The sequence below is a fragment of the Citrobacter sp. FDAARGOS_156 genome (assembly GCF_001559235.2).
Lineage (GTDB): Bacteria > Pseudomonadota > Gammaproteobacteria > Enterobacterales > Enterobacteriaceae > Citrobacter > Citrobacter youngae.
Map to the genome: position 1 here is coordinate 230,686 of NZ_CP014030.2, position 115,343 is coordinate 346,028.

General features: G+C 52.4%; 105 protein-coding genes, 3 tRNA genes, 3 rRNA genes, 1 pseudogene and 1 other annotated feature (2 of these 113 only partly in view). Of the genes and pseudogenes, 53 read left to right on the forward strand and 59 right to left on the reverse strand.

Annotated elements, in window-relative coordinates:
* Positions 1–91, reverse strand: partial view of a GNAT family N-acetyltransferase gene (locus AL515_RS01135; RefSeq protein ID WP_003844473.1) — the beginning only. The gene continues 326 nt to the left of window position 1, outside the view; the window shows 91 of its 417 coding nt (coding positions 1–91); it begins with the start codon at positions 89–91; its stop codon lies off the left edge, out of view.
* A 130-nt stretch (positions 92–221) separates the two neighbouring features.
* Here AL515_RS01135 and AL515_RS01140 point away from each other — a divergent pair, with 130 nt between their 5' ends.
* Together AL515_RS01140 and AL515_RS01145 are read left to right on the forward strand one after the other, a co-directional pair.
* On the forward strand, positions 222–515 hold the full coding sequence (locus tag AL515_RS01140) for a YicS family protein (RefSeq protein ID WP_003840665.1): 294 nt from the start codon (positions 222–224) through the stop codon (positions 513–515).
* 92 nt (positions 516–607) lie between these two features.
* Positions 608–1,990 carry a glycoside hydrolase family 1 protein gene (locus AL515_RS01145; RefSeq protein ID WP_061066879.1) on the forward strand — a complete coding sequence of 461 codons (1,383 nt, stop codon included), beginning with the start codon at positions 608–610 and terminating at the stop codon, positions 1,988–1,990.
* A 46-nt stretch (positions 1,991–2,036) separates the two neighbouring features.
* Here the strand turns inward: AL515_RS01145 and nepI are convergent, their stop codons facing one another.
* The 3 genes from nepI to AL515_RS01160 form a co-directional block, all read right to left on the reverse strand.
* Complete coding sequence (nepI, locus tag AL515_RS01150) at positions 2,037–3,230, reverse strand: purine ribonucleoside efflux pump NepI (protein ID WP_061066880.1); 1,194 nt, start codon at positions 3,228–3,230, stop codon at positions 2,037–2,039.
* Positions 3,231–3,399: 169 nt separating this feature from the next.
* Positions 3,400–3,852 carry a DUF1198 family protein gene (locus tag AL515_RS01155; protein ID WP_061066881.1) on the reverse strand — a complete coding sequence of 151 codons (453 nt, stop codon included), beginning with the start codon at positions 3,850–3,852 and terminating at the stop codon, positions 3,400–3,402.
* 20 nt (positions 3,853–3,872) lie between these two features.
* On the reverse strand, positions 3,873–4,628 hold the full coding sequence (locus AL515_RS01160) for an IclR family transcriptional regulator (RefSeq protein ID WP_005121514.1): 756 nt from the start codon (positions 4,626–4,628) through the stop codon (positions 3,873–3,875).
* A 246-nt stretch (positions 4,629–4,874) separates the two neighbouring features.
* Between AL515_RS01160 and AL515_RS01165 the strand changes: the two genes are divergently transcribed.
* The 5 genes from AL515_RS01165 (at position 4,875) to AL515_RS01185 (ending at position 10,256) form a co-directional block, all read left to right on the forward strand.
* The gene (locus tag AL515_RS01165; protein WP_105242125.1) at positions 4,875–5,774 is read left to right on the forward strand and encodes a dihydrodipicolinate synthase family protein; all 900 of its coding nucleotides are present in this window, start codon (positions 4,875–4,877) and stop codon (positions 5,772–5,774) included.
* A 21-nt stretch (positions 5,775–5,795) separates the two neighbouring features.
* Positions 5,796–7,313: a UxaA family hydrolase gene (locus AL515_RS01170; RefSeq protein ID WP_061066882.1), complete on the forward strand. Its 1,518-nt coding sequence runs from the start codon at positions 5,796–5,798 to the stop codon at positions 7,311–7,313.
* Between the two features lie 68 nt (positions 7,314–7,381).
* The gene (locus AL515_RS01175) at positions 7,382–8,692 is read left to right on the forward strand and encodes an MFS transporter (protein ID WP_005121510.1); all 1,311 of its coding nucleotides are present in this window, start codon (positions 7,382–7,384) and stop codon (positions 8,690–8,692) included.
* Positions 8,693–8,743: 51 nt separating this feature from the next.
* Positions 8,744–9,640 (forward strand): 2-dehydro-3-deoxygalactonokinase, encoded by an 897-nt coding sequence (locus AL515_RS01180; RefSeq protein WP_061066883.1) that lies wholly within the window; start codon positions 8,744–8,746, stop codon positions 9,638–9,640.
* On the forward strand, positions 9,633–10,256 hold the full coding sequence (locus AL515_RS01185; RefSeq protein WP_061066884.1) for a 2-dehydro-3-deoxy-6-phosphogalactonate aldolase: 624 nt from the start codon (positions 9,633–9,635) through the stop codon (positions 10,254–10,256). The genes AL515_RS01180 and AL515_RS01185 overlap by 8 nt, the downstream gene beginning before the upstream one ends.
* A 47-nt stretch (positions 10,257–10,303) precedes the next feature.
* Here the strand turns inward: AL515_RS01185 and uhpT are convergent, their stop codons facing one another.
* The 4 genes from uhpT to uhpA all read right to left on the reverse strand — a co-directional run bounded on the left by uhpT (position 10,304) and on the right by uhpA (position 15,267).
* Entirely contained in the window at positions 10,304–11,695 is a 1,392-nt protein-coding gene (uhpT, locus tag AL515_RS01190) for a hexose-6-phosphate:phosphate antiporter (protein ID WP_003023929.1), read from the reverse strand.
* 141 nt (positions 11,696–11,836) lie between these two features.
* Positions 11,837–13,165, reverse strand: coding sequence for an MFS transporter (locus AL515_RS01195; RefSeq protein ID WP_061066885.1), 1,329 nt, complete (start codon positions 13,163–13,165; stop codon positions 11,837–11,839).
* Between the two features lie 9 nt (positions 13,166–13,174).
* A complete protein-coding gene (gene uhpB, locus AL515_RS01200) occupies positions 13,175–14,677 on the reverse strand; it encodes a signal transduction histidine-protein kinase/phosphatase UhpB (RefSeq protein ID WP_061066886.1) in 1,503 nt (500 codons plus the stop codon).
* Positions 14,674–15,267: a transcriptional regulator UhpA gene (uhpA, locus tag AL515_RS01205; protein WP_003023923.1), complete on the reverse strand. Its 594-nt coding sequence runs from the start codon at positions 15,265–15,267 to the stop codon at positions 14,674–14,676. The genes uhpB and uhpA overlap by 4 nt, the downstream gene beginning before the upstream one ends.
* A 22-nt stretch (positions 15,268–15,289) precedes the next feature.
* On the opposite strand from uhpA, the pseudogene AL515_RS24035 reads away from it, so the two are divergent.
* A pseudogene (locus AL515_RS24035) lies at positions 15,290–15,385 on the forward strand (hypothetical protein); the annotation flags it as partial.
* Between the two features lie 36 nt (positions 15,386–15,421).
* Here the strand turns inward: AL515_RS24035 and ilvN are convergent.
* From ilvN to ivbL, 3 genes are all read right to left on the reverse strand, one after another.
* Entirely contained in the window at positions 15,422–15,712 is a 291-nt protein-coding gene (ilvN, locus tag AL515_RS01210; RefSeq protein ID WP_003023914.1) for an acetolactate synthase small subunit, read from the reverse strand.
* 3 nt (positions 15,713–15,715) lie between these two features.
* Entirely contained in the window at positions 15,716–17,404 is a 1,689-nt protein-coding gene (gene ilvB / locus AL515_RS01215) for an acetolactate synthase large subunit (protein WP_061066887.1), read from the reverse strand.
* A 107-nt stretch (positions 17,405–17,511) separates the two neighbouring features.
* The gene (ivbL, locus tag AL515_RS01220; RefSeq protein ID WP_003827118.1) at positions 17,512–17,610 is read right to left on the reverse strand and encodes an ilvB operon leader peptide IvbL; all 99 of its coding nucleotides are present in this window, start codon (positions 17,608–17,610) and stop codon (positions 17,512–17,514) included.
* 520 nt (positions 17,611–18,130) lie between these two features.
* Between ivbL and tisB the strand changes: the two genes are divergently transcribed.
* The 3 genes from tisB to emrD all read left to right on the forward strand — a co-directional run bounded on the left by tisB (position 18,131) and on the right by emrD (position 20,555).
* Positions 18,131–18,220: a type I toxin-antitoxin system toxin TisB gene (gene tisB / locus AL515_RS01230; RefSeq protein ID WP_003023909.1), complete on the forward strand. Its 90-nt coding sequence runs from the start codon at positions 18,131–18,133 to the stop codon at positions 18,218–18,220.
* A gap of 123 nt (positions 18,221–18,343) precedes the next feature.
* Positions 18,344–19,177, forward strand: coding sequence for a DMT family transporter (locus AL515_RS01235; protein WP_061066888.1), 834 nt, complete (start codon positions 18,344–18,346; stop codon positions 19,175–19,177).
* A gap of 193 nt (positions 19,178–19,370) precedes the next feature.
* Entirely contained in the window at positions 19,371–20,555 is a 1,185-nt protein-coding gene (gene emrD / locus AL515_RS01240) for a multidrug efflux MFS transporter EmrD (protein WP_048213759.1), read from the forward strand.
* Here emrD and AL515_RS01245 read toward each other — a convergent pair.
* Both AL515_RS01245 and dsdC read right to left on the reverse strand, forming a co-directional pair.
* Complete coding sequence (locus AL515_RS01245) at positions 20,482–21,564, reverse strand: cellulase family glycosylhydrolase (protein ID WP_048213760.1); 1,083 nt, start codon at positions 21,562–21,564, stop codon at positions 20,482–20,484. The genes emrD and AL515_RS01245 overlap by 74 nt on opposite strands.
* 78 nt (positions 21,565–21,642) lie before the next feature.
* On the reverse strand, positions 21,643–22,569 hold the full coding sequence (gene dsdC, locus AL515_RS01250) for a DNA-binding transcriptional regulator DsdC (protein WP_061068784.1): 927 nt from the start codon (positions 22,567–22,569) through the stop codon (positions 21,643–21,645).
* Between the two features lie 229 nt (positions 22,570–22,798).
* Here dsdC and dsdX point away from each other — a divergent pair, with 229 nt between their 5' ends.
* Together dsdX and dsdA are read left to right on the forward strand one after the other, a co-directional pair.
* Positions 22,799–24,136 carry a D-serine transporter DsdX gene (gene dsdX / locus AL515_RS01255; protein WP_048233068.1) on the forward strand — a complete coding sequence of 446 codons (1,338 nt, stop codon included), beginning with the start codon at positions 22,799–22,801 and terminating at the stop codon, positions 24,134–24,136.
* 17 nt (positions 24,137–24,153) lie between these two features.
* Positions 24,154–25,476 (forward strand): D-serine ammonia-lyase, encoded by a 1,323-nt coding sequence (dsdA, locus tag AL515_RS01260; RefSeq protein ID WP_061066889.1) that lies wholly within the window; start codon positions 24,154–24,156, stop codon positions 25,474–25,476.
* Positions 25,477–25,488: 12 nt separating this feature from the next.
* Here dsdA and AL515_RS01265 read toward each other — a convergent pair whose 3' ends face one another.
* The 6 genes from AL515_RS01265 to ibpA all read right to left on the reverse strand — a co-directional run bounded on the left by AL515_RS01265 (position 25,489) and on the right by ibpA (position 29,667).
* The gene (locus AL515_RS01265; protein WP_048213763.1) at positions 25,489–26,019 is read right to left on the reverse strand and encodes a radical SAM protein; all 531 of its coding nucleotides are present in this window, start codon (positions 26,017–26,019) and stop codon (positions 25,489–25,491) included.
* Entirely contained in the window at positions 26,016–26,378 is a 363-nt protein-coding gene (locus AL515_RS01270; RefSeq protein WP_048213764.1) for a DUF202 domain-containing protein, read from the reverse strand. The genes AL515_RS01265 and AL515_RS01270 overlap by 4 nt, the downstream gene beginning before the upstream one ends.
* Complete coding sequence (locus AL515_RS01275; protein WP_005121491.1) at positions 26,368–26,715, reverse strand: YidH family protein; 348 nt, start codon at positions 26,713–26,715, stop codon at positions 26,368–26,370. The genes AL515_RS01270 and AL515_RS01275 overlap by 11 nt, the downstream gene beginning before the upstream one ends.
* Positions 26,716–26,944: 229 nt before the next feature.
* Positions 26,945–28,606, reverse strand: a complete 1,662-nt coding sequence (locus AL515_RS01280) for a putative transporter (protein ID WP_048213765.1) — start codon at positions 28,604–28,606, stop codon at positions 26,945–26,947.
* A 124-nt stretch (positions 28,607–28,730) separates the two neighbouring features.
* Positions 28,731–29,159, reverse strand: a complete 429-nt coding sequence (gene ibpB, locus AL515_RS01285) for a small heat shock chaperone IbpB (protein ID WP_005121488.1) — start codon at positions 29,157–29,159, stop codon at positions 28,731–28,733.
* A 94-nt stretch (positions 29,160–29,253) separates the two neighbouring features.
* Entirely contained in the window at positions 29,254–29,667 is a 414-nt protein-coding gene (ibpA, locus tag AL515_RS01290) for a small heat shock chaperone IbpA (protein ID WP_040231504.1), read from the reverse strand.
* Positions 29,661–29,733 (reverse strand) — a sequence feature (ROSE (Repression Of Heat Shock gene Expression) occurs in the 5'-region of heat shock genes and acts as an RNA thermometer to modulate expression.). (Overlaps the previous gene by 7 nt.)
* A gap of 239 nt (positions 29,734–29,972) precedes the next feature.
* Here ibpA and AL515_RS01295 point away from each other — a divergent pair.
* Positions 29,973–30,305, forward strand: a complete 333-nt coding sequence (locus tag AL515_RS01295; protein ID WP_162873168.1) for a YceK/YidQ family lipoprotein — start codon at positions 29,973–29,975, stop codon at positions 30,303–30,305.
* A gap of 1 nt (position 30,306) precedes the next feature.
* On the opposite strand, the gene AL515_RS01300 is transcribed toward AL515_RS01295, so the two are convergent.
* From AL515_RS01300 to dnaA, 9 genes are all read right to left on the reverse strand, one after another.
* Positions 30,307–31,533 (reverse strand): DUF3748 domain-containing protein, encoded by a 1,227-nt coding sequence (locus AL515_RS01300; protein ID WP_061066890.1) that lies wholly within the window; start codon positions 31,531–31,533, stop codon positions 30,307–30,309.
* A 64-nt stretch (positions 31,534–31,597) separates the two neighbouring features.
* Positions 31,598–32,722 carry a DUF4056 domain-containing protein gene (locus AL515_RS01305; protein WP_370528892.1) on the reverse strand — a complete coding sequence of 375 codons (1,125 nt, stop codon included), beginning with the start codon at positions 32,720–32,722 and terminating at the stop codon, positions 31,598–31,600.
* The gene (locus tag AL515_RS01310) at positions 32,719–33,840 is read right to left on the reverse strand and encodes a BamA/TamA family outer membrane protein (protein WP_086523819.1); all 1,122 of its coding nucleotides are present in this window, start codon (positions 33,838–33,840) and stop codon (positions 32,719–32,721) included. Before AL515_RS01310 ends, AL515_RS01305 begins: the two co-directional genes overlap by 4 nt.
* Positions 33,841–33,845: 5 nt before the next feature.
* Positions 33,846–34,856 (reverse strand): hypothetical protein, encoded by a 1,011-nt coding sequence (locus AL515_RS01315; RefSeq protein ID WP_061066892.1) that lies wholly within the window; start codon positions 34,854–34,856, stop codon positions 33,846–33,848.
* Positions 34,857–35,028: 172 nt separating this feature from the next.
* On the reverse strand, positions 35,029–35,841 hold the full coding sequence (yidA, locus tag AL515_RS01320; protein WP_048213770.1) for a sugar-phosphatase: 813 nt from the start codon (positions 35,839–35,841) through the stop codon (positions 35,029–35,031).
* Positions 35,842–36,054: 213 nt separating this feature from the next.
* Positions 36,055–38,469, reverse strand: coding sequence for a DNA topoisomerase (ATP-hydrolyzing) subunit B (gyrB, locus tag AL515_RS01325; protein ID WP_048213771.1), 2,415 nt, complete (start codon positions 38,467–38,469; stop codon positions 36,055–36,057).
* A 28-nt stretch (positions 38,470–38,497) separates the two neighbouring features.
* Complete coding sequence (recF, locus tag AL515_RS01330) at positions 38,498–39,571, reverse strand: DNA replication/repair protein RecF (RefSeq protein ID WP_003023865.1); 1,074 nt, start codon at positions 39,569–39,571, stop codon at positions 38,498–38,500.
* Complete coding sequence (gene dnaN, locus AL515_RS01335) at positions 39,571–40,671, reverse strand: DNA polymerase III subunit beta (protein ID WP_005121477.1); 1,101 nt, start codon at positions 40,669–40,671, stop codon at positions 39,571–39,573. Before dnaN ends, recF begins: the two co-directional genes overlap by 1 nt.
* A gap of 4 nt (positions 40,672–40,675) precedes the next feature.
* Positions 40,676–42,079, reverse strand: a complete 1,404-nt coding sequence (dnaA, locus tag AL515_RS01340) for a chromosomal replication initiator protein DnaA (RefSeq protein ID WP_061066893.1) — start codon at positions 42,077–42,079, stop codon at positions 40,676–40,678.
* A 297-nt stretch (positions 42,080–42,376) separates the two neighbouring features.
* On the opposite strand from dnaA, the gene AL515_RS24040 reads away from it, so the two are divergent.
* The 10 genes from AL515_RS24040 to AL515_RS01385 all read left to right on the forward strand — a co-directional run bounded on the left by AL515_RS24040 (position 42,377) and on the right by AL515_RS01385 (position 50,345).
* On the forward strand, positions 42,377–42,457 hold the full coding sequence (locus tag AL515_RS24040; protein WP_418221920.1) for a hypothetical protein: 81 nt from the start codon (positions 42,377–42,379) through the stop codon (positions 42,455–42,457).
* Positions 42,458–42,685: 228 nt separating this feature from the next.
* Positions 42,686–42,826, forward strand: a complete 141-nt coding sequence (gene rpmH, locus AL515_RS01345) for a 50S ribosomal protein L34 (protein ID WP_003023858.1) — start codon at positions 42,686–42,688, stop codon at positions 42,824–42,826.
* 17 nt (positions 42,827–42,843) lie between these two features.
* Positions 42,844–43,203 carry a ribonuclease P protein component gene (rnpA, locus tag AL515_RS01350; RefSeq protein ID WP_003844432.1) on the forward strand — a complete coding sequence of 120 codons (360 nt, stop codon included), beginning with the start codon at positions 42,844–42,846 and terminating at the stop codon, positions 43,201–43,203.
* Positions 43,167–43,424, forward strand: a complete 258-nt coding sequence (yidD, locus tag AL515_RS01355) for a membrane protein insertion efficiency factor YidD (protein ID WP_003023846.1) — start codon at positions 43,167–43,169, stop codon at positions 43,422–43,424. The genes rnpA and yidD overlap by 37 nt, the downstream gene beginning before the upstream one ends.
* A 2-nt stretch (positions 43,425–43,426) precedes the next feature.
* Positions 43,427–45,073, forward strand: a complete 1,647-nt coding sequence (yidC, locus tag AL515_RS01360) for a membrane protein insertase YidC (RefSeq protein WP_048213774.1) — start codon at positions 43,427–43,429, stop codon at positions 45,071–45,073.
* 105 nt (positions 45,074–45,178) lie between these two features.
* Positions 45,179–46,543: a tRNA uridine-5-carboxymethylaminomethyl(34) synthesis GTPase MnmE gene (gene mnmE, locus AL515_RS01365; RefSeq protein ID WP_061066894.1), complete on the forward strand. Its 1,365-nt coding sequence runs from the start codon at positions 45,179–45,181 to the stop codon at positions 46,541–46,543.
* A 182-nt stretch (positions 46,544–46,725) separates the two neighbouring features.
* Positions 46,726–47,907 (forward strand): MFS transporter, encoded by a 1,182-nt coding sequence (locus tag AL515_RS01370; RefSeq protein WP_061066895.1) that lies wholly within the window; start codon positions 46,726–46,728, stop codon positions 47,905–47,907.
* Positions 47,876–48,835 carry an HTH-type transcriptional regulator YidZ gene (gene yidZ / locus AL515_RS01375; protein ID WP_061066896.1) on the forward strand — a complete coding sequence of 320 codons (960 nt, stop codon included), beginning with the start codon at positions 47,876–47,878 and terminating at the stop codon, positions 48,833–48,835. Before AL515_RS01370 ends, yidZ begins: the two co-directional genes overlap by 32 nt.
* Positions 48,836–49,001: 166 nt before the next feature.
* Entirely contained in the window at positions 49,002–49,748 is a 747-nt protein-coding gene (locus tag AL515_RS01380) for a 4'-phosphopantetheinyl transferase family protein (RefSeq protein ID WP_048213777.1), read from the forward strand.
* A 30-nt stretch (positions 49,749–49,778) separates the two neighbouring features.
* Positions 49,779–50,345: an NADPH-dependent FMN reductase gene (locus tag AL515_RS01385; RefSeq protein ID WP_003827046.1), complete on the forward strand. Its 567-nt coding sequence runs from the start codon at positions 49,779–49,781 to the stop codon at positions 50,343–50,345.
* 53 nt (positions 50,346–50,398) lie between these two features.
* On the opposite strand, the gene adeP is transcribed toward AL515_RS01385, so the two are convergent.
* Positions 50,399–51,736 carry an adenine permease AdeP gene (gene adeP, locus AL515_RS01390; protein ID WP_048213779.1) on the reverse strand — a complete coding sequence of 446 codons (1,338 nt, stop codon included), beginning with the start codon at positions 51,734–51,736 and terminating at the stop codon, positions 50,399–50,401.
* A 166-nt stretch (positions 51,737–51,902) separates the two neighbouring features.
* On the opposite strand from adeP, the gene yieH reads away from it, so the two are divergent.
* Positions 51,903–52,568, forward strand: a complete 666-nt coding sequence (gene yieH, locus AL515_RS01395) for a 6-phosphogluconate phosphatase (RefSeq protein WP_061066897.1) — start codon at positions 51,903–51,905, stop codon at positions 52,566–52,568.
* A gap of 83 nt (positions 52,569–52,651) precedes the next feature.
* Here the strand turns inward: yieH and phoU are convergent, their stop codons facing one another.
* The 20 genes from phoU to asnC form a co-directional block, all read right to left on the reverse strand.
* Positions 52,652–53,377 (reverse strand): phosphate signaling complex protein PhoU, encoded by a 726-nt coding sequence (gene phoU / locus AL515_RS01400; RefSeq protein WP_003023824.1) that lies wholly within the window; start codon positions 53,375–53,377, stop codon positions 52,652–52,654.
* A gap of 14 nt (positions 53,378–53,391) precedes the next feature.
* The gene (gene pstB, locus AL515_RS01405; RefSeq protein ID WP_003023821.1) at positions 53,392–54,165 is read right to left on the reverse strand and encodes a phosphate ABC transporter ATP-binding protein PstB; all 774 of its coding nucleotides are present in this window, start codon (positions 54,163–54,165) and stop codon (positions 53,392–53,394) included.
* Positions 54,166–54,211: 46 nt separating this feature from the next.
* Entirely contained in the window at positions 54,212–55,102 is an 891-nt protein-coding gene (pstA, locus tag AL515_RS01410) for a phosphate ABC transporter permease PstA (protein ID WP_048213781.1), read from the reverse strand.
* Complete coding sequence (pstC, locus tag AL515_RS01415) at positions 55,102–56,061, reverse strand: phosphate ABC transporter permease PstC (RefSeq protein ID WP_048213782.1); 960 nt, start codon at positions 56,059–56,061, stop codon at positions 55,102–55,104. The genes pstA and pstC overlap by 1 nt, the downstream gene beginning before the upstream one ends.
* A 262-nt stretch (positions 56,062–56,323) precedes the next feature.
* Positions 56,324–57,364 carry a phosphate ABC transporter substrate-binding protein PstS gene (gene pstS, locus AL515_RS01420; RefSeq protein ID WP_048213783.1) on the reverse strand — a complete coding sequence of 347 codons (1,041 nt, stop codon included), beginning with the start codon at positions 57,362–57,364 and terminating at the stop codon, positions 56,324–56,326.
* Between the two features lie 334 nt (positions 57,365–57,698).
* Positions 57,699–59,528: a glutamine--fructose-6-phosphate transaminase (isomerizing) gene (glmS, locus tag AL515_RS01425; RefSeq protein ID WP_061066898.1), complete on the reverse strand. Its 1,830-nt coding sequence runs from the start codon at positions 59,526–59,528 to the stop codon at positions 57,699–57,701.
* Positions 59,529–59,753: 225 nt separating this feature from the next.
* Positions 59,754–61,124, reverse strand: coding sequence for a bifunctional UDP-N-acetylglucosamine diphosphorylase/glucosamine-1-phosphate N-acetyltransferase GlmU (glmU, locus tag AL515_RS01430; RefSeq protein WP_048213785.1), 1,371 nt, complete (start codon positions 61,122–61,124; stop codon positions 59,754–59,756).
* A gap of 646 nt (positions 61,125–61,770) precedes the next feature.
* Positions 61,771–62,190: a F0F1 ATP synthase subunit epsilon gene (locus AL515_RS01435; protein WP_005121460.1), complete on the reverse strand. Its 420-nt coding sequence runs from the start codon at positions 62,188–62,190 to the stop codon at positions 61,771–61,773.
* A gap of 20 nt (positions 62,191–62,210) precedes the next feature.
* Positions 62,211–63,593 carry a F0F1 ATP synthase subunit beta gene (gene atpD, locus AL515_RS01440; protein WP_003023806.1) on the reverse strand — a complete coding sequence of 461 codons (1,383 nt, stop codon included), beginning with the start codon at positions 63,591–63,593 and terminating at the stop codon, positions 62,211–62,213.
* A 26-nt stretch (positions 63,594–63,619) separates the two neighbouring features.
* Entirely contained in the window at positions 63,620–64,483 is an 864-nt protein-coding gene (gene atpG / locus AL515_RS01445) for a F0F1 ATP synthase subunit gamma (protein WP_005121458.1), read from the reverse strand.
* Between the two features lie 50 nt (positions 64,484–64,533).
* Positions 64,534–66,075, reverse strand: coding sequence for a F0F1 ATP synthase subunit alpha (atpA, locus tag AL515_RS01450; RefSeq protein WP_003827026.1), 1,542 nt, complete (start codon positions 66,073–66,075; stop codon positions 64,534–64,536).
* A gap of 12 nt (positions 66,076–66,087) precedes the next feature.
* On the reverse strand, positions 66,088–66,621 hold the full coding sequence (atpH, locus tag AL515_RS01455) for a F0F1 ATP synthase subunit delta (RefSeq protein WP_048213786.1): 534 nt from the start codon (positions 66,619–66,621) through the stop codon (positions 66,088–66,090).
* Between the two features lie 14 nt (positions 66,622–66,635).
* The gene (atpF, locus tag AL515_RS01460) at positions 66,636–67,106 is read right to left on the reverse strand and encodes a F0F1 ATP synthase subunit B (protein WP_040232304.1); all 471 of its coding nucleotides are present in this window, start codon (positions 67,104–67,106) and stop codon (positions 66,636–66,638) included.
* A 59-nt stretch (positions 67,107–67,165) separates the two neighbouring features.
* A complete protein-coding gene (atpE, locus tag AL515_RS01465) occupies positions 67,166–67,405 on the reverse strand; it encodes a F0F1 ATP synthase subunit C (protein WP_000429386.1) in 240 nt (79 codons plus the stop codon).
* Between the two features lie 46 nt (positions 67,406–67,451).
* On the reverse strand, positions 67,452–68,267 hold the full coding sequence (gene atpB / locus AL515_RS01470) for a F0F1 ATP synthase subunit A (protein ID WP_005121454.1): 816 nt from the start codon (positions 68,265–68,267) through the stop codon (positions 67,452–67,454).
* Positions 68,268–68,275: 8 nt separating this feature from the next.
* Positions 68,276–68,656 (reverse strand): F0F1 ATP synthase subunit I, encoded by a 381-nt coding sequence (gene atpI / locus AL515_RS01475; protein ID WP_048213787.1) that lies wholly within the window; start codon positions 68,654–68,656, stop codon positions 68,276–68,278.
* Between the two features lie 614 nt (positions 68,657–69,270).
* Positions 69,271–69,894 carry a 16S rRNA (guanine(527)-N(7))-methyltransferase RsmG gene (gene rsmG / locus AL515_RS01480; RefSeq protein ID WP_048213788.1) on the reverse strand — a complete coding sequence of 208 codons (624 nt, stop codon included), beginning with the start codon at positions 69,892–69,894 and terminating at the stop codon, positions 69,271–69,273.
* Between the two features lie 102 nt (positions 69,895–69,996).
* The gene (gene mnmG, locus AL515_RS01485; protein WP_061066899.1) at positions 69,997–71,886 is read right to left on the reverse strand and encodes a tRNA uridine-5-carboxymethylaminomethyl(34) synthesis enzyme MnmG; all 1,890 of its coding nucleotides are present in this window, start codon (positions 71,884–71,886) and stop codon (positions 69,997–69,999) included.
* 372 nt (positions 71,887–72,258) lie between these two features.
* The gene (gene mioC / locus AL515_RS01495; RefSeq protein ID WP_048213790.1) at positions 72,259–72,708 is read right to left on the reverse strand and encodes an FMN-binding protein MioC; all 450 of its coding nucleotides are present in this window, start codon (positions 72,706–72,708) and stop codon (positions 72,259–72,261) included.
* An 88-nt stretch (positions 72,709–72,796) separates the two neighbouring features.
* The gene (gene asnC, locus AL515_RS01500) at positions 72,797–73,255 is read right to left on the reverse strand and encodes a transcriptional regulator AsnC (protein ID WP_003023780.1); all 459 of its coding nucleotides are present in this window, start codon (positions 73,253–73,255) and stop codon (positions 72,797–72,799) included.
* Positions 73,256–73,406: 151 nt separating this feature from the next.
* Between asnC and asnA the strand changes: the two genes are divergently transcribed.
* Positions 73,407–74,399 (forward strand): aspartate--ammonia ligase, encoded by a 993-nt coding sequence (asnA, locus tag AL515_RS01505; RefSeq protein ID WP_005121446.1) that lies wholly within the window; start codon positions 73,407–73,409, stop codon positions 74,397–74,399.
* Positions 74,400–74,402: 3 nt separating this feature from the next.
* Here asnA and viaA read toward each other — a convergent pair whose 3' ends face one another.
* Positions 74,403–75,854: an ATPase RavA stimulator ViaA gene (gene viaA / locus AL515_RS01510; protein WP_061066900.1), complete on the reverse strand. Its 1,452-nt coding sequence runs from the start codon at positions 75,852–75,854 to the stop codon at positions 74,403–74,405.
* Entirely contained in the window at positions 75,848–77,344 is a 1,497-nt protein-coding gene (ravA, locus tag AL515_RS01515) for an ATPase RavA (RefSeq protein ID WP_048213792.1), read from the reverse strand. Before ravA ends, viaA begins: the two co-directional genes overlap by 7 nt.
* A 331-nt stretch (positions 77,345–77,675) precedes the next feature.
* On the opposite strand from ravA, the gene kup reads away from it, so the two are divergent.
* From kup to rbsR, 7 genes are all read left to right on the forward strand, one after another.
* On the forward strand, positions 77,676–79,544 hold the full coding sequence (gene kup / locus AL515_RS01520) for a low affinity potassium transporter Kup (RefSeq protein ID WP_048213793.1): 1,869 nt from the start codon (positions 77,676–77,678) through the stop codon (positions 79,542–79,544).
* 192 nt (positions 79,545–79,736) lie between these two features.
* Entirely contained in the window at positions 79,737–80,156 is a 420-nt protein-coding gene (rbsD, locus tag AL515_RS01525) for a D-ribose pyranase (protein WP_003023766.1), read from the forward strand.
* A gap of 7 nt (positions 80,157–80,163) precedes the next feature.
* Complete coding sequence (gene rbsA, locus AL515_RS01530; RefSeq protein WP_003023764.1) at positions 80,164–81,669, forward strand: ribose ABC transporter ATP-binding protein RbsA; 1,506 nt, start codon at positions 80,164–80,166, stop codon at positions 81,667–81,669.
* Between the two features lie 4 nt (positions 81,670–81,673).
* Positions 81,674–82,639: a ribose ABC transporter permease gene (gene rbsC, locus AL515_RS01535; protein ID WP_003826999.1), complete on the forward strand. Its 966-nt coding sequence runs from the start codon at positions 81,674–81,676 to the stop codon at positions 82,637–82,639.
* A 24-nt stretch (positions 82,640–82,663) separates the two neighbouring features.
* Positions 82,664–83,554, forward strand: a complete 891-nt coding sequence (gene rbsB / locus AL515_RS01540; RefSeq protein WP_003023760.1) for a ribose ABC transporter substrate-binding protein RbsB — start codon at positions 82,664–82,666, stop codon at positions 83,552–83,554.
* A 141-nt stretch (positions 83,555–83,695) separates the two neighbouring features.
* The gene (rbsK, locus tag AL515_RS01545; RefSeq protein ID WP_061066901.1) at positions 83,696–84,625 is read left to right on the forward strand and encodes a ribokinase; all 930 of its coding nucleotides are present in this window, start codon (positions 83,696–83,698) and stop codon (positions 84,623–84,625) included.
* Positions 84,626–84,628: 3 nt separating this feature from the next.
* Entirely contained in the window at positions 84,629–85,621 is a 993-nt protein-coding gene (gene rbsR, locus AL515_RS01550) for a ribose operon transcriptional repressor RbsR (protein WP_105242127.1), read from the forward strand.
* Here the strand turns inward: rbsR and mdtD are convergent.
* On the reverse strand, positions 85,587–87,014 hold the full coding sequence (mdtD, locus tag AL515_RS01555; protein ID WP_061066903.1) for a multidrug transporter subunit MdtD: 1,428 nt from the start codon (positions 87,012–87,014) through the stop codon (positions 85,587–85,589). The genes rbsR and mdtD overlap by 35 nt on opposite strands.
* Positions 87,015–87,017: 3 nt before the next feature.
* Complete coding sequence (locus tag AL515_RS01560; protein WP_061066904.1) at positions 87,018–87,722, reverse strand: FadR/GntR family transcriptional regulator; 705 nt, start codon at positions 87,720–87,722, stop codon at positions 87,018–87,020.
* A 476-nt stretch (positions 87,723–88,198) separates the two neighbouring features.
* On the opposite strand from AL515_RS01560, the gene AL515_RS01565 reads away from it, so the two are divergent.
* The 6 genes from AL515_RS01565 to AL515_RS01590 all read left to right on the forward strand — a co-directional run bounded on the left by AL515_RS01565 (position 88,199) and on the right by AL515_RS01590 (position 93,496).
* Positions 88,199–89,740, forward strand: a 16S ribosomal RNA gene (locus AL515_RS01565).
* 85 nt (positions 89,741–89,825) lie between these two features.
* Positions 89,826–89,901, forward strand: a tRNA-Glu gene (locus AL515_RS01570).
* 219 nt (positions 89,902–90,120) lie between these two features.
* Positions 90,121–93,027, forward strand: a 23S ribosomal RNA gene (locus AL515_RS01575).
* Between the two features lie 93 nt (positions 93,028–93,120).
* A 5S ribosomal RNA gene (rrf, locus tag AL515_RS01580) occupies positions 93,121–93,236 on the forward strand.
* Together the 16S, 23S and 5S rRNA genes with 3 tRNA genes alongside form the textbook arrangement of a ribosomal RNA operon.
* Positions 93,237–93,291: 55 nt before the next feature.
* A tRNA-Asp gene (locus AL515_RS01585) sits at positions 93,292–93,368 on the forward strand.
* A 52-nt stretch (positions 93,369–93,420) separates the two neighbouring features.
* Positions 93,421–93,496, forward strand: a tRNA-Trp gene (locus tag AL515_RS01590).
* A gap of 102 nt (positions 93,497–93,598) precedes the next feature.
* Here AL515_RS01590 and hdfR read toward each other — a convergent pair.
* The gene (gene hdfR / locus AL515_RS01595; RefSeq protein WP_101743119.1) at positions 93,599–94,444 is read right to left on the reverse strand and encodes an HTH-type transcriptional regulator HdfR; all 846 of its coding nucleotides are present in this window, start codon (positions 94,442–94,444) and stop codon (positions 93,599–93,601) included.
* Positions 94,445–94,550: 106 nt separating this feature from the next.
* Here hdfR and maoP point away from each other — a divergent pair, with 106 nt between their 5' ends.
* Positions 94,551–94,889 (forward strand): macrodomain Ori organization protein MaoP, encoded by a 339-nt coding sequence (maoP, locus tag AL515_RS01600; protein WP_003018025.1) that lies wholly within the window; start codon positions 94,551–94,553, stop codon positions 94,887–94,889.
* Positions 94,890–94,913: 24 nt separating this feature from the next.
* Here maoP and AL515_RS01605 read toward each other — a convergent pair whose 3' ends face one another.
* Positions 94,914–96,434: a YifB family Mg chelatase-like AAA ATPase gene (locus AL515_RS01605; protein ID WP_061066906.1), complete on the reverse strand. Its 1,521-nt coding sequence runs from the start codon at positions 96,432–96,434 to the stop codon at positions 94,914–94,916.
* A 352-nt stretch (positions 96,435–96,786) separates the two neighbouring features.
* Here AL515_RS01605 and ilvL point away from each other — a divergent pair, with 352 nt between their 5' ends.
* The 6 genes from ilvL to ilvA all read left to right on the forward strand — a co-directional run bounded on the left by ilvL (position 96,787) and on the right by ilvA (position 103,339).
* On the forward strand, positions 96,787–96,885 hold the full coding sequence (ilvL, locus tag AL515_RS01610; protein WP_001311244.1) for an ilv operon leader peptide: 99 nt from the start codon (positions 96,787–96,789) through the stop codon (positions 96,883–96,885).
* Positions 96,886–97,024: 139 nt separating this feature from the next.
* Positions 97,025–98,671 carry an acetolactate synthase 2 catalytic subunit gene (gene ilvG / locus AL515_RS01615; protein WP_061066907.1) on the forward strand — a complete coding sequence of 549 codons (1,647 nt, stop codon included), beginning with the start codon at positions 97,025–97,027 and terminating at the stop codon, positions 98,669–98,671.
* On the forward strand, positions 98,668–98,931 hold the full coding sequence (ilvM, locus tag AL515_RS01620; RefSeq protein ID WP_003018017.1) for an acetolactate synthase 2 small subunit: 264 nt from the start codon (positions 98,668–98,670) through the stop codon (positions 98,929–98,931). The genes ilvG and ilvM overlap by 4 nt, the downstream gene beginning before the upstream one ends.
* Positions 98,932–98,948: 17 nt before the next feature.
* Positions 98,949–99,878, forward strand: a complete 930-nt coding sequence (locus tag AL515_RS01625; RefSeq protein ID WP_061066908.1) for a branched-chain amino acid transaminase — start codon at positions 98,949–98,951, stop codon at positions 99,876–99,878.
* A 60-nt stretch (positions 99,879–99,938) separates the two neighbouring features.
* The gene (gene ilvD / locus AL515_RS01630) at positions 99,939–101,789 is read left to right on the forward strand and encodes a dihydroxy-acid dehydratase (RefSeq protein ID WP_061066909.1); all 1,851 of its coding nucleotides are present in this window, start codon (positions 99,939–99,941) and stop codon (positions 101,787–101,789) included.
* Positions 101,790–101,794: 5 nt separating this feature from the next.
* Positions 101,795–103,339 carry a threonine ammonia-lyase, biosynthetic gene (ilvA, locus tag AL515_RS01635; RefSeq protein ID WP_061068785.1) on the forward strand — a complete coding sequence of 515 codons (1,545 nt, stop codon included), beginning with the start codon at positions 101,795–101,797 and terminating at the stop codon, positions 103,337–103,339.
* Between the two features lie 55 nt (positions 103,340–103,394).
* Here the strand turns inward: ilvA and ilvY are convergent, their stop codons facing one another.
* The gene (gene ilvY, locus AL515_RS01640; protein ID WP_048214055.1) at positions 103,395–104,285 is read right to left on the reverse strand and encodes an HTH-type transcriptional activator IlvY; all 891 of its coding nucleotides are present in this window, start codon (positions 104,283–104,285) and stop codon (positions 103,395–103,397) included.
* Positions 104,286–104,441: 156 nt separating this feature from the next.
* Between ilvY and ilvC the strand changes: the two genes are divergently transcribed.
* A complete protein-coding gene (gene ilvC / locus AL515_RS01645) occupies positions 104,442–105,917 on the forward strand; it encodes a ketol-acid reductoisomerase (protein ID WP_061066910.1) in 1,476 nt (491 codons plus the stop codon).
* A gap of 93 nt (positions 105,918–106,010) precedes the next feature.
* Here the strand turns inward: ilvC and ppiC are convergent, their stop codons facing one another.
* Complete coding sequence (gene ppiC / locus AL515_RS01650; RefSeq protein ID WP_003017999.1) at positions 106,011–106,292, reverse strand: peptidylprolyl isomerase PpiC; 282 nt, start codon at positions 106,290–106,292, stop codon at positions 106,011–106,013.
* Between the two features lie 84 nt (positions 106,293–106,376).
* Between ppiC and rep the strand changes: the two genes are divergently transcribed.
* Positions 106,377–108,398 (forward strand): DNA helicase Rep, encoded by a 2,022-nt coding sequence (rep, locus tag AL515_RS01655; protein ID WP_061066911.1) that lies wholly within the window; start codon positions 106,377–106,379, stop codon positions 108,396–108,398.
* A 50-nt stretch (positions 108,399–108,448) separates the two neighbouring features.
* Here rep and gppA read toward each other — a convergent pair whose 3' ends face one another.
* Both gppA and rhlB read right to left on the reverse strand, forming a co-directional pair.
* Positions 108,449–109,933, reverse strand: coding sequence for a guanosine-5'-triphosphate,3'-diphosphate diphosphatase (gene gppA / locus AL515_RS01660; RefSeq protein WP_048214058.1), 1,485 nt, complete (start codon positions 109,931–109,933; stop codon positions 108,449–108,451).
* A gap of 8 nt (positions 109,934–109,941) precedes the next feature.
* Positions 109,942–111,210, reverse strand: coding sequence for an ATP-dependent RNA helicase RhlB (gene rhlB / locus AL515_RS01665; protein ID WP_048214059.1), 1,269 nt, complete (start codon positions 111,208–111,210; stop codon positions 109,942–109,944).
* Positions 111,211–111,449: 239 nt separating this feature from the next.
* Between rhlB and trxA the strand changes: the two genes are divergently transcribed.
* The 5 genes from trxA to wzzE form a co-directional block, all read left to right on the forward strand.
* Complete coding sequence (gene trxA / locus AL515_RS01670) at positions 111,450–111,779, forward strand: thioredoxin TrxA (protein ID WP_001280776.1); 330 nt, start codon at positions 111,450–111,452, stop codon at positions 111,777–111,779.
* 176 nt (positions 111,780–111,955) lie between these two features.
* A complete protein-coding gene (locus AL515_RS01675; protein ID WP_101743114.1) occupies positions 111,956–112,039 on the forward strand; it encodes a rho operon leader peptide in 84 nt (27 codons plus the stop codon).
* A 78-nt stretch (positions 112,040–112,117) separates the two neighbouring features.
* Positions 112,118–113,377, forward strand: coding sequence for a transcription termination factor Rho (rho, locus tag AL515_RS01680; protein WP_002437993.1), 1,260 nt, complete (start codon positions 112,118–112,120; stop codon positions 113,375–113,377).
* Positions 113,378–113,616: 239 nt separating this feature from the next.
* Positions 113,617–114,720 carry a UDP-N-acetylglucosamine--undecaprenyl-phosphate N-acetylglucosaminephosphotransferase gene (gene wecA, locus AL515_RS01685; protein ID WP_005133353.1) on the forward strand — a complete coding sequence of 368 codons (1,104 nt, stop codon included), beginning with the start codon at positions 113,617–113,619 and terminating at the stop codon, positions 114,718–114,720.
* Between the two features lie 12 nt (positions 114,721–114,732).
* On the forward strand, positions 114,733–115,343 hold the 5' portion of the coding sequence (wzzE, locus tag AL515_RS01690) for an ECA polysaccharide chain length modulation protein (protein WP_048214060.1). It continues 436 nt past the right edge of the window; only the first 611 of its 1,047 coding nucleotides appear in the window; it begins with the start codon at positions 114,733–114,735; the stop codon falls past the right edge of the window.

Consider the following 115,343-nt stretch of genomic DNA (forward strand, 5'->3'; position numbering starts at 1 on the left):
TTCTCAGGAACTGACGGTTGTAGGCGCGCAATCCGGCAAGCAGGGCATTTTGATCGTCTTCGGTAATGGTATCTGTAATCTGTATTTGCATCCTATCCTCCTGAAAAACTACAACTTCTGGCTGATTATTTGTTTAGAAATTAACACAGGCTGATGAGTGAGGCGCATGCCGTCTACACTTACTCTTGAGATGATGCGCATCGACAACAAGGATTATTATCATGAAACGAGCCGCTTTACCGCTTATTGCCATTCTTTTCACGCTGCCGGGTTTAGCGCAGGCCGATTCGGCTTATGGCTCTCTACAGTCTGTTCATGAAAAAAACACTGTATTGAAGGACTTACGCAAGATTTGCACCCCACAGGGGTCGCCATCCGATGACGTGTGGGAAAAAACGATTATGTCTGATACACGTAATCAGCAGCATATCCGCGAGGCTATTCTGGCAATACAAAGAAATAACCAGAACAACTACTGGGAAGCGTTGGGCAAAGTTGAATGCCCGGATTTGTAACTATCGTATTGAAAAACGAGCGCTGTAACCGGTTTCTGTTTAGCAAAATCGCCTATTGTGTAGGGAAGTGAAATACATCAAGGAGCAAGATAATGCGATACCGTTTTCCAGAAAACTTCTGGTGGGGGAGTGCCTGCTCGGCGCTGCAAACCGAAGGGGATAGCCTGAATGGCGGCAAAAGCCAGACAACATGGGACGTGTGGTTCGACCGCCAGCCAGGGCGTTTCCACCAGGGGGTTGGCCCGGCGAACACATCCACGTTTTATCAGCACTGGAAACAGGACATCGCACTGCTCAAACAGCTGAAACACAACAGCTTCCGCACCTCAATCAGTTGGTCACGACTGATTCCGGACGGTACTGGCGAGGTGAATCCTGAGGCCGTCGATTTCTATAACAACGTCATCGACGAGCTGCTTTCGCAAGGCATTACACCGTTTATCACCCTGTTTCACTTCGACATGCCGATGGTGATGCAGGAGAAAGGCGGCTGGGAAAACCGTGAGGTGGTTGAGGCGTTTGGCCGCTACGCGCAGACGTGTTTTACATTGTTCGGCAACCGGGTGAAGCACTGGTTCACCTTTAACGAGCCTATTGTCCCGGTGGAAGGCGGCTATCTGTATGACTTCCATTACCCAAACGTGGTGGATTTCAAACGCGCGGCCACCGTGGCGTATCACACTGTACTGGCGCATTCCACGGCGGTGCGGGCGTATCGCGCCGGAAACTACGGCGGTGAGATCGGTGTGATCCTGAATCTGACGCCCTCTTATCCACGCTCTCAGCACCCGGCGGATGTGAAAGCCGCGCACCATGCGGATCTGCTGTTTAACCGCAGCTTCCTTGACCCGGTACTAAAAGGGGAATATCCGGCGGATCTGGTCGAATTGCTGAAAGAGTACGATCAGCTACCAACCTGTCAGCCAGGCGACAGTCAGCTCATCGCCGAGGGGAAAATCGACCTGCTCGGTATCAATTATTATCAGCCGCGCCGCGTGAAATGTCGTGATACTGCCGTCAATCCAAACGCGCCGTTTATGCCGGAGTGGCTGTTTGATTATTACGAAATGCCGGGGCGGAAAATGAACCCTTATCGTGGCTGGGAAATTTATGAGCCAGGTATTTACGATATTATTACTAATCTGCGTGATAATTACGGCAACCCACGCTGCTTTATTTCTGAAAATGGTATGGGTGTGGAAAATGAGCAGCGTTTCGTTGAGCATGACCAGATCAACGACAGCTATCGTATTGAATTTGTTTCTGAGCATCTAAAATGGCTACATAAAGGCATCAGCGAAGGCTGTAATTGTCTTGGCTACCATATGTGGACTTTTATTGATAACTGGTCCTGGCTCAACGGATATAAAAACCGCTACGGTTTTGTTCAGTTAGATTTAGCAACGCAAAAACGTACGGTGAAAAAGAGCGGCGAATGGTTTGCCCATACAGCCGAAAACAATGGTTTTAATTAAAAATAACCAGGATGCCGGATAGCGATCCGGCATACCGAGCGTTAGTTTATTGCATACCCTTTATGCGAACTTTTGCTGCCACCAGAAGCGCCGTCAGCAGCATCAGGCTGCCGGAAATCATCAGGGGTGACAGCAGTCCGAGAGTATCGAGCGCATAGCCTCCCACCGCAGCCCCACAGGTATTGGCAAGCTGGATCACGGCGACCTGCACCGATCCGGCTTTTTCTGCCTGATCGGCAAGCGAGCGCGTGATCCACGTCGACCAGCCGACCGGTACCAGCGCAAACAACAGTCCCCAGATAATCGCAATACCCGCCGCCACCACTTTGTCACTGCCCCACAGAATCAGGACCAGCGCACTGAGCGCCAGCACCAGTGGCGCACCGGCTAACGCCAGTTTGACCGAACGCTTCAAAATCATCGACGAAAGCGACGTACCAACAAAGCTGGCAATACCGAAGCTCAGCAGCACCAACGTCAGGCCATCAACGTCAAAGCCCGCCATATTCATATAGATCGGGCGAATATAGGTAAAGAAGGCGAACTGCCCGGCAAAGGACATAAAGATGGCGATCATGCCAGCCATCACGCCCGGACGTTGCAGCAGACTGAACATATTTTGTTTTTGGTGCGACGGCTCGCCAGGCAGCGATGGCAGCGCTCTCACCACCCAAATCGTGCACAGCACGCCCATCACCGCCGCCGCATTAAACACATTACGCCAGCCGATAATGCCGCCTAAAAAGCTCCCCAGCGGTGCAGCAATCACCAGCGCGATGGAGACTGCGCCAAAAATAACCGACAGCGCCTTCGGCACCGTACGTGCAGGAACCAGACGCATGGTCAGCGACGCCGACATTGCCCAGAATCCACCGAGCGCCAGACCGAGGCAGGCACGGCCAATGAGCAGCAGCGAAAAAGAGTTGGCAAAGGAAACCAGCAGACAGGAAAGCGTCAGCAGCACCGAAAACAGGATCACCACGTAGCGACGATCGGTCGCCTGAATAATTTGCGTCACAAAGAGGCTGGCGAACATGGCGACAAATGCCGTCACGGTCACCGATTGCCCGGCAACACCTTCCGAAATACCCAGATCCTGCGCCATCGGCGTTAACAGGCTAACGGGCAGGAACTCAACAGTTATCAGGCAGGCAACGCAGAACGCCACGGCAAATACCGCCGACCAGTTAGGTCGGGAATTTGCCTCAGCGCGGGATTTTTGTTCAACAGCTTCACTCATTTTGTTACCTGCGTGGGGTTATTGTAGAAAAGTTACGCAGTGTAACATTAAATTTGTGACCTATTTAACGTTTCAACAACTTTCACCGCTGAATGGCGATGTGGCTTATTCCATCTACGGCAGGGCCCTTTTATCGACCTGAGAACCGTAACGCCATCAGGCATGACTATCAATGCAACCAATGCACGCCATCCTCGGGTTGGAAAAAGGCGTTATAGCGCATCTGGAACGCATTAAGTTCCTGCATATCCGGCTCCATCTCACGCAGAAAACCGAGCGCCAGACGTACCTGCGCATCGGTAATAGGTGCAGCCAGCCGGGCTTTTTGCAGCCAGCGGTGCCATTGCAGTAGATTCGGCTCACTGCTGTCGACAATCACGATTTGCCAGATCAACAACACCTGGGCAGCATTTTGCAGATGCGATTCATCCGGGCGGTGTAGGTACTGTAAAAACGCCTCACCCTGTACTTTTCCCATCTGATCGATCATCGACTCTACCGGCACGACATCAATATTCAGTCGCTCGCTCAAACGGCGAATTGCGCGTCGTGAACCGGACGTCAGCACCCGAAATCCCACCACAAAAACAACCACCAGGGTGGCCAGCATTATCCAGATCATTAACTACGACACCTGCATACTTAAACTAATTTTGCCGAGAGTGACTGGCAGGCTTCGCGCACCCACTGAGAATATTGTGGAATACAATCTTTTGGCATTTGTAGTTCAACGCCACTGATGCTGATTGCTGCAATCACATCTTTATTACGGTTAAATACCGGTGCGGCAATGCAATAGATACCAGGAGAGTCTTCCGCATTATCAAATACCCAGCCTTGCGCGCGGATTCTGGCAAATTCCTTCATCAACGCTTTTTTGCTGGTAATGGTGGTATCGGTATATTTCGGCAGGTCTTCATCCGGCAACAGTTCGTCGATTTTATCCTGCGGCAGCCAGGCACACAGCGCTTTCCCTACACCGGAACTGTGCATCGGCAATTTTTTACCGACCCAGGTACGAATGCCAATCGGCTGGGTGTTTTCCAGCTTCATAAGATAAATTGGCGCGACTTCATCCAATATGCCCAAGTGACAGGTCAGGTCCGTTTGTTGACGCAGTTTTTCCAAAACAGGAAGCGCTGCATTACGGATATCAAACTGCTCCAATGAACGATTTCCCCATTCGTACAGCTTCAATCCTAAAAAGAAACGCCCCTTTTCCAGACGCAAAAGATGATGCTCAACCAGCGCATTTAGCAGAGAAGACGTGCTGCTTTTTGGCAATGCCAGATCCTGCTGGATCTGACTGAATGTTGCTCCAGGAGAATTAAAAAGGTAATTACAGATTTTTACCGTCTTATCCAGAGCGGGAACAGAAGTCGTGATGTCTTGGTTCATGCGCAATTAATCTTTTTTATTCATAGACTCTGCACAGTATACCGCAATCACTTTTCCCAAGTATGCGGCTTTTTTGCACATATGCAAACTGCGCTCTGTTGCCTAAATCTTACATCCGCAAACCCGATCCACCTCACAGTTGTTCATTTGTTCTGCAAAAAGCATTGACGAACGATTTGGATATTTGCTGTACTAACTTCAACATACAGAACATAAGTTCCATATACAGAACAATAAGGAGTGAGCATGTTGAACGTTTTTAAGGGCATCTTCCCGCCAGTACCGACCATCGTTGACGATAACGGTGAATTGGATCGCGCAGGAATGGCGGTAATGATTGATCATGTGATTAGCAATGGTGCCGACGGAATGCTAATTCTGGGCAGCGGCGGCGAATTTTCACATTTCTCGTCTGAACAAAGAAAACAGATTGCAGAATTTAGTCTGCAGCATGTTGCCGGCAGGGTCCCCGTACTTATCGGTATCGCCTGCGCTAGCACAGCAGAAACTATCCAGCTTGGAAAGCATGCCGAAAAAGCGGGCGCGCAAGGAGTACTGGTAGTCAATCCTTATTATGCAAAACTCAGCGAAGAAGCCCGCTTTACGCATTACAAAAGAATTGCTGAAGCGTTAAACGTTCCAGTCTTCCTATATAACTTTCCAGAACTAACCGGCCAGGATATTGGTTTAAACGTCATCACACGCCTTGCCCGCGAAGTACCCAATATCGTCGGAATTAAAGACACTATTGATAATATTAGCCACACCAGGGAAATCATCAATCAAGTTCACTGTTTCCGCCAAGATTTTATCATTTTCAGCGGCTATGACGAATATTTACTTGATACATTAATGTTGGGGGGGCATGGTGGAATTCCGGCAACATTTAACTTTGCACCTAATATTACGCGCGGAATTTATCAGGCTGTTCAGCAGAACGATCTCGCCACGGCTAAAGCACTTCAACAACAACTGTCAGGATTATCACCTTTATATGCATTAGAACAACCGTTCTTTGGCGTTATAAAGACAGCCATAAAATTAAGTGGTGTGGACATATCAACCGCAGTTGTCCCTCCTGCATTACCGTTGAATGAAGAAAAAATAGCGCAGGTTAAAAATATTTTATCCCGTATTTCGGTGTAAACCAGCATGAGAGCAATGATAATGAACATCAACCCTGTACTAAAATTGAATCCCAAAGATGATGTGGTTATCGCAAGACAGACGGTCCCCGTGGGCACCTGGCTTGAAGAAGAACAAATTACGGTGCTAAGTGAAATTCCAGCAGGGCATAAAATCGCCCTGCATGCGTGTAACGTAGGTGATGCGGTCAAACGTTATGGGCAGATTATTGGCTTCGCAACTCAGCCAATTAAGCCCGGCGAACACGTCCACATGCATAATTTAGGTATGGGCGATTTTGAACGAGATTATGCCTGGGGTGAAGACTGCCATTCTCCCTCTTCGGTTCCTCAACAGGATACTTTTTTGGGTATCCGCCGGGCTGACGGCCGCGCTGCTACACGCAACTACATCGGCATTTTAAGCTCCGTAAACTGTAGTGCTACGGTCGTCAGAGCGATTGAGGATCACTTTCGTCTGCATGGTCTTGCAGACTACCCAAATGTTGATGGCGTGGTGTCGTTGCCACAAAGTTTTGGCTGTGCCATCGGATCTAAAAGTGAATCAATGGATGTCATGAGACGTACGATGGCTGGTTATGCCACCCATGCAAACTTTGCCGGAGTAATCATCGTTGGGCTGGGATGCGAATCCAGCCAAATTAAAGATATGATGAACGCCCATGGGTTAGCTGATGGCCCAATGATGCACAGCTATACCATTCAGGAGGTGGGCGGCACACGTCATGCCATTGAAAAAGGAATTAACCTGGTTAACCAAATGCTGCCTGTTGCTAACCGGGTAACACGTCAACCAATCCCTGTATCAGAAATCATTCTCGCATTGGAATGTGGCGGTTCCGACAGTTATTCCGGGATTTCAGCCAATCCTGCGCTGGGTTATGCGGCAGATAAGTTGATCCAACAAGGTGGAACAGCGATATTATCTGAAACCTCCGAAATTTATGGTGCAGAGCATCTTCTTACTCGCCGCGCCGTTTCCCGTGAAGTCGGGGAAAAACTTATCGCCCGTATTCACTGGTGGGAAGAATACTGTCGCCGCACTGGAAGTGAAATGAACAATAATCCCTCTGCGGGTAACAAAGTCGGAGGGCTGACGACAATACTGGAAAAATCACTCGGTGGTATTGCTAAAGCAGGCACAACAAATCTGACAGAAGTGTATGAGTACGCGGAACCAGTTACCGCGAAAGGTTTTGTCTTTATGGATACACCAGGGTATGACCCTATTGCCGTCACGGGGCAAATCGCCGGTGGGGCAAATCTTCTCTGCTTCACAACAGGCCGCGGTTCGGCGTTTGGATCCAAACCAACCCCAAGTCTGAAGCTGGCTACCAATAACGCACTTTGGGAACGTCAGCAGGAGGATATGGATATAAATTGCGGAACTATTGTAGAGGGGGAAGAAACAATTGCGGAAGTCGGTGAACGTATTTACCAGATGATTCTTGAGATGGCATCCGGTAAAAAAACAAAGAGTGAGGAATTTGGCTATGGCAGTCAAGAATTCGTCCCATGGACTATTGGCTCCATAATGTAACACTTCACAATATAATAATACCTCGTACCGCCATACTCATATTATTATGAGTATGGCAAGGAGTCCTTATGTCTCTTGTTAATGCAAATACTGAAGAAGAAAAATTAAAGGCAACAACTGTAAGATGGCGGATATTTATCATCATGCTTTTATTAGGCGCCATTAATTATATTGACCGCACATCTCTTTCCATTGCCATGCCATATATTACGGATGAATTTGGCATTACTGACACACGCGTTGTTGGGGTTATTCATAGTGCCTTTTTCTGGGCTTATGCTTTGATGCAAATTCCCAGTGGAGTTATTGCTGATAAATTTAAAGCGAGAAATATCATAGCGCTGGCCACTATCTTATGGGGAGCATTTCAGGCCGTCGCGGCGCTGTGCCACTCCATTTTTACTCTCTCACTTTCTCGACTGGGGTTAGGCGTTACTGAATCTCCAATTATGCCCGCTGGCGCAAAGTTAATGGGGACATGGTTAACACCAACAGAACGCGGGCGTGGTTCGATGCTACTTGATGGCGGCGCGCCGTTGGGGACGGCATTAGGGGCGGTGATCATCGCAGGACTTATTGCTTTTTTCGACTCCTGGCGTATGGCATTTGTGGTGGCAGGTGTGGGAACAATGGTGGTCGGCTTACTGGCCTGGTGGTACATCCGCACTTATCCATCAGAACATCCCAGCATTAATAAAGCAGAACTGGACCATATTACCGCTGCAAACGGTGCTGAAACCAGCAGCAAGAAATACCGTCTGGCCGACATCAAACCTTATCTAAAACAACGGAATGTGATTGCGCTCATCGGTGGTTGGGTTTGCTACAGCTTTGTGTTCTACGGCCTGATGACCTGGCTGCCGCTCTACTTTCAGGCCACCTACGGTTTCGATATCAAATCGATGGGTGGAGCAATGGCGCTGATCTTCTTGCTGTGTTTTGTCGGCCAACTGACCGGCGGCTACATTATGGATAAATGGCGCAGCAAAGGGGCAAAAACAAGCCGTGTGATGCATACAATGTTGGCTATTTCTGCCACTACCGCTGGCGTTGGTATTTTCCTTTGCGCACAAAGTTCTACACCAGCCGTTGCGATAACCCTGCTCACCATTGCCCTTTTCCCACTGCGGTGGGCCAGTGTTTACTGGTCAATACCAGGGCTGCTAGGCGCGCAATCTGTTGCGGGTACCATCTGTGGGACCATGAACTTCACCAGTAACTTATTCGCCGCTATCCTGCCAATTTTTATCGGTTTCCTGGTGCAATCCACCGGAAATTATTACGCCGCCATGATGTTCTTTGCACTGGCTGCTGTGGGTTATCTCATCTGCTCGCTGCTGATCAATTTTGATAAAAAAATGGTTATTGCCGACGAGTAATCCCCTGAATATGGCCCGCTTAGGGCCATCTTTTCGTATCAGGAATGATGTATGTTCAATTCAGAGAATTTTATTGCCGTGGATTGGGGCTCCAGCAACCTGCGCATTTGGGTCTATCAACAGAATCAATGTGTCTGGCAACACGCCGATCAGAATGGTGTACTCAAGCATAATCCTGACGCATTCAAAGATACCTGGCTAACACTGCTAAGTTTATGTCCGCAGCCATTAAGCAAAGATACAACCGTCATAATGAGCGGTATGGTGGGCAGTAATATCGGTTGGGTAGATAGCCACTATTTGCGTTGCCCAACCCCGTTAAGCGCATTATCGCAGCATCTGACAGCGGTTGAGGATGCGGGTCCTTTTCCCACTTTCATCGTACCGGGTCTGCAAATTGCCGGACCGAAAACCTACAACGTCATGCGTGGAGAGGAAACGCAACTTTTTGGCGCCCTGACTGATGACCTCTGGTACGTCTTCCCTGGGACACACAGCAAATGGGTTCAGGTGCAAGAGGGTATCGTCTGCGATTTTCAAACTATCATGACCGGCGAGTTTTTTCATTTGCTCTCCCACTATTCCATAGTGGGAAAAAATGCCGGGGAACAAAACACGAACATTCAGGCTTTTTTAGACGGAGCCGAACGTGGCTGGAATGAAACGTGTTTATCCCGCAGTGTATTTGACCTCAGAGCTCGAATACTCAGCCATTCCTTGCCACCCGACACGCTATACGAATCTCTCTCAGGATTACTGATTGGCCACGAAATCGCGCAAATGCTACAGCATTACGCCATTAACACCGGGGAAGAAGTCGTTTTGGTAGGCAATGAAGATTTGCTCAGCCGCTATCAAAGTTTGTTTCATCATTTCGGTTATCGCTGTCGTCTGTGCAATGGTGAAAAAGCATTTATTAATGGTATCAGGAGACTTTTACATGAATAGCCGTAACCCTTTGGTCGCCATTCTGCGCGGGGTGAAGCCTGATGAGGTGCTGGCTCATATTGACGCGCTGATCACAGCTGGCTTCAGCACAATAGAAATACCGCTGAATTCTCCAGACTGGAAAAGCAGTATTGCTTTGGCCGTGGAGCATTATGGCCAGACGATAAAAATCGGTGCAGGGACGGTTACTCATGTCGCGGATATCAGCACTCTCTCTTCACTTGGATGCGCATTTATCCTTACACCCAACACCGATCCGGAATTAATTGATGCCGCCAAAGCGGCCCAAATGAAAACCTGCATCGGTTGCCACACAGCCAGCGAAGCATTTCTTGCACTCAGGCACGGCGCAGATGGACTGAAAATTTTCCCTGCGGGAGAACTGGGACCGAATTACATCCGGGCATTAAAAGCGGTTTTACCTCCTCAAACACCTTTATATGCCGTAGGCGGAATTCGCCCTGACAATCTGTCTCATTACCTGAATGCAGGTTGTTACAGTGCCGGATTAGGCAGCGATCTTTATCGCATTGGGCAATCTGTCCACCAAACTGCAACAAATGCGAAGTTATTTGTTGAGGCTTATAACAGCTACTGTCAGCATAATGAGGCATAAAAAAGCCCGCCATTAAGGCGGGCAAAAGTTACCAATGCACACTTAACTTAAGCGACTTTCAATTGTTGAATCTTTTTCTCGCGACGAATTTTACGTTCTTCAAACACGGCCACGATGGCCATCAGGCAGATACAACCGATGGCGGCGGTGTCCAGCGCGGCGAAGGTTCCTGCCCAGCCGGTGAGGCCGAAAATCGGCGTACCGTCGGCAATCATCCCCAGACCAAGCTTGGCGAAGCTGTCACCAATCAGATAGGCGAATGTCCCTTTAATCCCATCGGCTGCGCCGATCGCTTTTTTCGGCACAAATCCGACTGCCGCCACGCCAATCAACAGCTGCGGACCAAACACCAGAAAGCCGAGGGCAAACAGCGACGCCAGATAGACATACTGGTTGCTGGCGTGCTGATAAACGCCCAGTGTCGCAATGATTAATGCCAGCGCCACGCAGGCCACCAGCGCCCGGCGACCATTCGCCAGGTCAGAGAGCCAGCCCCACAGTAGCGTGCCGACCAGCGCGCCCACTTCAAACAGGGTAAAGCCCTGAATCGCCACTTCTTTGGAGAGCTTCAGCTCCTGGAAAGCGTAGACGGTGGACCACTGGTCAATACCGATACGCACCACGTACAGGAAGATGTTCGAGAAACACAGCAGCCAGATCACTTTGTTTTTCAGCACGTACTCAACAAAGATCTGCCATTTGGTCATCTCGTTTTCTTCGGTCTCTTTGTCCTCTTCGCTGATCTCTTCACCGAACAGCTCTTCGGCTTTACCGAGGCCGTAAGATTCCGGGGAGTCGCTGCCGTAGCGTAGGCCGATAAAACCGACAATCAGGGCGATAATCGACGGGAAGATAAACATCCCGATGACGTGACCGTCGAACAGGTAGTTGGCGCCAAACAACGCCACACCCGCCGCGCCCGCGCCACCGAGGTTGTGGGAGATGTTCCACATGCCGAGGTAAGAACCGCGCTTGCGACGCGGCGTCCATTTGGTGATGGTGGAATAACTACACGAGCCGCCGGTACTCTGGAAGAAGCCGCTCAGCGCGTAAAAGGCGATCATCAGAAACAGGCTGGTCGAACCCGCCCCCATGCTGGCGCTAAAACCGAGCATACAGATAGCAGAGAGGATCAACATAAACGGCAGGAACTGCTTGGTGTTTTTGCCATCCGCGTAATAAGAAACCAGCGTTTTACCCACGCCGTAGGTGATGGAGAAGCCCAGGCCAATCATCCCCAGTTGCGTCATGCTCAGCCCGTAGGTGGAGATCATGTCGTTCTGCGCGATGTTGAAGTTTTTGCGGATCAGGTACATGGTCAGGTAGCCGATGAAAACTACCAGATAAGACTGCATGAACGGTTTGAACCACATTTTGCGCCGCACATCGAGCGGCAGATCCAGGGTTGGCTTGCGCACCTGGTTTAAGAAGGCCAGCATAGGACTCTCCGAGCTAATTTTTATACCTGCGAATAGCAGGCATTGTAAAAATCAGCCGGGGATCACGCCTGAGACAGCGTCCAGGTGAAACCGGGAAAATTTCTTAGTTTTACCCCACTCGGGGCAAAAAGGTGAGGTACATCACGCTTCACCAGGCTCACGCGGCGCCTGGGCATTCAAAAACGGCAACAGCAACAGCGCGGAGATCCCCGCCGCGATGGCGATAACCACAAAGAATCCGGTCCAGTGCCAGACTTCCATTACCTTCGCCAGCGGCCAACCGGAGAGCGAAGCGCCCAGGTAAGCGAACAGCCCAACAAAACCGGTTGCTGCACCTGCCGCCTCTTTGTGCGAGCACTCCGCCGCCGCCATACCAATCAGCATTTGCGGGCCAAAGACGAAAAATCCGGTGGTGAAGAAGCACGCTGCCTGCATCACGTAGCTGGCGAACGGCATCAGCCACAGCGAACCGACGGAAAGCAAAATCCCGGCGGCAAAAATCAGGTTCATTGGCCCACGATTGCCGTTGAACAGCTTATCTGACCCCCAACCCGCCACCAGAGCCCCAATAAACCCGCCCAGTTCAAACATGGTCACCGCGGTGTTGGCGGTCACCAGATCGACCCCCAGCGTTTCTGACATGTACAGATTACCCCAGTCATTGATCGCCGCACGTACCACGTACACCAGCACATAACACAACGACAGCAGCCAGATGTAGGGATTCAGCAACACATAGCGAGTGAGAATTTCTTTGCGGGTTAAGCCTGCGCCCTCCTGCTGCTGGGCAATTTCTAACTCATCATGTCGCCAGTCGCCAACCGGAGGTAAGCCAATCGCCTGCGGCCTGTCGCGCAACCGCCAGCACAGGAAAAATCCGACCACAATCGCCAGTATTCCGGCAATCATCATTCCTGCACGCCAGCCATAATGCAGCGCCGTCGCCGCCATCACGATAGGTATCAGCGCCCCGCCGACGTTGTGCGCGGTATTCCACAGCGCCCACCAGCCGCCGCGCTCGGTACGCGAATACCACGCGGTCAATAAACGCGCGCAGACCGGCGACCCCCAGCCCTGGAAGAACGCATTCAGTGCCCACAGTAGCGCAAAGGCCCAAAGCGAGGTCGAGAAACCGAACAGGATGTTTACCACGCCGGTGGCAATCAAACCAATGCCCATAAAATAGCGGGCGTTGGAACGATCGCTGACGATACCAGAGACAAACTTCGACAGGCCGTAAGTGATGTAAAACAGCGTTGCCAACAGGCCAATGTCGCTGCGGGTCAGCACACCGCTGGTGAGGATATCCGGCACCGCAGCGTTGAAGCTTTTGCGCGTGAAATAGAACAGCGCGTAGCCAAGCCAGATGGTGGTCAGAATATGCCGCCGCCAGTAGCGATAACGGGCATCTACCTCACTTTTATTGGTAATGAGTGGCGCATTAGCCGGGGCTTTTAGAAACTGAAACATTGCCATTCCTTACACATAACGCTGAGGCAAAGAGACGCTGACCCGCGTACCGTGCGTACAGGATATCGAAAGCTTACCGCCGAGGGCCGTAATGCGCTCACGCATCCCGGTGAGGCCAAATCCCTGCTTATTCGAACCCGGCGGCAGGCCGCTGCCATCGTCCTCAATCACCAGCATCAACCGCTCATCCTGTAACCAGCCCTGGAGCGTCACCGCGCTGGCATTAGCATGCTTAACAATATTGTTCAGTCCCTCCTGGCAGACGCGAAACAGCGTCACCCGCTGGCTTTCACTGAGTGCAGATTCATCAATATGCCAGTCGAGATGGCTGACGATACCGCGACTTTCCAGCTCCATTTCCCGCATCAACGAACGGATAGCCTGCTCCAGCGTTAAATCATCTAACTGGCGCGGGCGTAAACGCCCCAACAGGCGACGTACCGAATCGTATACCCCGAGAGAAAGCTGCTCGATATGCGCCCCGCTGCGCTTCACGCCCACGTTCTCCGGAGCCAGCCGCTGAACGATACCGGCCTGAGTACGAATCGCGGTGATGGTCTGGCCGATATCATCGTGCAGTTCACGCGCCACGTCGCGGCGCACGCTTTCTTCGGTTTCCAACAAACGCTCGGCCAGCCGATGATTACGTGCCAGCTCGTTTTGCAGCGACTGGTTGAGTTCACGCAGGCGCTGAATACCCGCGCCGAGCAGCAACCCGGTCAGGCTCTGCGCCAGCAAGGAGAGCAGCAAGTCGACGGGATGGTCGTGCCAGGTCTGGCTGGCAATCAGCGCGATGGCATTCATTAGCGTTGCGATCAGCGCCCCCTGCCAGCCATAGTGCCAGGCAAGTGCAATAATCGGTAGCGCGAGGCAAAACGGCGTAAAGCGCGACAATTCATTCGGCAGACCCAACTGCAACCACAGGCTGACACTGAACAACAGCAGGTACCAGACCAGATGTCGTCCGCGCCAGTTCACAGGTTGAGAAACCACCGCCGGTCCCAGCGGCAGCCAGGTGGTGCTGGTCAGATAGTGCCAGAATACCAGGCAGATCGGCGCCAGCGTCAGCCCACCGGTGAGCGTCAGCAGCAGCACGGTCCACGCCTCTTCACCTTGCCCAAGCCATGGTAGCGATTGCAACAGTGCCGCTGCGGTCAGCGCTGCCCCCTGTAATAACAATGTGCGCCAGTCACGCTGATGGCGGAAACGTGAGGTCAGTGCGACGGGAAGTAAGGTGAGAAAGCTACCGATCACCAAAAGCGGCAGATGGGACAGCGCCACTTCCTGCGCCAGCCAGAACAGAAGCAGCCATTCCGCACCCAACAGTACCGGCCAGTAGCCGCGCGGACATTGCAGCATTAAGCCCAGGCGCAGGCCGAATGGAAACAGCAGCACTGCCAGCTCCGGGCGTTCAACCAGATGCAGGCTGATGCTCCACAGGCAAAACCATGCGGCAGAGAAGATAAAAAAGCAGGCAACAATGGTGACTAACCGGGAAAAGAACGTGTTCATTGCCAGCCGTCAAACATCCGCCGAGCCAGTTCAACATCGTTGCTTACGCCCAACTTTTCCATCAGGTTGGCGCGGTGCACGTGTACCGTTTTTGGTGACAAGCCCAGTTCAGCCGCAATCTCTTTGACTGCCATCCCTTGCGCCAGTTTTTCTGCCACCTGACGTTCACGTTTGGTGAGCGGGTCCTGACGCCCGGCCGCCAGTTTGACGGCGATGTCCGGCGTCAGGTAACAGCCGCCGGTCGCCACGGTATGCACCGCTGCGATCAGCTCATCCGGGCTACAGCGTTTAGAAAGGAAACCACGCGCGCCCGCGTTGAGCGCCTGCTCCACCAGCGCCGGGCTGTCGTGGACGGAGAGCATGATAATCGCCATTCCTTTTGGCAACTGACTTAACAGTTCAAGACCGGAGATATCTGGCATCGAGATATCACAGATACAGACCTGCACGCCGCGCCCCGGTAATCCCGCCAGCGCCTCACTGCCTGAGCCAAACTCAGCCACCACCTGCAAATCAGGTTCCAGCCCCAGCAGTTGGGCAAAGCCGGAGCGGACGATAAGGTGGTCGTCAATAAGGGCAACGGTAATCATGGGTTCATCCTGGCGCTAAGACATGCCTGATGGCGCTGCGCTTATCAGGCCTACGGGCAGGTGCCGTTGTAGGCCGGATAAGGCATTAATACCGCCATCCGGCAAAAGCGCTTACCTTAACGATAAGTGCTTTGGTGTTCAAGCCTTGAGCGAATCACTCAAAGAACACGGTGATTTTGTTAAACATCGACGGATCGGACTGATTGCGGGCCACTTTCACCACATCTTCCAGTTTGTCGATCTGGCTTATCATCTGCTCCAGACGCTGGTCATCATTCACCAATAGCCAGATACGGCTCTTATCACTGTCCTGAATCGGTAGACAGAGGATACCTTCCACGTTGAACGCACGGCGGGCAAACAGCCCACAAACGTGGGTCATTACACCCGGGTGGTTGCGTACGGTGAGTTCCAGGATTACGTTGTCATGAGTCTGCTGTTGCATGGCTTATTCCCCCACCATTTCAGTGTTTGCCGCACCCGGCGGTACCATCGGATACACTTTTTCTTCTGCATCAATACGTACGTGGATCAGCGCGGGTCCTGGACGATTGATTATCTCCTGCAGCGCCGCCTGTGGGTCCGCTTCATGATTTAAATCGCAGGTTTCGAGACCAAAACCGGCGGCAATCTGCATAAAGTTAATCATCCCCGGATAGGTCGCAGCAAACACGCCTTGCTTATAGAACAGGCTCTGCTGCTGATACACCAGACCCAGTGCTTCGTTATTCATCAGGATAATTTTAATATCCAGCTGATTTTCGCTGGCAGTCGCCATTTCCTGAATATTCATCATCAGGCTGCCGTCGCCAGAGAAGCACAGCACTTTCTTGTCCGGGTTCGCCAGCGCCGCACCAATCGCCGCAGGCAGGCCAATGCCCATGGTTCCCAGACCACCAGACGTCAGCCACTGGCGCGGACGGTTCAGCGGGTAAGCCTGCGCCGCCCACATCTGGTGCTGGCCGACGTCGGTAGTGATAATCGCGCTGTCGTCCACGCAGGCGGCAACGGCGTTAATCAGCCCATAATGGCTGAGCGGATCGCTTTCCTGTGGAATAGTACAAGGGAATTCGCGTTGTAAATCGGCCACCATCTGATGCCACGCGTCCCGCGGTTGTGCCTCAATCAATGGGATCAGCTGTTCCAGCACCTCATCGACATCTGCCTGAATGGCCACGTGCGGCTGTTTGATTTTACCCAGCTCCGCGCGGTCAATATCAACGTGGATGATTTTGGCATTCGGGCAGAACTGTTCGGTTTTACCAATCGCCCGGTCATCAAAACGTGCGCCAAGAACAATCAGTAAATCAGCCTCTTGCAGAATAAAGTTGGTGCTGCGCGCGCCATGCATACCCAACATGCCTAACGACAGCGGATGCGCTTTTGGCAGCATGCCCAGCGCCATCAACGTCATGGTGGTAGGCAGTTTTGCTTTTTCGGCCAGCTCACGAACGCGCTCCGGCGCGTTAATCACGCCGCCGCCGAGGTACAACACCGGGCGTTGTGCCGCATTAATCATGGCGGCAGCATCGCGAACGCTGTCCGCGCTAAAGGTTGGCGCAGGGGCTTTTTCTGCAGGCTCCGGCATCTCTTCAATTTCAAATACGGCTGTTTGAATGTCCTTAGGTATGTCTATCCACACCGGGCCTGGGCGTCCTGACTGCGCAATGCGGAAGGCATCGCTCATGACCTGCGGTAATTCATTGATATGGCGAACCAGATAATTGTGTTTGGTGATGGGGATAGAGATGCCGTAGGTGTCAACTTCCTGGAAAGCGTCGGTGCCGATCATCGAGGCCGGAACCTGACCGGTGATACACACCAACGGGATGGAATCCAGGCGCGCATCGGCAATAGCGGTCACCAGGTTGGTTGCGCCCGGTCCGCTACAGGCCATACAGACGGCGGGTTTACCCTCGGTTCGTGCCATCCCCTGGGCGATAAACCCCGCACCCTGCTCGTGGCGCGCCAGGATATGACGGATTTTCGTGCTTTGGCTCAAGGCGTCGTAGACGGGGAGAATTGAGCCGCCAGGAATACCGGTGACCACTTTAATTCCCTGACGTTCCAGGAAATGAACGATGAATTCTGCGCCCGTAAAACGCGTACGCTTGGATGTTATGCCCGAACTTGCCATGCTCCAGTCCTTTTATTCTGGGCCTTTGCTCCGGGCAGGTCTCTGAAACGAAAAACCCCGCCCGGTTTGCGCCGGCGGGGTTTTGGAATCGTGTGTTGTTCCGGACCCTACGGCGCATTGCCGACGACCACCACCACACGCACGACGACCGCTGCGCGAGATGGCGCAGTTTTTAGTAGGGTCGCAGTCAGCATGGAAGGGTTCATTAGGGGCCTTGTCTGTTTGTTGGTTAACAGGATTTATACAAACACAGGTTTTTCAGCGTGACAATGGAAAATTTTTCATCTGCGCAAAAATGCGCCAAAGATCACGTTTATCTGTACGCAATGTAAAAACAAAAAACCCCGCCGGGGCGAGGTTTTTTTCAGGGTTTGCGGCTGGTAACCGCAGAACACACTGTGTTACGTCAACGCAAGAAGTATACGCGATCGGGAACGAACGCGCAATTTAAGGCACGGATTTTGACGTTTCTGAGTATGGATCGCTTTGCGGATTTTGTCCATAAAATACTGTTCATACATACAGTATTTATCTATACTGTAAATGTTCGCAGTGCGCGAGGGGGCCGCTGTTTTACCGGCGCATCAAAGTCCTGGCTGAAACGGGTGGTGCCGTCAGCGCCTTAACCCCCTAAGTGAGCACACTGTGTTACGTCAACAAAGGTGCTGGCAACAGGCAGCGGCGAGGTACGCCAGCACCGTGCTCCTTGTACCAAAAGGAGAGCGTATGAGCCTCGTGGATATCGCTATTCTTATCCTCAAACTCATTGTTGCAGCACTGCAACTCCTTGATGCCGTTCTGAAATACGTTAAGTAATTCAGATTCAAGTCGCACCTAAGGGGGGCGGGTAACACTCCGCTCCCCTTTCACCTTCTCCCTGGTGCTTGTGTCGTGCCAATGTGTTACGTTTTTATGACATCCTCAGGGAAGAATTCCGCCATGACGCTTTCTGTTTTCTGCATTTTGCTGTTCGCCGCACTGCTGCATGCCAGCTGGAATGCCATCGTAAAAGCGGGAAACGACAAGCTGTACTCGGCGATCAGCGTCAGCGGAACCGCTGCGATTATGGCGCTGATTTGTTTACCCTTTGCGCCGCAACCCTCTGCCGCCAGCCTGCCGTTTTTAGCTGTCTCAACCGCATTACAGGTGGTCTATACCGTCCTGGTCGCTAAAACCTATCAGGTTTCGGATATGAGCCAGACCTATCCTCTGATGCGCGGCACAGCGCCGCTGCTGGTCGCGATTATCAGCGTCCTGTTTCTTGGCGATAGCCTCTCGCTACTCGCCTGGGTGGGGATTGCCACCATCTGTCTGGCTATTCTCGGGATGGCATTTAACGGACGCTGCGGCTCGCAACGTGGGATTATCCTGGCACTCATTAATGCCTGTTTTATCGCCGGTTATACGCTGGTTGATGGCACCGGTGTTCGGCTTTCAGAAACCGCGCTGGGCTACACGCTGTGGACCTTCTTTCTGAACGGCTCCTGCCTGCTGGGTTGGGCGATGATCGCCCGCCGCCGGGAAGCGTCACGTTATCTGGCGCACCAGTGGAAGAAAGGTATTCTTGGCGGGATTGGTACGATGGGGTCTTACGGCCTGGCGCTGTGGGCGATGACTCAGGCCCCGCTGGCGGTGGTCGCTGCACTGCGTGAAACATCCATTCTGTTTGGCGCACTGCTCGCGTGGCTGCTGCTGAAAGAAAAGGTTGCCGGAATACGTCTTATCGCAGCCGGAGGTATTGCCGCCGGCGCAGTTTTACTCCGCTTATCATGATGTCGTTGTAAACCCGATGCAATCCGGCAACATTTGTTGCCGGATTTTGTTTACATTTCCTGCCGTCCAGCACATAAACATTCCAGCCCACTATCTGGCCTTCTTTTTCTGTTGTGGTAGATTCCACGCGCATTTACGGGAAAGTGCAGCACCTTATTCTTCTTTTTTCTCTTTTTTAAAAGTAATCAGCGAAATGAAAAGGCATAGAAGCGTCAATTTGTTGTTGATGTTGGTATTACTGGTGGCGGTAGGTCAAATGGCGCAAACCATTTATATCCCCGCGATTGCTGATATGGCGCGTGAACTGAACGTTCGCGAAGGCGCGGTGCAAAGCGTAATGGCTGCCTACCTGCTGACCTACGGCGTGTCGCAACTGGTTTACGGTCCCCTTTCAGACCGCGTAGGGCGCCGCCCGGTGATCCTCGCCGGGATGTCTATTTTTATGCTGGCCACGCTGGTCGCCATTACCACCCATAGCCTGACGGTACTGATTATCGCCAGCGCAATCCAGGGGATGGGAACGGGCGTCGGCGGTGTGATGGCGCGAACGTTACCGCGCGATCTGTACGAAGGCACGCAACTTCGCCACGCCAATAGTCTGTTAAACATGGGGATTCTGGTCAGTCCGCTGTTAGCTCCGCTGATTGGCGGCATGCTGGATACAGTGTGGAACTGGCGCGCCTGCTATATTTTCCTGCTGATTCTGTGTGCGGGTGTGACGTTTAGCATGGCGCGCTGGATGCCGGAAACACGGCCTGCGGGTGCGCCGCGTCCACGGCTGATCGCCAGCTACAAAACCCTGTTTGGTAATAGCTCTTTCACCTGTTACGTGCTGATGTTGATCGGCGGTCTGGCGGGCGTTGCAGTCTTTGAAGCCTGCTCCGGAGTATTATTGGGCGCACGGCTCGGTCTAAGCAGCATGGCGGTCAGCATCCTGTTTATTCTGCCTATTCCGGCGGCGTTTTTCGGCGCATGGTTCGCCGGTCGCCCGAATAAGCGTTTCTCGACGCTAATGTGGCAGTCGGTGACCTGCTGTCTGGTAGCGGGTTTAATGATGTGGATCCCAGGGCTGTTTGACGTGATGAACGTCTGGACGCTGCTGGTTCCTGCCGCACTGTTTTTCTTCGGTGCCGGAATGTTGTTTCCGCTGGCAACCAGCGGTGCAATGGAGCCTTTCCCGTTCCTGGCAGGCACGGCTGGCGCGCTGGTTGGGGGATTACAGAACATTGGTTCCGGCGTGCTGGCATGGTTTTCTGCCATGCTGCCGCAGACCGGGCAAGCCAGTCTGGGCCTGCTGATGACCCTTATGGGGCTGTTGATTTTTGTTTGCTGGCTTCCGCTGGCATCACGCGTGTCGCATCAGGGACAGGCGGTTTAAGCGTATGATGGCCCGGCTTATCGCCGGGCTTTTCGCATTCTGGCGCGATCATCGTCGTCAGCAACGGCTCCAGCGCCGGACGCCAGGCCCCTTCTTCGCCATCATAGAACTGCATATCCGCATTGATAGCATAGGGGATTTTCGCCTTGCGCAGTTCACATGCCATAAACCGTGCAAATGCAGTTTGCGCGGCAGAAGGCGCGTTTTTGATGGTCTCTCCCGGCGACCAGCCCCCCACCCAACTGAGATGACCCGTTTTCTGTTGCCAGTGAATGGCCGTATTAATACGGGCGCGAATGGCGGCTTTTTCTGCCGCAGTCCCCGACGTCCAGGGATACTTACCGTTATTTTTTAGCGGCCCCCACGGGAAGATATGCCATTCAGCCAGAACGGTATTCTGACTTTGCGGCGGTAATTTCAGATTAGGCAAATCTTCCGGTGCCGCGCGCAGTCGCGGAGCAATGAAAATCATCCGCTGCGGTGAAATGGCGTGGATTGTGCGAATCGTTTTGTCGTACACCCGATTGAGCGAAGTCTGATTGTGATTAAGCTTATCGGCAGGCTCATATATCAGGTCGAAACCCAGCAACGGCGAGCCTTGACCAAAGTAATGCGCCACCGCCACCCACCAGTTAACCACCTCTTTTTCGTTACCGGCGCTGGGGTCTTTTTTATATTCGTCAGCCTGATAGGCAATGATCGGGATCACGCCGTATTGCTCGCAAGCCTCTACCAGCTTGCGCAAATGGATGAGCCTGGCTTCTGTTGGCTCACCAGCCACACGAATACGCACATGAGAGATCCCCTTCGCCTTGAAATCCCGTACCACCAGCGGATCGAACTCGCGGATACCGCGATCTGTGCGAGCCCAGTCTACGTCCATTCCAACGCCAAGCTGCTGCGCATACAGCGCCGCCGTCAGCACAGGGGGCGCGGCATACACGGTGGCGCTGGCTAACAGTAAAAGGGAAACAATCGGCTTTAACACGGTCGTCCTTACGCAAATCATCAGGAGTGATATCACGTATTTAGCATGCTTTTTCACTTTCCGTGTAGAGAGAAAGCGTAAAAAATATTCGCGGCCCGCTTATTTAACCTGCTCCTGCAGCCAGCCAATAAATGCCTCGATTTTTGGCCACTGCCTGCCGGGCAGCGTGGTGATGTAATAGTGTTGATGGCATTTCAGCGCCATATCACCGAAAGGCGCGACCAGTTCCCCGCTGTCGAGACGTTTCTGCACCAGCCGCTTTCGGCCCATCGCCACGCCGATATGGTTCATGGCGGCAATTACCGCTAAATCAGAACGATCAAAGCCGATACCCGATGATGTCGGCAAATTCACGGCAAAATGCTGCGCCCAACTGTGCCATTCATCGGTTCCTGAGTCGTTACTCCATGCCTGTCTGTCATGCAGCAAGGTGCAGTGCGGCAAATTCACCAGCGAACCGGTAAGGTCATGGCGGCGAGCGTAGTCCGGGCTGCATACCGGCAGGATCTCTTCATCCATCAGGAAGTGGTGCGTAAGCTGCGCGGAGGGCGCATCGTCAAAATAGATAGCCAAATCGACCCCGGCACGCTGTAAATTGACGTTGTCGTTGCCGGTCAGGATGGTCAGTGAAATTGACGGGTAGCGACGGGTAAAGTCGCCGAGCGCCGGAACCAGCCAGCACTGGGCGATAGAAGGCCGTGAGTAGACGGTAAGCGTCCCGGACAGCTCCTGGTTTTTAATATCGAGGATTTCCTGATTCAGCGTATCCAGCGACGATTTCAGCGCCCAGAACACCCGCTTACCCTCGTGGGTGAGTTCCACTTTACGGTGTGAACGGACAAACAGCTGAATGCCCAGCTCATCTTCCAGCTGATTAATGCGATGGCTGACGGCGCTGGGGCTTAACGACAGCTCATCTGCCGCCAGCGCAAACGACTGATGCCGGGCCGCCACTTCAAAGGTATACAGCTTTGACAGCTGCCAGCCATTGAGCAGCCGGTTTCTGCCCTCGCGTAAGGGATCCAAACTCACCTCCAGTCCTCCTGATTCATGCGCCGGAGTGTAAAAAAGTTCGCTGTAAAAATCAGCACAAAGATGAATCAAGGTGAATCATATCGCATAAATGCAGCGTAATTAGACGTAAATCACTCATTTGATGCAATCTGGCTCATGTGAAAGGAGATTTATATCGTTTGTCAGACGGTGCCTTATTTTTGTCCAATAACCTTATATTAATCACAGGGCAAGGTGAGCTATGCACTCTCAAATCTGGGTTGTGAGCACGCTGCTGATAAGCATCGTGTTAATCGTTTTGACCATCGTGAAGTTCAAATTCCACCCGTTTCTGGCGCTGCTGTTAGCCAGTTTCTTCGTGGGTACGATGATGGGGATGGGGCCGCTGGATATGGTCAATGCCATTGAGAGCGGCATCGGCGGTACGCTGGGCTTCCTCGCGGCGGTTATTGGCCTTGGGACCATTTTGGGCAAAATGATGGAAGTGTCCGGCGCGGCCGAACGCATCGGTCTGACGCTGCAGCGCTGCCGCTGGCTTTCCGCTGACGTCATTATGGTGTTGGTCGGGCTGATTTGCGGGATCACGCTGTTCGTTGAGGTCGGCGTGGTGCTGTTGATTCCACTGGCCTTTTCGATTGCTAAAAAAACCAATACCTCATTACTGAAGCTGGCGATTCCGCTGTGTACGGCGCTGATGGCAGTACACTGCGTCGTACCTCCGCATCCAGCCGCTCTGTTCGTGGCGAACAAGCTGGGCGCAGACATTGGCACCGTGATTGTCTACGGCTTACTGGTGGGTTTAATGGCTTCGCTTGTCGGCGGACCGTTGTACCTGAAATTCCTCGGTAACCGTCTGCCATTTAAACCGGTACCGGCTGAGTTTTCCGACCTGAAAGTGCGCGACGAAAGTACGCTGCCGTCGCTGGGTGCCACGCTGTTTACCGTCCTGTTACCCATTGGCCTGATGCTGGTCAAAACCGTCGCTGAGCTGAACATGGCGAAAGGCGGTACGCTGTATACGCTGCTGGAGTTTATTGGTAACCCGATCACCGCGATGTTTATCGCCGTTTTCGTGGCCTACTACATTCTCGGCCTGCGTCAACACATTGGTATGGGAGCGCTGCTGACCCACACCGAAAACGGTTTTGGCTCGATTGCTAACATTCTGCTGATTATCGGTGCAGGCGGCGCATTCAACGCTATCCTCAAGAGCAGTGGGCTGGCGGATACCCTGGCGCTGATCCTCTCAAACATGCATATGCACCCGATTCTGCTGGCATGGCTGGTCGCACTGATTCTGCATGCCGCGGTGGGTTCTGCCACGGTAGCGATGATGGGCGCAACGGCAATCGTGGCACCGATGCTGCCACTCTACCCTAACGTAAGCCCGGAGATCATCGCCATTGCCATCGGTTCCGGCGCTATTGGCTGCACGATCGTGACCGATTCCCTGTTCTGGCTGGTGAAGCAGTATTGCGGCGCCACCCTGAATGAAACGTTCAAATACTATACGACCGCGACATTTATCGCGTCCGTTATTGCACTGGCTTGCACATTCCTGCTTTCCTTTATTATCTAAGCGCGAAGAGACTGACTATGGAAAACATTCAAACACTTATCGCCCAGCATCCTTTAGTGGAAGATCTGGTGGCTCTGAAAGAGACAACCTGGTTTAACCCTGGCACCACCTCTCTTGCAGAAGGTTTACCCTATGTTGGCCTGACAGCACACGACGTTGAGGATGCCCACGCGCGTCTGACGCGCTTCGCACCGTATCTGGCGCAGGCCTTCCCGGAAACTGCCGCTACTGGGGGCATTATCGAATCTGAGCTGGCCGCCATCCCGGCCATGCAAAAACGGCTGGAAAAAGAGTTCGGGCAGCACATTAGCGGCGAAATCCTGCTGAAGAAAGACAGTCATTTGCCGATTTCAGGCTCGATTAAAGCCCGCGGTGGCATTTATGAAGTCCTGACCCACGCGGAAAAACTGGCGCTGGAAGCCGGTCTGCTAACGACAAATGATGATTACAGCATTCTGCTTTCTCCTGAGTTCAAACAGTTCTTCAGCCAGTACAGCATCGCAGTAGGTTCAACTGGCAACCTGGGGATGTCTATCGGCATCATGAGCGCCCGAATCGGCTTCAACGTTACGGTCCATATGTCTGCTGATGCCCGCGCGTGGAAAAAATCCAGGCTGCGCAGCCACGGCGTGACGGTGGTGGAGTACGAAGAAGATTACGGCGTGGCGGTTGAACAAGGTCGTAAGGCGGCGCAGTCCGATCCAAACTGTTTCTTTATCGATGATGAAAATTCCCGCACGCTATTCTTAGGCTATGCGGTCGCCGGTCAGCGTCTGAAAGCGCAGTTTGCCCAGCAGGGGCGCGTGGTGGATGCCGATCATCCGCTGTTTGTTTACCTGCCATGCGGTGTGGGTGGTGGCCCTGGCGGGGTAGCATTTGGTCTGAAGCTGGCATTCGGTGACAACGTTCATTGCTTCTTCGCAGAACCCACCCACTCCCCGTGCATGCTGCTGGGGATTTACACCGGGCTGCACGATACCATTTCCGTGCAGGATATCGGCATCGATAATCTGACGGCGGCAGATGGGCTGGCAGTCGGTCGCGCCTCGGGCTTTGTTGGCCGGGCGATGGAACGCCTGCTCGACGGACTGTACACCCTGGACGATCAGACTATGTACGATATGCTGGGCTGGCTAGCGCAGGAAGAAGGTATTCGCCTTGAGCCATCGGCGCTGGCGGGCATGGCTGGTCCTCAGCACGTTTGCGCCTCCACGGATTACCAGCAGATGCAAGGATTGAGCGCGGATCAGCTCAATAACGCCACGCACCTGGTGTGGGCGACCGGCGGCGGCATGGTGCCGGAAACCGAGATGGCGCAATACCTGGCGAAAGGGCGCTAACCCCCTCTGATCTCAACGCAGCATCGCCATCAGCTCCATCGGTGAGCGATGCTGTTTAATCAGATCGCGCATGACGCGCATATGGGGTGATGAGTGTTCAAAGAAGGCCTGATATCCCGCACACAGCACATTTTCCCCGTGAGTATCCCCATGCACCGGGCAATCACCACGGTAAAATTGCGATAAGGAACATGACCGACAACGCACGCTCTGCTGTGAGGTCGATTGCCGTTCAATTTGAACCGCCAGACCACACCATCGACGCAGAGTTTTATCAAAAAGCTGAATAGATACCCGATTAATATCTTCACGAACCCAGATATCAAATATCGTATTTAAAAACTGCCCCCACCCTTCTGGTGTGACAGATTCAGCCGTCAGGTTGCCTGCTTCATCGCGCTTAATCAGAGGGATAAACTGTACGAGACGAACATCGCCTTGTCGTAAATCACGGTACAGTTCAATAGGTTGCAAACTCTTCTGGTGATCAATCACCACCTTTAAAATACCCTCACTAACATCCATGTCCTCACATACTGTCATGCAAAATTCCCGATATATACGATAAGTTGGCGAACGTGTGTTACAGCAAACAGTATTGCAAGGGATAACACCGCGAGGGAGATCATAAATTTGTCACGCACCGCACGAGATTCAGAAAAATCGCTATGCGTAACATCCATCAGGTTACGGCTGCGGGTGTAGCGCCAGAGAATAATCGCCACAATTGCCAGCACCGCTATTGAAACCCAGAATAACGCTCCCGCCTGATGCCAGTTATGCTTAATCGCCAGCGCCATCAGTGCGCCATAGCCTAGCAACGTGCGAAACCAGGCCAGCGATGTCCGTTCCGGTTGTAGACCAGGATCGGACTGGCGACGGGCCTTACGACTACCCGGCATACAGCACCAGCGCCATAACAATCACCGCCACAAGCGTCAGCATGACGCTGATAATCAGCAGGCTGTTGGTGTACGGCATGTCCTCTTTCAGACGCATCGCCTTTTCATTTCGCAACCAGCGCAGATAACCGTAGATCGCCAGACCACCCGCAAACAGACACAGCAACAAGGCAAGTGCCTCACGGATGACCGGCGTGGCAAAATCCGGGGCCAGTTGATCAAGGCCAACCCCCGCCGCCAGAAAACCCAGCGCAGTGCGGATCCACGCCAGAAAGGTACGTTCATTTGCCAGCGAGAAGCGGTAATCCGGCGCTTCTCCAAGGCGGGAAATCTTCATGGCGACTCCTTCAATATTGTAGTCTGGTCGTTATACCGGAACAGTGAAAGAGTATGAACCTGATTCGCAAACGAAAGGGAGTGTAATGTGATGAGACAATGGAAAAGAGAGATGTGCTTTGAAATGCCGGATGGCGACTGGCGCCTTATCCGGCCTACAGTGAACGATGTAGGTCGGATAAGCGCAGCGCATCAGGCATTCCTGGATATGCTGACTGGATAGGTCAGTTTTAACCTAATCCCCAGAAGAGCACCGCCAGCAGTTGTGGGGTGATAATCCTCAGGAACATGACCAGCGGATAAACGGTGGCGTAGGAGAGCGCTGCCGCCCCGCTGGTGGCATGCAGGTTGTTAGCAAACGCCAGCGCAGGAGGATCGGTCATTGAGCCAGCCAACATGCCACACAGCGTCAGGTAGTTCATTTTGGTGAGAAGGCGCGCCAGCAGACCGACGGTAATCAGCGGGATTGCGGTGATAAAAATACCGTAGCCCACCCAGCTCAGACCGTCGCCCTGCGTCAGGGTATGAACAAAATCACCGCCTGACTTCAGACCAACCACCGCGAGGAACAGTACGATACCCAACTCTCGCAACGCCAGGTTCGCGCTGGGAGGCATAAACCAATACAGCTTACCGATACTGCCAATACGCCCCAAAATCAGCGCCATAATCAGTGGTCCACCGGCCAGCCCCAGTTTTAATGCCACCGGGAAACCGGGGATAAACAGCGGGATTGAACCCAACAACACCCCCAGCCCGATCCCAATAAACACCGGCAACATCTGCACCTGCTGCAGTTTTTGCTGTGCGTTACCCACAACATTGGCAACGGCATCAATCGACGAAGGACGCCCCACCAGATTGAGGATATCGCCAAATTGCAGGCTGGCATCGCTGCTGGCGACCAGCTCAACGCCCGCGCGGTTCAGACGGGAAATCACCACGTCGTAACGTTCTTTAAAGTGCAGGTCACGGATCCGCTTGCCAAGCACCTGTTCGTTGGTCACAACGACACGTTCAACACGCAAATCCGTACCCCGCGTTGACAGCGAAGTGTCCACTTCCTGCCCAATCACCACCTTCGCATTATGCAGATCGCCAGGCTGTCCGACCAGGTGAAGCAGATCGCCCATCTGGATAATCGTCCCCGGCGACGGCACCATTAACGTTTCATCTCGCTTCAGGCGTGAACAGATGATTTTGTCGCTGTTCAGAATGGGGACATCCTGAATCGCCATATTATTGAGGTTCGGGTTTTCAACACGAATGTTCATCGTCTGAATCAGCGTATGACCGTTGGTCAGCGTTGATTCATGCTGCTGAGCTTCGGACTCAACGTTCACGCGGAAAATGAGGCGCATCAGCCACATTGTGAGCAAAATGCCGCAAATACCGAAAGGATAAGCCATGGCATAGCTCATCCCCATCTGATCGACCACATCCCCCGGCGTACCCAGATCGCGCAGAATTTGCTGCCCGGCACCCAGTGCGGGCGTATTGGTGACCGCGCCGGAGAAGATCCCCAGCACCACAGGCAGCGGAATAGCGAAGATCTTATGCAGAAGCGCGGTAACCAGCCCCCCGATAATCACGATCAGCACTGCAAACAGGTTCAGACGCAGTCCCGAAACACGCAGTGAGGCAAAGAAACCCGGCCCTACCTGGATGCCGATGGTATAGACGAAGAGTATCAGGCCAAATTCCTGAATAAAATGCAACATATCGCCGCTCAGGGTCATCCCTGCCTGATCGACAAAGTGTCCGACGATGATACCGCCGAACAGTACGCCTCCGATGCCAAAACCAACGCCCCGTACTTTAATGTTGCCGATCCATAACCCGACAACCGCCACCAATGCCAGAACGCTGACCGTCAATGCTATATCACTCATTCTTCTGTTCCCTGTGAATAACATCATTAAGTAAATGGATTCTCGCAGAGTACAAGCGCAATGTATGGGGGGTAAAGCACAAAAAAGCCCCGTCATTTCTGGCGGGGCAAAGGCCTGGAGCTATTTAGCTATTTAATGCGGGACGTTCGCTGATGGCGATACGTTGTGGAGCAATGGTTTCAGGTTCATTACGGGTCAAATCAATATGCAGTAAGCCATTGGTGAAGCTTGCGCCGGAGACTTCCATATTTTCAGCCAACGTAAAGCTCAGACTGAATGATTGAGTGACCAGCCCCTGATGCAACCATTTGGTCTCTTTTTCCGGCTGCTGCGGCGTACCTTTTACGGTCAGACGCGTGCCTTCCAGTTGAATATCCAAATCTTCCTGACGGAAACCGGCTAACGCAAGGGTAATGCGGTAGTGGTTATCATCGCTCTTTTCGATGTTATAGGGTGGGAAGCTTTGGCTTTCACCAGCGTTTTGTAATGCATTGGCCAGTTTGTCAAAACCGATCCATTGACGCAGCAGTGGGGATAAATCGTAGTTACGCATAATATTCTCCTTCTAAGAAGCGAGTAAGTACCTTTCGGCTCCCTGACGGCAAGCCTGTGCTTAGCAGGGCCGCGCAAGCGGCCCGACAGATAAATTAGTTGATTTCGATGCGGCGCGGTTTGTTCGCTTCAGGAATCACGCGCTCAAGCTCGATATACAGCAGACCGTTTACCAGGTTTGCGCCGCGAACGTGGATGTTCTCCGCTAACTGGAACTTGCGTTCGAAGTTGCGTTCGGCAATACCCTGGTACAGGTAAGTACGTTCTTTTTGCTCGTCCGCATGCGCGCCTTTCACCACCAGCAAATTATCCTGGGCGGTAATTTCCAGCTCGCTTTCAGCAAAGCCCGCAACGGCAATCGCAATGCGGTAGTGGTTTTCGTCTACCAGCTCAACGTTGTACGGAGGGTAGCCACCATTGCTTTGGCCCTGGTTGTTTTCCAGCAGGTTAAACAGACGATCAAATCCAATAGCAGAACGGTATAGCGGGGATAAATCAAAGTTACGCATAATCAATAGCTCCTGAAATCAGCGAGAATGTTGGACCTTCCATCTTGGACAGGTCAGGTAGCCAGGACACCCATCAGGCATGCCCTTCATTTGTCTACACCCTAAAAATGGGTCTTAATACAAACTTTTCAAGCGTACTCCTCTGACTTTTTTTGCAGTTTGTTGTCTATTGCATACACTGGGGGGAGCAGTCGTTATCGTTAAATCGCGATTGCCGCCACAGTGCGACAAGATGGTGATGTTATTTTCGCAACGGATCGCTTTAACTCACCCTGCAAACACGATGATTAGCAGATGAAATAATGATGATAAAAAAAATAGTGTTAACACTGATGATGTGCAGCGGGATGGTTTTTATCAGCGGCTGTTCCAGCGTGATGTCACATACCGGAGGGAAAGAAGGGATATATCCTGGCACGCGCGCCAGCGCCACAATGATTAGCGAAAGTGATACAAACTGGGGAACAAAGTCGCTGGCGATTCTGGATATGCCTTTTACCGCGGTTCTGGATACGGTACTGCTTCCGTGGGATCTCTTTCGCAAAGATAACTCGGTTCGATCTCGCGTAGAAAAGAGCGAGGAGAGAACGCAAGCCACCAACGCCGTTATCCCCCCAGCTCAAATGCCTGCGCCTTAAGTTAACGTCTGGTTTCTGTCACCCATAGCTGGCGGAAACCGTCGACGTCTTCCATCCATGCAACCTGTCGGCCATCAGGAGAGAAGACGATCGCATCTGCTGAAGGTGGGTTGCCATGGCTGGTCGTTAAAAATTCAATCTCTCCCGTCTGCGCATCACAACAAGCGATTCTGTTCTGCAGTACAAATCCCAACCATTTTCCCGACGGATGCCAGTTGAATGCTGACTGAATATCCGTGTCACAGCGGGTAAGCTGACGCGGTTCTCCTCCCTGTGGGGAAATCAACCATAACTGCACGATACCGTTGTCATCACGCATCAGAAACGCAATTTCGGCTGCCGTTGGATTACTGCGCACCCAATGCCGCGGTTGATTCACCAGCCCCGGGAAGGCGCGATCATGAGTAAACGTCAGACGGCGCTGAACGATGCCGGCTGGTGGCGCAGGCATTGTTGCTTCCGTTCCTTCCAGAGGTGCCTCGCCAGGCTGTTTCCAGCCACTTTCATGGCGTGGCAAATCAACGATAAACAGTTCCGGTACTTTTTCGCCACTGACAGACAACGTGTCGCCGATAAAGGCCAGCGTATGATCCCCCACCCAGCCTTCTTCATAAGCGCGGTTAATCTCATCGCTCCCCGGTTTTGGCGTTGGTGTCGTCTGGCTCACCAGCACGCACCAAGAGTTCCCGCTGTATTCACGGGGATGCTGCGCGGAGACCTTCACCGGCCCATACGGCGCAGCAACGCCGACATTGCGTAAATCCAGCGCCGGTGAGCGCTCATGTAGCACGTGATCGTTATAGGTGAAACTGACAAACTCGCCGTTTGGGCTAAAAACATGCACATGACTACCACCGCGCAGCGCGCCTGGGGTATACGGCGCAGTAATATCCATCGCATCCAGATTCCCCACCTCTGCCTGCGTAGCAATCACACCACGTCGATGATGAAAATCGTAATACCATGTTTCATCAGGGTTTTCTGGTCCATGAATGAACACATATTTTTCAGCTTTTGGATGAACGGTCACCACGCCGACGTGTGCGCCTTGCGTAGCACGGTAAATCACCGCCACCTCACCGGTGTGAATATTGACGCGTTCAATCGTCTCTCCGGTAAACGATGCACCGGAAGGACGCACATCAAAGACCAGCCACTGGCTGTCCGGTGTCCAGGTGTTGATATTGGTAAGCTGATGATTACGCGCTGCAAAGGTGATTTGTTTCATGGTGGTGTCCCGGACGAAAAATACCGCTCCTTTTTACCACGCACAGCGCGTATCCCATAAGCCTTTAGCGGGCCGCAAGCGCATCAGCTTGCTGAGCGTTCACAGCCAAAGCGGGGAAGTCCTCGAACGTATAGTAACGAATGGGTGGCGGTAACTGCTCCATTGCTGTACCCGGCCACAGTTGCAACTCTCCGACAGCATTGAGATCAACGCCCTGCCAGCGGTGCGGCAGCGCCAGTCGCTGCAGAACAGCCCGCTCGCCAGGCACGCGTGTCGGCAAACGATTATCCCCCATCTGATAGTTACGCCGCAGCACCAGATACTTTTCCGGCACCCGACGCCGACTGTTCCACCAGCGGCCGTCCAGCATATCGAAATGGAAACGGGTGAGTTCCGGCGACTGAGCGCCAAGATGGACAAGAGCCTGGCGAAGTGCCGTCCCCATCGCCACCTCGTAAACCCCCTGAGAAACTGTTTGCCCCTCCAGAATCAGCGACACCGCCAGGCGGGCACCAAGCAGATTAGAGTACAGATCCTCTGGCGAAAAAGCAGAAACACCTTCAGAAAATCCGGGAACAGACTCAAAACCATACCATTGCGCAATTTCATGCCACTCCGCGACCTGAAACGCCAGATGAGCGGCCAGCCAGGCTGCCAGCGTGTAACGCGCGACAGGATCGGTTGGTGGTGTAAAGGCATTAAACACTAACCGACGCTGGGCCAGTTCGCTATCCAGATCGAGCGTAAAAGCCTGCCCCAGTTTCGGTAGGATCTGACTAAAGATATAGACCGTCATATCAGCGGTATCACGCACGTGGGCGGTATCAATAAAGCCACCGTGCGTGGTGTAGAGAATGCCGTTATTTTCACGGCTTAAACCGGTCAGGTTTTCCAGCCCGGCCAGCATGCTATCGTTGTACTGATGCAATCCAAGGTGGCTCGCCGGGACCACGTTATCCAGCTGATAAAACGGTACCGGCATGCCCAGCAATTCCGCATGCAAGTTGTAGCCAAATGCACAGCAAGGACGTAACCCTTTAGGCAGTGGCTGTGGCGGCATAGCAGGCCACGCGGTGGTCGCTCTCGTTGTTACCTGCGGAGACAGATCTAATGCCACTGGTAGTGCCGCCCCAGCGCTGCCTGCGAGAAGTGATGCCAGTAACGACATAGTTTTCAGCAACCTGCTCAAAATGCCTCTCCGACCTGAAAATAGAAACCGCTGCTGCCTTTGCCGATGCCGTAATCCAGGCGTACGTTGACGCGCGGCTTGAATTCAAAGCGATAACCGACTCCTGCCGAGGGCAGGAGTCGTCCGTCGTCCAGCGCACTAAATGATGGCCCCATAGTCCCTGCACCCAGCCAACCGACCACGCCGTGCCGCCAATCGAGCTTGCGGCGATACTCAAGTTGCCCGCTGACGACATTCTTGTCCCGATAGCGCCCTTCGTAATAACCGCGCATGCGTTGATTGCTACCGAGCAGCGGCATCATGCTCCATGGCACTGCTCCCTGGGTAAACGTGCCATCCGCCTCCCATGCCAGCACGTTTTTATCGTCCAGCGAGTGGTAACGGCTGTAATGCAACTGGTATTCATCAAACCGGGTATCGCTCCCCACCTCAGGAGTAAAGCGGGTGTAGCGCACATCGGCATACTGCCCTTTACGCGGATTGGGTACGAAATCACGATCGTCCCAGCTCAGTTCCACGCTACTCCCGGAACTGAGAACCGATGCCCCCTGCGGCGTAGTTTCAATTTTCGGCGGATCGTTGTCGTCCATTTGCGCAGCATGCTGGGTATTCAGCGACCAGCCGACCCCCAGATAGATGTTAGGCGCTAACCGCCGGTATAGCGTTGGACGCAAATCCAGGACCTGAGCGGTATATTGCTGTTTTTGGCTATCTTTATCTCCGGCGCTAAAACCCTGCCCCCAGTAGTAGGTTGGGGTATCTGTTAATGCGCCATTAAGAAAGAAACGCCAGCGATCGTCGGCGAAAAAAGCATAATTTTGCATCGTGATGCCAAAGGCCCCCGTTGAGCTAAAGTAGCCGCTCAACGTCAGCGTCGAGTTTTGACTCACCGTATCGTTCGGATCGGGTCGATACATCCCCACTACCGCCGTCCCGATCCCCAGCCCCAGTTCCGGGGTATAAAACGGCCCAGGCATCACTCCCCAGTCGATACCTTTAGTAGCGTTAAAGTTATCGCTGGCGCCCAGTTTATTCAGCCAGCCGTCAATCTCATTGCGGGTCGGCAGCGCCGACTGAACGTATCCGGCAAACAGGCAGAAAAACAGAAGCAGGCCGATGCGCGTCAAAAACGATACTCTCCCGCAGCAAAGAAGCTATTACGGTCGGCGAAGCCAATTTCGGTGGTGATATTAACGTTGCGGGTCAACTCATATTGCGCGCCTACCAGCACGTTCCAGGGGGATTGCAGGTGTTGTTTAACATCGAAGCGACCATTGCTATCCTTGTTCGCAATATCCACCATTTTTTGCAGCGCCGCAGAAGGCATCGTGAGATCGTTCAGGCTGCCGCTAAATTCTTGCTGCACATCCTGATACATGCTGCCCACCCACAGATTTAACTTACCGGATGGCATGTGCAGGGTCTCCATGCCGGGAGTGGTAAAGCGATAACCTACACGCGGAGAGATGGTAAAGGCATTAATACTGCCATCAAGGATATCGAACTGTGTTTGCGTATAGTTGGCATCAAAAGCCGTAAACCAGTTGCCCACTCCACCAACCAGAGTCGTTCCTACACCGTAGGTTGTGCCTTTAAAGTCGAGCTGAAATGCCAGATTCTGCAAATTGGCTGGTGTACGGTATTTACGTGGTCCTTTGATTCCTACACCTATCTGCGAAACAGAGTGTCCGTCGGTATAGCCAATCAGACCATAGACGTTCATAAAGGGCAGCAGCCAGGCATCCAGTTTTAAGGTTTCGGTTTTACTTCTCTCCCGGGTGTTGCCGACGTTGATTTTAAACGCGTTATCCAACGAGTGACCGCGCAGGGAAAGACCGTTGAAATTGATGCTGTCTACATTAATGTTTTGCCTGATATTCATGTAGTTAATATTCACGCCAAACGGCTCAGGCAGGTCGTAGCCTCGTTTACGTGCCTCCTCACCTAAAAACGGCAAAACAGAGTGGCTTGTGGTTGGTTTAGCCGCGGGTTTTGTCGGCAAAGAAGTAGCCTGACCATAGTCCTGATAGTCATACAGCGGTGTCAATGTTGAGCCAGAATCCGTCGCAGCCCAGGCCTGAAAAGCCAAACAGGAAGACGTCATCAACACCAGGCGGATGCGTGTGTTAGTCATAAGGAAACATAGTTGCAGGCAGGAATCGCCCGAATATAAAAGAAGGGGGGAGAGTATAGAAGTTACGTGCTAAGTGGGGGGATTAATGTGCGATTTCACATCTGATAATACAAACATGATTTTTATAACATTCTTAATGTTTTATGCCTGGCCGAAGCCAGGCATACGTGTATCAGGAGAGAACGTATTTCTCAATCGCCCAGGCTACGCCGTCTTCAAGATTGGATTTCGTCACGAAGTTAGCCACTTCTTTCACCGACGAAATAGCATTATCCATTGCAACGCCTACGCCTGCGTATTCGATCATCGCGATATCATTTTCCTGATCGCCAATCGCCATCACCTCTTCGGCTTTAATTCCTAACGCATCGGCCAGCGATTTCACGCCAGTGCCTTTATTAACGCGTTTATCCAGAATTTCGAGGAAATACGGCGCACTTTTCAGTACGGTGTACTTCTCTTTTACCTCTGCTGGAATACGCGAGATGGCTTGATCGAGGATTTCTGGTTCATCAATCATCATCACTTTCAGGAACTGGGTCGCCGGGTCCATTTTCTCTGCTTCACAGAACACCAGCGGGATGGTCGCGACAAAAGACTCATGCACCGTGTAGTAACTGATATCACGGTTGGCGGTATACAGAGTATTGCGATCGAGTGCGTGGAAATGCGAACCGACCGTCCTGGAGAGTTGTTCCAGGAAGCGGTAATCATCATAGCTCAGCGCGGTTTGCGCGACGGTGCTTCCATCTCCGGCTTTCTGCACCAGCGCACCGTTGTAGGTAATGCAGTAGTCACCGGGTTGTTCCATATGCAGTTCTTTCAGATAGCTGTGGACGCCAGCATACGGGCGCCCCGTGGTCAGCACCACATTCACACCTCGCGCGCGTGCCGCGGCAATCGCCGTTTTGACCGCTGGTGAAATGGTGTGATCGGGCAGCAGAAGTGTGCCATCCATGTCGATAGCAATAAGTTTGATAGCCATGAGTTCCCCGGATTAAATGAGTCCATCCTCATGCTAACGCGATTCCGCTCAAAAAACAGCTACGAAAAGGGGGATGGAAAGGGGAATCGGGATTCCCCTTTTGACAATCGATGGTAGGGCGGATAGGGCCTGAGCCGCCATCCGGCAAACGCAGACGAACTGCCTGATGGCGCTTCGCTTATCAGGCCTACAGGAGCAGGCCTGAGGTACATGTTAGATATCGATATTCGCCGCTTTCAGGGCGTTTTCTTCGATAAATGCACGACGCGGTTCAACAGCATCACCCATCAGCGTGGTGAACAACTGGTCAGCGGCAATCGCATCCTTCACGGTAACGCGCAGCATACGGCGGCTTTCCGGGTCCATGGTAGTTTCCCACAGCTGTTCCGGGTTCATCTCGCCCAGACCTTTATAGCGCTGAATCGCGAGGCCACGACGGGACTCTTTCACCAGCCAGTCCAGCGCCTGCTCGAAGCTGGCAACCGGCTGACGACGCTCGCCACGTTCGATAAACGCATCGTCTTCGATCAGGCCACGTAGTTTCTCACCCAGCGTGCAGATACGACGGTATTCGCCGCCGGTCACAAACTCGTGATCCAGCGGATAGTCGGTATCAACACCGTGGGTACGCACGCGGATCACCGGCTCGAACAGGTTCAGTTCAGCGTCTTTACGCACAAAGCTGTTCCAGGTGCTGCCGTGCATTTCGTTTTCATTCAGCACGTTAACCAGTTGGGAAACCCAGGCAGTGACTTTCGCTTCATCAGTGAGATCGGCTTCAGCCAGCGTCGGTTGATAAACCAGTTCTTTCAACAGCGCTTTCGGGAAACGGCGTTCCATACGGCCAATCATTTTCTGCGTGGCGTTGTATTCAGAAACCAGTTTTTCCAGCGCATCACCCGCCAGCGCCGGCGCGTGGGCATTGGTGTGCAGCGTGGCACCATCAAGGGCGATAGAGATCTGGTACTGATCCATCGCTTCATCGTCTTTGATGTACTGTTCCTGCTTGCCTTTCTTCACTTTGTACAGCGGCGGCTGCGCAATGTAGACGTGGCCGCGCTCAACGATTTCCGGCATCTGACGATAGAAGAAGGTCAACAGCAGCGTACGGATGTGCGAGCCATCGACGTCCGCATCAGTCATGATGATGATGCTGTGATAACGCAGTTTGTCCGGGTTGTACTCGTCACGACCGATGCCACAGCCCAGTGCGGTGATCAGCGTCGCCACTTCCTGAGAAGAGAGCATCTTGTCGAAGCGCGCCTTCTCAACGTTAAGAATTTTACCCTTCAGCGGCAGAATCGCCTGGTTTTTACGGTTACGTCCCTGCTTCGCAGAGCCGCCCGCTGAGTCCCCTTCCACCAGGTACAGTTCAGAGTGAGCCGGGTCGCGTTCCTGACAGTCCGCCAGTTTGCCCGGCAGACCCGCTAAGTCCAGCGCACCTTTACGGCGGGTCATTTCACGCGCACGACGTGCCGCTTCACGAGCACGCGCCGCATCAATAATTTTGCCGACGACGATTTTCGCGTCAGACGGGTTTTCCAGCAGGTATTCGCTCAGCAGTTCGTTCATCTGCTGTTCTACCGCCGATTTCACCTCAGAAGAGACCAGCTTGTCTTTGGTCTGGGAGGAGAATTTCGGATCCGGTACCTTCACGGAAACAACGGCAATCAGGCCTTCACGGGCATCGTCACCGGTGGCGCTGACTTTCGCTTTTTTGCTGTAGCCTTCTTTGTCCATGTAGGCGTTCAGGGTACGGGTCATCGCCGCACGGAAGCCTGCAAGGTGAGTACCGCCATCACGCTGCGGAATGTTGTTGGTGAAGCAGTAGATGTTTTCCTGGAAACCATCGTTCCACTGCAGCGCAACTTCAACGCCGATACCGTCTTTTTCGGTGGAGAAGTAGAAGATATTCGGGTGGATCGGCGTTTTGTTTTTGTTGAGGTATTCAACAAACGCCTTGATGCCACCTTCGTAGTGGAAATGGTCTTCTTTGCCGTCGCGCTTGTCGCGCAGACGAATAGAGACGCCAGAGTTCAGGAATGACAGCTCACGCAGACGCTTCGCCAGAATGTCGTATTCGAATTCAACGACGTTGGTAAAGGTTTCGTGGCTTGGCCAGAAACGGACCTGAGTCCCCGTCATTTCTGTTTCGCCAGTTACTGCCAGCGGCGCCTGCGGCACACCGTGCACGTAAGTTTGCTGATGCACTTTGCCTTCACGACGAATCACCAGTTCCAGCTTCTGTGACAGGGCGTTAACGACGGAAACACCCACACCGTGCAGACCGCCGGAAACTTTATAGGAGTTATCATCGAATTTACCGCCTGCGTGCAAAACGGTCATGATAACTTCCGCTGCCGAAACGCCCTCTTCCGGGTGAATACCGGTTGGGATACCACGGCCATCATCGGTAACGGACACGGAGTTGTCAGCGTGAATCGTTACCACGATATCTTTACAGTGACCCGCGAGCGCTTCGTCGATAGCGTTATCTACCACCTCGAATACCATGTGGTGCAGACCGGTGCCGTCATCCGTGTCGCCGATATACATACCCGGGCGCTTACGCACCGCATCCAGTCCTTTCAGGACTTTGATACTGGAGGAGTCATAAGAATTCGACATCAACGTTTCTCGCTCATTTTATCTTGGGTTAATCCGTTATTTTACCCTTTTCCACGGTAAACATCTTCGAATTTTCATCGGACATGTCTATAACGTGTTCAGCGCTGATTGCGCTGACAAAGACCTGAGATTGCGTGGCTTTTAAGCGGCTGGCCAGCAGTCCGCGACGCGCGTCATCCAGTTCAGAGGCAAAATCATCTATCAGGTACAGGCAGCGCCGCCCGCTTTCACGGGTCAGGAACTCCCCTTGCGCCAGACGTAAGGCGCACATCAGCAGCTTTAGCTGCCCACGCGACAACGTATCTTCCACGGGCGCACCGTCGGCGCGAATGCGGAAATCCGCCTTATGCGGACCGTGCGCGGTGTAGGTCAACATGCGATCGCGTTCAAAACTACGTTCCAGCACTTCGGCGTAATCTGTCTCTTTCTCCCAGCCGCGCTGGAAAGAGAAGGAGAGAGAAAACTCGGGAAGAAACTGCTGGCAGGTATCCGCCATATCCTGCGCGATACCGGCGCTGTACTCCGCGCGCCAGGTGCTGATTTGTTCCGCCAGTGGGATCAGTTCTTTATCCCACGGGCGGAGTTGTTCATAACGACTTACCTGGCGCAGCGCTGCATTGCGCTGCTTGAGCAGTCGCTTCAGGTTACTCCAGGCGGTGAAAAATCCGGCTTCATTGTGAAAGCATCCCCAGTCAAGGAATGCTCTTCTGTATTTGGGGCCGCCATTGAGTAAAGTAAACCCCTCGGGCGTGATCAGCTGCATCGGCATCAGGTGCGCCAGTTCCGCGACCTTGTGCCCGTCAGTGCCGTCAATGCGCACTTTGCTGTCACCCAGTTTGTCTTTCGTCAGGCCAATCGACGTCTCACGTTCTTCACCCTGCAAACGCCCGTGTAAAACAAACGACTCCTGCTCGTGGCGAATCACGCGGCCAATCTGCAAACTGCGAAACGCCCGACCGTGGCCGAGCGTATAGATAGCTTCCAGCACGCTGGTCTTGCCGCTGCCGTTAGCGCCTACCAGAAAGTTAAAGCCGGGAGATAAAGCGAGATCCGCATTTTCGATATTACGAAAATCGCGGATCAACAGGCGGGTCAGCGACATTACAGTCTCATTGGCATAACAACGTAAGCCGCGCTCTGGCTGGCTGCATCTTCAATTTGTACGCTGGAGACGGAATCGGTCAGCAGAATACGCACGTTCTCGCACTTCAGCGCGTTCAGAACGTCCAGTACGTAGCTAACGTTAAAGCCGATTTCCAGTTCTGTACCAGGATAGGAGACATCCAGAATTTCTTCGGCTTCTTCCTGCTCCGGGTTATTAGCGGTGATTTTCAGCTGGTTTTCACTGACATACAGACGCACGCCGCGGAATTTCTCGTTAGAGAGGATCGCCGCACGAGCAAACGCCTGTTTGAGGATATCGCAACCTGCTTCCAGATGTTTGTCCGGATTCTTCGGCAGTACGCGGCGATAATCCGGGAAACGACCGTCAACCAGCTTGGAGGTAAAGATGAAATCACCCACGTGCGCACGAATGTTGTTGCTGCCAATCTGCACGCGCAGCGGGTTATCGCCGCCGTCGAGCATACGCATCAGTTCAATCACGCCTTTACGCGGTACGATCACCGAATGGCTGGGCAACGGCTGACCGACAGGCATTGAACAGACCGCCAGGCGGTGACCGTCGGTCGCCACGGTACGCAGCTCTTCCCCTTCGGTTTCAAACAGCATGCCGTTTAAATAGTAACGCACGTCCTGATGCGCCATTGAAAACTGCGTGGCTTCAATCAGACGCTTCATCGTCGCCTGCGGTAGCGTGAATTCGACTTCGCTCTGCCAGTCGTCCAGATTCGGGAAGTCGGCGGCAGGCAGCGTGGACAGCGAGAAACGGCTGCGGCCAGAACGCACCAGCATACGGTCGCCTTCCAGTTGAACGGCAATTTCTGCGCCTTCCGGCAACCCGCGGCAAATATCGAAGAATTTACGCGCCGGAACGGTGGTCGCACCAGGTTCATGCGGCTGGATCAGCGCCACGCGCGCCACCATCTCCATTTCGAGATCGGTACCGGTCAGAGAAAGCGCACCGTCAGCAACCTGCAGCAGCAGGTTTCCGAGGATCGGCAGTGTAGGACGTCCACCCAGCGGGCCGCTGACCTGCTGAAGCGGTTTTAATAAATGTTCACGTTCAACGGTAAATTTCATAGCGTCACGAAGATAATGTTCTGATTAAATTGGAGAAATCTTCTTTAATATCATGGCTTTCTTCACGCAACTGCTCAATCTTACGGCAGGCATGAAGCACGGTAGTATGATCGCGCCCACCAAACGCATCGCCAATTTCCGGCAGACTGTGGTTAGTGAGCTCTTTTGCCAGCGCCATCGCCATCTGACGCGGACGTGCTACCGAACGAGATCGACGCTTAGAAAGCAGATCCGCAATTTTGATTTTGTAATACTCTGCCACCGTCTTTTGAATATTGTCGATGGTGACCAGCTTTTCCTGCAAAGCCAGCAAATCGCGCAGCGCTTCACGCACGAAATCGATAGTAATTGCCCGGCCGGTAAAATTGGCGTTAGCGATCACGCGGTTCAGTGCGCCTTCCAGTTCACGCACGTTAGAGCGTAGACGCTTGGCGATAAAGAACGCCACTTCACCCGGCAGACGAATGTCGTTTTCGTCAGCCTTTTTCATCAGGATCGCGACGCGTGTTTCCAGCTCAGGCGGCTCGATCGCGACAGTCAGTCCCCAGCCGAAGCGAGATTTCAGACGATCTTCAACGCCGTTGATCTCCTTCGGATAGCGATCCGAGGTCAGGATGATCTGCTGATTACCTTCCAGCAGGGCATTAAAGGTGTGGAAAAATTCTTCCTGTGAACGTTCTTTATTAGCAAAGAATTGAATATCGTCAATCAGCAGCGCATCAACGGAACGGTAATAGCGTTTAAACTCTTCGATCGCATTGTTTTGCAGGGCTTTAACCATGTCCTGCACAAAACGCTCGGAGTGCATATACACCACTTTTGCGTTCGGCTTACGCGCCATAATGCCGTTACCGACAGCGTGCAGCAGGTGGGTTTTACCCAGACCCGTACCGCCATAAAGGAATAACGGATTGTAGGCGCCGCCTGGATTGTCCGCCACCTGACGTGCCGCCGCGCGCGCCAGTTGGTTAGATTTACCTTCAACGAAGTTATCAAACGTATGTTTGACGTTGACGTTAGAGCGATAGGTAGGTTCAGCCGGAGCCGGGACGTTATCCCAGCCAGGGCGCGCTGCCGGTACGGTACGTTGCGGTTGCACTTGCTGAGCCACGTGGGCGGGCGCCACAACGTTGTTGACCGGCGTTTTCAGCGTTTGCGTAACGGGTTTAGTGCCAACCTCAAAACGCAGCTGTGGGGCATCCGCTCCGCAAAAATTATTGAGTAATCCATTAATATTATTAAGGTATTTATCCCTTACCCAATCGAGCACGAAACGGTTTGGCGCATACAAAGCCAGCGTGTTATCGCTCAGTTCCGCCTGCAACGGGCGTATCCACATACTGAATTCTGTGGCTGGTAACTCATCCTGCAATCGGGCAAGACACTGCTGCCAAAGCGAAAGTGACACGGCGGACTCCACTCGAACAAAAGTCGATAAATGACAAAGGCTGAAACATTCATGATTGTTGACGCACATCGACAAGACCCTATGCAAAGGGTGACGTGCGAATTGCTATCTGCAATTTTTACCCGATCAGGATCCATTGAAACGATCGGGACCGCGGATCATAGCGTAAACTGAGAAAGAGATCTTCTGTTTCTCACAGATTCTTCCCGATTTATCCACAGGATGATCCAGAATCGGCTAAGTGTAAACGATCCTGGAGAAGTGCTGCAGGTTTTCGCGCGCATATTGAAAAAATTAATGAGTAAAGATGCTTTACTGCTTAAACGATCTAATAAAGATCCCGTGCGATCCTTGCGCTTTATCCACCAGCCCGTATAATTCTTACCCCCAGCGAGTAACGGTCGCCTTACGGCGTCAACGCTGCCTGTTTTTTACACAAAACCACGTGAAAAAAAACGGGATATAAGGAAAGAGAATTGACTCCGGAGTGTACAATTATTACAATCCGGCCTCTTTAATCACCCACACTGTGGCGTAAGTCGTTCGAAATTCGTTCGGGTATACGCAAAAGTCAGTGAATTTATTCAAGTTTAGGTAGAAATCGCCATGAAACGCACTTTTCAACCGTCTGTACTGAAGCGCAACCGTTCTCACGGCTTCCGTGCTCGTATGGCAAATAAAAATGGTCGTCAGGTTCTGGCACGTCGTCGTGCTAAAGGCCGTTCTCGTCTGACCGTTTCTAAGTAATAAAAGCTAGCCCCTGAGTGGTTAAGCTCGCATTTCCCAGGGAGTTACGTTTGTTAACTCCCACTCATTTCACATTCGTCTTCCAGCAGCCACAACGGGCTGGCACGCCGCAAATCACCATCCTCGGCCGCCTGAATTCGCTGGGGCATCCCCGTATCGGTCTTACCGTCGCCAAGAAAAATGTTAAACGTGCGCATGAACGTAATCGGATTAAACGTCTGACGCGTGAAAGCTTCCGTTTACGTCAGCACGAGCTTCCAGCAATGGATTTCGTGGTGGTGGCGAAAAAAGGGGTTGCTGACCTCGATAACCGTGCTCTCTCGGAAGCGTTGGAAAAATTATGGCGTCGCCATTGTCGCCTGGCTCGCGGGTCCTGATAGCCCTCATTCGGGTCTATCAACGCCTGATCAGTCCGCTGCTTGGGCCGCATTGCCGTTTCACTCCAACCTGTTCGAGCTACGGAATTGAGGCATTGCGCAGGTTTGGAGTGATAAAAGGCAGTTGGTTGACGGTGAAACGCGTATTAAAATGCCACCCTTTACACCCTGGTGGTGACGATCCCGTCCCGCCCGGACCATTTGATACCAGAGAACACTAACGATGGATTCGCAACGCAATCTTTTAGTCATCGCTTTGCTGTTCGTGTCTTTCATGATCTGGCAAGCCTGGGAGCAGGATAAAAATCCGCAACCTCAGGCCCAACAGACCACGCAGACAACGACCACCGCAGCGGGTAGCGCCGCAGACCAGGGCGTACCGGCCAGTGGCCAGGGGAAACTGATTACGGTTAAAACTGACGTGCTTGATCTGACCATCAACACCCGTGGTGGTGATGTGGAACAGGCTTCACTGCCAGCTTACCCGAAAGAACTGGGTTCTACCGAACCGTTCCAGTTACTGGAAACCACGCCACAGTTCATCTACCAGGCACAAAGTGGCCTGACAGGTCGTGACGGCCCGGATAACCCGGCTAACGGCCCGCGTCCGCTGTACAACGTCGAAAAAGACGCATTTGTACTGGCTGACGGTCAGAACGAACTGCAGATCCCGATGACCTATACTGACGCAGCGGGTAACACATTCACTAAAACGTTTGTACTCAAGCGTGGTGAATATGCTGTCAACGTTAACTACAGCGTGCAGAACGCCGGCGAAAAACCGCTGGAAGTCTCCACCTTTGGTCAGCTGAAGCAATCCATCAATCTGCCATCTCATCGCGATACCGGAAGCAGCAACTTTGCGCTGCACACCTTCCGCGGCGCGGCGTACTCCACGCCAGATGAGAAGTATGAGAAATACAAATTCGACACCATTGCTGACAACGAAAACCTGAACGTCAATGCTAAAGACGGTTGGGTTGCAATGCTGCAACAGTATTTCGCCACGGCATGGGTTCCGCGTAACGACGGCACCAACAACTTCTATACCGCTAACCTGGGTAACGGCATTGCCGCTATCGGCTATAAATCACAGCCGGTATTGGTACAGCCTGGTCAGACTGGCGCGATGACCAGCACCCTGTGGGTCGGCCCGGAAATTCAGGATAAAATGGCGGCCGTTGCACCGCACCTGGATCTGACCGTGGATTACGGCTGGTTGTGGTTCATCTCTCAGCCGCTGTTCAAACTGCTGAAATGGATCCATAGCTTCCTGGGTAACTGGGGCTTCTCCATCATCGTTATCACCTTTATCGTTCGTGGCATCATGTACCCGCTGACCAAAGCGCAGTACACCTCCATGGCGAAGATGCGTATGCTGCAGCCGAAGATTCAGGCAATGCGTGAGCGTCTGGGTGATGACAAACAGCGTCAGAGCCAGGAAATGATGGCCCTGTACAAAGCTGAGAAGGTTAACCCGCTGGGCGGCTGCTTCCCGCTGATCATCCAGATGCCAATCTTCCTGGCGTTGTACTACATGCTGATGGGCTCCATTGAGCTGCGTCATGCGCCGTTCGCGCTGTGGATCCATGACCTGTCCGCACAGGACCCGTACTACATCCTGCCGATCCTGATGGGCGTGACGATGTTCTTCATTCAGAAGATGTCTCCGACCACCGTAACCGACCCGATGCAGCAGAAGATCATGACCTTTATGCCGGTCATCTTCACCGTGTTCTTCCTGTGGTTCCCGTCAGGTCTGGTGCTGTACTATATCGTCAGCAACCTGGTAACCATTATTCAGCAGCAGCTGATTTACCGTGGTCTGGAGAAGCGTGGCCTGCATAGCCGCGAGAAGAAAAACTCCTGATTCGGTGTAGGCCGGATTAGGCGAAGCCGCCATCCGGCAAACGGAACATAAAGTAAAGGGCGGTCATTAGACCGCCTTTTTTATTGCATTAAGAAGAGACAAACCATGAGCCATAACGACACCATCGTCGCTCAGGCCACCCCACCGGGACGTGGTGGCGTGGGTATCCTGCGTATCTCCGGCCTGAAGGCGCGTGAGGTCGCAGAAACCGTACTGGGGAAACTACCCAAACCGCGTTACGCCGATTATCTGCCGTTTAAAGACGCGGATGGCAGCACGCTGGATCAGGGGATTGCCCTGTGGTTCCCCGGCCCGAACTCCTTTACCGGCGAAGACGTTTTAGAGCTTCAGGGCCACGGAGGTCCGGTGATTCTTGACCTGCTGCTCAAACGTATTCTGACCATTCCCGGGCTGCGCATTGCCAGACCGGGTGAATTCTCCGAGCGAGCTTTTCTCAATGATAAGCTCGATTTAGCCCAGGCAGAGGCGATTGCCGACCTGATCGATGCCAGCTCGGAGCAAGCCGCTCGCTCGGCGCTGAATTCGTTGCAGGGCGCATTTTCCACACGGGTAAATCATCTTGTGGAAGCGCTCACTCACCTGCGCATCTATGTCGAAGCGGCGATTGATTTCCCGGATGAAGAAATCGACTTCCTGTCTGACGGCAAGATTGAAGCCCAGCTCAATAGCGTTATCAGCGATCTTGATGCCGTTCGTGCCGAAGCGCGTCAGGGCAGCCTGCTGCGCGAAGGGATGAAGGTAGTCATTGCCGGTCGCCCTAACGCCGGGAAATCGAGCCTGCTGAACGCGCTGGCTGGCCGTGAGGCGGCTATTGTGACCGATATTGCGGGGACGACTCGCGACGTGCTGCGTGAGCATATTCATATCGACGGTATGCCGCTGCACATCATCGATACTGCCGGTTTGCGCGATGCCAGCGATGAAGTTGAACGCATTGGTATCGAACGTGCCTGGCAGGAAATCGAACAAGCCGACCGTGTGCTGTTTATGGTGGATGGCACCACCACCGACGCCGTGGACCCGGCTGACATCTGGCCAGACTTTATTGCCCGTCTGCCAGCCAAACTGCCAATTACCGTGGTACGTAACAAAGCGGATATTACCGGTGAGACGCTGGGCCTTAGCGAAGTAAATGGCCACTCACTGGTTCGTCTCTCCGCACGTACCGGTGAAGGTGTTGACGTACTGCGTAACCATCTCAAACAGAGCATGGGCTTTGAAACCAATATGGAAGGTGGCTTCCTGGCGCGTCGCCGTCACCTGCAGGCGCTGGCAGAAGCGGCGGAGCATCTTGAGCAGGGCAAAGCCCAACTGCTCGGAGCATGGGCCGGAGAATTGCTGGCTGAGGAGCTACGCCTGGCGCAGCAGAACCTCAGTGAGATCACCGGGGAATTTACCTCCGACGATCTGCTGGGACGGATTTTCTCCAGCTTCTGTATTGGCAAATAATGTTGTATTGCCCGGTGGCGCGATGCTTACCGGGACTACAGGCCCCGTAGGCCGGATAAGGCGTTTACACCGCCATCCGGCAACAACAATTTCCCATGCGGAAATCACTGTTGTCCAAATGGCAACTCGCACAGGCAACCCTCTCCCCGTATTCTTAGCGCCACTTTCCTCATGAGGTCGCTATGACACGCTTTCTAATCTGCAGTTTTGCCCTGGTTCTCCTCTATCCCGCCGGTATTGATATGTATCTGGTGGGATTGCCCCGTATTGCTGCCGATTTACAGGCCAGCGAGGCGCAGTTGCATATCGCGTTTTCGGTCTACCTGGCAGGGATGGCGACAGCAATGTTGTTCGCCGGAAAAATTGCTGACCAGTCGGGTCGTAAACCGGTCGCCATTGTCGGTGCCCTCATTTTTATTGTCGCCTCCTCGCTGTGTTCGTTCGCCGAAAGCGGCACCCCGTTTCTCGCAGGCCGCTTTATTCAGGGCGTAGGCGCCGGCTGTTGCTACGTGGTGGCTTTCGCCATCCTGCGCGATACGCTCGACGATCGCCGCCGGGCGAAGGTACTGTCGCTGTTGAACGGTATCACCTGTATCGTACCGGTGCTGGCGCCGGTGATGGGGCACCTGATTATGCTCAAATACCCGTGGCAGAGCCTGTTCTACACGATGATGGGCATGGGCGTGGTCGTTTGCCTGCTGTCGGTGTTTATCCTGCGAGAATCGCGCCCAGCGACGCTCTCGACCTCTACGCAGAGCGATCATCGCGCAGAGTCGCTGGTAAACCGTTTTTTCTTAAGCCGTCTGGCCATTACCACCCTCAGCGTGTCGGTGATCCTGACCTTCGTGAATACGTCTCCGGTGCTGCTGATGGAAGTGTTGGGCTTCGACCGCGGCGAGTACGCCACTACCATGGCCATGACCGCAGGCATCAGTATGGCGGTCTCTTTCTCTACGCCATTCGCACTGAGTATTTTTAAACCCCGCATCCTGATGCTGACTTCACAGGTCTTGTTCCTGGCTGCGGGCATCGTGTTAATCCTTGCCAGTACGCACGCGGTAACGTTGTTCGGGTTAACCTTAATCTGCGCCGGATTCTCGGTCGGTTTCGGCGTTGCCATGAGCCAGGCGCTGGGGCCGTTCTCGCTGCGCGCTGGCGTCGCCAGCTCGGCATTAGGCATTGCCCAGGTTTGCGGTTCATCTCTATGGATTTGGTTGGCTGCCATCCTCGGTCTCGACGCACTGAATATGCTGATCGGGATTCTGATTGGCTGTAGCATAGTGAGTATCATGCTGATTATCACTGTTGCACCAAACCGGCCCACACCAACTCATGAAGAAATCCCTCAGCAGTCTCGATCTTAATTTACTGCTCTGCCTGCAGCTCCTGATGCAGGAACGCAGCGTCACTAAAACCGCCAAACGGATGAACGTCACGCCGTCGGCGGTCAGCAAATCGCTGTCGAAGCTGAGAGCCTGGTTTGACGATCCACTGTTTGTTAACACCCCGCTGGGGCTAACGCCAACGCCGCTGATGCTCAACATGGAACAGAGCCTGGCGGAGTGGATGCAGATGGGCAATCAATTGCTCGATAAGCCACACCATGAAGCACCACGTGGGCTGAAGTTTGATTTAGTGGCTGAAACGCCGCTGGTGATGATCATGTTTAACGCACTCTCCCAACAGATCTACCACCGTTATCCACAGGCAACGATCAAAGTGCGCAACTGGGATTACGATTCGCTGGATGCCATTATCCGTGGCGAGGTGGATATCGGCTTTACCGGACGTGAAAGTCACCCGCGCTCGCGTGAATTGCTGAGTCTGCTACCGTTATCGATCGACCACGAGGTCCTGTTTTCCGATCTCCCCTGCGTCTGGTTGCGTGAAGACCACCCGGCATTGCAGGAAGAGTGGAATCTGGAAACATTCCTGCGCTATCCCCATATCAGCATTAGCTGGGAGCAGAGCGACACCTGGGCGCTGGACGATGTGCTTCAGGAGATGGGGCGTGCGCGTAACATCGCATTGTGTCTGCCAGGCTTTGAGCAGTCGCTGTTTATGGCCGCGCAGCCCGATCACGCATTGATAGCCACCGCCCCGGTCTATTGTCAGCGTTACAATCAACTCCACCAGCTTCCGCTCGTGGCACGTCCAATGCCTTTTGATGCAGCGCAACTGGAAAAAATGCGCGTCCCGTTCACCCTACTTTGGCATAAACGCAACAGCCACAATCCTAAGATCGTATGGCTGAAAGAGACGATCAAGGCACTCTATCGCGAGATGTCATGAAGATCCTTTGCTATATTGTTGTTTTATTAACCTCCCTGGCGCTGGAAATGTAAATGTCGCGTAATGTATCCCGATTCCGTTTACTTTTTGGGCAGTAAAGCCTGCCTGGAAGCCGCGTAAATGTTACTCTGATAATAATCACGGACCATTAATCACGGAGCGAAAAATGGCGACACATTTTGCCAGAGGGATTCTTACGGAGGGACACCTGGTTTCAGTTCGTCTCCCTACTCCATGTCATTTTGAAGTAAGAAATCTACCCACTCACCGCCGAACACGCTTTCTGGCCTCCCGAAGTCTTCTCGCTGAACTGATGTTTATGCTTTACGGCACCAGCACATTGCCCGAGATTGTTACCGAGGCGAAAGGTAAGCCCGTTTTTCGCGATAAAAACCTGCCTGGCTTTTCGATTTCCTATGCTGGGAATATTGTCGGCGTCGCGCTTACCACAGAAGGTTCATGCGGTCTGGATATGGAGCTTCAGCGAGCGACTCGCGGGTTCCATACCCCGAATGCCACAGATTCCTACCGCTTTTCCAGTAACGAAAACCTGTGGATCAATAATCAAAACGACCCCAATGAAGCGCGTGCGCAGCTCATAACGTTACGCCAGAGCGTTCTCAAGCTCACTGGCGACGTGTGCAATGACGATCCACGTGAACTCCAGCTGTTACCGGGTGCGGGCCGTCTGAGATGTGCTCACGTTACGCAGATAGAAGCCATTTGCGATGCCGAAGATGTGCTGGTGTGGTCGGTCGCGGTCACGCCAACCATTGAAAAACTCAACGTTTGGGAGTTTGATGGTAAACAGGACTGGAAAAGCTTGCCTGATATCCAGACACGCGCCAATGAGCCAACGGGTCGCCTGATCCGGTTCTCGCAATTATGCGCAGCAAAGAGCCATACGCTTTGATTTAACCTTCATGATGAAACAGGAGTAACCATGTCTGAAACATTGAATGTTGTTACGTTACTGGGGAGCCTGCGCAAGGGTTCGTTTAATGGAATGGTTGCCCGTACGCTGCCAAAAATTGCCCCCGCGGGGATGGAAGTGAATGCATTACCGTCGATTGGGGATATTCCTCTGTACGATGCCGACCTCCAGCAGGAAGAGGGTTTTCCGGCAAGTGTAGAAGCGCTGGCGGAACAAATCAGGAAGGCTGACGGCGTCGTTATCGTCACACCGGAATACAACTATTCTGTTCCTGGCGGGCTGAAAAATGCCATCGACTGGCTGTCCCGCCTGCCCGATCAACCATTATCCGGCAAACCGGTGCTGATCCAGACCAGCTCCATGGGCGCCATCGGCGGCGCGCGCTGCCAATATCATCTGCGTCAAATCCTGGTGTTCCTCGACGCGATGGTAATGAACAAGCCGGAATTTATGGGCGGCGTGATTCAGAACAAAGTGGACCCGCAGACCGGCGAAGTGATCGACCAAAGCACGCTGGACCATCTGACCGGTCAGCTGACCGCATTTGGCGACTATATTCAACGTGTAAAAGCCTAAAGAAAAAACCCGCCAGCAACGATGCCTGGCGGGCAGTTGTCCAGACCGATATTTTAGTGCGCGTCGATAAACACAATCTTCAGTACAAACAGCAGCGCGACAACGATGACGCACGGGCTGAGATCGCGGAAACGTCCGGTACCGATTTTCATCACGCAGTAAGAGATAAAGCCCAGCGCAATACCTTCGGTGATCGAGAAGCTAAACGGCATCATCACGGCGGTAATAAACGCTGGAACCGCTTCAGTCAGGTCATCCCACTTCACGCGCGACAGGCTTGATGTCATCAGGACGCCAACGTAAATCAGCGCACCTGCGGCGGCATATCCCGGCACCATTCCCGCCAACGGCGACAGGAAGATAACCAGCAGGAACAACAGACCGACAACGACCGCGGTCAGGCCGGTACGCCCACCAACAGAAACCCCGGAAGAAGACTCAATATAGGCGGTAACGGAAGAGGTACCGATAAACGCGCCGGTAACAGACGACACGCTATCGACAAACAGCGCCTGCTTCATGCGTGGGAACTTGCCCTTCGCGTCTGCCAGACCGGCTTTATCCGTCACGCCAATCAGGGTACCGGAGGAGTCAAACAGGTTCACCAGCATGAACGAGAAAATCACGCCCGCAAGGCCAATGTTAAACGAACCGGCCAGGTCAACATGCCCGATAACCGACATCACGCTCGGCGGCGCGGAGACGATCCCGCTGTAATGGACATCACCCAGCATCCAACCCAGCAGCGTGGTCACGATGATAGAGATCAGCACCGCCGCATGAATATTACGTGACGCCAGAATCGCGATGATAAAGAAGCCCAGAATGCCGAGCAGTACGCTGTGGGACGTCAGGTTGCCGATAGATACCAGCGTGTCTTTGTTGGCGACGATAACGCCGGCGTTTTTCAGCCCCATCATACCGATGAACAGACCGATACCGCTGGTGATCCCCACGCGCAGGCTCACCGGGATATTGGCAATCATCCAGTAACGTACGCGGAAAATGGTCAGCAGCAGCAGACCTATCGCACCCCAGAAGATTGCGCCCATACCTATCTGCCATGACAGGCCCATCGCGCCAACGACCACGAAAGCGAAGAATGCGTTCAGGCCCATAGCAGGTGCCAGCGCAACCGGCAGATTGGCAAAAAGCCCCATCAGGATGCTACCAAATGCAGCAATAAGGCAGGTGGTAACAAAGACGGCGCTGGTATCCATGCCAGCCACGCCAAGAATTTGCGGGTTAACAAAAACGATATACACCATCGTCAGGAAGGTGGTTAAACCGGCGATCACTTCGGTCCGTGCCGTTGTGCCATGCTCGCGCAGTTTGAACACGCGTTCCAGCATCCCCTGGCCAGAAGCCTGGGTTGTGTGTTGTTGACTCATTATCAATTTCCGAACAAGGAGGGAAAATTCGTCGCTATCCTATACCAAAATGCGACAATAGGGTTGGGTTATGAGCAACTTTTTTCATTGATTTTGCTTATACGGCAACGATTGCGTGGCGTAAATAAGCATGACGTAAACGTTAAACTAGCGATAAGAGGAAGGCATGTCCCAGATAGAAGCGGTATTTTTTGACTGCGACGGTACGCTGGTCGATAGTGAAGTGATCTGTTCCCGGGCGTATGTCGCCATGTTCCAGGAGTTTGGTATCAAACTCGATCTCGAAGAGGTGTTTAAACGCTTTAAAGGCGTAAAACTCTACGAAATCATCGATATCATCAACGAAGAGCACGGCGTTACGCTGGCGAAAGCCGATTTAGAGCCCGTTTACCGCGCAGAGGTCGCACGCCTGTTCGACTCGGAACTGGAGGTTATCGCTGGGGCAAATGCTCTGCTGGACAGCATGACAGTGCCAATGTGCGTGGTCTCAAACGGTCCGGTCAGCAAAATGCAGCATTCGCTGGGTAAGCTGGGCATGCTGCACCATTTTCCTGATTTACTGTTCAGCGGCTACGATATCCAACGCTGGAAGCCCGATCCGGCCCTGATGTTCCATGCGGCAAAAGCAATGGACGTTAACGTTGAGAACTGCATTCTGGTTGATGATTCCAGCGCAGGCGCGCAGGCGGGAATTGCCGCCGGGATGGAAGTGTTCTACTTCTGCGCCGATCCGCATAACAAACCGATCGATCATCCAAAAGTCACGACCTTTACCGATCTGGCACAGTTGCCGGAATTGTGGAAGGCGCGGGGTTGGGATATTACCCGGTAATTTTTTGTAGGCCCGGTAAGCTTGCGCCACCGGGCAATTGCCGGATAGCGCTAACGCTTATCCGGCCTACTTTCTACGTTTTTTCACTCTTTAGGATCTTTGCCCGCCAGCAGCTTATCCAGTTCATCGCCGCCCACGTGACGGAAATCCTGCCCCTTCACGAAGTAGAAGATGTATTCGCAGATATTCTGGCAGCGGTCACCGATACGCTCGATAGAACGTGCGCAGAACAGCGCAGTCAGCACGCTTGGAATGGTACGCGGGTCTTCCATCATGTAGGTCATCAGCTGGCGCACAATGCCTTCATATTCCTGGTCGACTTTCTTATCTTCGCGATAAATACGTACCGCTTCGTCGAGATCCATACGCGCAAACGCATCCAACACGTCATGCAGCATCTGCACGGTGTGACGACCCAGCGACTCCAGACTTACCAGCAACGGCTGGTGCTGTTGCGAGAACTTCTCCAGCGCGGTGCGGCAAATTTTGTCCGCCACATCACCAATACGCTCCAGCTCAGCGATAGTTTTGATAATCGCCATCACCAGACGCAGGTCGCTGGCGGTAGGTTGACGCTTGGCGATGATACGCACGCAGGCTTCATCGATCGCCACTTCCATCATGTTGACGTTTTTATCGCCTTCAATGACGCGCTTCGCCAGTTCGCTGTCCTGATTATGCATGGCGGTAATCGCATCAGAAAGCTGCTGCTCTACCATGCCACCCATGGTCATCACCTGGGTACGGATGCTTTCCAGCTCTGCATTGAACTGGCCGGAAATATGTTTATTAAGGTTAAGGTTATCCACAACAAGCTCCTGAATCAGCCGTAACGACCGGTGATGTAGTCTTCAGTTTGTTTCTTCGCGGGCTTGGTGAACAGATCGTCCGTGTTGCTGAACTCAATCAACTCGCCCAGGTACATAAATGCCGTGTGATCGGAACAACGCGCTGCCTGTTGCATGTTGTGGGTAACGATAACAACGGTGTAATCTTCTTTCAGCTCAGTGATCAGCTCTTCAATACGCCCGGTAGAAATCGGGTCGAGCGCTGAACATGGCTCATCAAGCAGTAGCACTTCCGGGCGAATGGCGATACCACGCGCAATACACAGACGCTGCTGCTGACCACCGGAGAGAGAGTACCCGCTCTGGTGTAATTTATCTTTGGTTTCATTCCACAGTGCGGCCTTGGTCAATGCCCACTGCACACGTTCGTCCATATCCGCACGCGAGAGTTTCTCAAACAAACGTACGCCAAACGCGATGTTGTCGTAGATAGACATTGGGAACGGCGTTGGCTTCTGGAACACCATGCCGACTTTGGCACGCAGCAGCGCGATGTCCTGGGTGTTGGTGAGAATATTGTCACCATCCAGCAGGATTTCACCTTCCGCACGCTGCTCCGGGTACAGTTCAAACATTTTGTTGAAGGTACGCAGCAGCGTCGATTTACCACAGCCAGAAGGCCCGATAAACGCCGTGACCTGGTTTTTCGCGATATCCAGGTTGATGTTCTTCAGGGCATGGAATTTGCCATAGTAGAAGTTCAAATCACGAACCTGAATTTTACCCGGGGCAGTATCAACCATACTCATTTCAATCTTTTCCTCATCCGGCGCCGCATCAGCCACGCCGTAAAAATTAACCGTGTTTCTTCTTCGCGAAAATGACGCGCGCCAGAATGTTCAGCAGCAGTACGCACAGGGTAATAATCAGTACCCCGGCCCAGGCCAGTTGCTGCCACTCAGCAAACGGGCTCATCGCAAACTTAAAGATCGTGACCGGCAGGTTGGCTATAGGCTGCATCATGTCAGTGCTCCAGAACTGGTTGGAGAGCGACGTAAACAGCAGCGGAGCCGTTTCACCTGCAATACGTGCAATTGCCAGCAGAATACCGGTAATAATGCCCGATACAGACGCCTTCAGGGTGATTGCAGAAATCATCTTCCACTTCGGCGTACCCAGCGCATAGGCGGCTTCACGCAGGCTATCCGGAACCAGTTTGAGCATGTTCTCAGTGGTACGAATAACGATAGGTACCTGCAGCAGCGCCAGCGCGATCACGCCCGCCCAGCCTGAGAAGTGCTCCATTTTTGCTACCACGATGGTGTAAACGAACAGACCGACCACGATGGATGGTGCAGAAAGCAGAATGTCGTTGATAAAACGGATGACCTCAGCCAGCCAAGACTTACGCCCATACTCAGCCAGGTAGATACCCGCCATAATGCCGAGCGGGGTACCAAACACGGTCGCCCACAGAATCAACAGACCGCTACCGGCCAGGGCGTTCGCCAGACCACCACCTGCCGTATTCGGCGGCGGCGTCATTTCGGTGAACAGCGCCAGCGACATACCGTCAATACCGCGGGTAATCGTGGACATCAGGATCCAGATAAGCCAGAACAGACCAAATGCCATGGTCGCCATTGAGAGCGTCAGCGCGATGCGGTTCTTCAGACGGCGACGCGCCTGCATTTTACGGCGTGATTCTGCCAGTGCGGTGGTGTTTTGCATTTCCAGCGTAGCCATTAGCGTGCCCCCTCATTTTTCGCAAGGCGCATGATCATGAACTTAGACGCAGCCAGTACGATGAAGGTGATCACAAACAGAATCAGACCCAGTTCCATAAGTGCAGCAACATGCAAACCCGATTCCGCTTCAGCAAATTCGTTCGCCAGCGCAGAGGTGATACTGTTGCCCGGCATATACAGCGATGCGCTGTCGAGTTGGTAGGTGTTACCGATGATAAAGGTCACCGCCATGGTTTCACCCAGCGCGCGACCCAGACCCAGCATTACGCCGCCAATGACACCATTTTTAGTGAACGGCAGAACGATACGCCAGATAACTTCCCAGGTAGTACAGCCAATACCGTAGGCTGACTCTTTCATCAGTACCGGCGTTTGTTCGAACACATCACGCATAACTGCCGCAATGTACGGGATGATCATGATGGCGAGGATCACGCCAGCAGCCAGAATACCGATACCAAATGCCGGGCCAGCAAACAGTGCGCCAACAAACGGAATGTTGGAAAGAATATTACCGACCGGCTCCTGGAAATACGTCGCAAACAGCGGGGCAAAGATAAACAGGCCCCACATGCCGTAAACGATACTCGGGATCGCCGCCAGCAGTTCAATAGCGATACCCAGCGGACGTCTCAGCCAGCCAGGTGCAAGTTCCGTCAGGAACAAAGCAATGCCGAAACTCACCGGAACGGCGATCAGCAGTGCGATAAGTGAGGTGACCAGCGTACCGTAAATCGGTACCAGTGCGCCGTAGATATCATTTGGCGCATCCCAGTCTTTGGTCCAAAGGAATGAGAAACCAAATTTCTGGATGCTTGGCCAGGAGGAGATGATCAGAGAGACAATAATGCCACCCAACATCAATAGCACAATCAGCGCAGCCAGTTTTACCAGCGCGCTGAAGATCATGTCACCCTTTTTACCCGGTGGGTTAAAAGCAGGCTTGGTTGCAGCCATAAATCACTCTTTAAGTTTGGGCCAGGAAGCGCGCATTTTATCGTGCTTCCCAGCTAACGTAATGCCATACCCTAAATAATTCGAGTTGCAGCAAGGCGGCAAGCTTGTGACAAATTCGTCAGGAACGAATTTGAACAGCCGGAGGCTGCCTTCGGTGAGGGACAAGGATGTCCCTCATTCATCCCCAGGAGCATAGATTTACTATGTAACTGGAGTGAACAAGCGCAGCCAACACAGCTGCGGCTCGAAGTATGACGGGTATTTAGTACAGCGCTTTACCGCTGCTGTCTTTCACGTTGGTCTTCCATGCAGCACGAATCTGCTCAACCACGCTGTCCGGCAGGCTGGCGTAATCCAGGTCGTTGGCCTGTTTGCCGCCATTTTTGTACGCCCAGTCAAAGAACTTCAGCACTTCAACGCCCTGCTCAGGCTTCTTCTGCTCTTTGTGAACCAGGATGAAGGTGGTGGAAGTGATTGGCCACGCATTGTCACCTTTCTGGTTAGTCAGATCCTGAGCGAAGGTTTTGCTCCAGTCAGCGCCTTTAGCTGCATTAGCAAAGTTTTCTTCTGTCGGGCTTACCGGCTTACCATCAGCAGTAACCAGTTTGGTGTATGCCAGGTTGTTCTGCTTAGCATAAGCGTACTCAACGTAGCCGATAGAGCCTGGCAGACGCTGGACGAACGCAGCGATACCGTCGTTACCTTTACCGCCCAGACCGGTCGGCCAGTTCACAGTAGAGCCTGCGCCAATTTTAGATTTCCACTCTTCGTTCACTTTCGCCAGGTAGCTGGTGAAGACGAAGGAGGTACCGGAACCATCTGCACGACGCACAACGGCAATGTTCTGAGAAGGCAGCTTCAGACCCGGGTTCAGTTTGGTGATGGCTTCATCATCCCACTTCTTAATTTTGCCGAGGTAGATATCGCCCAGAGTTTTACCGTCAAGCACCAGCTCTCCGGACTTCAGGCCAGGGATATTCACCGCCAGCACCACACCGCCGATCACTGTCGGGAACTGGAACAGACCTTCCTGAGCCAGCTTCTCGTCAGATAACGGCGCATCAGATGCACCGAAATCAACGGTATTTGCGGTAATTTGTTTTACACCACCGGAGGAGCCGATACCCTGGTAGTTTACTTTGCTACCGGTCTCTTTCTGATAAGTATCAGCCCATTTGGCATACACTGGCGCAGGAAAAGTTGCACCAGCACCTGTCAGGCTCGCTGCAGCAAAGGCAGAGAACGCGCTCATAGATAAGGTCGCGGCGACAACAGTTGCGACAGTGGTACGCATAACTTTCATAATGTCTCCTGCACGGTTTTCGTAAATTGTTGTTTGAGTTGCTACTGTGAGCAAAATAGGACAAACAGGTGACAGTTAAATGTACGAAATATGACAGTTTTATGACAATGAAAAATAATGCGCCAAGAACAATTAAAAATTGTATAAAAACAGCAAGTTAATAGATTATATGACAATCATATTTCGGCAAAATTTTCTTTTTATGACACTGAAAACAGTAGCTGAAGATGACGGTTTGTCACATAAAACAGGCGGGATAATTGATTAAAAACAGAACGCGTTTAAAAAAATGCCCCGCTTTGAGCAGGGCATTTTCAGTTCAGCGAGGTATCGCTTATTCCACGGTAACCGACTTCGCCAGGTTACGCGGCTGGTCCACGTCAGTACCTTTAATCAGCGCCACATGATACGCCAGCAGTTGCAGCGGAACGGTATAGAAGATCGGTGCAATCACCTCTTCCACATGCGGCATCTCGATGATATGCATATTTTCATTACTGATAAATCCTGCATCCTGATCGGCGAAGACGTACAACTGGCCGCCACGGGCACGCACTTCTTCAATGTTGGATTTCAGTTTTTCCAGCAACTCGTTGTTCGGTGCAACCACGATAACCGGCATATCCGCGTCAATCAGCGCCAGCGGACCGTGCTTCAGCTCACCAGCGGCATACGCTTCTGCGTGAATATAAGAAATCTCTTTCAGCTTCAGGGCGCCTTCCAGCGCAATGGGGTACTGATCGCCACGACCAAGGAACAGTGCATGGTGTTTGTCAGAGAAGTCTTCCGCCAGTGCGGCAATACGCTTGTCCTGTGACAGCATCTGCTCAATACGGCTCGGCAGCGCCTGTAACCCGTGAACAATCTCTTGTTCAATAGTCGCATCCAGACCTTTCAGACGAGCCAGCTTCGCCACCAGCATTAGCAGAACAGTCAGTTGGGTGGTAAATGCTTTCGTGGAGGCCACGCCGATTTCGGTCCCGGCATTGGTCATCATCGCCAGGTCAGATTCACGTACCAGAGAAGAGCCTGGAACGTTACAGATTGCCAGCGACCCCAGATAGCCCAGCTCTTTAGATAAGCGCAGACCCGCCAGGGTATCCGCCGTTTCACCGGACTGAGACAGGGTAATCATCAAACTGTTACGACGCACAGCGGATTTGCGATAACGGAACTCAGAAGCAATTTCCACATCACAAGGAATGCCGGCCAGCGACTCAAACCAGTAGCGGGATACCATGCCTGAGTTGTATGACGTGCCGCAGGCAATAATCTGGATATGCTCGACCTGAGACAGCAACGCATTGGCATTAGGGCCAAGCTCACTTAAATCCACTTCGCCATGACTGATACGCCCGGTCAGCGTATTTTTTATCGCGTTCGGTTGCTCATAGATCTCTTTCTGCATGTAGTGGCGATAAATACCTTTTTCGCCCGCGTCGTATTGCAGATTAGATTCAATATCCTGACGTTTAACTTCCGCGCCAGTCTTGTCAAAAATAGAGACTGAACGACGCGTTACCTCGGCGATATCGCCCTCTTCCAGGAAGATAAAGCGACGGGTTACCGGCAGCAGAGCCAGCTGGTCGGAAGCGATAAAGTTTTCACCCATGCCCAGACCGATAACCAGCGGGCTACCAGAACGCGCCGCCAGCAGAGTTTCTGGATTACGGGTATCCATGATCACTGTGCCGTAGGCACCGCGCAGCTGCGGAATAGTACGCAATACCGCTTCACGCAGTGTACCGCCCTGTTCCAACTCCCAATGCACCAGGTGAGCGATCACTTCGGTGTCCGTTTCAGACACAAAGATGTAACCACGCGCTTTCAACATTTCACGCAGCGGTTCATGGTTTTCGATGATGCCGTTATGCACCACCACAATGTGCTCAGAAACATGCGGATGCGCGTTTGCTTCTGAAGGTTCGCCGTGTGTTGCCCAGCGGGTGTGAGCGATACCCGTACCACCGTGTAACGGATGTTCTTCCGCAGCAGCAGTCAGCATCTGCACTTTACCCAGACGACGCAGACGGGTCATGTTACCTTCAGCATCAACAACAGCCAGACCGGCTGAGTCATAACCACGATATTCCAGACGACGTAAACCTTCGAGAAGGATTTCAGCTACATCACGCTGCGCGATAGCGCCAACAATTCCACACATATTTTTTGATTCCGAATTTAGGCATTATGCCTGTCGTTGTCGCTGACCTGTATTTGCCCTTTCCGGGCGCCCCGAGCCTTGTAGAGAGTGGGGTTATTTTTATAGGTACTGCTTGTTGAGCGGAGGATTATGTTATCCCCTCATCTCTTGTCTGCCTGATGGCACTCACGCTTATCAGGCCTACAGAACGTCATCGCACGTAGGCCGCCATCCGGCAAAAATCACTTACTTTTTCTTCACCGGGCGCTGCCAACCTTGTTTATGGACCTGCGGTACACGGCTTAATACCAGTTCGTTATCAGCGATATTACGCGTCACTGTGGTTCCAGCGGCGATCGTCGCGCCTTTACCCACGGTGACAGGCGCCACCAGTTGAGTATCCGAACCCACAAACACATCATCACCAATAATGGTTTTAAATTTATTAGCACCATCGTAATTGCAGGTAATCGTACCCGCGCCGATGTTCACGTTATCGCCAATTTCAGCATCGCCCAGATAGGTCAGATGACCGGCTTTAGAACCTTTACCCAGACGCGCTTTTTTCATTTCGACGAAGTTACCCACGTGTGCGCCTTCCTGCAGCTCAGCGCCCGGACGCAGACGCGCAAAAGGCCCGATAGTACAGGCCGCTTCCAGATGGGCATCTTCCACCACGCTGTACGGGCTAAGCTCACAGCCATCGCCAATTACGCTATTTTTGATAATGCAGCCAGTACCAATCTTGACGCGATCGCCAAGGGTTACGTTACCTTCAATGATAACGTTAGTATCAATTTCAACATCGCGCCCGTGAATAAGCGAACCGCGAAGATCAAAACGTGCTGGATCGCGTAACATAACGCCAGCTAACAGCAGTTTCTCTGCTTGTTCGGACTGATAGACACGTTCAAGACGGGATAACTGAAGTCGGTTGTTCACCCCTTCGGTTTCGCTAATACGTGCCGGATGTACCGCAGCAATTTCACGACCTTCCTGGTACGCCATCGCAATGATATCGGTGATGTAATATTCACCCTGCACGTTGTTGTTGGTCAGTTTAGATAACCAGCGCTTCATATCAGCGCCATTGGCAATCAGGATGCCGGTGTTAATTTCCTGGATCTTGCGTTGCTCGTCGGTCGCATCTTTATGCTCAACGATGCCAGTAACGCTGCCGTTATCACGCGTAATGCGCCCATAGCCGGTTGGGTCGTCCAGTTTTACGGTTAATAAGCCAATACCCCCCTGAGGTTTAGCATCGCGCAGGCGGCGTAACGTTTCAGTGGAGATTAACGGCACATCGCCATAGAGCATTAAAATGTCTTCGTCATCACCAAAGAACGGTGCAGCCTGCTGCATAGCATGACCGGTTCCCAACTGCTCTGCCTGCAGAACCCAGTTCAGATTGCCATCTTTCAACGTCTGCTGAAGCAAATCACCACCGTGCCCGTAGACCAGGTGTACATGAGTTGCGCCTAATTCATTAGCGGCATCAATAACATGCTGCACCATCGCTTTTCCTGCGAGAGTGTGCAGCACTTTAGGAAGATCGGAATACATACGTGTACCTTTGCCTGCGGCAAGGATCACGACGCTCATAGCATTATTCAACATACACATCCTGACTGTCATTTGAGAACGAATTTATACCCTTTCATATTGAAAATACTACATTTTTTTCATCATGAAATGGGCCGAAGATAAAACGTTCAATAGGGGAAAATCCCTAACTATTAACTCACTATTTTCGACTATATCGGCGCCTTTTGTCTCCCAAAAACCAGGAGCATGCTCTTATTAAAGCCTTAGGTTAATGTTTTTGCTATTTTTTTACCGCATGAATAAAGAGTTACACATGCAAAGCCCGATTTTATTTATGTGATTCAGTAAGAAACCGAAAATGCGTACGCGAAAATAAAAAGTTGAGGGAGAAGAGGAGGAAGAGAGGATCTATAACAACAAGTGGCGCTGACTGATAAACCATATCAAGCATCGCGCCACAGGACGGGCAGGTAAAAGCTAAAAGCTCATATTGCTGAACATGGCGATGATTTTATTGAGTAATTTCATGTTGGCATCTCTTTTTATTTGAGTTCATTATGTGATATTCATCACATAAAAAGAGTCTACGCCGCATTTTTTAACCAATCAACTTTTTTGATCTAAATCACAAAACAGATTTCACTTTAAATGTTTATGCAACAAAACAAAAAAAGCCAGCCTGGAAACCAGACTGGCTTTTGTGCTTTTCAAGCCGGTGTTACATCGCTTTTTTGGTCAACTCGATAACGCGCAGTTTCGCGATCGCTTTGGCCAGTTCCGCAGATGCCTGAGCGTAATCCACGTCACCATGAGAGCTCTTAATATGCTCTTCAGCCTTACGTTTCGCTTCCAGGGCTCTCGCTTCATCGAGATCCTGCCCGCGAATCGCGGTATCAGCCAGTACGGTCACGTTGCCAGGCTGCACTTCAAGAATGCCGCCGGACAGATAGATAAACTCTTCATGACCGAACTGTTTAACGATGCGGATCATACCAGGCTTAATGGCGGTGAGTAGCGGTGCGTGACCCGGGAAAATACCCAGTTCACCTTCACTACCCGTTACCTGGATTTTTTCGACCAGACCAGAGAACATTTGTTGCTCTGCGCTGACGACGTCCAGGTGGTAAGTCATTGCCATATCACCCTCCGATTAAGGCGTTAAAGTTTTTTGGCTTTTTCTACGGCTTCGTCGATAGAACCAACCATGTAGAACGCCTGCTCTGGCAGGTGGTCGTATTCGCCTTCCATGATGCCTTTAAAGCCACGGATGGTGTCTTTCAGGGAAACGTATTTGCCCGGAGAACCGGTGAATACTTCCGCAACGAAGAACGGCTGGGACAGGAAGCGCTGAATTTTACGCGCACGTGCTACCACCAGTTTATCTTCTTCAGACAGTTCATCCATACCCAGGATGGCGATGATGTCTTTCAGTTCCTGATAACGCTGCAGCAGGGACTGTACGCCACGCGCGGTGTCGTAGTGTTCCTGACCAACAACCAGCGGATCCAGCTGACGGCTGGTGGAGTCCAGCGGGTCAACTGCCGGGTAGATACCCAGAGATGCGATCTGACGGCTCAGTACCACGGTTGCATCTAAGTGAGCAAAGGTGGTTGCTGGGGATGGGTCAGTCAAGTCATCCGCAGGTACGTATACCGCCTGAACGGAGGTGATAGAACCGGTTTTGGTAGAAGTGATACGTTCCTGCAGAACACCCATCTCTTCCGCCAGGGTCGGCTGGTAACCTACCGCTGATGGCATACGACCCAGCAGTGCGGATACTTCCGTACCGGCCAGGGTATAACGATAGATGTTATCGACGAACAGCAGTACGTCACGACCTTCGTCACGGAATTTCTCAGCCATAGTCAGACCGGTCAGCGCAACGCGCAGACGGTTTCCCGGCGGCTCGTTCATCTGGCCATATACCAGGGATACTTTGTCCAGAACGTTGGAGTCGGTCATTTCGTGGTAGAAGTCGTTACCCTCACGAGTACGTTCACCTACGCCCGCAAACACGGAGTAACCGGAGTGTTCGATCGCGATGTTACGGATCAGCTCCATCATGTTTACGGTTTTACCTACACCCGCACCACCGAACAGACCAACTTTACCGCCCTTAGCGAACGGACACATCAGGTCGATAACTTTGATACCGGTTTCCAGCAGTTCCTGAGAGCTGGACAGCTCTTCGTAGGATGGTGCCGCACGGTGGATAGCCCAACGCTCTTCTTCACCGATATCGCCTTTCATGTCGATCGGGTGACCCAGAACGTTCATGATACGACCCAGCGTTGCTTTACCTACCGGGACTTCGATCGGGTGCTCGAGGTCTTTAACTTCCAGACCACGACGCAGACCGTCAGAAGAACCCATGGCGATGGTACGCACGATACCGCCGCCGAGCTGCTGCTGAACTTCCAGCACCAGGCTCTCTTTACCATTCATAACCTCAAGAGCATCGTACACGCGCGGTACGGCATCCTGAGGGAATTCGACGTCAACCACGGCGCCGATTACCTGGACAATTTTTCCAGTAGCCATCTTGAATCCTCTACGAATTAACCTGGTTATACCGCGGATGCACCACCGACGATTTCGGTGAGTTCCTGAGTAATGCTGGCCTGACGAGCTTTGTTGTATACCAACTGCAGCTCTTTAATCAGGCTGCCGCCATTGTCGGTCGCGGCTTTCATCGCCACCATACGTGCGGCCTGCTCGCTGGCCAGGTTTTCTACCACGCCCTGATAAACCTGAGATTCAACGTAACGACGCAGCAGGGTATCCAGCAGCGGTTTCGGGTCTGGTTCATACAGGTAATCCCAGGCTTTTTGTTTTAACTCTTCATCTTCTGAAGCCGGTAAAGGCAGCAGTTGAGTGAGAGTAGGAACCTGAGACATGGTGTTAATAAATTTGTTGCTGACAACGTACAGTCTGTCCAGACGACCTTCATCATAGGCCTGCAGCATCACTTTAACCGGGCCGATCAGTTCGGACAGGGAAGGGTTATCCCCCATACCGGTTACCTGAGCAACCACGTTACCGCCTACGGAATTAAAGAAAGACACGCCCTTAGAGCCGATCATTGCGATGTCGCACTGAACGCCTTTATCGGACCATGTTTTCATATCCGCCAGCAGCTTTTTGAACAGGTTAATGTTCAAGCCACCGCACAGACCACGGTCGGTCGACACCACCAGGTAGCCCACGCGCTTAACGTCGCGTTCTTCCAGGTAAGGGTGCTTATATTCCAGATTACCATTCGCAAGGTGACCAATCACTTTGCGCATGGTCTCTGCATAAGGACGGCTGGCCGCCATGCGATCCTGCGATTTACGCATTTTGGAAGCGGCGACCATCTCCATCGCTTTAGTGATCTTCTGCGTGTTCTGGACGCTTGCGATCTTACTACGTATCTCTTTTGCGCCGGCCATGAGCTTCTCCTCAATGCCTTGCGGTCCGCCCTAAGACAGACCGCCAGACGTTACCAGGACTGGGTTGCTTTGAAGGAATCGAGGATAGCTTTCAGCTTGCCTTCGATTTCATCGTTATAGCCACCGGACTGGTTAATCTCTTGCATCAGCGGAGCGTGATCACGGTCAACGTAAGCCAGCAGAGCGGCTTCGAAGCTACCGATTTTCGCCAGTTCCACATCTTCGAGGTAACCGCGTTCAGCCGCAAACAGCACCACGCCCTGCTGTGCAACAGACATTGGGGCATACTGTTTCTGCTTCAGCAGTTCAGTTACTTTCTGACCGTGGCTCAGCTGCTTACGCGTAGCTTCGTCAAGGTCGGAAGCGAACTGAGAAAACGCTGCCAGTTCACGATACTGTGCCAGCGCGGTACGGATACCACCGGACAGTTTCTTGATGATCTTGGTCTGCGCTGCGCCACCTACACGGGATACGGAGATACCCGGGTTAACTGCCGGACGAATACCGGAGTTGAACAGGTTGGTTTCCAGGAAGATCTGACCATCGGTAATGGAAATTACGTTGGTCGGAACGAACGCGGAAACGTCACCCGCCTGGGTTTCGATAATCGGCAGAGCGGTCAGGGAGCCAGTTTTACCTTTAACTTCACCATTGGTGAATTTCTCAACGTATTCCGCGTTAACGCGGGAAGCACGTTCAAGCAGACGGGAGTGGAGGTAAAATACGTCGCCCGGGAATGCTTCACGTCCTGGTGGACGACGGAGCAGCAGGGAAACCTGACGGTAAGCAACAGCCTGTTTGGACAGGTCATCATAAACGATCAGTGCATCTTCACCGCGGTCACGGAAGTATTCGCCCATTGCGCAACCAGCATAAGGTGCCAGATATTGCAGTGCAGCAGATTCAGACGCGGTCGCCACAACAACGATGGTGTTGGACAGTGCGCCGTGTTCTTCCAGTTTACGAACCACGTTAGAAATGGTGGACGCTTTCTGGCCGATAGCCACGTACACACATTTGATGCCGGAGTCACGCTGGTTGATGATGGCATCGATTGCCATCGCGGTTTTACCGGTCTGACGGTCACCGATGATCAACTCACGCTGACCACGACCGATTGGGATCATGGCATCAACGGATTTATAACCGGTCTGTACCGGCTGATCTACGGACTGACGTTCGATTACGCCTGGTGCGATAACTTCGATTGGCGAGAAGCCATCGTTATCAACCGGACCTTTACCGTCAATTGGGGAACCCAGAGTGTTCACCACACGACCCAGCAGGCCACGGCCAACCGGAACTTCCAGAATACGACCCGTACACTTAACCTTCATGCCTTCGGCGAGGTCAGCGTATGGACCCATCACAACTGCACCTACGGAGTCGCGCTCCAGGTTCAGTGCGATAGCATAACGGTTACCCGGCAGAGAGATCATTTCCCCCTGCATACAGTCAGCAAGACCGTGGATGCGGATAACACCGTCACTTACAGAAACAATAGTACCTTCGTTGTGAGCTTCACTCACAACACTGAACTGAGCAATGCGCTGCTTGATCAGTTCGCTGATTTCGGTGGAATTCAGTTGCATGCTCCAGTCCCCTTAAGACTGCAAGACGTCTGCAAGGCGCTCAAGACGGCCGCGTACGCTGCCATCAATGACCATATCACCCGCACGGATGATTACGCCTGCCATTACAGACTTATCGATTTTGCAATTCAGCTTAACTTTGCGTGACAGACGTTTTTCCATCGCTGCACTAATCTTCGTAAGCTGTTCATCACTCAGTGCATTGGCAGAAGTGACTTCTACCTCAGAGATAGCCTCACTGGCTGCACGCAGGTGAATAAACTGCTCAAGAACATCCGGGAGCGCATTAAGACGGTTATTTTCAGCCATTACCTTAATCAGGTTCTGGCCATTTTCGTCCAACTGCTCACCGCAGATTGCGATAAACGACTCAGCGAGCGTTTCCGGCGCCAGCGCGCCAGAGAGAAGCTCTGCCATTTGTTCGTTCTTCGTCACCTCAGCGGCAAACGTCAGCATATCCTGCCAACGGTCAACGCTTTGGTGCTCAACGGCAAAGTCAAAAGCTGCTTTGGCGTAGGGGCGAGCTACCGTAATAAATTCAGACATCAGCCCCTCCCTCCTTACAGTTCAGCGACAAGTTTGTCCACGATGTCGCTGTTAGCAGCTTCATCCACGGAACGTTCGATGATCTTCTCGGCGCCAGCAACAGCCAGGACAGCAACTTGCTTACGCAGCTCTTCGCGAGCACGTTTACGCTCGGCGTCAATTTCCGCCTGCGCTTGTGCCACGATTTTAGTACGTTCCTGCTCTGCTTCAGTTTTAGCTTCGTCCAGGATCTGAGCACGGCGTTTGTTTGCCTGCTCGATAATTACCTGAGCTTCCGCCTTCGCTTTTTTCAGCTGGTCAGTCGCGCTGGCCTTTGCAAGGTCAAGATCCTTATGTGCTCGTTCAGCAGAAGCAAGACCGTCAGCAATTTCTTTTTGACGTTTTTCGATGGCTGCCATTAATGGCGGCCATACGTACTTCATGCAGAACAGAACGAACAGGACAAACGCGATGGCCTGGCCGAGGATTGTTGCGTTAAGATTCACAGCACAATGCCTCTATCTAGTTAACGTTCTGATATTGCTCTTAATTCAAGCAACGCTTACTACGCGACAGCGAACATCACGTACAGACCCAGACCTACAGCGATCATCGGGATAGCATCCACCAGACCCATAACGATAAAGAACTGAGTACGCAGCAGAGGAATCAGATCAGGTTGACGCGCTGCGCCTTCCAGGAATTTACCCCCGAGGATGCCGATACCGATCGCAGCACCGATTGCCGCCAGACCCATCATCACAGCGGCAGCCATGTACAGCAGATCCATATTCAGGTTTTCCATGACAGTCTCCAGTTTGTTTCAGTTAAAACGTAGTAGTGTTGGTAAATTAATGCTCTTCAGACGCCATCGACAGATAGACAATCGTCAGAACCATGAAGATGAAGGCTTGCAGCGTGATAATCAATATGTGGAAAATGGCCCACGGCACATTCAGAATCCACTGTGACCACCACGGCAACAGACCAGCAATCAGAATGAAAATCAGCTCACCAGCGTACATGTTGCCGAACAGTCGCAGACCAAGAGAAACTGGTTTGGACAGCAGGCTTACCCCTTCAAGGATTAAGTTGACAGGAATGAACGCCCAGTGATTGAACGGCTGCAGCGTCAACTCTTTCGCGAAGCCGCCGATGCCTTTCATTTTGATGCTGTAGAACAGAATCAGGATAAACACGCCCAGCGCCATCGACAGGGTGATGTTTACGTCCGCAGACGGAACCACGCGCAGCGCCGGCAGGCCCAGTATATGCTCAGCAATATACGGCAGCAGGTCGATTGGCAGTAAATCCATCAGGTTCATCAGGAAGACCCAAACGAAGATCGTCAGGGCAAGCGGTGCGATAACCTTGCTTTTGCCATGGTACATGTCTTTGACACTGCCATGAACAAAGCCGATTACCAGCTCAATCGCGGTCTGAAATTTCCCTGGTACGCCGCTGGTTGCCTTTTTAGCAACGCTACGGAACATAAGCAGGAACAACAGACCCAGCACCACCGAGAAGAACATGGAGTCAATATTGAGCGTCCAGAAGGTGGCTGGGGGGTTATGCGGATCTACCAGCGAGAAAGTACGCAGGTCCAACTGAAGGTTATTCAGATGGTGCCCTATGTATTCCTGCGGCGTCATATTTTCAGAAGCCATGATGCCTTTTACCCTTTGTTGTTAATTACAGCCGGTGCCAGTATCTGAACCACCAGCACCAAAACCCACGTAACGATCAGCGGTAAGAACACCGCCTTCAAAACCGCCAACGCCACCACAAGCAAAACCAGCATAGCTAACACCTTGAAGGCTTCGCCGAAAGCGAACGTCCAGGCCACTCGGCCCTTTGCTGGTGTATGTGCCTGGTGACGCCAGGCAAATATCATAAACAACATATTAGGCAGTAACACTGCCAATCCCCCGCACAATGCGGAGATGCCCCAGAAAGGGTCTTTGAGGCTAAACAGCAATCCACTTGCTATTACCGCCAGAAGCTGTGTGAGCAAAAGCTTACGAGCAACGTTTCGACTCAAGAGCGACATAGACATCACGTTTTTACTCCTGCTCCCTTCGAGGTATGCCGCGTGTCGTATAAAACGTTCTTTATGGCTTAGAGTCAAGCATCAAAAAGCGGTCAAATTATACGGTGCGGCTTCGTGATTTCAAACAATAAGTAGCTAAAAAGTGAATAAATGTTTAAATATTTTTCTCCAGGCCACATTTATTACTTTTCGGCAAACTGTGAACGATCATGCAAAACTGCAAAAGCCGCGTAAACACTGGCTGCAAAGCGTGCACCAGATCACATATTAAGCATATTCGCCCCTGCACTATTTATTTACTTGGCAAATGATGCCATTTCAACTTTTTGATATTTAAGCCTAAAATCCGTTACTGTTTTAAAAATAGCGAATAACAACAAAAAAACCACCCATTGACATTTATAATAAAAAATTAACACAAGCGGTGATTCTTTGATTCTATTTTTAGCAGGCTGATATTTTCACAGTTGACTTGTTTCACTTTTAACAAAAAACGGTACGTTATAGTTATGATGCAAAACCGTAAGACATTAGTGAAATGTAACGACATTTAACCACACTATTCCCTATGACTTTTAACACCTGAAGAGCCGTTTTTTTTCTATTTTTTTTGATAAAAATTAAATTTTGTTTGGCTTAATAACCACCAAATGACGCTCACCATCCAGTTGTGGAACCCGTAATTTTACAACTGATTCGACGCTGAACGCCGCAGGCAATGTGGCGATCTCATCTTCCGGTAATTGCCCTTTTAAAGCATAAAAACGCCCGTTTTGACCAGGCAAATGGTGGCACCAGCTCAGCATGTCGTTAAGAGACGCAAAAGCACGACTTATCACTCCATCAAAAGGCGGCTCGGAAGGGAATTCTTCTACCCTGCTTTGCACTGGAGTGATGTTATCCAGTTTAAGTTCATGTTGTACCTGACGCAGAAAACGTACGCGTTTTCCCAGACTATCCAGCAGAGTAAAATGCGCCTCAGGACGCACGATAGAAAGAGGAATTCCTGGTAAGCCCGGTCCCGTGCCGACATCAATAAAACGCTCGCCTTGCAGATGGGGGGCGACAACAATGCTGTCCAGAATATGGCGCACCAGCATTTCGTTGGGATCCCGCACCGATGTCAGGTTGTACGCTTTATTCCATTTGTGCAGCATATCGACATACGCAATCAGCTGATTTTTCTGGTGATCGGTAAGAGAAATACCAGCATCAGCCAGCAGACGAGAGAGTTTGTTGAGCACGGTCGTTACCTGTTAATAATCAATGACCCGATAAGCTATAGCGTATCGGGTCGACAAATTTGCAGGGCGGGCAAGCGAAACGCCCCCGCCCAAATAGTGTGATTAAGCGCTACGGCGCAGCATACCTTGTTTTTTCAGCCAAACCAGCAGAATGGAGATGGCGGCAGGCGTGACACCTGAAATGCGCGATGCCTGGCCGATTGACACCGGTTTGTGATCGTTCAGCTTGGCAATAACTTCATTCGACAAACCGGAAACCTGACGATAATCCAGAGTCGCAGGCAGCAACGTATTCTCGTTACGCTGTTGTCTTTCGATTTCATCCTGCTGACGGGCAATATAACCTTCGTACTTAACCTGAATTTCAACCTGTTCAGCCGCCTGAGGATCATCAAGCGCGGGTGCAAATACAGACAATGACGTCAGTTGTGCATAGGTCATGTCCGGACGACGCAGCAGATCTTCACCGCTTGCTTCACGTGACAGAGGTGTCGCCAGGTGAGCATTCACTTCTGCTGCGGACTCCGCTAACGGGTTCACCCAGGTAGATTTCAGACGCTGGCGTTCTTGTTCGATGCGTTCCAGTTTTTCATTGAAGCGCGCCCAGCGTTCATCCCCCACCAGACCCAGTTCACGACCAATTTCGGTCAGACGGAGATCGGCGTTATCTTCGCGCAGCATCAAACGGTATTCTGCACGCGAAGTAAACATGCGGTACGGTTCTTTGGTGCCCAGCGTACACAGGTCATCCACCAGCACACCAAGATAGGCCTGAGAACGCGCAGGTGCCCACCCCTCTTTGTCAGCGGACAAGCGTGCGGCGTTCAGACCCGCCAGCAAACCTTGCGCAGCGGCTTCTTCGTAACCGGTTGTACCGTTAATCTGACCAGCAAAGAACAGACCTTGAATGAACTTACTTTCCAGGGTTGGCTTCAGATCGCGTGGATCGAAGAAATCATACTCAATAGCATAGCCAGGACGGACAATTTTGGCATTTTCCATCCCCTGCATGGAGCGGACAATTTGCATCTGCACGTCAAACGGCAGGCTGGTGGAAATACCGTTCGGGTAAATTTCGTTAGACGTCAGTCCTTCCGGTTCAAGGAAGATCTGGTGCTGGTTACGATCGGCAAAGCGCATCACTTTGTCTTCGATCGACGGGCAGTAACGTGGGCCGATACCTTCGATCACGCCAGCATACATCGGGCTACGATCGAGGTTATTACGGATCACATCATGGGTTTTCTCGTTAGTATGCGTGATGTAGCACGGCATCTGGCGCGGATGTTGAGAAACATCGCCAAGGAACGAAAAGACCGGCATTGGGTTATCGCTGTTTTGCTGGCCAAGTACGCTGAAATCGATGGTACGCGCATCTATACGCGGCGGTGTGCCGGTTTTCAGACGGCTAACGCGCAGCGGTAGCTCACGCAGGCGACGTGACAGTGGGATAGACGGCGGATCGCCAGCACGGCCACCGCTGTAGTTGTCCAGACCAATGTGAATTTTCCCGTCGAGGAAAGTCCCTACGGTTAATACAACCGCTTTGGCACGGAACTTCAGACCCATCTGAGTCACTGCACCGACAACACGATCGTTTTCAACAATCAGATCTTCAACCGCTTGCTGGAAGATCATCAGATTCGGCTGGTTCTCCAACGCAGTACGTACAGCCTGACGATAGAGCACGCGATCCGCCTGAGCACGGGTGGCGCGAACTGCCGGGCCTTTGCTGGCGTTTAGTATTCTAAACTGGATACCAGCATGGTCAATTGCGGTTGCCATCAGGCCGCCAAGTGCATCCACTTCTTTTACCAGGTGTCCCTTCCCAATGCCGCCAATCGCCGGGTTACAGCTCATCTGTCCCAGAGTGTCGATATTGTGTGTCAACAGCAGGGTCTGTTGACCCATTCGCGCCGCGGCCATTGCAGCCTCGGTGCCTGCATGACCCCCGCCAATGATGATGACGTCAAAAGGATCCTGATAAAACATGGTAATTGCCTCGCATAACGCGGTGTGAAAATGGATTGAAGCCCGGGCCGTGGATTCTACTCAACTTTAGTCGATGGAGAAAGACCTCGGATCCTGGGTATTAAAAAGAAGATCTTTTTATTTAGAGATCTGTTTTATTGTGATCTCTTATTAGGATCGCAACTATCTGTGGATAAGGGCGATCCTTTGAATAAGATCAACGGGTTGTTGAGGATCATTAGCTGTGAATGATCGGTGATCCTGGTCCGTATAAGCTGGGATCAGAATGAAGGGTTATACACAACTCAAAAACTGAACAACAGTTATTCTTTGGATAACTACCGGTTGATCCAAGCTTTTAACCAGAGTTATCCACATAAAAAAGTACGATCTTTACAAATCTCTGAGCAATGGATGCCAGGATCCCAGCCAAATCTCTGCCGGATCTTCCGGAATCTCATGTTCCAGTACGTTGATCCTGAGCGTTTCACCGATCTGTTTCGCCCCGCAGGCCTTCAGTTCAGCTTCCAGCTTGTCAATCGCACCGCAGAACGTGTCATATTCGCGGCTACCAATGCCGATGGCACCAAAGCGTACCTGCGAAAGATCCGGTTTCTGCTCACGCAATGCGTCATATAAAGGTTGCAGGTTATCCGGAATGTCTCCCGCACCGTGCGTTGAGCTGATAACCAGCCAAACCCCTTGAGTCGGAACCTCGTCGAGCATCGGTCCATGCAGTATTTCGCTGGAAAAACCGGCGTCATCCAGCTTTTCTGCCAGATGTTCTGCTACATATTCCGCACTGCCAAGCGTGCTGCCGCTGATAAGAGTGATATCTGCCATTGATCGCTACCTCGATGAAGAGGCAGCATTGTACGCTGTGAGCGAGTTGGGATCTACCTGTGGAAAAATAGGGGATTAAAAAAAGCGATCAGGGCTTGATGGTACGCATGATCGGGTTCTGCAAGACGATCAAGGTTTCAGTGGACTGAATTTCATCAATTGTTTGGATCTTGTTGATAAGTACCTGTTGCAGGGCATCGATAGATTTACACATTACCTTAATAAAGATGCTGTAGTGCCCGGTGGTGTAATACGCCTCGGTCACTTCATCGAGACTTTCCAGTCTGGCCAGCGCTGACGGATAGTCTTTTGCACTTTTCAGGATAATGCCGATAAAGCAGCCGACGTCATAACCCAGTTGTTTTGGACTGACATCAATTCGCGCGCCGGTAATAATCCCAGCCTGCTTCATCTTTTCTACACGAACGTGAATTGTCCCCGGGCTGACGCCGAACTGTTTAGCTAATTCAGCGTAGGCGGTACGGGCATTTTCCATCAGGGCGTCAAGAATGCCGCGGTCCAGATTGTCGATCTGATAATTTTCCATAGGTTTTTCTTATGTAGATTAATGATTCACTCTATTTTAGACGTTATTTTTAACGAATCAAAATTGAAGTCGGCTTTTTGTTTGTGGATTATTGAATATTACCTCCATTCTGTTGCTTAATCATAGGCAACAGGACACAGGAGTACACATAATGAAAACCGCTTACATTGCCAAACAACGTCAAATTAGCTTCGTAAAATCTCATTTTTCTCGCCAGCTGGAAGAGCGTTTAGGTCTGATCGAAGTTCAGGCACCGATCCTCAGCCGCGTAGGAGATGGCACGCAGGATAACTTGTCGGGCTGTGAAAAAGCGGTGCAGGTGAAGGTTAAAGCATTGCCGGACGCTCAATTCGAAGTGGTTCATTCCCTGGCGAAGTGGAAGCGTCAAACGTTAGGACAACACGACTTTAGCGCAGGCGAAGGGCTGTACACGCACATGAAGGCCCTGCGTCCCGATGAAGATCGCCTCTCCCCGCTGCACTCAGTGTATGTTGATCAGTGGGACTGGGAGCGCGTGATGGGCGACGGTGAGCGTCAATTTTCCACTCTGAAAAGCACGGTAGAGGCTATCTGGGCGGGAATTAAGGCCACCGAAGCTGCGGTAAGCAAAGAATTTGGTCTGGCACCGTTCCTGCCAGAGCAGATCCACTTTGTGCATAGCCAGGAGCTGTTATCTCGTTATCCGGATCTTGACGCAAAAGGTCGTGAACGTGCGATTGCAAAAGAGCTGGGCGCGGTGTTCCTGGTCGGGATCGGCGGCAAACTTAGTGACGGCCACCGTCATGACGTTCGTGCTCCGGATTATGATGACTGGAGTTCAGCGTCCGAACTGGGTCATGCCGGTTTGAACGGTGATATTCTGGTCTGGAACCCGGTACTGGAAGATGCGTTTGAACTGTCTTCTATGGGGATCCGCGTGGATGCCGATGCGCTGAAACACCAACTTGCTCTGACCGGAGATGAAGATCGCCTGAGTCTGGAGTGGCACCAGGCACTGCTGCGCGGTGAAATGCCGCAGACCATTGGTGGCGGTATTGGGCAGTCACGCCTGACGATGCTGCTGCTGCAGTTGCCGCACATTGGCCAGGTTCAGTGCGGTGTGTGGCCTGCACAGGTCCGTGAAAGCGTCGCATCTCTGCTGTAAAAATTAACGCCGCCAGCGTCTGAGCAGGCGGCTTCGCATCCCGGTATCAAAGCGCCAGATATGATCGAAAATGCGCATGATGCCGGGTTTGCCATGTGCTGACATCGCCACAGCATGAAAACGATGCTGGTGCACTCGCTGCAATTCCCCCACTTTATTGACAACTTCATCAGGTAATCGCTGAGCGATAAAATCTGAGATCACCACCGCATCGGCATCAAACCATTCCCGACCCTGCATGCGTTCAATAATGGCGCGAAAACAGCTGGCGATATCTGTACCGCCGCGAAAGCGCTGACTTAAAAAACGGATCGCCTGTTCGATACCCTCCGGACCGGATAGCTCATAGCGCACGACTTCTGTTGAAAACAGCATAATGAAACAGCGCCGGTTATCGGCAAGGGCGACGCGCATTAGCGCCAGGCAAAAGGCTTTCGCACACTGCTCATTAAATCCGCCCATCGATCCTGATGTATCAACGCAGACGATAAAAGGTCCGCGCGGCTGCTCGTCAAAATCCTGATGCACCACCGGACGTTCTGTTACCTTCTCACGCCATGCTTCGCCGTGCAGGCGGTAGGTCAGCAGTTGCTTTTCCACCAGCCGGCGGTAGAACTCGTATTCCAGTTCGGTAATGCCCAACGTGGCCAGTTCTGGCGGTAGCAGGCGCAGGATATCGTCACTTTGCTGGATGCCATCCACCTGCTCCGGGACGGTGGCCGGTTCACGCACCAGCGTACGGAATGTTTCCATTGGCGCGTCTTTACGCGGCACGGATTTCGCTTCTCTGGAACGACCTAACTGCTCGGCCAGGCGCTGGAGTTCGGGTTGTTGCGTCAGGAACTCGCCGTATTTCACCATTAGCTGATAATCACCGCGCTTGATTTGACCTGCGCTCATGTCCCACAAACGACCCGCTGCGTTGTCATTTTCCGCCAGCACAGGTTCCAGTTGACCACTGAGCGTCATCCGTTCCTGCACTTCACTGAGCAACTGTTCGCGTTCTTCTTCCAGTAGCTGCTGATTAAGCGTGGTGGTTTGAACCACCAGGCTCAGGCGCCAGCGCTGGAGAAATAGTGTATGCAGTGCGGGCGTAAAAGTACTGTTGTCATCAACCAGTTGCTGCGCTTGCCCAGCCCATGGCGAGTGGAGTCGGTGCAGGAGCGCTAAGATTTGCGGTAGCTGGACGATAAACTGCGGAGTGGAGAGGAGCTGACTTTGCTGATAGCACATGACCTCTTCTGTGAGCTCCGGCGGTACGTGGGTATCTTTGAGGCGGTTACGTAACGCTTCGCGCCAGCGGGGAACATCGTCAGTAATCGCTTTTTTTAGCCGGGGAAATTTTTTGAAAAAGACCGCCATCTGCGGGGAAGCCAGCAGTGCGATGATCATCTCTTCAATCATCCCCTCTTCGCCGACCGCCAGCATGATATTTAGCGTATCAAGGGTCAGCATTGTTGTGCCTGTCGGATCTGTGTACCGACGTCCTGCAGGCTGGCTTCAATGCGGCCTAACCAGTCACTATGAATAAACAGACATTTTTGCTGTTCACTAAATTCGCTGTGCTGCTGGTGCCATTCGTTGTCGAGCGCTTCAAGTTGCTGCTTTATCTCACTGGGCATGCTTTCTTCTGATGCGCCGGGTAGTGCCAGGCGAGAACCTTGCAAACTGACGTCGCGCACGACCAGGTGCTGAGCGCTGTCGACTTCCATATTCAGCGTCTGGGCAAATCCGATGCCGTTTAATTTTCCGCGGATCTCACCGCCTTTAGTCAGCCACTGCTCCAGAGCGCCGCGTTCAAAGGCAATATGGATAACCTCCATATCGTGCAGTTTTAGGGGTTTTTGCAGTAGCAGCGTCAGTACGGAAGTGTTGGCTTCCGGCGGTAAATCATAATGAGGACGGCGGCTGAACATTCCACCCTGACGAATTACCGTGAAGGCCGTTTTATCACTTTGCTGCTGCTGTAGCTGGATGCGGCGCTGCATTATTGCCCCAAGGCGAGTCAACATTGCCTGCTGCTGCCAGGCGTGCCCGGTCATCAATATTTCGATTTGTTGCTGCATCAGATTCAGGCTTTGCGCGTCATACCACAGGCAATCTTTCAGCAGAATAAGGTCGATAGGCGCAACAGCATCGCGCCCGCTAAAGAAGGCGCTGGCCTGGAGTAAGCGGATTGCTTTTTTCCAGCGACGGTCAGATACGTAGGGGGCGTTCGGTAGCGCATCCAGTTGCTGGCGCAGGGTGAAAATCAATTCAAATACACGATCGGGAAGCGTGATTTTGCCAATGTCTTTTTGCCACTGGTAGTACTCTTCATCGGTCACTTGTAACGTTGTTGGAACGGGGTTGTCACTTTCATCCTGCTGGCTTAACAGCATGGACCGGAAGTTGGCCTTGTCCTGTACTTTATCCAGCCACAGGCGAATCAGCATACGGTCGTACAATGCTTCCAGGCTGCTGTCTGCTTCAGGTAGTTCGTTGGAGGCCGCGACCAGCAGGCGCATCGGGATTTTCTCCTCGTGTGCGCCGTTGCGGAAGTGGCGTTCGTTAATGGCGGTTAGCAGGGTGTTGAGAATGGCCGGGCCTGCTTTCCAGATTTCATCGAGAAAAACAATTTCGGCTTCAGGAAGATAGCCTGCTGTTAAGCGCTCATAGCGACCTTCGTCTTTAAGCGCCTGAATGGATAGCGGGCCAAAGACCTCTTCAGGTGTCGAGAAGCGCGTCATCAGATATTCGAAAGCACGGGCATTTTTAAAGGCAAACTTCAGTCGGCGAGCGATTAAGCTTTTCGCTATCCCAGGAGGGCCTAATAAGAAGACGCTCTCGCCGCTGAGCGCGGCCAGCAGACAAAGGCGAATGGCGTGACTACGTTCATAAAGTCCCTTTTCCAGCGCATTGCTCAGACGGGAAATTCTTTCCGCTAATAAATGTGGGTGAGCCATAATGAAGTGGCGTCCTTTCGCCAAATGTACCGCGTTAAACAGCGAGTATAGATGTTTCGCCCCTGGGCTGTAATAGACTGAAGGCGCGTTTATTTTTCTTTGAGCCAGATTAATCTGGTCTCATTTAGGGGTACGATTTTGCGATTAATCGTGCATACTGTGCGCCTTTTTGTGGGCCAAGGGACGACGCACACATTTCTTATATATACACCATATCAATCAAGCTGCACCAAGGCGGCAATGGAGTTATTCCCTGGGATGGGCGGAATAACGAATGCAGCCAACGCGGAGGTAGCTTGAACGATGATGTGTATAAACGAAAGACGAGTCTATGAGCACTGATAATAAGCAATCATTGTCTGCGATTACCCTCGCGGCCATTGGGGTTGTCTACGGTGATATTGGTACCAGCCCACTTTATACGCTTCGTGAATGTTTGTCCGGGCAGTTTGGTTTTGGCGTTGAACGTGATGCCGTGTTTGGTTTTCTCTCGCTGATTTTCTGGCTGCTGATTCTGGTTGTTTCCGTTAAGTATCTGTCATTTGTTATGCGTGCTGATAACGCCGGGGAAGGTGGGATCCTGACGCTGATGTCGTTGGCCGGGCGTAATACGTCGGCGCGAACGACCTCGATGCTGGTGATAATGGGATTGATTGGCGGCAGCTTTTTCTATGGCGAGGTGGTGATTACGCCAGCCATTTCGGTGATGTCGGCGATTGAAGGTCTGGAGATTATTGCTCCACAACTGGACACCTGGATTGTTCCTCTCTCTATTATCGTACTTACCCTGCTGTTTTTGATTCAAAAACACGGTACCGGCATGGTCGGTAAGCTGTTTGCGCCGATTATGCTGATATGGTTCCTGGTACTTGCCGTGCTGGGTGTACGCAGCATTATTGCAAATCCGGAAGTGTTGCATGCCCTAAATCCGTATTGGGCTGTTCATTTCTTCCTGGAATTCAAAACGCTGTCCTTTATTGCGCTGGGCGCGGTGGTGCTGTCGATTACCGGTGTTGAAGCGCTGTATGCGGATATGGGCCACTTCGGTAAGTTACCGATTCGTCTTGCATGGTTCTCCGTCGTATTGCCTTCGCTGGTTTTGAACTATTTTGGTCAGGGTGCATTGCTGTTAAAGCATCCCGAAGCGATCAAAAACCCGTTCTTCCTGCTGGCACCGGACTGGGCGCTGATTCCGCTGCTGATCCTTGCCGCGCTGGCGACGGTAATCGCTTCGCAGGCGGTTATTTCCGGCGTATTCTCACTGACGCGCCAGGCTGTGCGTCTGGGGTATTTATCGCCGATGCGGATTATCCATACTTCAGAAATGGAATCGGGTCAGATCTATATTCCTTTCGTAAACTGGATGCTTTATTTCGCCGTGGTTATCGTGATCGTGAGCTTTGAGCACTCCAGTAATCTGGCTGCTGCGTACGGTATTGCGGTAACGGGAACGATGGTACTGACGTCCATTCTGTCGACGACCGTGGCGCGGCAAAACTGGCACTGGAATAAATACTTCGTCTTTCTGATCCTGGTTGCGTTCCTGTGCATCGATGTTCCGTTGTTCTCTGCAAACCTCGATAAGCTCGTTTCAGGCGGCTGGTTGCCGCTCTCGCTGGGTCTGGTGATGTTCACTATTATGACGACCTGGAAAAGCGAACGCTTCCGTCTGTTGCGTCGCATGCATGAGCACGGTAACTCTCTGGAGGCGATGATTGCGTCGCTGGAGAAATCCCCACCGGTGCGCGTGCCAGGAACGGCGGTGTATATGTCCCGTGCGTTGAACGTCATCCCGTTTGCGCTGCTGCATAACCTGAAACATAACAAGGTGCTGCATGAACGCGTTATTCTGCTGACGCTGCGTACGGAAGACGCGCCCTATGTACACAATGTACGTAGAGTGCAGATTGAGCAATTGTCGCCTACCTTCTGGCGCGTGGTGGCCAGCTACGGTTGGCGTGAAACGCCAAACGTTGAAGAAGTGTTCCACCGCTGCGGTCTGGAAGGCTTAAGCTGTCGGATGATGGAAACCTCCTTCTTCATGTCGCACGAGTCGTTGATTGTCGGCAAACGACCATGGTATCTGCGCCTGCGCGGCAAGCTGTATCTGCTGCTACAGCGCAATGCGCTGCGCGCGCCGGACCAGTTTGAAATCCCACCGAACCGGGTTATTGAACTCGGTACGCAGGTCGAGATTTAATGTTGTTAACGCCCTCTTTCATCGTGAAAGGGGGCGTTTTGTTTGACCCCTCTCAGTTTTCTTTTCATCTCATGATAATCCTTGCGAAACGTTTCGATGGCGATCACATTTTCGTAACGTCGCGGTGGTTTTCTGTCCACTCTTCGAACTACACTTATCTTCAGCGAAACGTTTCGCTAGTGGGGAAAGAAAATGAAGAAAGGCACGGTACTCAACTCTGAAATTTCATCGGTGATCTCCCGTCTGGGGCATACCGATACGCTGGTGGTGTGTGATGCAGGTTTACCCATCCCGAACAGCACAACGCGTATCGATATGGCATTAACCCAGGGCGTACCTTCTTTTATGCAGGTATTGGATGTGGTTACACGTGAAATGCAGGTCGAGGCGGCCATTCTCGCGTCGGAAATTAAACAACATAATCCGCAACTCCACGAAACGTTGCTCAGTCACATTGAGCAACTGCAACAACACCAGGGAAACACCATAGAAATTCGTTACACCACGCATGAACAATTCAAAAAACAAACCGCAGACAGTCAGGCGGTAATTCGCAGCGGAGAATGTTCTCCGTATGCGAATATCATTCTCTGTGCTGGCGTCACGTTCTGAGGCCATCATGAACGCATTACTGCAACTCAAAGGGATCGATAAAGCGTTCCCGGGCGTAAAAGCGCTATCCGGAGCCGCGCTGAATGTCTACCCAGGCCGCGTAATGGCGCTGGTGGGCGAAAACGGCGCGGGCAAATCCACCATGATGAAGGTGCTGACCGGAATCTACACCCGTGATGCCGGTTCCTTATTGTGGCTGGGTAAAGAGACCACCTTTAACGGCCCGAAATCCTCCCAGGAAGCCGGAATCGGTATCATCCACCAGGAGCTGAACCTGATCCCGCAACTCACTATTGCCGAGAACATTTTTCTCGGTCGCGAGTTTGTGAATCGCTTTGGCAAAATAGACTGGAAGAAGATGTACGCCGAAGCCGATCTGCTGCTCGCCAAACTCAATCTGCGCTTTAAAAGCGACAGGCTGGTCGGTGAGCTGTCGATTGGCGATCAGCAGATGGTTGAAATCGCCAAAGTGCTGAGCTTTGAATCGAAGGTCATCATTATGGATGAACCGACGGATGCCCTCACCGATACTGAAACCGAATCCCTGTTCCGCGTCATTCGCGAACTGAAATCCCAGGGACGCGGCATTGTCTATATTTCTCACCGCATGAAAGAGATCTTCGAGATTTGCGATGACGTAACCGTCTTTCGCGACGGGCAGTTTATTGCCGAGCGTGAAGTCGCATCGCTTACCGAAGACTCGCTGATTGAAATGATGGTGGGACGTAAACTGGAAGATCAGTACCCGCGCCTGGAAAAAGCGCCGGGTGATATTCGCCTGAAAGTCGATAATTTGTGCGGCCCTGGCGTAAACGATGTGTCATTCACGCTGCGTAAAGGCGAGATCCTTGGCGTATCGGGGTTGATGGGTGCAGGACGTACCGAGCTGATGAAAGTGTTGTACGGCGCATTGCCACGCACCAGCGGCTACGTCACGCTTGATGGCCATGAAGTGGTTACCCGTTCGCCGCAGGATGGACTGGCTAACGGCATCGTCTATATTTCTGAAGACCGTAAACGCGATGGTTTAGTGCTCGGTATGTCGGTGAAAGAGAACATGTCACTGACCGCGCTGCGCTATTTCAGCCGTGCAGGCGGAAGCCTAAAACATAAAGATGAGCAGCAGGCGGTGGGAGATTTTATTCGCCTGTTCAATGTTAAAACGCCATCGATGGAACAGGCTATCGGCCTGCTCTCCGGCGGTAACCAGCAGAAAGTAGCGATTGCGCGCGGTCTGATGACCCGACCAAAAGTGCTGATCCTTGATGAACCAACGCGCGGCGTTGACGTTGGGGCGAAAAAAGAAATCTATCAGCTTATCAACCAGTTTAAGGCCGATGGGCTGAGCATCATTCTGGTCTCTTCTGAGATGCCAGAAGTATTGGGCATGAGCGATCGAATTATCGTTATGCATGAAGGGCATCTCGGCGGTGAATTCACTCGCGAGCAGGCCACTCAGGAAGTATTAATGGCTGCCGCTGTGGGCAAGCTTAATCGCGTGAATCAGGAGTAAAAAGATGACTACCCAGGCTGTTTCTGGTCGCCGTTATTTCACTAAAGCATGGCTTCTGGAGCAAAAGTCGCTCATCGCTCTGTTAGTGCTGATCGCGATTGTTTCCACCATGAGCCCCAACTTTTTTACCGTTAATAACCTGTTCAACATTCTTCAGCAAACGTCGGTGAACGCCATCATGGCCGTTGGCATGACGCTGGTTATCCTGACGTCGGGTATCGATCTGTCCGTCGGTTCCTTGCTGGCGCTGACCGGCGCGGTTGCGGCTTCCATTGTAGGGATTGAAGTCAATGCGCTGGTGGCTGTTGCTGCGGCTCTGGCGCTCGGCGCAGCCATTGGCGCGGTAACCGGGGTGATTGTCGCGAAAGGTCGCGTACAGGCGTTTATCGCGACTCTGGTGATGATGCTGCTGCTGCGCGGTGTGACCATGGTCTACACCAACGGCAGTCCGGTAAACACCGGTTTTACTGATAATGCCGATCTGTTTGGCTGGTTCGGGATTGGTCGTCCATTAGGCATCCCTACGCCGGTGTGGATCATGGGGATTGTTTTCCTCGCGGCGTGGTACATGCTGCACCACACGCGTCTGGGGCGTTATATCTATGCGCTGGGCGGTAACGAAGCGGCAACGCGTCTGTCCGGAATCAGCGTCAGTAAAATCAAAATTATCGTCTATTCACTCTGTGGGCTGCTGGCTTCGCTGGCGGGCATCATTGAAGTGGCGCGTCTTTCCTCTGCGCAACCGACGGCAGGTACAGGCTATGAGCTGGATGCTATCGCCGCGGTGGTATTAGGTGGTACCAGCCTGGCGGGTGGTAAAGGACGCATTGTTGGGACGCTGATCGGCGCATTGATTCTTGGTTTCCTCAATAATGGTTTGAATTTGTTAGGTGTATCCTCCTATTACCAGATGATCGTCAAAGCGGTGGTGATTTTACTGGCGGTACTGGTAGACAACAAAAAGCAGTAACAACGATTACAGGACATCTTAAATATGAACATGAAAAAACTGGCTACCCTGGTTTCTGCTGTTGCGCTGAGCGCCACCGTGAGCGCGAATGCGATGGCGAAAGATACCATTGCGCTGGTGGTCTCCACGCTTAATAACCCGTTCTTTGTCTCCCTGAAGGATGGGGCACAAAAAGAGGCAGATAAGCTGGGTTACAACCTGGTGATTCTGGACTCGCAGAACAACCCGGCGAAAGAGCTGGCTAACGTTCAGGACTTAACGGTTCGCGGGACTAAAATCCTGCTGATCAACCCAACTGACTCCGATGCCGTGGGTAACGCCGTGAAGATGGCTAACCAGGCGAAGATTCCGGTTATCACCCTTGACCGCGTAGCGTCTAAAGGTGAAGTGGTAAGCCATATTGCGTCTGATAACGTGCTGGGCGGAAAAATTGCGGGTGATTACATCGCGAAAAAAGCCGGTGAAGGCGCGAAAGTTATCGAACTGCAGGGCATTGCCGGAACGTCTGCGGCGCGTGAGCGTGGCGAAGGTTTCCAGCAGGCCGTTGCGGCACACAAATTTAACGTACTGGCCAGCCAGCCGGCAGACTTCGACCGCACTAAAGGTCTGAACGTTATGCAGAACCTGCTGACCGCGCATCCTGACGTGCAGGCCGTATTTGCCCAGAACGATGAAATGGCGCTGGGTGCGCTGCGTGCGCTGCAAACGGCGGGTAAATCTGATGTGATGGTGGTTGGATTTGACGGCACTCCAGATGGCGAAAAAGCAGTAAATGATGGCAAACTGGCTGCGACCATTGCTCAGCTGCCGGATCAGATCGGCGCGAAAGGCGTTGAGACTGCGGATAAAGTCCTGAAAGGCGAGAAGGTTCAGGCTAAATATCCGGTTGACCTGAAGCTGGTTATCAAGCAGTAATACCGATTCAGGCCGCTCGCGACCTGATGGAGACATAAATACGCCATCCCTGGATCTTGTTCTGAGGATGAAAGCGTAAAAAGAAAAGCAGGGCACGCGCCACCCTAATCCGGTGGCGCACTTTGACTTGGAATACCTAACATGAAAACCGCAGGCAACCTCGTTGTTCTTGGCAGCATTAATGCCGATCACATCCTCAACCTTAACTCTTTCCCGACACCGGGTGAAACCGTAACCGGTAGTCAATATCAGGTGGCGTTTGGCGGTAAAGGCGCGAATCAGGCGGTTGCTGCAGGGCGTAGTGGCGCGAATATCGCGTTCATTGCCTGTACGGGTGATGACGATATTGGCGAAAATGTGCGTAAACAGTTAGCTCGCGATAATATTGATATTGCCCCGATTAGCGTTATTTCGGGTGAATCGACCGGTGTGGCGCTGATTTTTGTGAATGCCGAAGGTGAGAACGTTATCGGTATTCATGCCGGCGCGAATGCTGCTCTTTCTCCGGCGTTGGTAGAAGCACAGCGTGACCGTATTGCTCAGGCGTCTGCGTTACTGATGCAATTAGAATCACCGATCGAAAGCGTACAGGCTGCGGCAAAGATTGCGCATCAGAATAAGACTCTGGTCGCCCTTAACCCAGCTCCGGCACGTGAACTATCCGACGAGCTGCTGGCGCTGGTGGATATTATTACCCCGAATGAAACCGAGGCTGAAAAGCTGACGGGGATCCGGGTAGAAAACGATGAAGATGCAGCTAAAGCGGCGCAGGCATTGCACACGAAAGGGATCCATACTGTACTGATTACCTTAGGGAGTCGCGGTGTGTGGGCCAGTGTAAACGGTGAAGGTCAGCGAGTACCGGGTTTTAAAGTTGACGCGGTTGATACTATCGCTGCCGGAGATACCTTTAACGGTGCGTTAATCACAGCGTTACTGGAAGAGACTCCGCTATCGGAAGCCATCCGTTTTGCACATGCTGCCGCAGCGATTGCGGTCACACGTAAAGGTGCACAGCCTTCCGTTCCATGGCGTGAAGAAATCGAAGCGTTTTTAAGTCAACAGAGGTAACGCTTGGCTACAATGAAGGACGTTGCCCGCCTGGCGGGTGTTTCCACGTCGACGGTTTCTCACGTCATTAATAAAGATCGCTTTGTCAGTGAGGCGATCACTGACAAAGTTGATGCGGCAATCAAAGAGCTTAACTATGCGCCTTCCGCGTTGGCGCGTAGTCTCAAACTGAATCAGACCCGCACTATTGGCATGTTAATCACAGCCAGTACTAATCCCTTTTACTCTGAGCTGGTTCGTGGTGTTGAACGTAGCTGCTTTGAGCGCGGTTACAGCCTGGTGCTGTGCAACACCGAAGGTGACGAGCAGCGTATGAACCGTAATCTGGAAACGTTGATGCAAAAGCGGGTAGACGGCTTGCTGCTGCTCTGCACGGAAACACATCAGCCTTCCAGAGAAATCATGCAGCGTTACCCTTCTATACCGACCGTGATGATGGACTGGTCGCCTTTTGATGGTGAAAGCGATCTGATTCAGGATAACTCCCTGTTAGGTGGGGATTTAGCCACTCAACATCTGATCGAAAAAGGGTTTACGCGCATTGCCTGCATCACGGGCCCTCTGGATAAAACACCGGCGCGTCTGCGTCTGGAAGGGTATCGCGCGGCAATGAAGCGTGCAGGGCTGGCTATCCCGAACGGTTACGAGATCACCGGTGACTTCGAGTTTGGCGGTGGGTTTGAAGCTATGCAAACGCTGTTGTCGCATAAAGACCGCCCACAGGCTGTTTTTACCGGCAATGACGCGATGGCGGTTGGAGCATATCAGGCTTTATATCAGTCTGGATTGCGTATCCCGCAGGATATGGCGGTAGTCGGTTATGATGATATAGAACTGGCGCGTTATATGACGCCGCCGCTGACAACTATTCACCAACCGAAAGATGAGTTGGGTGAACTGGCCATTGATGTGTTAATCCACCGTATGGCACAGCCCGCATTGCAGCAACAGCGCTTGCAGCTTACTCCTGTTCTGATGGAGCGGGGGTCGGTTTAGGCTTATGTCGATCTTTGATCAGATTGCGCCCATCTTTGGCTCTTAACAGCATAAACATCAGCGCCGATACGACGGTGATCGCGCCCATTGTAATAAAAGTATAGTGGAACTGTTCAACCGTATTGGTTCCTTCCATACCTTCGTAGATACGCAGAACCGCGGCACTAATGGCAACCCCTAAACTAATAGACAGCTGCTGCGTAACGGCTAAAACACTGTTGCCGCTGCTGGCATTCTCATCAGTTAAATCGGCCAGAGTAATGGTATTCATTGAGGTAAACTGGGTGGACATCGCCATACCTAAAATGAACAGTGGCAGAATTAGCATCCAGACCGGCATGGCGGGAGACTGCAAAGAAAACTGTGCAATCATCAGGCCGATAAACACTGTAATACCGACCAGCGTGGTCCGGTAGCCGAGCCGGCGCAGTACCTGCGTCACCATCGATTTCGCCAGAATTGAGCCCAGCGCTGTCGGAGCCATCATGCAACCGGCAATGAGTGCCGGGTATCCAAAGCCTACCTGCAGCATCAGTGGCATTAAGAAAGGTACGCATCCCGTTCCCAGGCGAGTAGCAAGGTTTCCGGCGATGCCAACAGAAAAGGTTCGCGTTTTAAAAATAGGAAGCGCAATCAACGGTGTCGGATGGCGACGCGCATGACGAATGTAGGCGAGCAGTAGCACAATGCTGGCGAGAATAATGCCAAGTGCGACCCAACTGGCAACAAGTTTCTCGCCAAACAACTCAACACCGCTGGAAAACAGTACCAGGCTTAGACCAAAGAGAAAGAAACCGGTCATATCGAAGCCGCGGCGTGGTGTGGTGAAGTTCGGCATATATTTGCGGGCATAGAAGATACCGGCTATGCCGATGGGAATATTAATCAGGAAGATCCAGTGCCAACTGGCCCACGTTACCAGCACGCCACCCAGTACCGGACCTAAAATCGGTCCAACAAGACCGGGCATGGTCACGAAATTAAGTACGGGGAGCAGTTCGCTACGCGGGTAAGCACGCAATAATGCCAGACGGGCAACAGGCATCATCATTGCGCCACCGATACCCTGTATCACGCGGAAAACCACCAGTTCACTTAATGAGCTGGAAAGTGCACAAGCCAGCGATCCCAACGTAAACAGGCTAACGGCAATCATAAATACACGCCGGGTCCCGAATCTGTCAGCCAACCATCCACTCACCGGGATCAGCATAGCGACTGTCAGGGTATAGCTGATAATGGCTGATTGCATAGCAAGCGGGGAGCGGTTAAGACTATGTGCTATTGCGGGTAAGGCCGTGTTGAGGATAGTGGCATCTAATGCCTGCATAAAAAAGGCCATGGCGGCTATCCATGGCAATCCAGCCATACTGCGCGATTTCTTTTCTGACATAGATTATTTATCCGGGAGCTCGTTCGGTGCTATCAGTAATGCCTGACAGGCGGCAAAAGCGCGTTCGCCATCGCTATCTTCTATTGCATCGACAATGGCCTGGTGCAAATCCAGCTTGACCACATCGTTATAGGTAATCGACGTAAAGTAGGTCTGATAAACGGAATGGAACAATGATGCGAAGGATATCAGGAATGGATTCGCGCTCATTTCATAAATGTGCTCATGCCAGGCAATATCAACTTCAATCCAACGTTCGCGTCTGAAGTTCTTTTTCAGCCCGACCATCTCTTCCATTAATGTATTGAGATGGGCTTTCTGCTCTGCCGTACCAATCGTCGCCGCCAGTGAACAGGCTTGAGGCTCCAGGCTAATACGCATCACCAGAAAGTGTTTAATGACCTGTGGGAAATTATCTTCCGTCATCCACCAGGTGAGCAGCTCCTGATCGAGGAAGTTCCAGTTTGCCTGCGGCATAACGCGTGTACCAATACGTGGGCGCGGTAATACCATACCTTTAGCCGTTAATGTCTTAACTGCCTCCCTTACTGCAGTTCGGCTTACGCCAAACTGATCGCCCAGCTCAATTTCACCTGGCAGGATAGCGCCGGGTGCGTATTCACCTTTTAATATTCTCTGAGCCAGTTTTTCTGCCAGAACATAGGAAAGATTCTTTTGGGCAGCTATCTGTTGGGCATTTAAAGGCATGAATGTTCTTCCTTACGCTTTTTCTTATTCATTAGTATGCCATCAGGGAGTGTGATTGCGGCTGCAAAAACGGCAAATTGCTTATTTTATGGCATGTTAATGGTGGTTTTGGTGAAAAAATACGCATTCGGAAAGTTATTTTAAATTTCCCCTTGTCAGCCTGAAATAACTCCCTATAATGCGCCTCCACTGACACGGAACAACGGCACGCAAGCCGCCGGGTCAGCGGGGTTCCACTGAGAACTCCGGCGAAGAAAGCGAAATTAAATGCTTGACTTCGTAGCGGGATGGCGTAATATGCACACCCCGCGCCGCTGAGAAAAAGCGAAGCGGCACTGCTCTTTAACAATTTATCAGACAATCTGTGTGGGCACTCGAAGATACGGATTCTTAACGTCGCAAGACGAAAAATGAATACCAAGTCTCTGAGTGAACACGTAATTCATTACGAAGTTTAATTCACGAGCATCAAACTTAAATTGAAGAGTTTGATCATGGCTCAGATTGAACGCTGGCGGCAGGCCTAACACATGCAAGTCGAACGGTAGCACAGAGGAGCTTGCTCCTTGGGTGACGAGTGGCGGACGGGTGAGTAATGTCTGGGAAACTGCCCGATGGAGGGGGATAACTACTGGAAACGGTAGCTAATACCGCATAACGTCGCAAGACCAAAGAGGGGGACCTTCGGGCCTCTTGCCATCGGATGTGCCCAGATGGGATTAGCTAGTAGGTGGGGTAACGGCTCACCTAGGCGACGATCCCTAGCTGGTCTGAGAGGATGACCAGCCACACTGGAACTGAGACACGGTCCAGACTCCTACGGGAGGCAGCAGTGGGGAATATTGCACAATGGGCGCAAGCCTGATGCAGCCATGCCGCGTGTATGAAGAAGGCCTTCGGGTTGTAAAGTACTTTCAGCGAGGAGGAAGGCGTTGTGGTTAATAACCGCAGCGATTGACGTTACTCGCAGAAGAAGCACCGGCTAACTCCGTGCCAGCAGCCGCGGTAATACGGAGGGTGCAAGCGTTAATCGGAATTACTGGGCGTAAAGCGCACGCAGGCGGTCTGTCAAGTCGGATGTGAAATCCCCGGGCTCAACCTGGGAACTGCATCCGAAACTGGCAGGCTAGAGTCTTGTAGAGGGGGGTAGAATTCCAGGTGTAGCGGTGAAATGCGTAGAGATCTGGAGGAATACCGGTGGCGAAGGCGGCCCCCTGGACAAAGACTGACGCTCAGGTGCGAAAGCGTGGGGAGCAAACAGGATTAGATACCCTGGTAGTCCACGCCGTAAACGATGTCGACTTGGAGGTTGTGCCCTTGAGGCGTGGCTTCCGGAGCTAACGCGTTAAGTCGACCGCCTGGGGAGTACGGCCGCAAGGTTAAAACTCAAATGAATTGACGGGGGCCCGCACAAGCGGTGGAGCATGTGGTTTAATTCGATGCAACGCGAAGAACCTTACCTACTCTTGACATCCACGGAACTTGCCAGAGATGGCTTGGTGCCTTCGGGAACCGTGAGACAGGTGCTGCATGGCTGTCGTCAGCTCGTGTTGTGAAATGTTGGGTTAAGTCCCGCAACGAGCGCAACCCTTATCCTTTGTTGCCAGCGGTCCGGCCGGGAACTCAAAGGAGACTGCCAGTGATAAACTGGAGGAAGGTGGGGATGACGTCAAGTCATCATGGCCCTTACGAGTAGGGCTACACACGTGCTACAATGGCGCATACAAAGAGAAGCGACCTCGCGAGAGCAAGCGGACCTCATAAAGTGCGTCGTAGTCCGGATTGGAGTCTGCAACTCGACTCCATGAAGTCGGAATCGCTAGTAATCGTGGATCAGAATGCCACGGTGAATACGTTCCCGGGCCTTGTACACACCGCCCGTCACACCATGGGAGTGGGTTGCAAAAGAAGTAGGTAGCTTAACCTTCGGGAGGGCGCTTACCACTTTGTGATTCATGACTGGGGTGAAGTCGTAACAAGGTAACCGTAGGGGAACCTGCGGTTGGATCACCTCCTTACCTTAAAGAAACGTTCTTTGTAGTGCTCACACAGATTGTCTGATGAAAAGTAAATAGCAAGGCGTCTTGCGATTGAGACTGACACGTCCCCTTCGTCTAGAGGCCCAGGACACCGCCCTTTCACGGCGGTAACAGGGGTTCGAATCCCCTAGGGGACGCCACTTGCTGGTTTGTGTGAGTGAAAGTCGCCGGCCTTAATATCTCAAAACTTACCTTCGGGTGACGTTTGAGATATTTGCTCTTTAAAAATCTGGATCAAGCTGAAAATTGAAACGACACACTGTTTCATTTCTCCGTAATAAGAAATGAAAAATGGTGTGTTCGAGTCTCTCAAATTTTCGCAACACGGTGGTGTTTTACGAAACATCTTCGGGTTGTGAGGTTAAGCGACTAAGCGTACACGGTGGATGCCCTGGCAGTCAGAGGCGATGAAGGACGTGCTAATCTGCGATAAGCGTCGGTAAGGTGATATGAACCGTTATAACCGGCGATTTCCGAATGGGGAAACCCAGTGTGTTTCGACACACTATCATTACGTGAATCCATAGCGTAATGAAGCGAACCGGGGGAACTGAAACATCTAAGTACCCCGAGGAAAAGAAATCAACCGAGATTCCCCCAGTAGCGGCGAGCGAACGGGGAGCAGCCCAGAGTCTGAATCAGCTTGTGTGTTAGTGGAACGGTCTGGAAAGTCCGACGGTACAGGGTGATAGTCCCGTACACCAAAATGCACAGGTTGTGAACTCGAAGAGTAGGGCGGGACACGTGGTATCCTGTCTGAATATGGGGGGACCATCCTCCAAGGCTAAATACTCCTGACTGACCGATAGTGAACCAGTACCGTGAGGGAAAGGCGAAAAGAACCCCGGCGAGGGGAGTGAAAAAGAACCTGAAACCGTGTACGTACAAGCAGTGGGAGCCTACTTGTTAGGTGACTGCGTACCTTTTGTATAATGGGTCAGCGACTTATATTCTGTAGCAAGGTTAACCGAATAGGGGAGCCGAAGGGAAACCGAGTCTTAACTGGGCGTTAAGTTGCAGGGTATAGACCCGAAACCCGGTGATCTAGCCATGGGCAGGTTGAAGGTTGGGTAACACTAACTGGAGGACCGAACCGACTAATGTTGAAAAATTAGCGGATGACTTGTGGCTGGGGGTGAAAGGCCAATCAAACCGGGAGATAGCTGGTTCTCCCCGAAAGCTATTTAGGTAGCGCCTCGTGAACTCATCTTCGGGGGTAGAGCACTGTTTCGGCTAGGGGGTCATCCCGACTTACCAACCCGATGCAAACTGCGAATACCGAAGAATGTTATCACGGGAGACACACGGCGGGTGCTAACGTCCGTCGTGAAGAGGGAAACAACCCAGACCGCCAGCTAAGGTCCCAAAGTCACAGTTAAGTGGGAAACGATGTGGGAAGGCACAGACAGCCAGGATGTTGGCTTAGAAGCAGCCATCATTTAAAGAAAGCGTAATAGCTCACTGGTCGAGTCGGCCTGCGCGGAAGATGTAACGGGGCTAAACTGTGCACCGAAGCTGCGGCAGCGACACTATGTGTTGTTGGGTAGGGGAGCGTTCTGTAAGCCGTTGAAGGTGTGTCGTGAGGCATGCTGGAGGTATCAGAAGTGCGAATGCTGACATAAGTAACGATAATGCGGGTGAAAAACCCGCACGCCGGAAGACCAAGGGTTCCTGTCCAACGTTAATCGGGGCAGGGTGAGTCGACCCCTAAGGCGAGGCCGAAAGGCGTAGTCGATGGGAAACAGGTTAATATTCCTGTACTTGGTGTTACTGCGAAGGGGGGACGGAGAAGGCTATGTTAGCCGGGCGACGGTTGTCCCGGTTTAAGCATGTAGGCGGGAAGTTTAGGTAAATCCGGACTTCTTTTAACGCTAAGGTGTGATGACGAGGCACTACGGTGCTGAAGTAACAAATGCCCTGCTTCCAGGAAAAGCCTCTAAGCATCAGGTAACACGAAATCGTACCCCAAACCGACACAGGTGGTCAGGTAGAGAATACCAAGGCGCTTGAGAGAACTCGGGTGAAGGAACTAGGCAAAATGGTGCCGTAACTTCGGGAGAAGGCACGCTGATATGTAGGTGAAGCGGTTTACCCGTGGAGCTGAAATCAGTCGAAGATACCAGCTGGCTGCAACTGTTTATTAAAAACACAGCACTGTGCAAACACGAAAGTGGACGTATACGGTGTGACGCCTGCCCGGTGCCGGAAGGTTAATTGATGGGGTTATCCGTAAGGAGAAGCTCTTGATCGAAGCCCCGGTAAACGGCGGCCGTAACTATAACGGTCCTAAGGTAGCGAAATTCCTTGTCGGGTAAGTTCCGACCTGCACGAATGGCGTAATGATGGCCAGGCTGTCTCCACCCGAGACTCAGTGAAATTGAACTCGCTGTGAAGATGCAGTGTACCCGCGGCAAGACGGAAAGACCCCGTGAACCTTTACTATAGCTTGACACTGAACACTGGTCCTTGATGTGTAGGATAGGTGGGAGGCTTTGAAGTGTGGACGCCAGTCTGCATGGAGCCAACCTTGAAATACCACCCTTTAATGGCTGGTGTTCTAACGTGGACCCGTAATCCGGGTTGCGGACAGTGTCTGGTGGGTAGTTTGACTGGGGCGGTCTCCTCCTAAAGAGTAACGGAGGAGCACGAAGGTTAGCTAATCCTGGTCGGACATCAGGAGGTTAGTGCAAAGGCATAAGCTAGCTTGACTGCGAGAGTGACGGCTCGAGCAGGTGCGAAAGCAGGTCTTAGTGATCCGGTGGTTCTGAATGGAAGGGCCATCGCTCAACGGATAAAAGGTACTCCGGGGATAACAGGCTGATACCGCCCAAGAGTTCATATCGACGGCGGTGTTTGGCACCTCGATGTCGGCTCATCACATCCTGGGGCTGAAGTAGGTCCCAAGGGTATGGCTGTTCGCCATTTAAAGTGGTACGCGAGCTGGGTTTAGAACGTCGTGAGACAGTTCGGTCCCTATCTGCCGTGGGCGCTGGAGAATTGAGGGGGGCTGCTCCTAGTACGAGAGGACCGGAGTGGACGCATCACTGGTGTTCGGGTTGTCATGCCAATGGCATTGCCCGGTAGCTAAATGCGGAAGAGATAAGTGCTGAAAGCATCTAAGCACGAAACTTGCCCCGAGATGAGTTCTCCCTGAGACTATAAGTCTCCTGAAGGAACGTTGAAGACGACGACGTTGATAGGCTGGGTGTGTAAGTGTAGCGATACATTGAGCTAACCAGTACTAATGAACCGTGAGGCTTAACCTTACAACGCCGAAGGTGTTTTGGCGAAGAGACATCGATATTCAGCTTGATTACAGATTACATCGACATGCTAAAGCGTGTTGATAACAGAATTTGCCTGGCGGCTGTAGCGCGGTGGTCCCACCTGACCCCATGCCGAACTCAGAAGTGAAACGCCGTAGCGCCGATGGTAGTGTGGGGTCTCCCCATGCGAGAGTAGGGAACTGCCAGGCATCAAATTGCAGTAAACCGGGATGAATAATCCGGGTAGTGACAAAGAAATTCGGTGGAGCGGTAGTTCAGTTGGTTAGAATACCTGCCTGTCACGCAGGGGGTCGCGGGTTCGAGTCCCGTCCGTTCCGCCACTTATTAGAAAATTAAGCCTGCTTAGTAGCAGGCTTAATGATAAGAAAATTTAGGGGCGTAGCTCAGTTGGTAGAGCACCGGTCTCCAAAACCGGGTGTCGCGAGTTCGAGTCTCTCCGCCCCTGCCAGAAACAATCCTTAGCATCCTTGCTAAGGATTTTTTTTTACCTGAACATCATATTCTGGATCTTCCAGTTCATTTTTTCCCGGCATCCTTGCCAGCGTTTTCATTAATCTTCCAAAATATTTGTTTTCAGCAGATCGCGAATAAGTGCATGTTTGTCGCTATTTTGCAGCCAAACCGCATATAACGGACGTGAAAGAGTCGCACTGTCAGTAACTGTGTGAAGATCGCTTTTGGTTCTGGCCCAACTGACGGGAAGCCAACTAAACCCTTTAATTACAGAAAGTTGCTGTCTTGCCAGTTCTGCAGAACTGGTGGTAAGTACCGGCACTTCATCTCCAGCAATCAATCCCGCTTCGTGCTGCTGAAAATCCGGTCCCCATTCCAGGCGTAGGTAATTCAGTTCATCTTTGGTTTGCGATGGAGAGCTACAATAGAGCGCCAGCGTGAAATATCCCAACAGTTGGCTGCTAAATTCGTCCATTTTTGGGGTTTCGGTCGTAATTAACAGATCCAGCTGTCGTTCATGGAGCTGCTTTACTAGCGACTGGCGCTGAGCGATCCTCGCTTCAAACTGCAGGCTGGATTGTGGCTCCTGAGATTGGTATAAACGCCGCAACCAGTCATTGAGCATGCATTCCCAAAGGGATGCACTGGCACCGATCGAAAACTCGTTGTGCCGTGAGGTATTCGCGACCTCCTTACGTGCTGCTTGCCATGTATTCATCAGCGTTTCTGCGTAAGGCAATAATTTTTCACCTGCAGCGGTCAAACGAATATTGTTTCTGTGTCGGGTGAACAGGTTCACACCCAGTTGATTTTCCAGTTGTCTGATCCGAAAACTCACCGCCGACTGGGTCAGGTAGAGCGCTTCAGCTGCCCGACCAAAGTGGCGTGTCCGGCTAACTTCCAGGAAAGTTTTTAACAATTCCGTATCCACAACGCGCTCCATAAAATTATTTGTCGTGATGATTTAAATCTTTTGTTTGACGCTCTGTCAAGCGTAACTAATACTCCGCGCCATAAATAGCTCGGCCAAAGAATTAGGAGCGTGCAGGATGGCGGAAAGCTTTACGACGACTAATCGATATTTCGACAATAAATATTACCCCCGCGGATTCTCCCGTCATGGTGATTTCACCATTAAAGAGGCACAGCTGCTTGAGCGTCATGGCTATGCCTTCAACGAGCTGGATCTGGGTAAACGTGAGCCAGTAACTGAAGAAGAAAAATTGTTTGTTGCGGTATGCCGTGGTGAACGTGAGCCAGTTACCGAAGCTGAACGCGTGTGGTCTAAATACATGACGCGCATTAAGCGTCCAAAACGCTTCCACACGCTGTCTGGCGGGAAACCTCAGGTGGAAGGTGCAGAAGACTACACCGAATCTGATGATTAATAAAAAAGGGCGTAAGCCCTTTTTTTATGCCAGTAATTTCTGCAGGTGAATTAATAACCTGTCTATCGCCCGATAAGCAACGGCCTCCTGCAAGTGCTGGCGGGTGATATGGTCGCACTGTTCAATATCCGCAATGGTACGTGCGACTTTTATCAGGCGTAGCCAGGCGCGGATGGACAATCCAAGACGAGCTAACGTGTCCTCAAGCCAGTGCGCATCATCACTACGAAGCATGCAAAATTTATGTATATCCTGGCTGTCCAGATACGCATTTAACTTATTTTGCCGCCGATACTGACGCTCTCGTGCGGCGATGACGCGTTGCTTCACCGTTGCGCTATCTTCACCTTTCACTACGCTCTGGCTGAGTATGCCGGGTGGCGGTAAGGGAATTTCGAGTGAGAGGTCAAAGCGGTCAAGAAAAGGCCCTGACAGCCGATTGAGGTAGCGCAGAGTCTGTTCTGGGGTACAGCGGTTATGATTCCCCTGATAATGGCCTGTTGGGCTGGGATTCATGGCGGCTATGAGTTGAAAGCGCGCGGGATAGGTTATTTTTGCTCTGGTGCGGGATAGATGTATCTGTCCGGACTCAATAGGTTCGCGCAGTGCATCCAGCGTGCGTCGCTCAAACTCAGGTAATTCATCCAGAAATAATATACCGTTATGTGCCAGGGAGATCTCGCCTGGCGCAGGAATAGAGCCTCCACCGACCATTGCGGTTAATGAAGCACTGTGGTGGGGAGAACGAAAAGGGCGTTGCTTCCACTGTTTTTGTATCGTATCGGAATTGACCAGACTGAGGATCGCTGCACTTTCCAGCGCCTCATCGTTGCTAAGTGGAGGAAGCAGTCCTCTGAGACGGCTGGCCAGCATGGTCTTGCCCGTACCAGGCGGGCCGATAAACAGGAGGTTGTGACCACCAGCGGCGGTGATCTCCAGCCCTCGTTTACCCTGTTCCTGACCGATAACATCGCTGAGATCCTCTGGTGAAGGTTCGGCGGTAAAGTCTGCAGATTGCGGTTTGTCTAAATCATGCTTTCCTTCCAGGAATGCGCATACCGCCTGCAGGTGATCGGCAATCAGGCACCCTTCGCCGTGTATTAGACCAACCTCTGCGGCATTCTCTTTAGCGACAATGATTCTCCGGCCTGCACGAATCGCTTCGGTTGCGCTTGATATAGCGCCTGGAACGCTGCGTAAAGCGCCTGTAAGCGCTAATTCGCCTACCAGCTCATAGGTGTCGAGATTATGGGTTGTAAGCTGCTCAGAAGCGACCAGAAGCGCAACAGCGATAGGTAAATCATATCGCCCCCCTTCTTTGGGGAGGTCAGCCGGAGCCAGGTTGATGGTTATCTTCCTGGTCGGGAATTCATACCCGCTATTAATAATTGCACTGCGTACCCGATCGCGAGCCTCTTTCACTGTCGTTTCAGGTAACCCCACCATGGTTAAACCAGGCAGGCCATTACTAATATGTACCTCGATGGTAATGGCTGGTGCATTCACGCCGAGGGCGGCGCGTGTGTGAACAATCGATAGTGACATAACCCCTCCTGATGGGAATATTATGTCGCAATAGATATCAGCAAGATTCTGCATAATTGATGTTTTTAGATGCTTATTCCTGTGTTTTTGTGTAATCAGGAATTGCTTGCCCCATGTCTGGGATCTCGCTCGCAAATGCGTATAAGTGTGCCGAGGAAAGAGATCGCAGGTGGTGCTGATGCGCTGAAACGTGAAATATTTTCATTTTATATTTTTTGTATAAAAAACAACGATATTTATCTAAACCGTTAACGGCGTCAGAAAAATGAAAACAAAAATATCTTGTGCTATTCGCAAATTCTATGGTAACTCTTTAGGTATTCCTTCGAACAAGATGCAAGAAAATACAAAAATGACAGCCCTTCTACGAGTGATTAGCCTGGTCGTGATTAGCGTGGTGGTGATTATTATCCCACCGTGCGGGGCTGCACTTGGACGAGGAAAGGCTTAGAAAACAAGCCTTAACGAACTAAGACCCCCGCACCGAAAGGTCCGGGGGTTTTTTTTGACCTTAAAAACTTAAACGAGGAGCAGAAAGTGAACGACAGCATAAAATTCTGTTTCTCAAGATTTACGGCGGGGATGTAACTATGAATGGGGCACAGTGGGTGGTACATGCGTTGCGTGCACAAGGGGTTCAAACCGTCTTTGGTTATCCCGGTGGCGCAATTATGCCGGTTTACGATGCATTGTATGACGGCGGCGTAGAGCACCTGTTGTGCCGACACGAGCAGGGTGCGGCGATGGCGGCGATTGGTTATGCCCGTGCAACGGGTAAAACCGGTGTTTGTATCGCCACTTCCGGCCCTGGTGCTACCAACCTGATCACCGGACTTGCCGATGCGTTGTTAGATTCTGTTCCAGTGGTCGCGATCACCGGCCAGGTGGCATCACCTTTCATCGGAACGGATGCGTTCCAGGAAGTGGACGTGCTTGGTATGTCGCTGTCCTGCACCAAACACAGCTTCCTGGTGCAGTCACTGGAAGAGCTGCCGCGCATCATGGCTGAGGCCTTCGCCGTGGCGAATTCCGGTCGCCCGGGTCCGGTTCTGGTGGATATCCCGAAAGACATCCAATTAGCCAGCGGTACGCTGGAGCCGTATTTTACCACCGTCGAAAACGTTGAGGCTTTTCCGCATGCTGACGTTGAGCAGGCGCGTAACATGCTGGCGCAGGCGCAAAAACCGATCCTGTACGTCGGTGGCGGCGTAGGTATGGCGCAGGCGGTTCCGGCCCTGCGTGAGTTTATTGCACTTACTCAAATGCCGGTTGCCTGCACGCTGAAAGGCTTGGGCGCAGTAGAAGCTGACTACCCTTACTATTTGGGCATGTTGGGAATGCACGGGACTAAAGCGGCAAATTTCGCGGTGCAAGAGTGTGATTTACTGATTGCAGTTGGCGCGCGTTTTGATGACCGGGTGACTGGTAAGCTGAATACTTTCGCACCGAACGCCAGCGTGATCCACATGGATATCGACCCGGCAGAAATGAACAAACTGCGCCAGGCGCATGTGGCCCTGCAGGGCGATTTAAATTCGCTGCTGCCGGCATTACAGCAGACGTTGAAGATTGACGAATGGCGTCAGCACAGTGCAGAACTGCGAGCAGAGCATACCTGGCGCTACGACCATCCGGGTGAGGCCATCTATGCACCGTTGTTGTTAAAACAACTGTCGGACCGTAAACCAGCGGATAGCGTTGTTACGACGGATGTTGGCCAGCATCAGATGTGGTCTGCACAGCATATGACCTATACCCGCCCGGAAAATTTCATCACCTCGAGCGGCCTGGGTACGATGGGCTTTGGTTTACCTGCCGCGGTTGGCGCACAGGTTGCTCGCCCGAACGATACGGTAATCTGTATCTCCGGTGACGGTTCCTTCATGATGAATGTACAGGAACTCGGCACCGTAAAACGCAAGCAGTTGCCGCTGAAGATAGTTTTACTCGACAACCAGCGGTTAGGCATGGTGCGACAATGGCAGCAGCTGTTTTTCCAGGAACGTTATAGCGAAACCACCCTTACCGATAACCCCGATTTCCTCATGTTGGCCAGCGCCTTCGGCATACCTGGTCAGCACATCACCCGTAAAGACCAGGTTGAAGCGGCACTCGACACCATGCTGAACAGCGAGGGGCCATACCTGCTTCATGTCTCAATCGACGAACTTGAGAATGTCTGGCCTCTGGTACCGCCAGGTGCCAGTAACTCAGAAATGCTGGAGAAATTATCATGATGCAACATCAGGTCGCCGTTGAGGCTCGTTTCAATCCGGAAACGTTAGAACGTGTTTTACGCGTGGTACGCCATCGTGGTTTTCAGGTGTGCTCCATGAATATGGAAGCCGCCAGCGATGCGCAGAATATAAATATCGAATTGACCGTTGCCAGCCCCCGGTCGGTCGACTTACTGTTTAGTCAGTTAAGTAAACTGGTGGACGTTGCACATGTTGCCATCTGCCAGAGCACAACCACATCACAACAAATCCGCGCCTGAGCGCAAAAGGAAGAAAAATGACGACGAAAAAAGCTGATTACATTTGGTCTAATGGCGAGATGATTCGTTGGGAAGACGCGAAGGTTCACGTGATGTCCCACGCGCTGCACTACGGTACTTCTGTATTTGAAGGCATCCGTTGCTACGATTCTCACAAAGGGCCGGTGGTGTTCCGTCATCGCGAACATATGCAGCGTCTGCGTGATTCAGCCAAGATCTATCGTTTTCCGGTTTCTCAGAGCGTTGATGAGCTGATGGAAGCTTGCCGTGCTGTGATCCGCAAAAACAATCTGACCAGCGCCTATATCCGTCCGCTGGTGTTTGTTGGCGATGTGGGGATGGGCGTTAACCCGCCAGCGGGTTACACCACCGACGTGATTATCGCCGCGTTCCCGTGGGGGGCTTACCTCGGTGCTGAAGCGCTGGAACAGGGGATCGATGCGATGGTTTCTTCCTGGAACCGCGTTGCGCCAAACACTATCCCTACCGCTGCTAAGGCTGGTGGTAACTATCTGTCTTCGCTGCTGGTGGGTAGCGAAGCGCGTCGTCATGGTTACCAGGAAGGTATTGCGCTGGATGTGAATGGTTACATCTCTGAAGGCGCGGGTGAAAACCTGTTTGAAGTAAAAGACGGCATTCTGTTTACCCCGCCGTTTACCTCCTCCGCGCTGCCAGGTATCACCCGTGACGCAATCATTAAGCTGGCGAAAGATCTCGATATCGAAGTGCGTGAGCAGGTGCTGTCCCGTGAATCGCTGTACCTGGCCGACGAAGTGTTTATGTCCGGTACTGCGGCCGAAATCACGCCCGTACGCAGCGTCGATGGTATTCAGGTGGGCGAAGGCCGCTGCGGCCCTGTCACCAAACGCATCCAGCAGGCCTTCTTTGGCCTCTTCACCGGTGAAACGGAAGATAAATACGGCTGGTTGGATCAGGTTAATCAATAAACATAAATTTGGGACGGCACGCACCGTCCCAATTATTAGACAGACGGGAGTTAATCAAGCATGCCTAAGTATCGTTCTGCTACCACCACCCACGGCCGTAATATGGCGGGTGCCCGCGCACTGTGGCGCGCCACCGGGATGACCGATGATGACTTCGGTAAACCTATTATCGCTGTGGTGAACTCCTTTACCCAGTTTGTGCCGGGCCATGTCCATCTGCGCGATCTCGGTAAGCTGGTTGCCGAACAAATCGAAGCCTCTGGCGGCGTAGCGAAAGAGTTCAACACCATTGCTGTGGATGATGGTATCGCCATGGGCCACGGGGGCATGCTGTATTCACTGCCGTCACGCGAGCTGATTGCCGATTCGGTCGAGTACATGGTTAACGCCCACTGCGCCGATGCGATGGTCTGCATCTCCAACTGCGACAAAATCACCCCGGGGATGTTAATGGCCTCCCTGCGTCTGAACATTCCGGTGATCTTTGTTTCTGGTGGCCCGATGGAAGCCGGGAAAACCAAGCTCTCTGACCAAATCATCAAGCTCGATCTGGTTGATGCAATGATTCAGGGCGCGGACCCGAAAGTCTCTGACTCACAAAGCGAACAGGTTGAGCGTTCCGCCTGCCCGACCTGCGGCTCATGCTCCGGGATGTTCACCGCAAACTCGATGAACTGTCTGACCGAAGCGCTGGGTTTATCGCAGCCGGGTAACGGTTCGCTGCTGGCGACTCACGCCGACCGTAAAACGCTGTTCCTTAACGCGGGTAAACGCATCGTTGAGCTGACTAAACGCTACTATGAGCAGGATGATGCTTCTGCGCTGCCGCGCAACATTGCCAGCAAGGCGGCGTTTGAGAATGCCATGACGCTGGATATCGCCATGGGTGGCTCCACCAACACCGTTCTGCACCTGCTGGCGGCGGCGCAGGAAGCGGAAATCGACTTCACCATGAGTGATATCGACAAGCTGTCCCGCAAGGTTCCGCAGCTGTGTAAAGTGGCGCCAAGCACCCAGAAATACCATATGGAAGATGTGCACCGCGCTGGTGGTGTGCTGGGGATCCTCGGCGAACTGGACCGCGCCGGCCTGTTGAACCGTGACGTGAAAAACGTGCTCGGTCTGACCCTGCCGCAGACGCTGGAACAGTACGATATCACCGTTACCCAGAATGACGCGGTGAAAAAGATGTTCCGCGCTGGCCCGGCGGGCATCCGTACCACTCAGGCGTTCTCGCAGGACTGCCGTTGGGATACGCTGGATGACGATCGCGCCGAAGGCTGTATCCGTTCGCTGGAACATGCTTACAGCAAAGATGGCGGTCTGGCAGTCCTGTACGGTAACTTCGCGGAAAACGGCTGTATTGTGAAAACCGCAGGTGTGGATGACAGCATCCTGAAATTTACCGGCCCGGCGAAAGTGTACGAAAGCCAGGATGACGCGGTTGAGGCGATCCTTGGCGGCAAAGTGGTGGCGGGCGACGTGGTGGTGATTCGCTACGAAGGGCCGAAAGGCGGGCCAGGCATGCAGGAAATGCTCTACCCAACCACCTTCCTGAAATCGATGGGGCTCGGCAAGGCCTGTGCGCTGATAACAGATGGCCGTTTCTCCGGCGGCACATCCGGCCTGTCTATCGGCCACGTTTCCCCGGAAGCGGCCAGCGGCGGTAATATCGCGATTATCGAAGATGGCGACATGATTGCTATCGATATCCCGAATCGTGGTATTCAACTGCAGTTGAGCGATGCGGAAATCGCTGCGCGTCGTGAAGCACAGGAAGCACGCGGTGACAAAGCCTGGACGCCTAAAGATCGTCAGCGCCAGGTCTCCTTTGCGCTGCGCGCCTACGCCAGTCTGGCAACCAGCGCCGACAAAGGCGCGGTGCGCGATAAGTCGAAACTCGGGGGATAATGACCATGGCGGATTCACAACCTCTATCTGGTGCTCCTGAGGGCGCCGAGTATCTCAGAGCGGTATTGCGTGCGCCGGTCTACGAAGCGGCGCAGGTAACGCCGCTACAAAAAATGGACAAGCTCTCTTCGCGCCTCGATAACGTAATTCTGGTCAAGCGCGAAGACCGTCAACCCGTTCATAGCTTCAAGCTGCGCGGAGCCTACGCCATGATGGCGGGCCTGACCGAAGAGCAAAAAGCGCATGGGGTCATCACCGCATCGGCGGGTAATCATGCCCAGGGCGTCGCGTTCTCTTCTGCACGACTAGGCGTGAAGGCACTGATTGTCATGCCAACGGCCACCGCCGATATCAAAGTTGATGCCGTGCGTGGCTTCGGCGGAGAAGTGCTGCTGCATGGCGCGAATTTTGATGAAGCCAAAGCCAAAGCGATTGAGCTATCGCAGCAGCAGGGTTTTACCTGGGTTCCGCCGTTCGATCATCCGATGGTGATTGCCGGGCAGGGTACGCTGGCGCTGGAGTTACTGCAGCAGGATGCTCACCTTGACCGTGTTTTTGTCCCGGTGGGCGGCGGCGGTCTGGCGGCGGGCGTGGCGGTGTTGATCAAACAGCTGATGCCGCAGATCAAAGTGATCGCCGTTGAAGCTGAAGATTCCGCCTGCCTTAAAGCGGCGCTGGATGCCGGTCATCCGGTTGATCTCCCGCGCGTCGGTCTTTTTGCTGAAGGCGTGGCGGTGAAGCGTATCGGCGACGAAACTTTCCGTCTGTGCCAGGAATACCTCGACGACATTATTACCGTTGATAGCGATGCTATCTGCGCGGCGATGAAAGACTTGTTTGAAGATGTGCGAGCCGTGGCTGAGCCATCGGGCGCGCTGGCGCTGGCGGGAATGAAAAAATACATCGCCCAGCACAATATTCGCGGTGAGCGGCTGGCGCATGTGCTTTCCGGTGCGAACGTTAACTTCCATGGCCTGCGCTACGTGTCTGAACGCTGTGAATTGGGGGAACAGCGCGAAGCGCTGCTGGCGGTGACCATCCCGGAAGAGAAGGGCAGCTTCCTGAAATTTTGCCAACTGCTGGGTGGGCGCTCGGTGACCGAGTTTAACTACCGTTTTGCTGATGCCAAAGATGCCTGCATTTTTGTCGGCGTACGCCTGAGCCGTGGCCTGGAAGAACGTAAAGAAATCCTCCAGTTGCTTAGCGACGGCGGCTACAGTGTGGTGGATCTGTCCGACGACGAAATGGCGAAGCTGCACGTGCGCTATATGGTCGGTGGACGTCCGTCAAAACCCTTGCAGGAGCGACTGTTCAGCTTCGAATTCCCGGAATCGCCGGGGGCGCTGCTGAAGTTTCTGCATACTCTGGGGACGCACTGGAATATTTCATTGTTCCACTATCGCAGTCATGGAACTGACTACGGCCGTGTTCTGGCAGCATTTGAACTGGGTGAACATGAACCTGATTTCGAAACGCGACTAAATGAACTGGGCTATGACTGTCATGATGAAACACATAACCCCGCGTTTCGTTTTTTTCTCGCGGGGTAATGTTTGGGGAGCCTGACTCTCTGCCGGTTAAGGTGCTTGCGCCGCCGTTCGGCGGCTAGTGATTTGGCAATATCTTCCAGAAAGCATCAATAAGCGGCTCATGCAGCCGCTTTTTTTGTGCGCATACGCCCAGCTCGAACGGTGTTTTTTCGTCGCTACGTTCCAGAATCATCACGCGGTTACGTACCGGCTCCGGGCTATTCTCCAGCACCACTTCTGGCAACAATGCTACGCCGCAGCCCAGCGCCACCATCGACACCATCGCCTCGTGGCCGCCCACGGTGGCGTAAATCGACGGGTTGCTGATTTTATTGCGCCGGAACCACAGCTCAATGCGGCGGCGCACCGGCCCCTGGTCGGCCATGATAAACGGCACCGTTGACCAGTCTGGCTCATCCACCGAAATCTGGTTGCGCACCGGGCAGGGCAGTGCTGGCGCTATCAATACCACAGCCAGATTCTCCAGCATGGAAAATGCCACCGCGCCGGGCAGTGTCTCGGGCTTACCGGCAATCGCCAGATCGGCCTCGCCGGTGACGACTTTTTCCATTGCATCGGCCGCGTCACCGGTGGTGAGCTTGATTTCAACCGACGGGTGCTCGGCACGAAAACGGTCGAGGATCGGTGGTAAATGGCTGTAGGCGGCAGTCACTGAGCAGAAGATATGCAGTTCACCGGACAACGACGGTCCTTGTTGATCAATGGTATGGCGTAATTGCTGATACTGCAGCAGCGTCTGCTGGGCAAACACGCGCAGCTCCTCACCGGCTTCGGTGAGCGTCACCGTGCGGTTATCGCGGACAAACAGCGGCTGGCCGAGGTCTTCTTCAAGACGCTGAATTTGCCGGGAGAGCGTGGAGGGGCTGACGTGCATCGCCCGCGCGCTGCGGCCAAAATGGCGGCTTTCCGCCAGATGCAGGAACATTTTCAGATCGCGTAAATCCACCGGCGAACCTCTTTATTTTGACGTTGCAGATATTGCAATGTGACGTTGTGAATATATCAATTTCCGCAATAAATTTCCTGTCATATAGTGGGTTCATTCTCGCAAAAGCGAACCGAATAATAAGCACCACAACACAACATCACGGAGTACACCATCATGGCTAACTACTTTAATACACTGAATCTGCGTCAGCAGCTGGCTCAGCTGGGCAAATGTCGCTTCATGGGCCGCGAAGAATTCGCCGACGGCGCAAGCTACCTTCAGGGTAAAAAAGTGGTCATCGTCGGCTGTGGCGCTCAGGGTCTGAACCAGGGCCTGAACATGCGTGACTCCGGTCTGGATATTTCCTACGCACTGCGCAAAGAAGCGATCGCTGAGAAACGTGCTTCGTGGCGTAAAGCGACCGAAAACGGCTTCAAAGTAGGTACCTACGAAGAACTGATCCCGCAGGCTGACCTGGTGGTTAACCTGACGCCAGACAAACAGCACTCCGACGTTGTGCGTTCCGTACAGCCGCTGATGAAAGACGGCGCGGCGCTGGGTTACTCCCACGGTTTCAATATCGTCGAAGTGGGCGAGCAGATCCGTAAAGACATCACCGTTGTGATGGTGGCACCGAAGTGCCCGGGTACCGAAGTGCGTGAAGAGTACAAACGTGGTTTCGGCGTACCGACGCTGATCGCCGTCCACCCGGAAAACGATCCGAAAGGCGAAGGTATGGCGATCGCCAAAGCGTGGGCCGCAGCCACCGGCGGTCACCGTGCGGGTGTACTGGAATCCTCCTTCGTGGCAGAAGTGAAATCTGACCTGATGGGCGAGCAGACTATCCTGTGCGGTATGCTGCAGGCCGGTTCTCTGCTGTGCTTCGACAAGCTGGTGGAAGAAGGTACTGACCCGGCTTATGCGGAAAAACTGATTCAGTTCGGTTGGGAAACCATCACCGAAGCGCTGAAGCAGGGCGGTATCACGCTGATGATGGACCGTCTGTCTAACCCGGCAAAACTGCGCGCTTATGCGCTGTCCGAACAACTGAAAGATATCATGGCACCGCTGTTCCAGAAACACATGGACGACATCATCTCCGGTGAATTCTCCTCCGGCATGATGGCTGACTGGGCTAACGACGATAAGAAACTGCTGACCTGGCGTGAAGAGACCGGCAAAACCGCATTCGAAACCGCACCGCAGTTTGAAGGCAAAATCGGCGAGCAGGAGTACTTCGATAAAGGCGTTCTGATGATTGCGATGGTGAAAGCGGGCGTTGAGCTGGCGTTCGAAACCATGGTTGATTCTGGCATCATCGAAGAGTCTGCTTACTACGAATCACTGCACGAACTGCCGCTGATCGCGAACACCATCGCGCGTAAGCGTCTGTACGAAATGAACGTGGTTATCTCCGATACCGCAGAATACGGTAACTACCTGTTCTCTTACGCTTGCGTACCGCTGCTGAAAGAGTTCATGACCACTCTGCAGACCGGCGATCTGGGCAAAGCGATTGCCGAAGGTGCGGTAGACAACGCGCAGCTGCGTGATGTGAACGAAGCGATTCGCGGCCACGCTATCGAGCAGGTTGGTAAGAAACTGCGTGGTTATATGACGGATATGAAGCGTATTGCGGTAGCGGGTTAAATAGATTGTCGGGTGGCGCTAGCGCTTACCCGACCGACAATTTAGCCGAGAATGTAGGCCGGGTAAGGCGACAGCCGCCACCCGGCTTTTTTATTAGTTACGGTACAGCACTTTAATGATGTGGTAACCGAACTGCGTGTGCAGCGGGCCAGTTGGCTCCAGCACCGGGCAAGAGAAGACCACTTTGTCGAACGCCGGAACCATCTGGCCCTGGCGGAATTCGCCTAAATCACCGCCGCGTTTGCCTGATGGGCAGATTGAGTGTTTCTTCGCCAGCTTGCCAAAGTCGGCACCGTTTTTAATTTGTTCCAGAAGATCCAAAGCCAGTTTCTCTTCTTTAACAAGGATATGCACTGCTGCTGCTGTTTTTGCCATGATCGTGCCTTGAGTGGGGTAGTTGAGGCTGGCTATACTACCATGCTCTAAATTTCCCCTCCTGACTTTCATTGAGTGATCTTTATGCGTTTGAATCCCGGACAACAACAAGCCGTCGAATTTGTCACAGGACCTTGCCTGGTGCTGGCGGGGGCGGGTTCCGGAAAGACGCGCGTTATCACCAATAAAATTGCGCATCTGATCCGTGAATGTGGTTATCAGGCACGCCATATTGCGGCGGTGACTTTTACCAATAAGGCCGCGCGTGAAATGAAAGAGCGTGTGGCGCAGACGCTGGGTCGTAAAGAGGCGCGTGGATTGATGATCTCCACGTTCCACACGTTGGGGTTGGATATCATCAAGCGTGAATTTGCGGCGTTGGGGATGAAGTCGAACTTCTCGCTGTTTGACGATACCGATCAGGTGGCTCTGCTTAAGGAACTGACCGAAGGGCTAATTGAAGACGATAAACTTATCCTTCAACAGCTGATCTCAACGATCTCCAACTGGAAAAACGATCTGATGACCCCGGTGCAGGCAGCAGCCAGCGCTAAAGGCGAACGCGATCGTATTTTCGCGCACTGCTATGGCCTGTACGACGCGCATATGAAGGCGTGTAACGTGCTGGACTTTGACGATCTGATCCTACTGCCGACGTTGCTGCTTCAGCGTAATGAAGAGGTGCGCGAGCGCTGGCAGAACAAAATCCGCTACCTACTGGTGGATGAATACCAGGATACCAACACCAGCCAGTACGAGCTGGTGAAGCTGCTGGTGGGGCAACGTGCGCGCTTTACCGTGGTGGGTGATGACGATCAGTCTATTTACTCCTGGCGCGGCGCGCGTCCGCAGAACCTGGTACTGCTGAGCAAAGATTTTCCGGCGCTGCAGGTGGTTAAGCTGGAGCAGAACTATCGCTCTTCCGGACGTATCCTCAAGGCCGCAAATATTCTCATTGCTAACAATCCGCACGTATTTGAAAAGCGGTTGTTCTCTGAGCTGGGCTACGGACCTGAGCTGAAAGTACTGAGTGCCAACAACGAAGAGCATGAAGCGGAACGCGTGACCGGGGAGTTGATTGCTCATCACTTTGTGAATAAGACGCAGTATAAGGACTATGCGATCCTGTATCGCGGCAACCACCAGTCACGGGTGTTCGAAAAATTCCTGATGCAAAACCGCATCCCGTACAAAATTTCCGGGGGGACATCGTTTTTCTCGCGTCCGGAAATCAAAGATCTGCTCGCCTACCTGCGTGTGCTGAGCAACCCGGATGACGACAGCGCGTTTTTGCGTATCGTCAATACGCCGAAGCGTGAGATCGGCCCGGCGACACTGCAAAAGTTGGGTGAGTGGGCGATGACGCGTAATAAAAGCTTGTTTACTGCCAGCTTTGATATGGGTCTAAGCCAGACGCTGACCGGCCGCGGTTATGATTCTCTAACCCGCTTTACGCACTGGCTGGGGGAAATCCAGCGCCTCGCGGAGCGTGAACCGATTGCTGCCGTGCGTGACCTGATCCATGGCATTGATTACGAATCCTGGCTGTATGAAACCTCCCCGAGCCCGAAAGCGGCTGAAATGCGTATGAAAAACGTCAATACGCTGTTCAGTTGGATGACGGAGATGCTGGAAGGCAGTGAGCTGGAAGAGCCAATGACCCTGACCCAGGTCGTTACCCGCTTTACCCTGCGCGACATGATGGAGCGTGGAGAGAGTGAAGAAGAGCTGGACCAGGTGCAGTTGATGACGTTACATGCCTCAAAAGGGCTGGAGTTCCCCTATGTGTTTATGGTGGGAATGGAAGAGGGCTTCTTACCTCATCAGAGCAGCATCGATGAAGACAACATTGATGAAGAGCGTCGTCTGGCCTACGTCGGCATTACCCGTGCACAGAAAGAGCTTATCTTCACGTTGTGCAAAGAACGCCGTCAGTACGGTGAACTGGTGCGTCCGGAGCCAAGCCGCTTCCTGCTGGAACTGCCACAGGATGACGTTATCTGGGAACAGGAGCGTAAAGTGGTGAGCGCTGAGGAGCGGATGCAAAAGGGGCAGGCCAGCATTGCGAATATCCGGGCAATGATGGCGAAAGCCAAAGAGAAGTAATATTTATTTGGTAGACCGGATAAGCGTGAGCGCCATCCGGCAGCCAGCATCTAACGCACTTCCAGCGGCCAGTGGACATAGCTTTGCCACTGGATTTCCTGATCGATCAACTCTTTACCTAATGGATGATGTTCCAGCCAGCTTTCCGGCAACGTTAGCGTCAGATCTTCATCCTGAGCTTGCAGGGTGATATGTGGCACTAAATCGTCACGGCGGCGGCTTGCGAAGATGATCGCCAGGCGTAGCAAACGGCAAAGGTGCTCCGCGATGCGCGGAGGCACGGCGTTTTGCTGGTGGAGTGAAGAGAGATCGACTGGGTTGGTCTGATTTAATAACAGCGTGGCTAACAGCTTTTTCTGCGCGGGAGTGAAGCCCGGAAGATCGAGATTACGCACCAGCCAGGCGGCATGCAGCGGTGCCTGCTTATATTCCACGCTCAGCCCTATTTCATGCAGCTGACAGGCACTTTGCAGCAGTTCACGGCTAATGGCCTCAAGATGCCACTCATCTTTCACCTGATCGAATAAATGTACAGCCAACTGTGCGACGCGGTTCGCCTGATCGGTGTCAACCATAAAGCGACGCTGAATATTACGCAGCGTACGGCTGCGAATATCCTGATCGACAGGCAGGTGCAGCATACCGTAAACCAGACCTTCACGCAGTGCGCCGCCGGCCAGGGTCATGCATTGAATATTCAACTCAGTGAAAATCGCGATCAGGATTGCCAGCCCGCTGGGGAACACCAGTGCGCGTTCCAGCGTTAACCCTTCGATTTCCAACTCTTCCAGACGACCGCAGTGGATAGCACGCTGCTTAAGCTGCTGAAGTTTGGCCAGCGTAATGCGCTCATCCATACCCTGCGCCATCATGATTTCCTGCAACGCCTGGACGGTACCGGAGGCACCAACGCAAACTTTCCAGCCATGAAAACGCAGTTTGTCGGCGACCGGGCGCAGAACCTCACGCGCCGCTTTCTCGGCTTCGTCAAAATTTTCCTGCGCCAGATTACGATCGGTGAAGTACCGTTCGAGCCAGGTAACGCAGCCCATTGACAGGCTGAACAGAGAGGTTGTTTGGGCGCCGGAGCCGGTAACCAGTTCCGTACTGGCACCGCCAATATCAACGACCAGACGCTGATCGGCACCGCCAGTGGTGTGGGCAACACCCTGATAAATCAGTCGTGCTTCTTCTTCACCACTGATGACCTGGACAGGGCAGCCGAGGATCTCTTGCGCTTTGGCGATAAAGACATCGGCGTTTACCGCGATGCGCAATGTTGCCGTGGCGACCACGCGGATTTGCGGTTGCGGGATATCCTGCAGACGTTCAGCAAACAAGCGCAGGCATTGCCAGCCGCGTTCCATGGCTTCAGCGGAGAGAATGTTGTCGCTGTTGAGTCCAGCGGCCAGACGCACCTTGCGTTTAATACGCGTGAGCGTCTGGATGCTTCCCGCCACTTCGCGTACAACCAGCATATGAAAACTATTCGAGCCTAAATCGATTGCGGCGTACAGCGAAGTGGTTGTGAGCATATCTTACGTTAACCTGAACGACGACGATTACGCGGAGCACCACCGGTACGACGCGGGCCATTGCCTGGGCGTGGGCGCGTCATGCGCAGCGGCTTTGGCAGGTCAGTCATTAGCGCGTCCGGGTTGTACTTGCTGACCGGAATCGAGTGGCCAATGTAGGTCTCGATTGCAGGTAAATTCAGCGCGTACTCTTCACAAGCCAGGCTAATAGAATGACCACTTGCGCCTGCACGACCTGTACGACCAATACGGTGGACGTAATCTTCACAGTCATCCGGCAGGTCATAGTTAAACACGTGCGTTACGGCTGGGATGTGCAGGCCACGCGCCGCGACATCGGTTGCGACGAGAATATCGAGATCGCCACGGGTGAACTCATCAAGGATACGCAGGCGTTTTTTCTGCGCCACGTCACCGGTAAGCAAGCCTACGCGATGTCCGTCAGCAGCAAGACTGCCCCAGATCTCTTCACAGCGATGTTTGGTGTTAGCAAAAACAATGGCGCGATCTGGCCACTCTTCTTCAATCAGCGTTTGCAGCAAACGCATTTTCTCTTCGTTGGAAGGATAGAAGAGTTCTTCTTTAATACGGTGGCCCGTCTTCTGTTCCGGTTCGACTTCAACGTACTCGGCGTTATTCATTTGTTCAAACGCCAGTTCGCGAACGCGATAAGAGAGGGTTGCAGAAAACAGCATGTTCAGACGTTGGGTGGTTGGCGGCATACGACGGAACAGCCAACGGATATCTTTAATAAAGCCCAGATCGTACATACGATCGGCTTCATCCAGCACCACGACCTGAATCGCGCCCAGGTTGATATGGTTCTGTTTTGCGTAGTCGATAAGACGACCGGTCGTGCCGATAAGAATATCGACGCCGCTTTCCAGCACTTTCAGCTGTTTGTCGTAACCGTCGCCGCCATAAGCCAGGCCTAATTTCAGACCGGTGGTCTGTGCCAGCGGCTCGGCGTCGGCGTGGATCTGCACGGCTAACTCACGCGTTGGCGCCATAATTAACGCACGCGGTTGGTTCACCTTGCGATCGTCAATCGCGGGATGAGAGAGAAGATAATGAAACGTTGACGTCAGGAACGCCATCGTTTTTCCGGTACCGGTTTGCGCCTGCCCTGCAACATCACGGCCTGCCAGCGTAAGCGGCAGCGCGAGAGCCTGAATGGGCGTGCAGTTATGAAACCCTTTATTTTCAAGGGCTTCTATCACCTTCGGGTGCAGGGCGAAGTCGGAAAACTTCTGTTCTGTTAAATGTGTTTTGCTCATAGTGTGGTAGAATATCAGCTTACTATTGCTTTACGAAAGCGTATCCGGTGAAATAAAGTCAACCTTTAGTTGGTTAATACTGTACACAATTCATTCATGATGCGTCGAGATGGCAAGTGAATGGGTCCAAAGAAGCGTATTGAGTACGTGACCAGGACGCAGCGCACAGCCAACAAAAAGGCGGCTTGAAGGATGATGTGTAAACACCAACACACCAGGCTTATTCCTGTGGAGTTATTATGAGCGATAAAATTATTCACCTGACTGACGACAGTTTTGACACGGATGTACTCAAAGCGGACGGAGCTATCCTCGTTGATTTCTGGGCAGAGTGGTGCGGTCCGTGCAAAATGATCGCTCCGATTCTGGATGAAATCGCTGACGAATATCAGGGCAAATTGACGGTTGCTAAACTGAACATTGACCAAAACCCAGGCACCGCGCCGAAGTATGGTATTCGTGGCATCCCGACCCTTCTGCTGTTTAAAAACGGCGAAGTTGCGGCGACTAAAGTCGGCGCGCTGTCCAAAGGTCAGTTGAAAGAGTTCCTCGACGCTAACTTAGCGTAAGGAAGTATCATGATCGGGCGGCCATACTTCGAAATGATTCGGATGACTGGACGCCCGACTTGAGTCGTGCTAAGTTAGTGTTGACTTCGTATTAAACATACCTTATTAAGTTTGAATCTAGCTTTATCCAATACTTCCCGTTGTTTCTCGTGCGAGAAGTAGACAGATTCAGGGCCTTGTCACTCAATCCGTCTTGTCGTTTCAGTTCTGCGTACTTTCCTGTGACCAGACAGCGAACAGACATGAGTCGATGGCCGTAAACAGGCATGGATGACCCTGCCATACCATTCACAACATTAAGTTCGAGATTTACCCCAAGTTTAAGAACTCACACCATTATGAATCTTACCGAATTAAAGAATACGCCGGTTTCTGAGCTGATCACTCTCGGCGAAAATATGGGCCTTGAAAACCTGGCTCGTATGCGCAAGCAGGACATTATTTTTGCCATCCTGAAGCAGCACGCAAAGAGTGGCGAAGATATCTTTGGTGACGGTGTGCTGGAGATATTGCAGGATGGATTTGGTTTCCTCCGCTCTGCAGACAGCTCCTACCTCGCCGGTCCTGATGACATCTACGTTTCTCCAAGCCAAATCCGCCGTTTCAACCTCCGCACTGGTGATACCATTTCTGGTAAGATTCGCCCGCCAAAAGAAGGTGAACGCTATTTTGCGCTGTTGAAAGTTAACGAAGTTAACTACGACAAACCGGAAAACGCCCGTAACAAGATCCTCTTCGAAAACTTAACGCCGCTGCACGCAAACTCCCGTCTGCGTATGGAGCGTGGTAATGGTTCTACCGAGGACTTAACGGCGCGCGTACTGGATCTGGCATCGCCGATCGGTCGTGGCCAACGTGGTCTGATTGTGGCACCGCCAAAAGCGGGTAAAACCATGCTGCTGCAGAACATTGCGCAGAGCATTGCCTACAACCACCCGGACTGTGTGCTGATGGTGCTGCTGATTGACGAACGTCCGGAAGAAGTGACCGAGATGCAGCGTCTGGTTAAAGGTGAAGTTGTGGCTTCTACCTTTGATGAACCCGCATCTCGCCACGTTCAGGTTGCGGAAATGGTAATCGAGAAGGCGAAACGTCTGGTTGAACATAAGAAAGACGTTATCATCCTGCTCGACTCCATCACGCGTCTGGCGCGTGCGTACAACACTGTGGTCCCGGCTTCCGGTAAAGTCCTGACCGGTGGTGTCGATGCTAACGCCCTGCACCGTCCGAAGCGTTTCTTCGGTGCGGCACGTAACGTGGAAGAGGGCGGCAGCCTGACCATCATCGCGACTGCGCTTATCGATACCGGCTCTAAAATGGATGAAGTTATCTATGAAGAGTTTAAAGGTACCGGCAACATGGAACTGCATCTCTCGCGTAAGATCGCTGAAAAACGCGTCTTCCCGGCTATCGACTACAATCGTTCCGGTACCCGTAAAGAAGAGCTGCTTACCACCCAGGAAGAGCTGCAGAAAATGTGGATCCTGCGCAAAATCATCCATCCGATGGGTGAAATTGATGCAATGGAGTTCCTCATTAACAAGCTGGCGATGACGAAGACCAATGATGACTTCTTCGATATGATGAAGCGCTCATAATTCAGGCATCATCCGAAAACGCCACGTTTTTACGTGGCGTTTTGCTTTTATGCCTGTAATCTTAACGACACAATAACAATAATACGGTATGACATACCGCCAGGTTGAAAAAGATTCGTAATTTGTATCTTGTGGTTGATAATTATACAGAACCATCGGATATGGAGACGGGTTTCCCTTCTGAATAAAGGTCTTCGTGGTTATACTTCTGCTATTAATTTTCTCTGAGAGCATGCATTGTGAATTTACTGACAGTAAGCACTGATCTCATCAGTATTTTTTTATTCACAACACTGTTTCTTTTCTTTGCGCGTAAGGTCGCAAAAAAGATTGGTTTAGTGGATAAACCCAACTTTCGCAAACGGCATCAAGGATTGATCCCGCTGGTTGGGGGGATTTCGGCTTACGCAGGTATTTGCTTTACGTTTGTGATTGCTGATTATTACATCCCGCATGCTTCTCTCTATCTGGCCTGTGCCGGCGTGCTGGTTTTGGTTGGCGCGCTGGACGATCGTTTTGATATCAGTGTAAAAATCCGCGCAACTATCCAGGCCGCGATCGGCATTATCATGATGTCGGTTGGCAAACTCTATCTTCTTAGCCTTGGGTATATTTTTGGCCCCTGGGAGATGATTCTTGGCCCGTTTGGCTATTTACTGACGCTGTTTGCCGTCTGGGCGGCAATTAATGCTTTCAATATGGTGGATGGTATTGACGGCCTGTTAGGTGGGCTGTCCAGCGTTTCATTCGCGGCGATGGGGTTTATCCTGTGGTTCGATGGGCAGACGAGTCTGGCCGTATGGTGTTTTGCGATGATCGCCGCCATTCTGCCTTATATTCTGCTGAACCTGGGCGTTCTTGGGCGCCGTTATAAAGTCTTCATGGGTGATGCTGGCAGTACGCTGATTGGTTTTACCATCATCTGGATCCTGCTGGAAACCACGCAGGGCAAAACACATCCTATAAGCCCAGTTACCGCACTGTGGATTATCGCCATCCCGTTAATGGATATGGTGGCGATCATGTACCGCCGTTTGCGTAAGGGCATGAGCCCGTTCTCAGCCGATCGCCAGCACATTCATCATTTGGTGATGCGGGCAGGGTTTACTTCCCGCCAGGCATTTGTTCTGATTACGCTGGCGGCGGCCGTGCTGGCATCGATCGGTGTGCTGGCTGAATATTTCCGTTTGGTTCCGGAATGGGCCATGCTGGTGCTGTTTTTAATGGCATTTGGCCTCTACGGATACTGTATCAAGCGTGCCTGGAAAGTGGCGAGATTTATCAAGCGAGTGAAGCGCAGACTGCGAAGAATTCGTGAAGGCAAACCAAACTTAACCAAGTGAATTGAGGATGCGATGACACAACCATTACCGGGGGAAGACGCCATGAGCGCTGAAAATGAACTGGATATCCGTGGGTTGTTTCGTACCTTATGGGCAGGGAAGGTGTGGATTGTCGGTATGGCGCTCGCATTTGCACTTGTTGCTCTCGCCTATACTTTTTTCGCCCGTCAGGAGTGGAGCGCAACGGCTATTTCAGACAAGCCTACGGTGAATATGTTGGGGGGCTATTACTCTCAACAACAGTTCCTGCGCAACCTGGATATTAAGGCCAGCCTCGCATCAACGGACCAGCCGTCGGTGATGGATGAAGCCTATAAAGAATTTATCATGCAGCTTGCCTCCTGGGATACGCGCCGTGAATTCTGGCAGCAGACTGATTATTACAAGCAGCGTATGGTCGGAAACAGTAAAGCCGATGCCGCGCTGCTGGATGAACTGATCAACAACATTCAGTTTATGCCTGGTGATGCGTTGCGGAACACCAATGACAGCGTGAAGCTTATTGCGGAAACGGCACCTGATGCCAACAATCTTCTGCGCCAGTACGTGGCCTTTGCCAGCCAGCGTGCAGCACGTCATCTGAACGATGAGCTGAAAGGCGCATGGGCTGCGCGGACGGTGCA

What these genes read in the sequence shown, in the direction of transcription:
- kup (WP_048213793.1), top strand. Translation starts at nt 77,676, where the DNA reads ATGAGCACTGATAATAAGCAATCATTGTCTGCGATTACCCTCGCGGCC.
- asnA (WP_005121446.1), top strand. Translation starts at nt 73,407, where the DNA reads ATGAAAACCGCTTACATTGCCAAACAACGTCAAATTAGCTTCGTAAAA.
- AL515_RS01265 (WP_048213763.1), bottom strand. Translation starts at nt 26,019, where the DNA reads ATGACAGTATGTGAGGACATGGATGTTAGTGAGGGTATTTTAAAGGTG.
- yieH (WP_061066897.1), top strand. Translation starts at nt 51,903, where the DNA reads ATGTCCCAGATAGAAGCGGTATTTTTTGACTGCGACGGTACGCTGGTC.
- glmU (WP_048213785.1), bottom strand. Translation starts at nt 61,124, where the DNA reads ATGTTGAATAATGCTATGAGCGTCGTGATCCTTGCCGCAGGCAAAGGT.
- tisB (WP_003023909.1), top strand. Translation starts at nt 18,131, where the DNA reads ATGAGCCTCGTGGATATCGCTATTCTTATCCTCAAACTCATTGTTGCA.
- yidC (WP_048213774.1), top strand. Translation starts at nt 43,427, where the DNA reads ATGGATTCGCAACGCAATCTTTTAGTCATCGCTTTGCTGTTCGTGTCT.
- ravA (WP_048213792.1), bottom strand. Translation starts at nt 77,344, where the DNA reads ATGGCTCACCCACATTTATTAGCGGAAAGAATTTCCCGTCTGAGCAAT.
- ilvM (WP_003018017.1), top strand. Translation starts at nt 98,668, where the DNA reads ATGATGCAACATCAGGTCGCCGTTGAGGCTCGTTTCAATCCGGAAACG.
- mnmG (WP_061066899.1), bottom strand. Translation starts at nt 71,886, where the DNA reads ATGTTTTATCAGGATCCTTTTGACGTCATCATCATTGGCGGGGGTCAT.
- AL515_RS01605 (WP_061066906.1), bottom strand. Translation starts at nt 96,434, where the DNA reads ATGTCACTATCGATTGTTCACACACGCGCCGCCCTCGGCGTGAATGCA.
- AL515_RS01160 (WP_005121514.1), bottom strand. Translation starts at nt 4,628, where the DNA reads ATGAACCAAGACATCACGACTTCTGTTCCCGCTCTGGATAAGACGGTA.
- atpG (WP_005121458.1), bottom strand. Translation starts at nt 64,483, where the DNA reads ATGGCCGGCGCAAAAGAGATACGTAGTAAGATCGCAAGCGTCCAGAAC.
- ibpA (WP_040231504.1), bottom strand. Translation starts at nt 29,667, where the DNA reads ATGCGTAACTTTGATTTATCCCCGCTATACCGTTCTGCTATTGGATTT.
- AL515_RS01165 (WP_105242125.1), top strand. Translation starts at nt 4,875, where the DNA reads ATGTTGAACGTTTTTAAGGGCATCTTCCCGCCAGTACCGACCATCGTT.
- ilvG (WP_061066907.1), top strand. Translation starts at nt 97,025, where the DNA reads ATGAATGGGGCACAGTGGGTGGTACATGCGTTGCGTGCACAAGGGGTT.
- dsdX (WP_048233068.1), top strand. Translation starts at nt 22,799, where the DNA reads ATGCACTCTCAAATCTGGGTTGTGAGCACGCTGCTGATAAGCATCGTG.
- dsdA (WP_061066889.1), top strand. Translation starts at nt 24,154, where the DNA reads ATGGAAAACATTCAAACACTTATCGCCCAGCATCCTTTAGTGGAAGAT.
- gppA (WP_048214058.1), bottom strand. Translation starts at nt 109,933, where the DNA reads ATGCTCACAACCACTTCGCTGTACGCCGCAATCGATTTAGGCTCGAAT.
- AL515_RS01145 (WP_061066879.1), top strand. Translation starts at nt 608, where the DNA reads ATGCGATACCGTTTTCCAGAAAACTTCTGGTGGGGGAGTGCCTGCTCG.
- AL515_RS01380 (WP_048213777.1), top strand. Translation starts at nt 49,002, where the DNA reads ATGGCGACACATTTTGCCAGAGGGATTCTTACGGAGGGACACCTGGTT.
- AL515_RS01175 (WP_005121510.1), top strand. Translation starts at nt 7,382, where the DNA reads ATGTCTCTTGTTAATGCAAATACTGAAGAAGAAAAATTAAAGGCAACA.
- AL515_RS01625 (WP_061066908.1), top strand. Translation starts at nt 98,949, where the DNA reads ATGACGACGAAAAAAGCTGATTACATTTGGTCTAATGGCGAGATGATT.
- ilvC (WP_061066910.1), top strand. Translation starts at nt 104,442, where the DNA reads ATGGCTAACTACTTTAATACACTGAATCTGCGTCAGCAGCTGGCTCAG.
- AL515_RS01195 (WP_061066885.1), bottom strand. Translation starts at nt 13,165, where the DNA reads ATGTTTCAGTTTCTAAAAGCCCCGGCTAATGCGCCACTCATTACCAAT.
- viaA (WP_061066900.1), bottom strand. Translation starts at nt 75,854, where the DNA reads ATGCTGACCCTTGATACGCTAAATATCATGCTGGCGGTCGGCGAAGAG.
- mnmE (WP_061066894.1), top strand. Translation starts at nt 45,179, where the DNA reads ATGAGCCATAACGACACCATCGTCGCTCAGGCCACCCCACCGGGACGT.
- AL515_RS01295 (WP_162873168.1), top strand. Translation starts at nt 29,973, where the DNA reads ATGATAAAAAAAATAGTGTTAACACTGATGATGTGCAGCGGGATGGTT.
- AL515_RS24040 (WP_418221920.1), top strand. Translation starts at nt 42,377, where the DNA reads ATGAGTAAAGATGCTTTACTGCTTAAACGATCTAATAAAGATCCCGTG.
- trxA (WP_001280776.1), top strand. Translation starts at nt 111,450, where the DNA reads ATGAGCGATAAAATTATTCACCTGACTGACGACAGTTTTGACACGGAT.
- pstC (WP_048213782.1), bottom strand. Translation starts at nt 56,061, where the DNA reads ATGGCTGCAACCAAGCCTGCTTTTAACCCACCGGGTAAAAAGGGTGAC.
- glmS (WP_061066898.1), bottom strand. Translation starts at nt 59,528, where the DNA reads ATGTGTGGAATTGTTGGCGCTATCGCGCAGCGTGATGTAGCTGAAATC.
- uhpB (WP_061066886.1), bottom strand. Translation starts at nt 14,677, where the DNA reads ATGAACACGTTCTTTTCCCGGTTAGTCACCATTGTTGCCTGCTTTTTT.
- rbsA (WP_003023764.1), top strand. Translation starts at nt 80,164, where the DNA reads ATGAACGCATTACTGCAACTCAAAGGGATCGATAAAGCGTTCCCGGGC.
- ilvL (WP_001311244.1), top strand. Translation starts at nt 96,787, where the DNA reads ATGACAGCCCTTCTACGAGTGATTAGCCTGGTCGTGATTAGCGTGGTG.
- ilvN (WP_003023914.1), bottom strand. Translation starts at nt 15,712, where the DNA reads ATGCAACAGCAGACTCATGACAACGTAATCCTGGAACTCACCGTACGC.
- pstS (WP_048213783.1), bottom strand. Translation starts at nt 57,364, where the DNA reads ATGAAAGTTATGCGTACCACTGTCGCAACTGTTGTCGCCGCGACCTTA.
- emrD (WP_048213759.1), top strand. Translation starts at nt 19,371, where the DNA reads ATGAAAAGGCATAGAAGCGTCAATTTGTTGTTGATGTTGGTATTACTG.
- uhpA (WP_003023923.1), bottom strand. Translation starts at nt 15,267, where the DNA reads ATGATTACCGTTGCCCTTATTGACGACCACCTTATCGTCCGCTCCGGC.
- hdfR (WP_101743119.1), bottom strand. Translation starts at nt 94,444, where the DNA reads ATGGAGCGCGTTGTGGATACGGAATTGTTAAAAACTTTCCTGGAAGTT.
- AL515_RS01280 (WP_048213765.1), bottom strand. Translation starts at nt 28,606, where the DNA reads ATGAGTGATATAGCATTGACGGTCAGCGTTCTGGCATTGGTGGCGGTT.
- AL515_RS01185 (WP_061066884.1), top strand. Translation starts at nt 9,633, where the DNA reads ATGAATAGCCGTAACCCTTTGGTCGCCATTCTGCGCGGGGTGAAGCCT.
- yidZ (WP_061066896.1), top strand. Translation starts at nt 47,876, where the DNA reads ATGAAGAAATCCCTCAGCAGTCTCGATCTTAATTTACTGCTCTGCCTG.
- atpI (WP_048213787.1), bottom strand. Translation starts at nt 68,656, where the DNA reads ATGTCTATGTCGCTCTTGAGTCGAAACGTTGCTCGTAAGCTTTTGCTC.
- atpD (WP_003023806.1), bottom strand. Translation starts at nt 63,593, where the DNA reads ATGGCTACTGGAAAAATTGTCCAGGTAATCGGCGCCGTGGTTGACGTC.
- AL515_RS01385 (WP_003827046.1), top strand. Translation starts at nt 49,779, where the DNA reads ATGTCTGAAACATTGAATGTTGTTACGTTACTGGGGAGCCTGCGCAAG.
- atpE (WP_000429386.1), bottom strand. Translation starts at nt 67,405, where the DNA reads ATGGAAAACCTGAATATGGATCTGCTGTACATGGCTGCCGCTGTGATG.
- AL515_RS01435 (WP_005121460.1), bottom strand. Translation starts at nt 62,190, where the DNA reads ATGGCAATGACTTACCACCTGGACGTCGTCAGCGCAGAGCAACAAATG.
- mdtD (WP_061066903.1), bottom strand. Translation starts at nt 87,014, where the DNA reads ATGTCAGAAAAGAAATCGCGCAGTATGGCTGGATTGCCATGGATAGCC.
- ilvB (WP_061066887.1), bottom strand. Translation starts at nt 17,404, where the DNA reads ATGGCAAGTTCGGGCATAACATCCAAGCGTACGCGTTTTACGGGCGCA.
- ilvA (WP_061068785.1), top strand. Translation starts at nt 101,795, where the DNA reads ATGGCGGATTCACAACCTCTATCTGGTGCTCCTGAGGGCGCCGAGTAT.
- ibpB (WP_005121488.1), bottom strand. Translation starts at nt 29,159, where the DNA reads ATGCGTAACTACGATTTATCCCCACTGCTGCGTCAATGGATCGGTTTT.
- AL515_RS01560 (WP_061066904.1), bottom strand. Translation starts at nt 87,722, where the DNA reads ATGCCTTTAAATGCCCAACAGATAGCTGCCCAAAAGAATCTTTCCTAT.
- rho (WP_002437993.1), top strand. Translation starts at nt 112,118, where the DNA reads ATGAATCTTACCGAATTAAAGAATACGCCGGTTTCTGAGCTGATCACT.
- AL515_RS01270 (WP_048213764.1), bottom strand. Translation starts at nt 26,378, where the DNA reads ATGCCGGGTAGTCGTAAGGCCCGTCGCCAGTCCGATCCTGGTCTACAA.
- pstA (WP_048213781.1), bottom strand. Translation starts at nt 55,102, where the DNA reads ATGGCTACGCTGGAAATGCAAAACACCACCGCACTGGCAGAATCACGC.
- dnaN (WP_005121477.1), bottom strand. Translation starts at nt 40,671, where the DNA reads ATGAAATTTACCGTTGAACGTGAACATTTATTAAAACCGCTTCAGCAG.
- rpmH (WP_003023858.1), top strand. Translation starts at nt 42,686, where the DNA reads ATGAAACGCACTTTTCAACCGTCTGTACTGAAGCGCAACCGTTCTCAC.
- ilvD (WP_061066909.1), top strand. Translation starts at nt 99,939, where the DNA reads ATGCCTAAGTATCGTTCTGCTACCACCACCCACGGCCGTAATATGGCG.
- AL515_RS01245 (WP_048213760.1), bottom strand. Translation starts at nt 21,564, where the DNA reads ATGATTTGCGTAAGGACGACCGTGTTAAAGCCGATTGTTTCCCTTTTA.
- asnC (WP_003023780.1), bottom strand. Translation starts at nt 73,255, where the DNA reads ATGGAAAATTATCAGATCGACAATCTGGACCGCGGCATTCTTGACGCC.
- ivbL (WP_003827118.1), bottom strand. Translation starts at nt 17,610, where the DNA reads ATGAACCCTTCCATGCTGACTGCGACCCTACTAAAAACTGCGCCATCT.
- atpA (WP_003827026.1), bottom strand. Translation starts at nt 66,075, where the DNA reads ATGCAACTGAATTCCACCGAAATCAGCGAACTGATCAAGCAGCGCATT.
- maoP (WP_003018025.1), top strand. Translation starts at nt 94,551, where the DNA reads ATGGCGGAAAGCTTTACGACGACTAATCGATATTTCGACAATAAATAT.
- AL515_RS01275 (WP_005121491.1), bottom strand. Translation starts at nt 26,715, where the DNA reads ATGAAGATTTCCCGCCTTGGAGAAGCGCCGGATTACCGCTTCTCGCTG.
- adeP (WP_048213779.1), bottom strand. Translation starts at nt 51,736, where the DNA reads ATGAGTCAACAACACACAACCCAGGCTTCTGGCCAGGGGATGCTGGAA.
- yidA (WP_048213770.1), bottom strand. Translation starts at nt 35,841, where the DNA reads ATGGCTATCAAACTTATTGCTATCGACATGGATGGCACACTTCTGCTG.
- rhlB (WP_048214059.1), bottom strand. Translation starts at nt 111,210, where the DNA reads ATGAGCAAAACACATTTAACAGAACAGAAGTTTTCCGACTTCGCCCTG.
- rbsC (WP_003826999.1), top strand. Translation starts at nt 81,674, where the DNA reads ATGACTACCCAGGCTGTTTCTGGTCGCCGTTATTTCACTAAAGCATGG.
- AL515_RS01370 (WP_061066895.1), top strand. Translation starts at nt 46,726, where the DNA reads ATGACACGCTTTCTAATCTGCAGTTTTGCCCTGGTTCTCCTCTATCCC.
- rbsD (WP_003023766.1), top strand. Translation starts at nt 79,737, where the DNA reads ATGAAGAAAGGCACGGTACTCAACTCTGAAATTTCATCGGTGATCTCC.
- AL515_RS01170 (WP_061066882.1), top strand. Translation starts at nt 5,796, where the DNA reads ATGAACATCAACCCTGTACTAAAATTGAATCCCAAAGATGATGTGGTT.
- nepI (WP_061066880.1), bottom strand. Translation starts at nt 3,230, where the DNA reads ATGAGTGAAGCTGTTGAACAAAAATCCCGCGCTGAGGCAAATTCCCGA.
- recF (WP_003023865.1), bottom strand. Translation starts at nt 39,571, where the DNA reads ATGTCGCTGACCCGCCTGTTGATCCGCGATTTTCGTAATATCGAAAAT.
- atpH (WP_048213786.1), bottom strand. Translation starts at nt 66,621, where the DNA reads ATGTCTGAATTTATTACGGTAGCTCGCCCCTACGCCAAAGCAGCTTTT.
- ppiC (WP_003017999.1), bottom strand. Translation starts at nt 106,292, where the DNA reads ATGGCAAAAACAGCAGCAGCAGTGCATATCCTTGTTAAAGAAGAGAAA.
- mioC (WP_048213790.1), bottom strand. Translation starts at nt 72,708, where the DNA reads ATGGCAGATATCACTCTTATCAGCGGCAGCACGCTTGGCAGTGCGGAA.
- AL515_RS01315 (WP_061066892.1), bottom strand. Translation starts at nt 34,856, where the DNA reads ATGACTAACACACGCATCCGCCTGGTGTTGATGACGTCTTCCTGTTTG.
- AL515_RS01140 (WP_003840665.1), top strand. Translation starts at nt 222, where the DNA reads ATGAAACGAGCCGCTTTACCGCTTATTGCCATTCTTTTCACGCTGCCG.
- AL515_RS01300 (WP_061066890.1), bottom strand. Translation starts at nt 31,533, where the DNA reads ATGAAACAAATCACCTTTGCAGCGCGTAATCATCAGCTTACCAATATC.
- AL515_RS01155 (WP_061066881.1), bottom strand. Translation starts at nt 3,852, where the DNA reads ATGATCTGGATAATGCTGGCCACCCTGGTGGTTGTTTTTGTGGTGGGA.
- pstB (WP_003023821.1), bottom strand. Translation starts at nt 54,165, where the DNA reads ATGAGTATGGTTGATACTGCCCCGGGTAAAATTCAGGTTCGTGATTTG.
- AL515_RS01235 (WP_061066888.1), top strand. Translation starts at nt 18,344, where the DNA reads ATGACGCTTTCTGTTTTCTGCATTTTGCTGTTCGCCGCACTGCTGCAT.
- uhpT (WP_003023929.1), bottom strand. Translation starts at nt 11,695, where the DNA reads ATGCTGGCCTTCTTAAACCAGGTGCGCAAGCCAACCCTGGATCTGCCG.
- rbsK (WP_061066901.1), top strand. Translation starts at nt 83,696, where the DNA reads ATGAAAACCGCAGGCAACCTCGTTGTTCTTGGCAGCATTAATGCCGAT.
- yidD (WP_003023846.1), top strand. Translation starts at nt 43,167, where the DNA reads ATGGCGTCGCCATTGTCGCCTGGCTCGCGGGTCCTGATAGCCCTCATT.
- rep (WP_061066911.1), top strand. Translation starts at nt 106,377, where the DNA reads ATGCGTTTGAATCCCGGACAACAACAAGCCGTCGAATTTGTCACAGGA.
- atpB (WP_005121454.1), bottom strand. Translation starts at nt 68,267, where the DNA reads ATGGCTTCTGAAAATATGACGCCGCAGGAATACATAGGGCACCATCTG.
- rbsB (WP_003023760.1), top strand. Translation starts at nt 82,664, where the DNA reads ATGAACATGAAAAAACTGGCTACCCTGGTTTCTGCTGTTGCGCTGAGC.
- gyrB (WP_048213771.1), bottom strand. Translation starts at nt 38,469, where the DNA reads ATGTCGAATTCTTATGACTCCTCCAGTATCAAAGTCCTGAAAGGACTG.
- AL515_RS01180 (WP_061066883.1), top strand. Translation starts at nt 8,744, where the DNA reads ATGTTCAATTCAGAGAATTTTATTGCCGTGGATTGGGGCTCCAGCAAC.